The sequence below is a fragment of the Corynebacterium sp. KPL1814 genome (assembly GCF_000478175.1).
Lineage (GTDB): Bacteria > Actinomycetota > Actinomycetes > Mycobacteriales > Mycobacteriaceae > Corynebacterium.
This window is the reverse complement of sequence record NZ_KI515778.1, coordinates 128,179-242,030: the sequence shown is the minus strand read 5'-3', so window position 1 is coordinate 242,030 and position 113,852 is coordinate 128,179. Positions and strand designations below refer to the sequence as shown.

Sequence of the window (113,852 nt, the reverse complement as noted above, 5' to 3'; positions counted from 1 at the left end):
TTCCACCAAGCACTGGTAGCAGGGCTAGGTTCCGCTACCTTGGATGAGCAGATGAGCAACCTGCTCGCGCGCATGCGGCTTACCTTTTTATTGGTCATCCCGCGCTACCCGCAGCTGCACGCCGAGCACATTCAAGGCAACGTTGATGTGGCCACGCTCATCGCGGATGGAAAACGGGAAGAGGCCACCACGCACTTGCGCGATAGCCTCTTAGAAACTTGCGATACCATCTTGTCCTTCACGGACTAATTAAGCGGCGGGGTATATGCCTATGGGATGAGGTACTCCGCATCGCGGGCATTGGTCACCAGCATCTTGCCCGGCGCATGGGAAATGGCCAGCTCTGGCTTTGATTCCATCACGATGGCCTGCGGAGTAACCCCACACGCCCAAAAGACGGGCAGGCAACCTTCTGGAATGTCCACCGCATCACCAAAGTCTGGGTGCGCTAAATCCGCGATACCGATGGCCGCCGGATCCCCCACGTGCACCGGCGCGCCATGCACGGACGGATAGCGGGAGGTAATGCGCACCGCATCGGAGACCTGCGATGCCGGAATCGGGCGCATCGATACCACCATCGGTCCGGAAAATACGCCCGCAGGAGTAGTAGGAATATTCGTCCGGTACATCGGCACATTGCGTTGCTGTTTAATATGCGCGATCTCGATGCCCGCATCCACCAACGCCGTTTCAAAGGTAAACGAACAGCCGATAAGGAAGCTGACCATGTCGGGGGTGTAATGGGAGGTGGCATCGGCAAGCGTGGCCGTGTGCTCACCATGCTCAAAGATGCGATAGGCCGGGATATCGGTGCGGATATCGCCGCCAGGTAGCAGATCCGAGGTGTACTGGCCCGCCTCAAGCACGCCGACGATGGGGCACGGCTTGGGGTTGCGCTGGGCAAAAAGGAGGAAGTCGAAGGCGTATTCGCTGGGCAGCGAGAGCAGGTTGGCCTGCATGTAGCCCTGCGCGTGCCCGGCGGTGGTGGTCATCTCGTGGGTGCGCGCAAACTCGCGTACCTCTTCTGGCGTCTGCATTATGCCCATATCGCTGTAATTCCTGAAACTGCTCGAAGCCCGATGAAAATGGTCAGCAACCAGGCCAGGCTGCCAAGGATAAGCAGCCACTTTGGGTACTCATAGCCCTGCAGCAGGTCCTTGCGGCGCCAGGCCACCCACATCACCAGCGCGAAGCCGATGGGAAGGATGAGCCCGTTAATCGCACCGGCGAAGATCAAGAGCTTTTGCGGTGCGGAGTTGATTAGTACAAAAATGATCGTACAAACCGTAATGAAGATAACGGTGAAGATATTGCGGGTCCGGGCCGGGGTTTCCTGGGTGGTCACGAAGGACACCGAGGTATAAGCGGCACCGATGACGGAAGATAGGCCTGCGGCAAACAGCACCATACCGAATGCGCGGAGGCCGAATTCACCAGCTGCATGATAGAAGGCATCGGCGGCAGTATTATTTTCCTTTAGCGTGACGCCCGTGGCCACCACGCCCAACACCGCCAAGAAGAGCAGCATGCGCATAATGCCGGTAACGATGATGCCGCTGACGGAAGTCCGCGTAATGTTCTTGACGTTTTCAACGCCAGATAAGCCCGCATCGATCAACCGGTGCGCGCCGGCAAAAGTGATATAGCCACCGACGGTGCCGCCGATGATGGTGGTAATGACGAAGAAATCGATTTCCCCCGGCGCGACGGTATTCTTAAGCGCCTCCCCTACCGGCGGCTGGCTGACGATGGCCACGTACAACATGAGCAGGATCATCACCGCGCCCAGGGCGGCCACGAGGCGGTCCAGCGCCATTCCAGCGCGGCGGGAGAGGAAGATAAACACCGCAATCGCCGCCGCAATGACGCCGCCGATGCGCGCATCGATGCCCAGCATCGCGTTCAAGCCCAAGCCTGCGCCGGCGATATTACCGATATTAAAAATCGCCCCGCCGAAAAAGACGAAGCCGGCGAGCACCCAACCTAGACCGGGCAGGACGGTATTGCCCAAGGTATTGGCGCGCATTCCCGTCACGCAGAGCACGCGCCACACATTGAGCTGGATGGCAATGTCCACCAAGATGGACAGCGCGATAGCGAAGGCAAAAGAAGCGCCCATCTGGACGGTAAAGACCGAAGTCTGGGTCAAAAAGCCCGGGCCAATGGCCGAGGTAGCCATGAGGAACATGGCTCCCGCCATGGCGCCAATGCCCTTGGGCGGGGTTTTCGCATCCGCCTCCGCCCCCGCCGGTGACGGGGCGGAAGCCTGTTTTTCAGCACTCACTAGTCTCACCTTTCGTGACGCCGGTCTCTCTTAATTGTGATTCGCATCATCATAATTGCTATTACGGAGGTTGTTCAACAACATCTATAGCTAGGGGTACCACGGGGGTGATCTACGCTACTTTTCCCGTCTTTCGCCCCAGGTATTCAACTATTGTCTCTACGACCCTATTCGGGTCATTAACCAGCTCTTTTGGCCCAAACCTCAATACCGTAAATCGCTGGTTTTCGATTTCTCGTTGCCGGCGCATCTGTTCCTTGACCACTGTTTCCGGCGCTTTCCCATAAGTACCGTCGTACTTGGTATCCCCGTCGACCTCAATAATGAGCCACCCATCGATGCATAAGTCAGCCCGGTACTTTCCCAATACGCGAAATTGTGGGTACACAGTGGCCGAGGGAATCTTTTCAATAATTAACGCCCGCAACAGCGACTCGTACGGTGATTCAGAACCGGCATACGCATGCTCCACCACCATTTTCATGGGGAGAGGCCCCTTCATCCGAGCCATTACTGCCCGGGTTTCCTTTAGTTCTTCTACCGAAACTAGGCCCGCACGCAATGCGGAATCGACCGCAACAAGCCCCTCCGCAAACCCATGTAGCCTGGCGATATCCAAGCACGTCCGCGCCGGATTCGTCATCCGAACCCCAGACCTTTCCACCGATGTCTCCCCTATACGTGACATTCGGTAGTACTTTCGCGGCCAGTGCGTTTTCGGTGGGATACTTCCTGAAGGTGAAGCGAGTTCGACGACCTCATTTCTCCGCGGAATTACCCAAATTCCCCAAATACGCGCAGCCGACTTAGCCACCAATGACGCTCGGTGCGCACTTAGGCCGGCCGCTAAAGTAAGGGCAAGCTGTTGCTTATGCCATGGCCAGCTTTCCCACGTCGTTGTTTTCACTGCAATCCATGGAGCGACTCGCTTTAATTCGCCCGTGTACAGCGCGGGATAGTAAGGACTAGTTGAACCTGCGTAACGAAGATTAATTAACTCATGATTTAACATGCTCTTTATCTTCGCGGCTTCCTAGAGAAACTGCCGGGCGTGATGCTCCAAATGGTCACATTCTGAGCTCTCCGCCGGCAATCTGCACCGAACGGGTGACGGTCCACGGAGCGGACGGCCAGCATCTGTTGCGGAAGGCTAGGTAGTCGGCCGCTTTCAGTCAGGGGTTGGAGGGTCAGCCTCCTATGGTCAGCCTCCTATGGTCATCCTCCACTGCAATAACTGAGCAAACTAGCGCCTCAAATATCGCAAATCTTCTTCAAATGTTGCATGGGACCCTGCACTTTTGCGGAGCAACCTAAAGAGGCCTTTGAGCAACCGGTTGCGGAGCAACCTGAAGGGGCCTTTGCACAGCCCATTTCGGAGCTTCCTGAAGGGGCCTTTGCGCAGCTTCCTGAACAATCCGTTGCACAGCTCTTTTGTGGCACTGTTGCGAGACTGGCCGCAACGAGTCCTAGAACTATCGCGAACAGTCACGAATCGAGTCCACTACAGGCGCGTGCAGTTCACCGCTGGAATGGGGCGTGATTTACTAGAACCAATGGAACCCCTCGAACTCTCTGCACTCACCGGTACGCAATCGCGCACCTACGGCACCCGCAAAATCACCAAGAACATGGTGTCTGCTCCGGTCCATGTGGCAATCGCCCTGTGGGACGAACGCTGGGATTCAGCGCAGGACGGAACCATCGAGGGCTGGGTCATCGCGGTCAACACCCCGCAGGCACGCTTCGTGCGCAAAGGCCAGATTAAAAAGGGCGATATCGTCAAAGTTGCAGTAAGCGAGCTACAGCGCGCCCTGCGCGGGATCGATGGGAGCACTTGGATTGTCACTGGTCGCAGGCAAAATGCGCTGCGAGCGGCACTCGAGAAGCGCGGCTATACGGTGACGGGGAGCTTTGCGGGGGAGAATCGGGCATCGGCAAGCGCGAGCTCCGCACGCCGCAAACAAGCTGGCCTGACCGCACGAAAGGCGCGCAAGCTGGGCGAGGCCCCAAAACAGAAGGAAGCCAACAAGGTCGAAACGCCAGAGGCTAAATGGTGGCCGAACTTCTCGCACACAACGTCGTGGCCGGCGGGCGCGGTGGTGCGCATCGCTACCGATGCCTCCTCCGATACCGTATTCAAGGGCTCGATGTGTTTCGTGGCGGGAAACGGTGACTACCGCCTGCGCACCCGCGAGACGAAAGCTAGCACAGACGAACTGGAGCTAGAAGCGCTTACGCTAGCCTTAAAGTACCTGCTCAAGGTAGGTGCGACGAAGGCCGTCATCGAATCCGACTCCGTTGCGGCATTGGATGCGGTCGACCACATTGTGCACAAGAAAGGCTCGAAGGCGGCACGGCCGGGACGCAGGTGGCGTGGCGTATCGTCTGGTGCGCGGTCCCGATTCCAACAGGCCTGGGGCGACCTAGAAGGCACCTGCGAGGTGGATATCCGCCGTGTGCTCGGCCATGCCGGGGATCCACTCAATCGCGCCGCCGATCAGATTGCGTATATGGGGCTGCGCGCTATTGCCCACCCCATGAAGCAATCGCGGCCTACCTTGCAAAGCGGGATCAGTAAGGCACTCAAGGCGCTATAGCCTCGGTTACCTCCGCAGTCGCCGCCACAGAATTCGCACTGCGGAATGCGGGGTCGCCGCGACCTCGCGCAGGTAATTGCGCGGCATCGACAGCCACGGCGTGCGCGCGGGGTGAACGTTAATTGCAATGCCCAAATGCCAGGCCCACAAAGTGGTGCGCAGGGCATGGAAATCGTTGGTAACCACCTGCAATACGGCATCTGGTGCAAGGCTGTGCGCGTTTTCTAGGTTTTCATTTGTACTGGTAGCAGCCGGTTCCACAAGCACATGCCTAGGATCAACGCCTCGTTTGATGAGGTATTCGGCCATCGCGCCCGCTTCCCCGCGGCCAGAGACGATGACTGTCTGCCCAGAATAGAGTTCAAGCGTCTTATCCAAACGAGACCGCAGCATGGCGCCCGGATGACCGTGGGTAACACGGGAGCCTAAAACAAGGAGCGGATCGCGCGGGGAATTTTCCATGCTCATTAGCTTAGACCGGCGCGAATCCTTGACAGGCACAGGTACTGAACCGTAAATTGGAACACAAGTGTGCAATCGATTGCACAACCCGTCGAAGCTGCTCTACCCCCTAGGAGCCGAAATGGCCGCAACCACCCTCAAGAACGTAGCCGCCGCTGCTGGGGTGTCCATTTCCACCGCCTCGCGCGCACTGGCAGGTAATCCAGCTATTTCCGCAGCCACCCGCACGCGCGTAGAACAGGCAGCCGTACAGCTCAATTATCGTCCAAATGCCCAGGCACGCGCGCTGCGCAACGCACGGTCCAATGCCATCGGCCTCGTCATACCAAGCCTGGATAACTCGTATTTCGCAGCCATGGCCGCCGCAATTGAGCAAGAAGCTAATGCTCACGGTGTCGCCACCATGATTACCAGCTGCGGCGAGGATCCTGCGCGTTTGGAACGGGCCCTCGATGCCCTCACGCAGCGGCAGGTCGATGGAATAATTACTGTTCCCCTCGATGGCGCAGAAGATGCCATCCGCCAGGCCTATTCCCATCGACCGTTGCTATTGATTGACCGAACTCTGGGGGAATTTCCCGCCGTGATTTCTGATCCTGGACCGGGAATGCATAAGGCAATTGCGCAGCTCAAGGACAAAGGCCATACCTCGATTGGCTATCTTTCCGGCCCCCAAGAAACCTCTACCGGCAGGCAGCGCCTCGCTGTCTTTACACAAGCAACTCGCGACCTTGATATCCACATTCACCACGGCAGCTTCCGGCACCGAGAGGGATACAAGGGTGCGATCGAACTACTTAATGCAGGGGTTACGGCCATCATTGCCGCTGATTCGATGATGACTGCGGGCGCCTTAGAAGCCTGTCATAATTCAGGCAAGGCCATTGGAGAAGAAGTCGCACTCGTCGGTTTCGATGACTTCATTTACCTGCGCTTCCAACCGGCACCTATATCCGTAGTGGACCAAAACGTCGATCATATGGGCAAGATAGCCACCGCAGAGCTCATTGCGGCCATCAAAAATAAGCGCCCGCCTCAAGGATCGATAACCGATACGCGATATATCCCCCGCATGTCCACCGCATTCACCGTAGAATCCGATTCATAGGAGGATTTCCAATGAGCAAACTCACCGTCGTCGGATCGATTAATGCTGACCTTATTGTCCACGCCGAACGCCACCCGCACCCCGGCGAAACCTTGCTGGGCTCTGGCGGCGAGATCCTCGCTGGCGGCAAGGGCGCAAACCAAGCGGTCGCCGCCGCGCAATTGGGCGCCAATGTAGCTTTCGTCGGCGCGGTCGGCTCCGATCCCTACGCCGAGCCCGCCATGCACTACATGCACAGCTCCGGCATCGATCTCAGAGCGGTGGAACAGTCCGATACCACTACCGGCTTGGCGGTCATCACGGTCTCCGCCGATGGGGAAAACACCATCGTCATCTCCCCCGGTGCAAACGCTCTTGTCGATGCCCCCTTCGTCACCGCCCGCCAATCCACCATCGCCGATGCGGACGTCGTCTTGCTCCAGGGCGAAATCCCCGCTTCCGGTTTCAAAGCCGCCGTCGATGCCGCCCAAGGACGCGTGGTCGTCAACCTCGCCCCAGTCATCGAGGTGGACCGCGACGCCCTCCTGCAGGCCGATCCCCTCATGGCCAACGAGCACGAGGCTGGCCTCATCCTTGAACAACTGGGCCTTTCTTCCACCGGCACCCCGCGCGAGCTCGCCCACCGCCTCGTCTCCGCCGGCTTTAAATCGGTGGTGCTGACCCTCGGGGCCGAAGGCGCCTACGTCGCAACGCCCGAATCCAACACGGACATCCCCACCCCACAGATCACCGCAGTCGATACCACCGGCGCAGGCGACGCCTTTGCCGGAGCCTTTTGCACCAAGCTCCTTGAAGGCGCCACGCTTGTCGATGCCGCCACCTTCGCCGCCCGCGTCGGTGCCTTCGCCGCCACCAGCGCCGGCGCCCAGCCGTCTTATCCCACGACCTCTTCACAATTGCCAGAAGTCACGCAAGAATAGAACTGTGTTCGGCGGCATCTAGCCGTAAATTGGTTCGGACTCAAATCCGGCAAGAATCCAATGCCACTGCCACACGGGCTTGTGAACGTGCGACGTGAAGTTGGTGCGGTCCTCGTCTGCTTCGATTATTTGCTGCACTACATCAACTAAGTGGTGCTTCACGCAGCTCCCCGAGTACCGCAACACCGTATAGCCTTTCAGTGCAGCGTTATTTCCCTTCCATCGGTCCTTAATGAAGGTACCTAGGTCTTCAGCCTTGTGGTAGTCGTAACCATCAATCTCTACCGCCACCTTCCCCACCACAATGTCCCACAGGTACGGACCGATTTGATGGTTAACCTGCACCTTTTTACCGCGCTTCTGCAATGCGCGGGTCACCTTCCTCTCCGCTTCACTATCGGCACCGATGGCGGCCTTTTTGACCAGTTCTTTGACCCTTGCCGGTACCCGAGAGATAGCGCCCCATTCCTTCTCTAGGGCTTGTTTCCCACGTCGCGTCTGATAGCGCGCTTCTAGCATCGCCAGCGCTTCTGCTTCGTCTACTTCTCCCGCAGCCAAAAGGGGATTCTGAACAGGAAGGCCATCATGGCTAAAGGTCGTTGTCTGTCGCGTACGCTGCACCTTTAACCAAGTAGAGTTCGCCAGCGGGTGCTCGTAGGCACAATGCAGCGGAAAGGTCAGTTCCTTCTTGGAATAGAGCTCAACCGCAGATTTCCCCGCGAGCATTATTCCAGGCCATTTTTCATGCACGATGTAAGCGAGCTCGAATGGCGTAGGTTTCCGCCACGTATACAGCCCACGGCGAATTTTAATTATCTTGCCGCTGGCCAGACCGGCCCTCAGTTGCCTTTGATTCAACCCCGATACTAAAAGTTCCTTCATCTACTCCCCCTCGGAACACTTACGCCCCGAGTGGAATTGTAAGTGAGGCGGCACGGACTCGCAGGGCCACGTGCCACCGACCTCAGCCCTGAGGCGTCCATAATGACCGCGTTCCTCTAAATATCAGGCCGAAAAATGAAGAAACGCGGTTGTTTTGAACGCAGCGCCGCCCGATGAACGCCCTAGGAGCCAGGAAACCTACGCAATCATACAAAATGTCCAAAACAACCGCGTTCTTATAAAAATCGGGTCCAAAATTGGAGAAACGCGGTTGTTTTGGACACAGGGTACTAGGGACTACTCCCCTAGCAGCTTCGAGCGGAGGTTCTTATCCTTCTGCTCGACTTCCTCTGCCATCTTTTCTTGGTAGGCGACCATCTTGTTTTGCAGCGCGGGGTCTCCGGCACCCAGGATGCGGGCGGCCAGCAGGCCGGCGTTCTTTGCGCCGCCGATGGAGACGGTAGCCACGGGAACACCGCTAGGCATCTGCACGATAGAAAGCAGGGAGTCTAGGCCATCGAGGTCCTTGAGCGCGCGCGGGATGCCGATAACGGGCAGCGGCGTGGCCGCTGCAACCATGCCTGGCAGGTGGGCGGCGCCACCGGCGCAGGCGATGATGGCCTTAAGGCCGGAGGAGTGCGCTGCCTTGGCGTAGGCCAGCATCTTTTCCGGGGTGCGGTGGGCGCTGACCACGCCAACCTCAATGGGGATGCCGAAGTCCGCGAGGACTTCCGCTGCGGGTTTGACGGTGGGCCAATCCGAATCTGAGCCCATGATGATTCCTACCTGCGGTTCCATAATGTCCTTTCTAGGTTTTAAGAGTTATGCCCACGTTGCGTGCATCAGAAAGTGCGCGGCCTGCCGGGCGGCATCGCGGGTCTCATCGAGTGATGTACCAGCGACATTGACGTGGCCGATCTTGCGGCCAGCGCGGTGTTCCTTGCCGTACAGGTGAATCTTGGCGTGCGGGTAGCGTTCCATGACCTCGCGCACACGCTGCGGCATCGGCATCTTGGGATCTTCGTCCGCGCCGAGCACATTTGCCATAACGGTCACCGGGGCTAGGGCGTCCACCGCACCCAAGGACAGGTCGAGTACGGCGCGCAGGTGCTGTTCGAACTGCGAGGTCACGCAGCCATCCTGGGTCCAGTGGCCGGTATTGTGCGGGCGCATGGCCAATTCATTAACGGAGATATCCTCGCCACGCTCACCATTGAAGGCGAAAAGCTCCACGGCCAGCACGCCGGTCACGCCGAGGGATTCGGCAATGCTAAGACCCAGCGCAGAGGCACGTTCGGCCAGCTCAGGCGAGAGATCGGGCGCGGGCGCGATGGCCTCGGCACAGATGCCGTTGGCCTGGCGGGACTGGGTAATGGGCCAGACCTTGGCTTCACCGGATGGGCGGCGCGCTACCAAGATGGATAGCTCGCGGGTCAGATCCACTTTCTCTTCGGCCATGAGCGGCGTGCCGGCATCTAATAGCTCAGCGACGAGCTCATCAAGATCGGCATCCGAAGGAAACCACACGCCCTTGCCGTCATAGCCACCGCGGCGGGCCTTGAGACAAACGCGCCCGTCTACGGCATCGAAAAAAGCGCGGGCATCAGCAACGGATTCGATTGCGCTAAACCGCGGAACGGGCGCCCCCAGTGCGGAGAGCTTTTCCCGCATGTCCAGCTTGTCCTGGGCATAGCGCAGGGCGCTGGGCTGGGGCTGGATGTTAAAGGAGGCATCGATAAGCGCGGCGGAATGCTCATTGGGCACATGCTCATGCTCGAAGGTAACCGCATCCGAGCCGCGGGCTGCCGCGAGCAGATCCTCGTACTTGTGGTAATCGCCCACCACGATGTCCGGGGTGACCTGCGCGGTCGAAGAATCCGGACTACCAGCAAGAATCCGCAGATGAATATCGAGTTCCGCGGCGGCAGGTTGCATCATGCGCGCCAGCTGACCATCGCCACAGACAGTTACAATAGGTTTTGAGACACTCACGCCCACAATATTAGCTTGGATACCATGTTTACCCGTCATTCGATCTTCCAGAACTCCCTCATGAGCGCCCTCCTTGATGGCATTTATGACGGCGAGATGACCATCTCTGAGCTGCTAGGAAAGGGCAATTTTGGCATCGGGACTTTTAACGGCCTCGATGGTGAAATGATCATCTTGGACGGGACCTGCTACCAGCTGCGCGGCGATGGCTCCGCGCGGGTTGCGGACCTGGACCAGCAAACTCCTTATGCCGTGGCCACCAACTTTGTGCCGCGCATTCTTGTCGATGCCCCACGGGGCCTGCGCCGCGACGAACTTTCCGCCTTCATCGATGAGGTGGAACCTTCCGCGAACTACATGTACGCCGTCCGCATCACGGGCAGGTTTTCTGAGGTCACTACGCGCACCGTGGTCAAACAAACCAAACCCTATCCCCCAATGACGAAGGCGGTCGGCGGCGATAAAGAGCTGCACTTTAGCGATGTCGAGGGCGTCATCGGCGGCTTCCGCACTCCCGTGTACGAGCGCGGGATTTCGGTGCCTGGCTGCCACGTGCACTTTATCGACGCCGCGCGGCAATCCGGCGGACATGTGCTGGATTACACCGTGGATGAGGCGAAAATCGAGCTCTGCCCCGGTTCCGATCTAGAACTGCGCCTGCCGCTGACCCAAGAATTCAGCAGCGCTAATCTCGCACCGGAGGATCTTGATAAGCAATTGCACTCCACCGAGGTTAAAACCAAGGGCGATCATTAATAATCTCTGCCACCTGCTTTGACTTGGCTACGGTGGGAAAATACATGGCCCTGTCCCAGCCATTGAGCGCAATGGAGATACCGCCGCGGCGCTTGCGGGCGCCGCGAATATCTTCCAGCGGAATTGAATCGATGTGGCGGCCTTCCCGCACGATGACGCGGCGATTGGTCACGATGAACCGCTTGCGGCGAGCCTTATAAAACGGAATGAGAAAGCGCCACGTGCTCAGCCCGGCCCACAAGACTACGAGGCCATTGCGCAGTATTGGTTCTACCCCCTCGGCATCGCACCAGCCGATGGCAATCCACAGCACGCCCGTAATGAGGATGAGCTCCAAGAATGGGAAAACGAGCGCGCGAAACGGCGCGGACACGTCCGCGCGCTTAACCTCGCCTTGGCCCATCTTCATCAATCCCATAGCCATGGATAGTACCAGTGCGAGGCCGTGCTGCTCAGTCCACGCGGACTCCGCAGCACCTGCCGCGCGATGCCTATCGTGCGGCGCCTATCGTGCCGGGCGCAGATGCGTCACGTCGCCGGCGGAGTAGTACTCGCCCGCGACGTTAATGCGTCCGTCATCGCCGATGCCTTCGACGCGGCCGATGACATCGCCAGTCGGGGTCTCCAACCGCACCTCCTGGTCAATGGATGAGCACACCGCCCGGTAATCCTGCATCAGCTGCGGATCCTGGTTCTCCCACTGCGTAATGCGGCGGCGCAGGTTTTTCAGCACGGTAATGGCCAGCTCGGTGCGATCGGTATCGCGTCCTTCAAGCGCCAACGAGGTCGCCTTTTCAATGGGCAATTCCTCGCGGGTGAGCGTGACATTAATGCCCATACCCACGACCACGCGCGCGGAGGGCGCCTGCCCGCCGACGGCCTTATTTACCTCGGCCTTATTGACTTCAGTCTTGTTGACCTCGGCTTTGTTCAGCTCTGTTTTGTTGAGCTCAGTCTTATTGACCTCGGTCTTCGGTGCGGACTTGAAGGCTTGGCCCACAGGACCGGCCTCGGCAAGGATGCCGCAGAGTTTATTGCCATCTATATGCACGTCATTCGGCCACTTCAGCACGGAGCCCTCGATGGAATCGGTCACGGCCAGGCCCGCTGCCAGCGGAAGCGTACCCAAGTAATCGAGGGAATCGGGCAAGAGCAGCACGGAAAAGATCACCTGGGATCCGGCAGGCGCCGTCCACGCCCGGCCGAGGCGGCCTTTGCCGGACAACTGCTCATCGGCAAGCAGCACGGTGCCATCGGCGATATTGGTGGCCTGCATCAAATCGGTATTAGTGGAACCAGTCTGATCCACAAAATCGATGGTGGTGAAGTCCTCTGCCAGGGCGGTGCGGATGCGGTGCTTATCAAGTGCAGTCATAGATTCCAAGATACCGTCCGCTGGTGGTGCTAGTGTGTTGCGCATGGCAAAGGTCACTTTTGAAAAGGTAAATATCACTTACCCCGGCGCGGCGGCGCCCACCGTGAAGGAATTGGACCTAGAAATCGCGGACGGCGAGTTCCTCGTTTTGGTGGGCCCTTCTGGCTGCGGCAAGTCCACGACGCTGCGCGCGTTGGCCGGCCTTGAACCAACGTCTAGTGGCCGGATTTTAATCGATGATGCAGACGTCACGGGCCTTGAACCGGGTGATCGCGATATTGCGATGGTTTTTCAAAATTATGCGCTCTACCCACACCTTTCTGTGGAAGAAAACATGGGCTTTTCGCTCAAGCTGGCCAAGCTCCCCAAGGCTGAAATCAAGCAAAAGGTCCAGGATGCAGCGGAGATGCTGGGATTGAACGAGTTCCTCAAGCGCAAGCCCAAGGACCTATCGGGTGGTCAGCGCCAGCGCGTTGCCATGGGCCGTGCCATTGTGCGCAACCCTAAGGCCTTCCTCATGGATGAGCCGCTCTCTAACCTGGATGCGAAGCTGCGCGTGCAAACCCGTACGGAGCTTGCGAGCCTGCAGCAGCGGCTTGGGACCACCACGGTCTACGTCACCCACGATCAGGTAGAGGCCATGACGCTGGGGCACCGGGTAGCGGTGCTGAAAGATGGCGAATTGCAGCAGGTTGCCCCACCGCGCGAGCTTTATGCGGAGCCAGCAAACGAATTCGTCGCCGGTTTTATTGGTTCGCCTGCGATGAATATCTTTGACCACAACGGCGAGCGCCTGGGCGTTCGGCCCGAAAACATGCACCTCAATGAGGGCGCAGAGGGCCTGCGCGGCACGGTAGACCTAGTTGAAGAATTGGGTTCCGAATCCTTTGTCTACGCCACGGTGGGTAGCGCACGGTTCGTGGCCCGCTGTGAAGGCACCCCGCCGCAGCGCGGTGACGAGGTTATATTGACCTTTGATGAAAGCGCTGCACACCGCTTCGATCCAGAAACTGGGCAACGCATCTCCACTTCCTAAATTACCCCCCCCATTTAGAGGTGAATAATCAAAATCTATTCTGCGCGCGGTGTTTGTAAATTATTTTTAAGGTACACCCAAGCTTTCTGAAAGGTGAATTCCCCATGAAGAAGTACTTCATTCGCACCACAGTCGCCACCACGGCAGTACTGGCGTTGGCCGGCTGCTCCACGTCTGACGATGGTGCAGATAACGCGGATGGCTCCGCATCCGGTTCCGGTTCCGGCGCTGACTCACACGGCCCCATCACCTTTGCCATGGGCAAGAACGACACGGATAAGATCACTCCCATCATCGATAAATGGAATGAAGAAAATCCGGATGAAAAGGTCACGCTCAAGGAGCTCGCGGGCGAGGCCGATGCCCAGCGCGAAACCCTGGTGCAATCCCTCCAGGCCGGCAACAATGACTACGATGTCATGGCTCTCGACGTAGTCTGGACCGCGGAATTCGCCGCCAACCAGTGGCTCCAGCCGCTCAACGGTGACTTCGAGACCGATACCTCGGAGCTCTTGCCGGCCACCGTGGAATCGGCCACCTACAACGACGTGCTGTATGCGCTGCCGCAAAACACCAATGGCCAGCTCCTCTTCCGCAATACTGAACTCGCGGACGCTACCCCGGAGAAATTCGCCGACCTCGAATCCGCCTGCAAGGAACTGAAAGACGGCAAGAATTGCCTGACCACCCAGCTCAAGCAGTACGAGGGCTTGGCTCTAAATACCGCCGGCTTCATGGAGGGCTGGGGCGGCTCGGTGCTTGACGATGACGGCAATGCCACCGTCGATTCCAAGGCAGCCCAGGAAGGCCTGCAGGCCATGGTGGATGCGTATGAAGACGAAATCATCTCCAAGGACTCCACCGCCGCCACCGAGGAAGAGACCAACATGGCCTTCACCGAAGGCAAGACCGCCTTCGCAGTGAACTGGCCCTACATGTACACCAACGCCGTAGATGCCGGCATCGACGTTGAGGTCCAGGCACCGCTGGGCAAGGACGGCGTTGGCGTGTCCACCTTGGGCGGCTACAACAACGGCATCAACATCAATTCCAAGAACAAGGGCACCGCCCTGGACTTCATGAACTTCATCATCAACGAGGAGAACCAGAAGTCCTTTGCTGAGCAGTCCTTCCCGCCGGTTCTTTCCTCCATCTACGATGACCCACAGCTGCAGGAGGAATTCCCCTACCTGCCAGCGCTGAAGGAATCCCTGGAAAACGCCGCACCGCGCCCGGTATCGCCGTTCTACTCCGCCATCTCTAAGGCCATTCAGGACAACGCGTATGCCGCGCTTACCGATGGCAAGTCTGTCGAGGATGCCACTTCCGATATGAAGGCGGCCATCGATTCTGCTTCGCAGGGTTAAAGAAACGCTCCCTGCACCTCGTATCCCACGAGCAGGGAGCATGCTGAAAACGGAGAAATACATAGCGAACCGCTAGTACACAATTGGGTGAGGAAGGCGCATACGCCACTGCCTCACCCTTTGTGGTTTTCCCACCCTAGTTGGGGATAGAATCTAGCGCACGAGAAATCATCTTAACTCAGAAAGGCGAACTCCCGTGGTCACCACTTCGCCGACGCAACAGACGCACTCATCATCGAAAAAGCCCAAGCGCGCCACTAGCACCTCCAGGTTTGCTAATTTCGGGCGCCCGGCCGCGCTGATCGCCCCGGCGCTCATCGTGCTGGGCATCATCATCGGTTATCCCATCGTGCGCGCCGTCATCCTGTCTTTCCAAGGAAACCGGCAGCTGAACCCCAAAACGGGCATCTTTGAAGAAGGCGGTTTTGCCGGCCTAGACAATTACCTGTACTGGATCAATAACCGCTGTGTTTCCGGTGCGGGGGAAATCACGACGTGCCCGCCCGGTGTTATCGCCACCGACTTTTGGCCCGCCGTTAAAATCACGCTGTTTTTCACCGTGGTCACCGTCGCCCTGGAGACCATCCTCGGCATGTTCATGGCCATCATCATGAACGGCGAGTACCGCGGCCGCGGCTTGGTGCGCGCCGCCGTGCTTATCCCTTGGGCCATTCCTACCGCCGTGACCGCCAAGCTGTGGCAGTTCATGTTCGCCCCAGAGGGCATCGTCAATTCCTTGCTTGGTACGAATATCGCCTGGACCACGGACCCGTTTTATGCGCGCTTTGCCGTTATCATCGCAGACGTGTGGAAGACCGCGCCGTTTATGGCGCTGCTCATCCTGGCTGGCCTGCAGATGATCCCCAAGGACGTCTACGATGCTGCCCGCGTCGATGGTGCCAACCGCATCCAAACCTTCTTCCGCATCACCCTGCCGCTGGTGCGCCCAGCCCTGATGGTGGCCGTGCTCTTCCGCACCCTGGATGCGCTGCGCATGTACGACCTTCCCGTCATCATGATTTCGAGCTCGTCTAACTCCCCTACCGCCACCATTTCCCAGCTGGTGGTGGAAGATATGCGCCAAGGTAACTTCAATTCCGCCTCGGCGCTATCCACCCTTATCTTCTTGCTCATCTTCTTCGTCGCCTTCATCCTCATCCGCTTCCTCGGCGCGGATGTCTCCGGCAGAAAGGGTGCAAAGTAATGCGTAAATTCGGACACTACGCGGGCATTATCTTCATCATGTTCTGGGGCCTTGCTCCCTTTTATTGGATGGTGGTCACCGCCCTGCGCAGCCAGGAATTCACCTTCGATACCACGCCCTGGCCAACGCATATCACGCTCGATAATTTCCGCGATGCCCTCGCAACGGATAAGGGCAATGACTTCCTCGGCGCGCTGGGCAACTCGCTGTTCATCTCGCTCGCGACCACCGCGGTAGCCGTCTTAGTCGGCGTATTTACCGCCTATGCGCTCTCCCGCTATGACTTTCCCGGCAAGGGCATCGTCACCGGCATCATCTTGGCGGCCTCCATGTTCCCCGCTATCGCGCTAGTTACCCCGCTCTTCCAACTCTTTGGCCGCTTGGAATGGATCGGCACCTACCGCGCGATGATCATCCCGAATATCTCTTTCGCCCTGCCACTGACGGTCTATACCCTGCTCAGCTTCTTCCGGCAGCTGCCGTGGGAGCTTGAGGAGGCCGCCCGCGTGGATGGCGCTTCACGTGCCCAGGCATTCCGCCTCATCCTCCTGCCGTTGGCCGCACCGGCGCTCTTTACCACCGCGATCATTGCCTTTATCACCACGTGGAATGAATTCATGTTGGCCAAGCAGCTATCCACGACGGGCACCGAGCCGGTCACGGTGGCCATCGCCCGTTTCTCTGGCCCCTCGGCCTTCGAGTACCCTTATGCCGCAACCATGGCGGCTGGTGCATTGGTGACCATTCCGCTTATCATCATGGTGCTCATTTTCCAGCACCGCATCGTCGCCGGGCTTACCGCAGGAGGTGTAAAGGCCTAATGCGCCGGTCCCTGCTGTGGGATTCGCTTCTCGGATTCCTCGGCTTCTTCGCGTGCCTTGCGGTCATCCAAGCCGTAGTGAACTTATTTGAAGACTCCCCCGCCATATGGCCCGGCCTAGTAGCCGGTGTGCTGTGCGCACTGACGTACCTTGCGTGGCGGGCAAAAAGAAAGGATCTGCAATGAGCTGGTACCACAACGCCGTCTTTTATCAAGCCCTAGTGGGCTCGTTTAAGGACTCTGGCAATAACGAGGCCGAAAATAAGGGCATCGGTACGCTGCGCGGGGTCATCGACAAGCTGGATTACCTCCAGTGGCTGGGTGTGGACTGCCTCTGGCTCTCGCCGTTTTATGCCTCACCGCTGCGCGATGACGGCTACGATATCGCCGATTATTACTCCATCCACCCCGATTACGGCACGATGGCGGATTTCGAGGAACTGGTTGAGGAATTGCACCGCCGCGATATGCGCATCATGACGGACCTAGCGCTCAACCACACCAGCTCCGATCACCCGTGGTTCCAGGCCTCGCGCTCCGATCCAGATGGCCCGTTCGGGGATTTCTACGTCTGGGGCGATGATCCCGAGCGCTACCCCGAAATTCGCGTCATCTTCACTGACGTCGAGACCTCCAACTGGACCTGGGACGAGGAGCGCCAGCAGTATTATTTCCACCGCTTCTACTCCCACCAGCCGGATCTCAATTACGATAACCCGGACGTGCAGGACGAGGTCTTTAATATTTTGTCCTTCTGGATGGACAAGGGCCTCGATGGCCTGCGCCTCGATGCCATCGCGTACCTCTTCGAGCGCGATGAGCTCGGCGGCGAATCCCTGCCGGAGACGGTGGAGTTCGTGGAAAAGATTCGCTCCTTTATGGATATCCACTATCCCGAGGCCGTCCTCATTGCGGAGGCCAACCAGCCGCCCAAGGAGACCATGGAGTACTACGGCTCCGGAAACCGCTTCCACATGGTCTTCAACTTCCCGGTCATGCCGCGGCTCTACCAGGCGCTCGCGCTTGGCGATGCCACCCCCGTCTACGACATCCTCGACCAACTACCGCCACTGCCCGAGGGGTGCCAGTGGGGTACCTTCCTGCGCAACCACGACGAATTGACCTTGGAGATGGTCGACGATGACGTCCGCGAGCTGATGTATCAGACCTACCTGCCAGAGGAAGGCATGCGGGCGCACGTGGGCATCGCCAGGCGGCTCATGCCGTTGATGGGCGGGGACCGCCGCAAGGTGGAGCTGATGTTTTCGCTGCTGATGACCCTGCCGGGTGCGCCCTTTATTTATTATGGCGATGAAATTGGCATGCTCGATGACACCTCTTTGCCGGATCGCTATGCCGTTCGCACCCCTATGCAGTGGGACGATAGCGAAACCGCGGGCTTTAGCGCGCGCACCCCGGCGCGGCTGCCCATCGTCGGCGGCACGTCCGTGGAATCCCAGCTCAACGATGCCACTTCCCTACTGCACAGCGTGCGCACCATGATTGCAGAGCGCCACGCGCACCCCGACCTGGGAACGGCACCCTGCGAGCCAGTGGAAACCGGTAAGGAAGGCGTGCTCGGTTACCAGCGCGGCGACCTGTTATGCCTGCACAACTTCAGTAATCGCTCCGTTGACCTAGGCCCCGTCGAGCTCGGGCCTTACGGATACGCCTGGTTGCCGGCTTAAAGCGGCCGCCTTCGGCCCTGCATAGCCGCTGCACAGCCAGCCATGCCGGTGGATGGGCCCGGCTTTGCCATTTGTGCATCCTCCACTGCAATTTGTGCATCCTCCACTGCGATAACTGAGCAAACCCGGCCCTCAGATATCGCAAATCTTCCTCAAATGTTGCAGAGGACCCTGCACTTTGGAGGATGCACTTCAGAGGATGCACTTCTAATAAGGCACCGTAGCTGCCAAAAAGAGCCCAGCTCCACACCCCATTCACAGGGCGCGGCTGGGCTCATTTTCTAATGAATTAGCTCCAGTCCGGAGCGTCTTCTAGGCGCAGCTCGGAATAGCGAGCCTCAGGGACAGTGGCAGAATATGGTTTTCCTACCGTTTCCCATACTTGATCTCGGTTACAGTGCACATCCTGGCCATCGGTATCCAGCATGGTAAAGCCCCACACCAACTTGCCTTGGGAATTTGCAGGCAAGGTGTATGGCCCAACTACCTGGTTAATCTTCCAGTGTTGTTCGCTTACATAGTTGAATCCGTAGGTCTTAGTCAGGATCTTGGCCAAATCTCCCTCTCCTTGCACGGAGCCGGAAACCTCAACGGTTTCCGTCCGCGCTTTGGATACGGTGTGTTTGACCGGCACCGGCTCAGCATTGTGGTTTGCCACGCTGGCGGCATCGGTTTGCTTGAACCAGCGGCGCTTCGCGGTGACGTAGGCGGAATTCTCCCCCGGCGTTGCGCAATGCGTGCCGGGCTTATAGTCATCGTTCCAGCGCTGGGGCAGTTCAAAGTCTCCGCCGAAGTCAGAGGCATGGGCCACTGGAACGGCCACCAAGCTCAGCGCTGCGATCGCACTAGCGATGGACTTCACCTTCAAGGTTTAACCCCAATCGTTGTTATCGCGGGTGGAGACCGCGACGTGGCGTTCCTTGGGCAGAGTTGCGGTAAATTTACCGCCATTGGCCTGCCAGGTGTGGTCGGAACCGCACACGGTCTTTTGTCCTTCGAAGTCAGAGACAACCCAGCCAGCCTTCAGCACGGCAGTCTTACCCGGAGCGATATCGTATGGGCCGACCTGCTCGCCTACCTCGTAGGTCTGGCTGGAGGTGTAGCTGGAGGAGAAGGTGAAGTGAATCAGATCCAACAGCTTGAAGTCCACACCAGCAGAAACGTCCCAAGACTTGGTCTTGGTTTCCTTGATGGAACGGGTCACTGGAAGCGGCTCATCGTTGTAGTTGGAAACGGTCCAGGTGCCGGCGGAACCGTCGAAATAGGTGCGCTTAATATCAACGGTCTGGCCGGTATCGCCAGGATTGGCGCAGCGCTCACCAATCGTGGTGGGGTTTGCAGGACCCAGGTCGCGCTGCGGCAATGCGTTGGCGGCTGGGGCAGCGAATACGCCGGTGGCAACGGCCAAAGCCGCGGTGGTGGACGCAATCTTGGAAATGCGCATGAGATGTACTCCTAGCAGGTAGTTAGTAGATGGTTTGGGTGGGTACGGGCAGATCGCGGTATTCGTCAGGGGTGACGTCTACGGTGCGGGTACTGCCGTCTTTGGAAGTGATTTTGGCTTCGGCCCAGAAACCGCTCGGGGCGGTGGTCTGTTTATAGTCCGAGGTGAGGTCGTACTTGCCGGATTTTCCGCAGTGCACCTCGCGATAGTTGATACGGGTCATGGTGGTGCCGTACTCCACGCGAACGCGCTCTCCGGGTGCAAGGTTGACGTGTTTGAGTTCAGTACCGACCGGCATGTAGGCACGTTTGATGGCGCCGACGGACTCGAGCCAGCCCTGCGGGATATCGCCCCTATTGCCTCGCCAATTGGTATAGGGATCGTGCTGGGCACCGACTACGAAGTCCGTTACCGGTGCGAATTCATAGTCACCCTGAGACCAGTTGAGGAAGTCGGTAGAATAACCGGGCTTGCGGAAGGTTGGTTTTACCGCCGTGATATCCAGCGGGTACCAGGAGTTATCGTTGGCCTCGCACTTTTCGCCTTCCTTGGGCCACGCAGGATCGCGTTGGGGTTCGGCGGCTGGTTGCATGATCTCGTCTTTGTCAGGATCAGCAATCTTTTCCAAGCTGGGTCCGGAAACCGCGGTGTAGTTACCTTCGATTGGCTTAGAGTTAGTGCTGCCGGAACGAGACGGAATTTCCATTGCCAAGTCCGATACGGATCCATCGGCTTTGATGATATAGGCAAAGGCATAGCGCTCTGCTGGGGCTTTACCGCGGATGACGTTGGCGCCGGGAATGTTTTCGAGGCGGTCATCATTGCAGCCGACGAACATGGAAATAAAGTCCTTTTCCACCACGCCGTATTCCACGCGGAAGGATTCACCCGGCTTGAGTTTGACGGGCCCGAAGGTTTCTTTATCTCGCCAGCCATTGGCCATTTTTAGGCCAATATCGGATTTGGCGGTGGTGTCCCAACCAGAGGGCAACTTGGCCTTGGAGTTGGCATCAATTTCGTGGTTGGTGCCGGTTTCTACCTCGGCGGTGTACGGCACTTCTTGGTCGGTGGTGTTTTTGAATTGCAAGGTTCCGTCGCTCATGTAGCGACGGCCTGTTTCAGCAAACCGCCATTCGCGTTCGGTGTTATCTCCGGCGGCGCTGCAGCTTTTGTAGAGGTTGGTAATGGGATATGCCTGTGGCATCGGGGGAATATCGCGCGCATGTGCCGCGGGCGCGAGAAATGTCGCGATGGCAAGCGGCGCGACAAGTCGCAGTCCCTTTGAAATCACCAGAAGACCGTCCTTGTGGTTGTTTAAGGATACGAGAAATAATTCATGAAGACACAGCTGATATTAAGTTCTTTGTTATGGCTCCTCAACAGTTACGGCTATCTTTTCTTTTGACATTTATCGTCGACACGGTGGGAAAATGCCCCTTACCGGTAACGAACGCTGCACATCACATTTCACCCTTACCCCTATAAAGGGGAGCTAATATTTCCTAATGCCTGGCAGATACTCCGGTTGCGGTAATGCCGCACCGATAGCGCTCCGCCACCGACCCCCTGTGACGATGCCCAAACTGCACAATTTCCGCATCTTTGGCCTTCCACTAGTAAACTCAGCGCCTATGACTGACCTGAAGACCACCGCTGGCAAGATTGAGGACCTGGACAACAAGCTCACCGAGTCCCGCGCGCCGCTGGGGGAAGGCGAGCCAGCCGCCCGCACCCGCGTGAATCAGCTGCTCGATGAGGGGTCCTTTGTAGAAACCGATGCACTGGCCCGCCACCGCTCCACCGACTTTGGCCGCGAGCACGATCGCCCGTACACCGATGGCATCGTCACCGGTTACGGCACCATCGACGGGCGCCGCGTGTGCATTTTCAGCCAGGATGCCACCGTCTTTGACGGCACAATGGGTGAGGTTTATGCGGAAAAGCTCACCAAGGTCTATGACCTTGCGCTGAAAACTGGCGTGCCCATCGTCGGCATCTATGATTCCACCGGCCCGCGCGTGCAAGAGGGCATCGTCACGCTGGCCGGCTACGCCCGCATCCTCGCCCGCGCGACCGAGGCCTCCGGCCTTATCCCGCAGATCTCCGTGGTGGCCGGGGATACCAGCGGCATTGCGGCTTTTGCGCCCACGCTTGCCGATGTCCTCATTGTCACCCACGGCACCAGCCTGCACCAGGCAGCCGTCGAGGTGGCGCAAGCGGAACCGGAAACCTTCGGTGGTGCCGCAGTCCACGCGAAGTCGGGCACCGCGCAGCTCAGCGCCCCGAGCGAGCAGGCAGCCCTCGCGCTAGTTCGCGACGTCTTGGCTTACCTGCCGGCTAATAACCGCGCCGAGGCAACGCGCATCGATACGCGCGAGGTCGCCGAGTTCGATCTGGATTCCGTCATCCCGGATTCAGCAGAGGATGCCTATGACATGCGCGAGGTGGTCAACGCGGTCGTCGATAAGGGCTCCTTCTTTGAGCTTTCGGCCGAGTCTGCGCCCAATATCATTACCGGCTTTGCCTTCGTGGATGGCCGCGCTGTGGGCATCGTTGCCAACCAGCCGCTATCGCTTGGCGGCGCGTTGGATTCTGCCGCGGCGGAAAAGGCGGCGCGCTTTGTGCGCTTGTGCGATGCCTTTAATACCCCGATCATTGAGTTCGTGGACTCGCCCGGTTTCGTTGCCACGCCGGAGGAAGAAAAGGCCGGTCTCCTGCGCCGGGCGGCGGGGTTTGCGTATGCGCAGGCGGAGTCGAGCGTCGGCAAGCTTACGGTGATAACCCGCAAGGCCATTGGCCCGGCCTACGCTTTTATGGGGTCCAAGGACCTGGGCGCGGATCTCGTCTATGCCTGGCCGACCGCGGAAATCGCCGTCGCCGAGGCAGCCCAGACCTCGCTGGCCATCTACGGCGATAAGGATAAGCAGGAAGAGATGGACGAGCTCTTCTTGCACCCCTACGCCGCCGCCGAGCGCGGCCTGGCCGATAATGTCATCGAGCCTTCCGCCACCCGCCACTACCTGGTTGAAGGCCTGCGCCTGCTAGAGCGCAAGGTCGTGGCACAGGTACCAAAGAAGCACGGAACTGTTTAGGAAAAGATGTCTGAACCCGAAATCAAAGTCCTGAAGGGAAACCCCACGAATGAAGAGCGCGCCGCGCTATCGACGGTGCTCAAGCAGATGAAAAAGGACCACTCCGGTGCTTTTGGGGATCGCAACCACTGGGGCAGGCCCGGTGAGCGCTTCGACCACTACGGCGCGCAGCGCGTCTTTAATCCTTCTGCCTTCCACACCGTGCGGTATTACTAATGCGCCTCATTTTGGCCTCGCAGTCCCCCTCGCGCGCCTCCATCCTGCGCGGGGCCGGCGTGGAACCGGTGCTCGAGCCCGCCGATATTGACGAGCGCGCCTTGGAAGCCCAATTGGCGGGGAACCCACCTGCCGATACCGTGGCAGCGCTGGCCACCGCCAAGGCCGAGAAGGTAGCCTCCCAGTACCCCAACGAGCCGGTTATCGGCGGCGATTCCATGCTGCTATTGGATGGCCAACTGCAGGGCAAGCCGCACACCATTGACGCCACCATCGAGCGTTGGCACCAACAAGCAGGCCGCACCGCGCAGCTGCTTACCGGCCATTGCCTGATTTTTGGCACGCAGCGCCACGTGGAAACCTCCACCACGACCATCCGCTTCGCAGAAGCTTCTGCCACCGATATCGGGGCCTATGCCCGCAGCGGTGAGCCCTTGGAGTGCGCGGGTGCATTTACCTTGGAGGCCATGGGCGGCTGGTTTATCGATAGCATCGACGGCGATCCCTCTTCTGTCATCGGGCTGTCTCTACCGGTGGTACGCCGCGCGCTCTACTCTTTTGGGCTCAGCGTTGCTGACTTCTGGTAGGCACGCACGAGCATCGCTAGAGTGTGTCTTATGGAAATGAAAGACATGCTTGCCCCAGAACCCATTAAGTTGCCCGCCGATCCCGGCGCTAAGGACGCGGCCGCACCTGCGGCCGGCATCGTAGACCACCCGGATTCCCCGTTGCTGTGGGCCATGCTCGCGGAGCAGGAGCTCGACAAGCTAGAGGGCGCGGATCCCAACGAGTACATCACCGCTTATGCCTACGCCCGCACCGGTTACCACCGCAGCTTGGACCGCCTGCGCGGCAATGGCTGGAAGGGCTGGGGCCCGGTCCCCTTCTCCCACGAGCCGAACCAGGGTGTCCTGCGCGCAATTGCGGCCCTAGGACGTGCCGCCCAGGCTATCGGCGAGGACGATGAATACGACCGCATTCGTCAGATGCTTTCCGATGCCGACCCCGACAGCGTCTCTAAGCTCCTCGACTAAGTATGTTTGCTAGAAATATATCTCGCTACTTCGGTTCTAAGGCCGCGATAACGCTCCTCGCTGCGGCGCTGCCGCTTAGCTTGGCGGCGTGTAGCTCGGATGACCAGGAATCTAATTCAGCTTCTTCCCAATCCGAGTTTTCTACCCACAGCCCAGAATCCTCGGGGCAGACCCACACGGTAACCGAAACGCCCACTAAAGAAGCCCCAGCACAGCCAAGCGATAATGAGGACAAGGATTCTTCCACCGATTCCGAATGCGCACACCTGCCAAATGATCCACGCGAAGCCTATGCATCTGGCACCGCGCCCGGACGAATGCCATCTGATAGTGGTGACGACTTCAACTTTTGGATCGCGGATATCGACAACTCATACGATCCCTGTGCGCCCATCAGTTGGATTACCTTCAACGGTGAGGTGGGAGACAAGAATGGCCCCAACAGTAACGCAGCATCGGTCGGCCATGCACTGGCCCTGTACGTCCATGGAGAGCCCGTGAATGAAGTCACCATGTTTGACTCGGTAGATGAGGTCAGCCGAGTCTCAGACGATGCGGTCGACTTCACGTGGGGAGAGCGCTCAATTACTACGTCCGCGGGGATCACCGCGCATCACACAGTGCGCCTCCAGGTTGATGGTGACTCGGTGGAACCAGTCTCTGGCGATATTGACCTTTTCAATAAGGCGTTGAATGAGCACATGACGTTCATGCTCGGTTCCTATGGCTAGGCCATAGGATTTGCCGTATTCCATCCGTATTCGCACACCACGCACTAATGACCCCGCGGATTGCCGCGGGGTCATTATTTATAGGAGTTTCAGGCACAATCCTTAGCGCCTAGTTTTTATCCAAAGACTGCCTATCCAATAAGTCTCCGGTGTTTTGCGCGGTGCGCACGTTTGCCACCATCGCTTCCAATGCGAGCCTTGTAATCACCATCCCAGCATAAAAAACCACAGTAGCTAGCAGGACGAGGACGATGAATCCGATAAAGCTGAGGAAGACATAACCATACTCGCCCTCCGAAATTCCATTTATACCGACGATGGTCCCAAGAATAAAAGCCACTAGAACGTGGAGAGCCCACCAAATTCCGCCCAATACCATAGCGTCGACGTAGATCGCCTTTACATGGGTCAGGGTCATGAAATCTTTAAATTCAAATTCCCAAATCCCGCCTAAGAGGCCTTTCTTATTCCCCAGGCCCCTCATAGCTGTACCGAACCCGCGCTTATTCTGACCAGCTGCTCGCCCATAGCTTTGAGGGACCTCAGTGCCCTGAGGGGGTTGACCATGATTTGGTTGAGAACCTGACTGCGGGTTGTACCCGCCTCCAGCCGATGCCTCATGTGATTGTTGTCCCGTGCTCTGTCCGGCGCCTGACCCTGCATCGTTTGCAGACCTTTGGTTATTTTCTGCCGAGTTTGCGGATGAGGGCTCCGAATCAGCAGCAGATTTGTGTCCCTGCGACGCGGACTCTGCACCTGCTGCGGACGATTGGGAAGCCTGCGGGCTGGGCTTATCCGAACCAGCATCTGCAGGCTGGTCGCTGCCTGTCGTTGAAGCCGCATTCTCAGCAGAAGAACCGGGTTTTTTGGTCTCCTGTGCACGAGGCTCCTGTCCACCATTTTTCTGCGCCTGCTCGTTCTGTGGTTTAGGAACGGAAGACTCAGGAGTTTCGGTGTTTTGACGGGGTTGTTCAGAAAAATCACGGGGCGTAGAGCTCTGAGGGGCGTCAGAATTGCGGTCATTTTCAGCCATTATCTGATCCTTTTAGTTGTAGTCAGGGTAGGTAGGAAAGTGTCCCACGACACTAATTCGTGGGGCCACTAAGCAGGTTACAGCGTCAACCTAAAATTTATCCATCTCCGACGCGGCTCGCCGCATCGCAACGTCGCGGCCGTTACCGGTCAATTCATTCCATGCGGGTTATGTAGGGAAAACCACTTTCACTATTCCAATGTGATAAATCGAGAAAATTCGAGTTAAAGTGGTGGGAGCAAAATTAAAGTTTTATGAGAAAGGTAGGCGGGCAGTGGCAGAAGTAGACCCCTATCCCCCATTTCAGCAATATGCGCACCCAGAGCGGCTTGTCTCCGCTCCGTGGCTGTCCGCGCGCCTGGGCATTAAAGGGTTACGCGTCATCGAGGTCGATGAAGACTCCCTTTTGTACGATATCGGACACATTCCCACGGCGACGCGGATTAATTTCCGTACTGAGCTGTTGAGCTCGCTCACGCGCGACTTCATCAACGGTGAGGAATTTACCCGCTTGATGCGGGAAAAAGGAATCCACGAGGACGATACCGTTGTCCTGTACGGCGATAAGTCCAATTGGTGGGCGGCCTACGCACTGTGGGTGTTTACCCTCTTCGGCCACAAGGACGTTCGCCTCCTCGATGGCGGGCGCGATGCATGGATGTCAGAAGAGCGCGATACCTCCTTCATGGTCCCAGAATTCCCCGAGTCCAACTATCCCGAGGTAGCCCGAGACGATTCCCTCCTGCGCGCCTTTGTCGCCGACGTGCGCGAGGCAACCGGCTCCCTGGTTGATACCCGGCCGCCAGAGGAATTCGCAGGTGAGGCGACGGAGTTCGACCCGAATGGAAACTCGCCTTATGGCACCACCATGTGCCACGGGCACATTCCGGGTGCGATCAACTTGGAATGGGATCGCGCAACCTACCCCAACTCCTGTTTCCGCAACGTTGATGACCTGAAGGTCAACTACGGCATGCTGGAGCCTGATACCCACACCATTTTGTATTCCCACCTAGGAGCGCAGGCCGCGTTCACTTGGTTCGTGCTCACTTACCTTTTGGGCTTTAAAAAGGCACAGGTCTACGATGGGTCATGGTCTGAGTGGGGCAACATGGTCAATATGCCGATTGAAAAGTAGATTTTCGTTCGGCCAATAATTACCCACATCGCAGCGCTGTGGGTTTATTTTTGTTTAAACGTAACAATCATTGCCAAACGGACGACTTTATACTTTGGTGTGCAACAATAGATCCCGTAGTAAACGAAGTGTATTCAGGAGGTTACTGCCGTGGCAGTAGAAACCAAGAAGATCTCCAAGGTTCTCGTAGCGAACCGAGGTGAGATCGCCGTACGCGTTATTCGTGCTGCTCGCGATGCCGGGATCTCCTCCGTCGCCGTTTATGCCGAGCCGGACGCGCAGGCACCCTTCGTCACGCTGGCCGATGAAGCTTTTGCCCTTGGTGGTTCTACCTCTGCTGATTCTTATCTTGTCTTTGACAAGATTCTGGACGCTGCCGCAAAGTCCGGCGCGGATGCCATCCACCCCGGCTACGGTTTCTTGTCCGAAAATGCAGATTTTGCTCAGGCCGTTATCGATGCCGGCCTGACCTGGATTGGCCCGCCTCCCCAATCCATCCGCGCTTTGGGCGATAAGGTCACCGCCCGCCACATCGCCGAGCGTGCCGAAGCCCCCATGGCCCCTGGTACCAAGGATCCGGTGGCCAACGCGGATGAGGTCAAGGCCTTCGCGGATGAGCACGGCTTGCCTGTGGCCATCAAGGCGGCGTTTGGTGGCGGCGGCCGCGGCATGAAGGTGGCGCACACCGCCGAAGAGATTCCGGAGCTTTTTGAATCCGCGACCCGCGAGGCCACCACCGCCTTTGGCCGCGGCGAATGCTTTGTCGAGCGCTACCTCGATAAGGCCCGCCACGTTGAGGCCCAGGTCTTGGCGGATAAGCACGGCAATGTGGTGGTCGTCGGCACGCGCGATTGCTCCCTGCAGCGCCGCTTCCAAAAGCTCGTAGAGGAAGCTCCGGCGCCTTTCCTGAGCGACGAACAGCGCACCTCCATCCACGAGTCCGCCAAACGCATTTGCCGCGAAGCTGACTACTGCGGTGCCGGCACCGTCGAGTATTTGGTCGGCGCCGATGGCCTGATTTCCTTCCTCGAGGTCAATACCCGCCTGCAGGTGGAGCACCCCGTTTCGGAGGAAACCACCGGGCTGGACCTCGTGCGCGAGCAGTTCCGGATTGCCCAGGGCGAAAAGCTTTCGCTCGGCGAGGACCCGGCACCGCGCGGGCATGCCTTTGAGTTCCGCATCAACGGCGAAGATGCTGCGGCCGGCTTCATGCCCGCCCCGGGGACCATCGTCAAGTACTCCGAGCCCGCTGGGCCGGGCGTGCGCGTGGACTCGGGCGTCGTCGAGGGCTCCGTCATCGGCGGGCAATTCGACTCCATGCTGGCCAAGCTCATTGTCTGGGGCCCGGACCGCGAAACCGCCCTGCGTCGCTCCGCCCGAGCCCTGGCTGAATACCAGGTCGAAGGCCTGCCCACCGTGCTGCCCTTTGACAGGGCCATCGTTGCCGATCCCGCCTTTACCGCGGAAAACGGTTCCTTCGATGTCTACACCAAGTGGATCGAGGAGGCCTGGGATAACCAGCTGCCGCCGCATGAAGATTCCACCGATGCGGAAGCCGGCTCGCCGGAGGCCTCCCAGGTCCACACCGTGGAAATCGACGGCCGCCGCATCGAGGTGGCATTGCCCGCCACCTTTGGCATTACCGGCGCGCGCAAGCGGAAAAAGCGCAAGGGTGCAGGCTCCAAGGCCGCGGTGTCCGGCGATGCCGTCACCGCACCGATGCAGGGCACGGTCATCAAGGTCAATGTGGAAGAGGGCCAAGAGGTAGAAGAAGGCGATATCATCATGGTCCTTGAGGCCATGAAGATGGAAAATCCGGTCAAGGCCCACAAATCCGGCACCGTGACCGGCCTGGCGGTCGAGGCTGGCACGTCCACCACCAAGGGCGCGCAGCTGCTGGAAATTAAGTAACCGTGCCAGCTAACCTGGAAGAATGACTGATTCTTCTCTTGGTGTTCGCTTGGCCAAGGAAGAGGACCGCGACTACCTTGCGGGCCTCTTCCCCTCCCATATCGCGGACTGGTCCCCCATCGTCGATGGCGGCGTCATCGCCTTGCCCCTTGCCGCCAACGAGAACCCAACCATAGAGCCCGTGGGGGCCGCGCTCCTGCGCTACTACCCCGCCGCCACCAAGGGCCCAGCCTTCCTTGGGGATCCAGGCGCTGACCCGCTTGACGATGCCACCTGGCTCACCCCCTTCGATCCCGAGGACATCCCAGAACTCATCGTCGCCACGAACGGCACCGACGCCACCAGCGACGAGGCTTCCCGCGCCCACGACCTGCTGGTTGCCAACGCTACAGACCTTGCGGCCGAGCAAACCGCCCCCGGCATCGCGTCCGCCACGCCACTACCGGGCTTCGAGGAGCTCACCCAGGGTAAATTCTTCCGCCGCTTCTAATCTGGCACCTATCTCCTGCAGCCCTCGAAGGCCTTGTGTTCTGCACCACCGCTGCTAGAGTTAAGGGCTATGAAGATTTCCGCCTAGTACGACGCCCCTTGCACACTCGTTCTTTAAAGGTGGATTCTTCATGCCGATTTCTTTTTCTCAACTCAGCCTGTCTTGGCCAGACGGCACACCCTGCTTTTCTCAGCTTTCCGGAACAATCCCTGACTCGGTTACTGGGATGATTGGCGATAATGGATCCGGAAAATCAACCCTTGCTAAGGTCCTGTCCCGCCAGATCGCACCATCCTCGGGCACGTTCTCGGCACCAGAAGTCACCTACCTGGACCAAGGTCTTGGCTTGCATGACTCTTTAACGATCGCCGACGTTTTTGGCGCGGCGGAAAAAATTGCTGCGCTCCACGCACTAGAAGCGGGAAATTACTCCGAGGAACTACTTAAGGTTATTGGCACCGACTGGGATATCGAAGACAGGATTCATGCATGCCTTCATAACGCAGGCGTCCCCTACCCGCTAGATCGCACCATCGGCACAATTTCTGGGGGCGAAGCGGTCACGATCGCGCTAAACGCCGCGTTTTTGATCAACCAGACTTTGTCATCCTCGATGAGCCGACTAATAACCTGGACGCGGAAGGACAATCAAAGGTCACCGAGCTTATTTCCAGCTCTTCTACACCGATTCTTGTTATCTCCCATGACCTAGACCTGCTCTCCCATGTCGAGCACGTTGCAGAGCTCTACGCGGGAAGCTTGAGAATATTTTCCGGAAATTACCACGCTTACCGGGAGGCCATAGAAACCGAACAGCGCGCTGCTGAGGCAGAAACTCGCGAGACCAAAGCCGAACACCGCAAGCAAGTGCGCGAGCGCGAGGCGATGCAGGTGCGCATTTCCAGGGACAATCGCCGCGGCAAAGCCTTCTCTCACAACCATCGAAAACCCGGGCTGGCAATGGGAAATGACAAAAATCGCTCCCAAAATACCGCGGCTAAGCGCTCAGCACAGGCAGCGGATTCGGTGAAGGAAGCATTTGATGCCTATCAAGCTACGCAAAATAAGATTCGCCCCGACGAACACGTCCACCTCGATCTCCCAGGCACGCAATTGCCCAATGGCACCCGTGTGCTCACCAGCAGCATCGTGGATTTAACCGGCCCTGAACATGTACGCCTTGTAGGACCAAATGGCAGCGGGAAAACCACATTCCTTAATAAGGTTGCGCGCGGTGACGTTGAGTACAGCGTGGACTGTGGATATTTGCGGCAGAAAATCACCCTGCCGGAAAATCGCACAATCTTAGAAATGGTCACGGAGGCCAACCCCACTGCTCACCCACAATTCATCCGCGATCAATTGGCGCAGCTATTATTTCGCGATGACCAAGTGCACCGCCGCACCGACCAGCTATCGGGCGGCGAACGCTTCCGCGCGGAATTTGCCCGGGTGTTGCTAGCCGAGCCTAGCCCGCAATTCCTCCTGCTTGATGAGCCCACCAATAATTTGGATATCACCACCATAAAGTGGCTCGTGCAGATTCTTGAGTCCTACGAGGGTGCGTACCTGCTGGTCAGCCACGATGAGGGCTTCTGCAAAGAGCTCAGCCTCACTTCGCAGGTGCATATCTAGGCCCCAGTCTCCGCTTTGTATTACCTCCACTAATACAGACTGTGCTACTATTAGTTGCACAAAACTTATTGGAAGGAGGTAGCTCATGCTCATCACGCTCAACCCTGACGCGGATGCGCCGGTCTTCCAGCAGATTCACGACGAAATCGTGCTGGCCATCGCCCGCGGGCAGCTTTTCGACGGCGACAAGCTCGTTCCCGTGCGCCACGTCGCCGCGGATATTGGCATTAACCCGGCCACCGTAAAACACGCCTATGACTTGCTCGTTGCTGATGGCCTCGTCGAAACTGCGGGTCGCTCCGGATCGATCGTCCGGCCCGGCGCGCACAGCGCGGCGCAAGAACAGCAGGTTCGGCAACGCCTGCGCCGCGTGGCAGCGCTCGCCCGCGCCCAGGGCTTTTCCGCTGAGGAGCTCCACGGCTATCTCGATTCCGCACTGAAGGAGCTCGCATGATTCTTACCGTCCTCATGGCCGCGACCACGCTGGTCATAACGTGGATAATGACCACGATCCCGGCGCTTGCGGCGCCAGGCGCGCCGCTCGGCGTTCGCGTTCCCCAAAGCCACCTTTCTGATCCCGTCGTGGTCGGTGCTATTTCTCGTTTTAAAACCCGGACGTGGGTTGTGGGCATCGCAGCGACGGTTATCTCGCTGTTCTACGTCAACCACTCGTGGGTGGCGGCCATGTCTTCCCTGCTGGTCATTATCGGCAGCACGTGGGCTTACCTCTCCCAGCGCCGCTATATCATCGCGGCCAAGAAGGACGGTGGCTGGTTCGACGGGGTAGAAACCGCGGTCACTGCCCGAGTAACGGGGCGAGGCGCCGAGGCTGTGCAGGATATTGATGTACCAACGCCGTCTTTTCCCTGGCTGACCATGTTAGGTTCCTTGTTGGTCATCATCGCCGGCGCGCTCATCGTCGCCGCCCATTGGTCCGATATCCCCGATCCCGTTCCAGTGCACTGGGATGGTTCTATGGAGCCGGATAGCTGGAGCGACAAATCCATCGGCAGCGTCTTTTTCATCACGTTTATCGCGCTGGGAATGTGGTTGCTTTTCGCCGGGATCTGCTGGCTTATCCAACGCACCGCGGTTCGGCCACGCTCGGAGCGCTCCATCAAGGCGCGATTGCGGAATCAGGCAAACCTTGCGGCCTCCAATGAAGCGATGGGCATCCTGCTTCTTCTCATGTCCCTCGGGCTGTCATTTATACAGATCACCGGCCCCATACCGAGCTATCAGGACCTGGTTGGGCTCTCCTTTATCACCATGGTGGTGATGACCATTGGCGGCACCATAGCCATCGTGGCGATGATCCTGCACGCCCAATCACAGCTCGAGGATCAGCTGCGTGGGGTGAAATTTCCGGATGCAGACAAAGAATCCCCCGATAATGACGAGCATTATAAGTGGGGGATCCTGTACTACAATCCTGATGACCCAGCGGTCCTAGTGGACAAGCGCCTCGGCGTCGGAGTGTCCTTCAACTACGCCACGTGGCAGGCGAAGGTCTTCCTCGCCGTCATAGCGGTCATCATCATCGGGTCGATTGCTTTTCCATTACTCCTGATTTAGCCAATGCGGTCCAGGATGATCTGGCGCTCCTTATCCAGCGGGGCGTCGGTAATCTTAAAGCCCTGCTGCAAGGTCTCAAGGGAGCGCTCGAAGCGCTCTGGAGTCTCCGTGTGCAGGGTGAAAAGCTTCTGCCCCTTGGATACCTTCTCCCCCTTCACCGCGTGCAATTCGATGCCCGCGGTTGCCTGTACCGGGTCTTCCTTCCGGGCGCGGCCAGCGCCCAGGCGCCAGGAGCTCACGCCGACGGACAAGGCATCAAGCTCGGTGAGGTAACCATCGGATTCAGCAATGACATCGTGGGTATGCGTAGCCACGGGAAGCTTGGCGTCTGGGTCTCCGCCCTGCGCCTTAATCATTTGCTTCCATTTGTCCATGGCGCGGCCATCCTTGAGAGCCTTTTCCACGTCGGCATCGTGCACGCCCGCTGCTTCCAGCATCTCGCGCGCAAGTGCCAGGGTCAGCTCGACGACATCGCTTGGCCCACCGCCGGCTAGAACCTCGACGGATTCTTCAACCTCGAGCGCGTTGCCCACCTTGCGGCCCAACGGGGTGGACATATCCGTTAGCAGTGCCGTGGTGGCGGTGCCGGCATCATTGCCCAAGTCCACCATGGTCTGCGCCAGCTCGCGGGCCAAGGTCTCATCCTTCATAAAGGCGCCAGAGCCCACCTTGACGTCGAGGACCAAAGACGAGGTACCTTCCGCGATTTTCTTCGACATGATGGAGGAAGCAATAAGCGGAATCGCTTCAACGGTGGAGGTGATATCGCGCAGGGCATAGATCTTCTTATCCGCGGGCGCGAGGCCAGAGCCTGCCGCGCAAATGATGCAGCCCGGATCCTCCAGGATTTCCATCAATCGCTCATTGGAAATATCCGCCTGCCAGCCCGGGATGGCCTCCAGCTTGTCCAGGGTGCCACCGGTGTGGCCCAAGCCGCGGCCAGAAAGCTGCGGGACCGCGACGCCAAAGGCGGCCACGAGGGGTGCGAGCGGCAGCGTAATCTTATCGCCAACGCCACCGGTGGAGTGCTTGTCCGCGGTCTTCTTGGACAAGGACTCAAAGCTCATCGTCTCACCGGAGGCAATCATTGCCTTGGTCCACAGCGAGATTTCCTCGCGATTCATGCCGTTGAGGAAGATCGCCATATTGAGTGCGGCCATCTGCTCATCGCCCACGACCCCGCGAGTATAGGCATCGATGACCCAGTCGATTTCCTCCGGGCTAAACACCCCTTTATCGCGCTTGGTGCGAATAACATCTACCGCATCGAATTTCTCGGCCATGACGACTCCTCCTGTAATGATTTGGAAACCGAAACATACAAGCACATAATGTGATTTACTGCACTATATATAGTGGTTGTACACTCCACCACGTCCAATTATTATTCCCTATAGAACAGATGTCAATGAGTATTTTTCTTTTTGTTCTAATGGGGAATTAACGCAGTCTCTCTTCATCCCGTAGAAAGAAAGCCCATATCGCAATGAACGCCACCCCGGATTCGCCTCCCACCGATGCCGAATTGCTCAGCCTCGCAGAAGACGCAGCCCACCACGCCTGGGCGCCCTATTCCTCTTTCCCAGTCGGTGCGGCTTTGCTGCTTGCCGATGGCCGCATTGTCACCGGCTCCAACGTCGAAAACGCCTCCAGCCTGTTAGGCATTTGCGCCGAGCGCAATGCCGCCGCGCACATGGTCACCACCGCAGACGTAACGGCCACCGATGGCCACTTGCCCAGCATCCCGCAGATTAAAGCGGTTGCTATCGTCGGCTTAAAGTCCGCGCCTTGCTACCCTTGCGGTGCCTGCCGCCAGGTCCTGCGGGAGTTCAACTGCGAGCGCGTCATCGTCTCCGTCGACGGAAAGCCCCGGAGCCACGACTTTGCCGAGATCCTCCCCCATTCCTTTGGCCCAGAGTCACTCTAACTAAAAAGTCCCTTCACAGAACGGTCAGAAAATATGGAACGCTTACAAGGATTGCTCGGCATCATTGCCATTCTTGCAGTGATCTACGTCTTGTCGAGCTCGCGTAAAAATATCAAGTGGCGCACCATTGGCGTGGGCCTTGTCCTGCAGGTGGTCTTCTGCTTCTTGGTCCTCGCGTGGGAGCCTGGATTCAAAGCCCTCAAGGGCATCGCCAATGGGCTCACTAAGCTCACGGAATTTACCAACGAGGGCACCCAATTCGTCTTCGGCGGGCTTTTCGGTGATGACTTCGTCTTCGCCCTCAACGTGCTGCCCGTGATCATCTTCTTGGGCGCCATCATCGCCGCCCTGTACTACCTCCGAGTAATCCAGTACTTCGTGGAATACGTCGGATCCGCCATCAAGTGGCTCATGGGTACCTCCAAGGTGGAATCGGTCTGGGCCACCACCGTCATCTTCCTCGGTCAATCCGAGGCCCCGCTGGTGATTAAGCCCTACCTGCCCAAGCTCACCCGATCCGAGCTTTATACCTGTATGGTCGGCGGCTTTGCCTCCGTGGCCGGATCCACGCTGATCGGCTACTCGCTCTTGGGCGCGCCCTTGGAGTACTTGCTCGCCGCTTCGCTCATGAATGCGCCGGGCTCCCTGCTCGTCGCCAAGGGCCTCATGCCAGAGACGGAAGAGACGAACCTCGACGCCACCGTTAAAGACGTCCGCGATACCGAATCCAAAAACATCATCGACGCCATCAGTAGCGGTGCCATGGCCGGCGGTAAGATCGCCATCTCGGTTGCCTGCTTGCTCATCGCCTTCATCGCCTCGATCGTGATGCTCTCTGCCATCCTCGGCGGCATTGGTTCCCTCTTCGGCCAAGATAACTGGTCGCTCGAAGGCCTCTTCGGCATCATCTTCGCCCCAGTGGCCTGGCTTATCGGTACGCCGTGGAACGAGGCGCTCGAGGTGGGTAACTTCATCGGCCAAAAGACCATCCTCAACGAGTTCGTTGGCTACACCGCATTCGGTGAAAGCGTCGATGAGCTCAGCGATAAGGCCGTCTTGATCTCCTCCTTCGCCCTCGCTGGCTTCGCCAACCTGTCGTCCATCGGTATCCAGATTGGTTCCATCGGTGGCCTCATCCCTGAGCGCCGCGGTGAAGTCGCAAAACTTGGCCCGCGCGCACTCTTCGGTGGCTTCCTTACCAATATGCTCAATGCCGCCATCGTCGGCGTCATCGTTGCACCAATGGTTCTCTAATCCGCCCGGCCAGATTCGATAACTAATCACTCCAAAATTTCCCAAAAGCAACCGCGTTTCCACAAAAATCAGGGCCGAAAATGGCCAAACGCGGTTGCTTTTAGACGTTTCCGCGAACTAGGTATGCAGCGACACAATTAATTGGTTGCGTCCTCTAGCTTTATACACCTTGAACCGTGCGGAGTTTGTGTCAGCTCACGGCGCAGACGAGCATTCTCAGCGCGAAGATCGGGCTAACTTAGCCCATCCGGAGGATCCTCGGCGTTCGCGCTCATTTTGCCCCACCGGCCTAAAAGAACCTCGGCAGTGGGAGTGTCTAATGGTTTGTGTGTGGCAATCTATCCCGAATCAAATACTGGGCTCGACGAGAAAGAGAAACCTGTGATCCGATTCGCCATGAGAGATTACGGCACCCTAAAACCTCTAGACAGGCTCTTGTGACTTACATGCCAGGCACAAGGAGCCAAGCCCATCAATAGAACAGGAACGCACAATCATACCCAAGGTTTTAATCCAAGATTACTTCCTGAAACAATTGAATCGCATCAAAGCTACCGCCCCCTAGGGCCAGCCACCTGTCTGCTAACCTGGCAACGATGTTGACAATAGATGCAGACTACGGGCATTCCGCCGCCTTGGGGCACCTCAATCGCAGCTTTAATGCCGGTCGCGTATACGGCCTAAAAGGCCCGAATGGTGCGGGTAAATCTACGCTGCTGCAGACGTTGAGCGGCGAGATTGCCCCACTAAATGGCACCGTTTTCATCGACGGTGCCGCGCCCGGTAGCGCTGCGGCGGCCGGTTCCGTCATCTCCGTCGGGGACCCAGTCTTCCTCCCCGATCTCACCGTGGGTGAGCACTTTAGCTTGCTATCCCGCCGCTCCGGCGTAAACTTTGCCGAGGTCCATGAGCTCTGGGCCATCGACGACGCCATCCGGAACTCCGCTGTCAGCAGCCTTTCTTCTGGCCAGCGCCAGCGGGTCTACCTCGCAGCCCAGCTTTATCAGCCGGCCAAAGCCTTGCTTATCGACGAACCCGAGCGCCACCTCGACCACACCTGGACCGCCTTCTTGGCCGAGGAGCTACGCCACCTGGCAGCCAATGGCCGCTGTGTGGTGCTCGCTTCCCATTCTCCGGCCATCTTCGCTGCCTGCGACGAAGTAGTGAAGATTTCATGAAACTTCTCTCCACAGCTTCCTCAGCCATCTATTACGCCTTCATCGCGGCACTTATCGCGAGCGTCAGCGTCTACGCCTGGCACAATGCTGCAGCGCTTCTGCCCTCGCTAGCACAGCGCACGACCGCTGCTCTGCCCGCAACCGCGACCATTGGTGCCGGGCTCGGCTCGCTCGCCCTCATCGTCCTCCTCGAGGCGCTCTATCCGCTGCGCAGCCTTTCGCTCGGGCGTTGGGTCTATGCGGATAGGCCGCGGGGGCGCATGGGAGGCGTCGATAAGCTGTCTATTGCCCAGCTCGCCGGCGTGAGCCTCCTAGGTCTTGCCCTGTGTGCATCGCTGCATCTTCCACTCTATGCGGCGATAACCCTCCCCCTGCTGCGGTTTGCCATCGGCTGGCGATCCTTCGAACTCGCCTCGCTCCTCCGCGCGGGCCGTACCCGTGCCATCGGCTCGTCCCCCTTTGGGCTACTGGATTCTGAGGTTTCTGCCGATGCTATCGCCTCCCAATCCGCTCGCCTGCGCCCGCGCTCACATGCCACGGCTTCGCTCAGTCTCCTCTTTGCTCGGCGCCTGTTTCGCCGGTGGTACATCCCCCTCGGTGCGGTCGCCGTCATGGGACTGACCCTAGCGCTAGCACCTCAGCTCGGCGGCCTTGCTCTTATTGGATTTGCTGCCGCTTGGACCATTGTCGGCGCCGCTACTGGCCGCGCCGCCTCCTTCGGCCGCATCGTCGATGGTGCGTGGCCCGACTGGGGACTGCCACTGGCTGCCACCGCAGGTGCTGCCGTTGTCGGCACCGCCTTCATCGCCACCGTGTGGAAGCTGTCCCTGTTCACGCTCGCAGCATGTTGTTTGGGGCTTAGTTACACCGCTTTTAAGCGCTCCCGTCCCGCACGCGTTACCACCATGAATATCATCGATACCGGCGGCTTCGGCGCCTCCTTCTCTCCCGAGGTCTTCGGTTACTTCATGCGTGGGAGCTACGGTATTGCTGCCATCGCTGGGGCCCTTTTTCTCTAGTCTCCCTGCCCCGCAACCCAGGTACGTCACTGCATTAAGTCGCAGGTACCTGGGATTCTTTTTGCCCTCTTTTCTGTACCACATAAAATAATACAGCTTGTGTTACAGCGAGTAATACAGAAAAAGATTGGAGGTGACAGATGTTCATTACCCTTCACCCCGAATCTGACGTCCCCGTTTTTCAACAGATTCACGATGAAATCGTTTTGGCTATCGCTCGCGGACAGCTTTCCGATGGCGACAAGCTAGATCCCGTCCGCCGCGTTGCCAAGGATATAGGCATTAACCCTGCCACCGTGAAGAAGGCATACGACCTCTTGGTTTCCGAGGACCTTGTAAAAACCGCCGGACGCTCCGGCTCCATCGTCAGGCCTGGTGCTCGCACCACCGCGCAAGAAAAACAACTGGAAGAGCAATTAAGCCGCATAGTCGCACTCGCCCGCGCCCAAGGCTTTAGCCCAGATGAGCTCCACGCTCGACTCAGCTCCACCCTTAATGACCTGGAAGTATCACCATGATTTTCACACTCATAATGGCCGCCACCACCCTGGTTATCACCTGGATCATGGCCACAGCCCCCTCCCTGGCCTCACCTGGCACACCGCTCGGAGTGCGCGTGCCCAAGGCTTATCTTTCTGATCCTGCGGTTACCTCCGCCCTCGCCGGATTCAAGATACGCACGTGGAGCTGCGGCATCGTGGCAACGGCCATGTCCCTCTTTGCCTGGAAACTGCCGTTATTAGCCGCACTACCTTCCCTCGTGGTGGCGCTCGGTGGCATGTGGGCTTATGCGTCCCAACGCCGCCGTATCATCGCGGCTAAAAAGGCGGGCGGCTGGTTCGACGAGGTTGAAACCAGCATCGCTGCCCGTGTTTCCACCACAGCCATTGATGCGCCCGAATTTCGCGGCATCCCTACCCCGACCTTTCCGTGGGTAACCATGCTCTCTTCCCTGCTGTGCATCGCGGCCGGTGCCATCATCGTCGCTTCCCACTGGTCCGCCATTCCGGACCCCGTTCCCGTGCACTGGAATGAATCCATGGAGGCCGACAATTGGAGCGACAAATCAATTGGGAGCGTATTTTTCTCCTCATTCGTCGCTTTAGCATTGCTGGGCCTATTTGCCATTATCTGCTCTTTTATCGCGCATAGTGAGGTGTCCCCACGCTCTGAGCGCAGCATTAAAGCGCGGCTGCGTAACGAAGCAAACCTCGCCCTGACGAACACCGGCATGGGAGTCCTCACCCTGCTCATCAGCGCCGGGATGGCGCTGATGCAGGTAACCGGCCCTATCCCGCATTATCAACGCTTCAACGGCGCCGCGATCACCACAATGCTGATTCTCACCATTGGTGGCAGCATCGGTCTAGTTGTATTTCTTCTCTACAAGCAATCCCGGTTATCCGAACAATTGCGCGGTATTCACTTCGCTGATGAAGACAAAGAATCACCGGACAATGACCACCTCTATAAATGGGGAGTAATATATTACAACCCGGATGATCCGGCGGTACTGGTAGATAAGCGCTTCGGTACGGGAATGTCATTTAATTATGCCCGGTGGCAGGCCAAAGTCTTTTTCGGCCTCGTGGTACTCATCTTGGTCGGCTCGTTAGCATTGCCCGTCATCCTTGGTTAAGGCGAGCCTCCGCCATCCTCGCGAATCAACGATTTCGTCCATCTAGAGCAAGGATTTCGTCGACGGTTGCGGTCATTTGGATGGACGAAATCGTTGATTTTTAGCACAGCTAGACACCAAAGCGCCCCGCTGCCTCGAGATAAATCGAGGGAAGCGGGGCGCTTGAGTGTGCAGACTAGTTGATTACGGCAATGAGGTCGCCGCCTTCCACCTTGGTGGCCTGGCCAATGGCCACGCGTTCGACCACGCCATCCTTGGTGGCGGAAATGGAAGCTTCCATCTTCATGGCCTCGATGACCGCGATTTGGTCGCCGGCCTTGACCTCGTCGCCTGGCTCTGCCGTGGGGTTGACCACACCGGCGAACGGGGCCGCTACGTGGCCGTCATTGGACGGATCCGCCTTCTCCACCGTAGCCACGGTGGATTCGGCATTTTCATCGCGCACCTTCATCGGGCGGATTTGGCCGTTGACGTTGAGCACGACATTGCGCATGCCCTTCTCATCCGGCTCACCCACAGCATCGAGGCGCACCACGATCTGCTTAAGGTCGGAGCGATCGGTGGAGTCTTCTGGGAAGAAGTGCACCACCTTTTCTTCACCTTCGGTCAGGCCGTAGAAGAAGGTCGTATCCGTCAGTGCCTCGGTATTGCCGTACTTGCGGCGGAACTCATTGAATTCCTCGAACTGCTTGGGGAAAAGCAGGCGGTTCAGGCTCGCGCGGCGCTCATCCGAGTTGTCCGATTCTAGGTGCGGCTGCTCTTCTGCCGGGACATCGGTAATCTGCGCACCGGTTTCGGTGCGGCCATCGAGGACCTTATCGCGCAGCTCCGGCCAGCCACCCGGAGGGGTGCCCAGCTGGCCGCGGAGGAATTGATCCACGGAAGCCGGGATATCGTACTTCGTCGGGTTGGCTGCGAAGTCTTCCGGAGAAACACCGGTACCAACGAGGTGGAGCGCCAGGTCACCCACCACCTTGGAGGACGGGGTGACCTTTGTGGGGCGACCCAGCATCTCGTTGACGGCGGCGTAGTTATCCTCGATGACCTCGAAGCGATCCGCGAGGCCCAAAGCCACTGCCTGCGCGCGCAGGTTCGACAGCTGACCACCCGGAATCTCGTGCTTGTACACGCGGCCGGTCGGGCCAGGAATGCCGTTTTCAAACGGGGCGTACAGCTGGCGCACGGCCTCCCAGTACGGCTCCAAGTCCGAGACCGCTTGCAGGTCGATTCCAGTATCGCGCTTGGAGTTGGAGAACGCGGCGATGAGCGCGGAGAGCGAAGGCTGAGACGTGGTGCCGGCCAGCGGCGCCGAGGCGCCATCGACAATATCGGCACCGGCGCGCGCCGCCGCGAAGTAGGTAGCGATCTGGCCACCGGCAGTATCGTGCGTGTGGACGTGGACCGGCAGGTCGAATTCCTTGCGCAGCGCGGTCACCAGGGTGTGCGCGGCCTCTGGACGCAATAGGCCCGCCATGTCCTTAACGGCCAAGATGTGCGCGCCGGATTCTACGATCTGCTCGGCGAGCTTCAAGTAGTAATCCAAGGTGTAGAGGTCTTCCTTCGGCGAAGAAAGGTCACCGGAATACGCCATGGCCACCTCGGCCACGGTGGTATTCGTCTCGAGCACGGCATCGATGGCCGGGCGCATCTGGGAGACATCGTTAAGCGCATCGAAAATGCGGAAGACATCCACACCGGACTTGGCCGCTTCCTGCACGAAGGCGCGGCAGACCGAATCCGGGTACGGGGTATAGCCCACGGTATTGCGCCCGCGCAGGAGCATCTGGATGTTCTGATTCGGCATGGCCTCGCGCAGCAGGTCCAGGCGCACCCAGGGGTCCTCGTGGAGGAAGCGCATGGCCACATCGTAGGTAGCACCGCCCCACGCCTCCACGGAGAAGAGGTCTGGGGTCAGGCGCGCCACGGCCTCCGCCGCTGAGACCAAGGCGGTGCTGCGCACACGGGTAGCAAGCAGGGACTGGTGGGCATCGCGGAACGTCGTGTCCGTAACCATCAATGGTTCTTGGGCACGAATCTTTTCCGCGTACTTCTGTGGCCCTAGCTCCAGGAGATCATCGCGGGAACCGCGCGGGAGCGGCTCTTCCGTGTTGAACTCCGGCAGCTTATCAAACGGGCGCAGCGCGGTGGGCCTATCACCATTGGGCTTATTCACGGTGACATCCGCGATGTAGTCCAGGATACGACCGGACTCATCTACCGCCGGTGGCGCCTTGAGCAGATCCGGGTGCTCGGTAATGAATCCAGTATCGACGCGGGTATTGACGAAGTCAGATTCATTGAGCAACGCGCGCAGGAAGCCGATATTGGTGGCCACGCCGGAGACGTGGAACTCGTTCAGCGCGCGGCGAGCACGGTGCACAGCCTGCTCGAAGGTGGTGCCGCGGCAGGTCATCTTCACCAACAGGGAGTCGAAGTTGGGCGATACCTCAGCACCCACGGAGGTAGCGCCGTCCAAGCGTACACCAGCGCCGCCCGGCGAGCGATATGCGGTCAACGTACCCGTATCTGGGCGGAAGCCGTTATTCGGGTCTTCGGTAGTAATGCGGCACTGCAGGGCGGAGCCGGTAATGGTGATATTTTCTTGCGACAGGTTGATGTCTTCCAAGGAAGCACCGGCGGCGATATTCATCTGCGCCTTGACGATGTCCACACCGGTAACCTCCTCGGTCACGGTGTGCTCCACCTGCACGCGTGGGTTCATCTCAATAAAGACGTGGTTGCCGCGCTCGTCCACGAGGAATTCCACCGTGCCGGCGCCCTCATAGTTAATGTGCTCGCAGAAGTTCACGGCATCCTGGCAGATGCGATCGCGCAGCTCCGGATCCAGCGACGGCGCGGGAGCGATCTCTACGACCTTCTGGTGGCGGCGCTGCACGGAGCAATCGCGTTCAAAGAGGTGAATGACATTGCCCTGGGCATCCGCGAGCACCTGCACCTCAATGTGTTGCGGATTAATCACCGCGGTCTCGAGGTACACGCTGCCATCACCAAAGGCCGCCTCGGCCTCGCGCGAGGCTTCTGCTGCCCGTTCACGCAGCTCAGATTCCGATTCCACGTAGCGCATACCGCGCCCTCCACCGCCAGAGACGGCCTTGACAAAGACTGGGAAGCTGAAGTCACCGGCGTCTGCCACCAGCTTATCGATGTCCGTAGTCGGCTCCGAGTCCTGCAGCGTCGGCAGCCCTGCTTCCTTCGCGGCGTTAACCGCAGCGGATTTATCACCGGTGAGATCCAGCGTGCTCGGGGTGGGGCCAATGAACTTAATGCCATTATCCTCGCAGGCACGGGCCAAATCGGCGCGCTCGGACAAGAAGCCGTAACCCGGATAGATTGCGTCCGCCTCAGACTTCTTGGCAGCGCGGATGATTTCCTCGATATCGAGGTATGCCTTGACGGGCTGTCCCTCGTCACCAATGCGCACTGCCTCATCCGCAAAGGCGCGGTGGAAGGAGTTGCGATCTTCACGAGGATAGACGGCGACGGTCTTCGCCCCCGTTTCAAAGGCAGCGCGGAAGGCACGCACGGCGATTTCACCGCGGTTGGCTACCAAAATCTTGTCGAACGATGGAAGGGCGGAATTGGCCACTTGGGTGTTCCTTTCAACTTGGAAGACGCTGCGTTGCAACGTCCCCACTGGGGTGATCCGTCTCTCAGTTTAGAGATAAGGTTAGTTTTTATCATCCCTTTTTTAAAACGGAATTTTCTACACTCACCTGCAACTTAAACGCCACACGGGCAATTTCTGCCAGTCAACCAGTAATAACAGGCCTAACAATTCTGCAAAGTCTGCAAATTTCCATCCGGCAAATTTTTCGCAGCCGCAGTTGCAACAACAGCCGCCGCAGTCGCAGTCGTGGCCACAGCCACCGCCGAATCCACAACCGCCGCAGCAGTCGGTACCGCAGCCGCTACATGTGCATCCTCCTCTGCAATACCTGAGGCGAAAATGCAACATCTGAGGGCGCGGTTTGCTCAGTTATATCGTAGGAGGATGCACATTTAACGCCGATGGATACACATTTAACGCAGCAGGATGCACAAATGCTCCCCACGCGAACGTGGGGAGCAAATGCGGTCCACTTAACGGCCTACTCAACGGCCCACCGCGGGCCGCAAGCGCGCGGGGCCGAGCGATTAGAAGGACTTCGGCGGAACGGAGCGCTGGTCTTCGCCGGCGTAGGCGGACAGCGGGCGAATCAGCGAGTTGTTCTCGTTTTGTTCCACGATGTGCGCGGTCCAGCCGGTGATGCGGGCCATGACGAAGATCGGGGTGAAGAACTGAATATCGAACCCGAGGATGTGGTAGGCAGGGCCGGCCGGGAAGTCTAGGTTCGGCTTGATCTTGATCGAGGTGTTTTCCTCCATGGTCTTGGCCATGATGTCGTACATCTCGATCCACTTGGTCTGGTCGTGCTGCTCGGCCAGCTCCTTGAAGGCGGCCTCCATAGTGGGAACGCGGGAGTCACCGTTCTTGTACACGCGGTGACCAAAGCCCATGACCAGGTCCTTATTGGCCAGCTTGTTCTTGGTCCACTCCTCTGCCTTGGCAGGATCGTCTACCTCGAGGAAGTTCTTCATGACTGCTTCGTTAGCACCACCGTGCAGTGGTCCCTTGAGCGCACCAATGGCGGCGACGATGGCGGAGTAGGTATCAGACATCGTAGAGGTAACCACGCGTGCCGAGAAGGTGGAGGCATTGAAGGAGTGCTCGGCGTAAAGGATGAGGGACTTATCAAAGGCCTCGATATCGGCGCGGTTTAGCGCAGGGGAGCCTTCTTCGTCGCCGAAGACCATCCACAGGAAGTTTTCAGCAAAGCCCTTCTTGCGGGAAGGCTCAATGTAGCCTTCACCGCGGCGGCGACGGATGTCGAGCGCGATGATGGTGGGGATCTTCGCCATGAGTTCGAGCGCGGTACGGCGGACGTGCTCGGAGTCCCTGGTGTATTCCTCCGCATCCTGAGCGCCAATGAAGGAAATCGCCGTGCGCAGCACGTCCATGGGGTGGCAGCTTTGCGGCATGGACATGATGAGGTCAATGAGATGGCGGTCCAGGTGACGCAATGCCTTTTCACGCGCGGAGAAACGGATGAGGGATTCTTGGCCCGGCAGCTTGCCATTCCACAAGAGGTACGCAACCTCTTCGAAGGAACAGTAGCGGGCGAGTTCTTGCACCGGGTAGCCGCGGTAGGTCAAGGAGTTGGTCTCAGGAACAACCTTGGAAACGGCAGTTTCATCAACGACGACGCCGTAAAGGCCCTTGCGGATTTCTGGGGTTTCGTTTTTCTTATCGGACATGGTCACTGGCTCCTTAGCTTTCAAAAGTGGGTTGATAATTGTCTTTGGAATAGGTGAATACGGACTGGTCGAACTCGTTGTATTCTTGGTAGCGGACCAGCTCGTACAGGCGGGAGCGGTGCTGCATGCGCTCTAACCATTCGGTCTGGATGCCGGTATCTTGCAAGTCGCGCAGGAATTCTTCGGTAGCGCCCATGGCCACGCGGAAGCTGGAAACCGGCCAGATCACGGCGTTGTATCCCAAGCCGTCGAGGGTCTTCGCTGATTGCAGCTCGGTCTTGCCAAACTCCGTCATATTCGCCAAAAGCGGCGTATCCACGGCGGCGCGGAACTTTTCAAAGTCCGCGGGGGAATACAGCGCCTCAGTAAAAATGAGGTCCGCGCCGGCTTCGGCATAGGCCTTGGCACGGTCGATGGCGTCATCGATGCCATTGACGCCGGCAGCATCGGTACGGGCGCAGATGATGAAATTAGGATCGCGGCGCTCGTTGACGGCCGCGCTGATGCGGCGGACCATGACCTCCTTGTCCACCACCTCCTTGCCGTCGAGGTGCCCGCAGCGCTTCGGGTTGACCTGATCCTCCAGGTGGCAGCCGGCCAGCCCGGCATCTTCGAGGGCGGCGACGGTGCGGGCGGCGGACATAGGTTCGCCGAAGCCGGTATCGGCATCGACAAGCACGGGCAAGTCCGTAGCGCGCGCAATCTGCCCGGCGCGCTGGGCTACCTCGGTCAAGGTGGTCAGGCCGATATCGGGCAGGCCCAAATCATTGGCCAGCACCGCGCCGGATACGTAGACGCCGTCGAAGCCGCCGATGTCCTGGATAAGGCGGGCGGTCAGCGGGTTAAACGCGCCCGGCAGCGTGGTGATCGATCCGGATTCGATGGATTTGCGGAAATTCGCGCGCTTTTCTGCGTTGCTGATTGTAGAACCAAATAGTCCAGCCATTAGAAGATTCCCTCCGGTTTCTCGGGCGCGGTGGCAAGGTGCTCATCGCTGACCCGCACGTTGAGTTCGGTTAGATCGGTGAGGTTTTCTAGGTCTTGCACGGCGGTGAGGAAGCGCTCTTGCTCGGCCTCGTCGACGACGCCATCGGCAAGCTTTTTGAACTTGGCAATGTACTGCTCGCGGGCGAAGGGGCGGGCGCCCAGCGGGTGGGCGTCAGCTACGGCGCGCTCGTCTTCGATGACGGTGCCGTCCTTGAAGGTGATAACGGCCTTGCCGCCGAAGGCTTTTTCCTCAAGGTCGTTGGAGTGATAGCGGCGCGTCCACTCGGGATCCTCAACGGTGGAGATCTTCTGCCACAGCTCGATGGTCTCCGGGCGGTTGGAGCGCTCAGGGGAATAGGAGGTTTCGTGGTCCCAGACGCCATCTTCTAGCGCGACCGCGAAGATGTACATCACAGAGTGGTCCAGGGTTTCGCGGGAGGCGGAAGGATCCATCTTCTGCGGATCGTTCGCGCCGGTGCCGATGACGTAATGGGTGTGATGGGAGGTGTGCAGCACGATGGACTCGATATCCGCCGTCTTCAGGCCCTTATCCTCCAGCGTCTTTTTCAGCGCAAAGGCCATGTCGATGGGAGCCTGCGCCTGGTATTCCGCGGAGTGTTCCTTGGTGTAGGTATCCAGGATGGCGGTCTTGGCCTCCCCGTTTTCTGGCAGGGGCACGGTGTAGGTGCGCTCTGGTGAATGCAGCATCCAGGCGATGAACCCGTCCTCGCCCTCCCAGATCGGTGCCGGGGCGCCCTCGCCGCGCATGGTGCGGTCGACGGCCTCGATGGCCATCTTGCCGGCGAAGGCTGGCGCGTAAGCCTTCCACGAAGAAATCAGGCCCTTGCGGGACTGGCGGGTTGCCGTGGTGGTGTGCAGCGCCTGGCCGACGGCCTGGTAAATCGTGTCCCTATCCAGGCCCAACATGGTGCCAAGCCCTGCGGCTACCGATGGCCCCAAGTGCGCCACGTGGTCGATCTTGTGCTCGTGCAGGCACATGCCTTTGACCAGGTTGACCTGGATTTCATAGCCGGTTGCAATGCCGCGGATAAGGTCGCGGCCGCTCAGCCCCTTGTGCTGCGCTGCGGCAAGAAGCGGCGGAATATTATCGCCGGGGTGGGAATATTCGGCGGCGAGGAAGGTGTCGTGATAGTCCAACTCGCGGACCGCGGTGCCATTGGCCAGTGCGGCCCACTCCGCGGAATAGGTGCCATCGATGCCAAAGATGGTGGAACCACCCTTGTCCACCGGATGGGCTTCTGCCATAACTCGCGCGGATGTGACGGGGCCACGGGCGACGGAGGCCATAGCTACGGCGGCGTTATCGATGATGCGGTTGATGATCATCTCGGTGGTTTCTTCCGGAACCTCTACGGGGTCCGCAGCCACCTCGGCCACCTTGTACGCCAAGTGCTCCTCGTAGGGGAAGTCCTCGGCGGATTTATGAGTGCGTACCTCATGGTTTTTCACTAGTTACGTCCTCCTTCATCAAGAATGCGTTGCACATCACAGTAAATGCTTGCATGTGGTGCACGCTATAGGTAATGTTTGTGGAAATTAGCGGACTTCTTTTGTGAAATCTGCAAAACTTGTGATTTTCACAGCGCAGGGGACTTAAAGGAAGGACGGGGACGCATGACCAAGCACTATGCGGGGGCACGGATTCACGCTTTGCGCAAGCAGCGCGGGCTCACCCAGGTGGCGATGGCGAAGAAGTTGGGGTTATCCACGAGCTACCTCAACCAGCTAGAAAACGACCAGCGCCCGCTGACCGTCACCGTGTTAATGCAGCTAGCCCAGCGCTTTACCGTGGATCCCAGCTACTTCGCCGAAGACCGCGATATCCATACGATTACCGAGCTCCGCCACATCTTCCCCGATGCCTCTGAAGAAACGCTCTCGGATCTCGCCTCTCGCTTTCCCGAGTTGATGCCGCGGTTTGTTGATGTTGCTTCCCGCGCGCCCGCTGCGGACCCCTCCCCCTTTGAAGTGGTGCGGGATTTCTTTTATGACGCGCATAATTACATCCACGAGCTCGATGTGCTCGCAGAAGAACTCGCTGGCCAGTTGGGCGATCGCGTCCTGCGCCGCGGCCGGCTCGCCTCCCGCATGCATGAGGATCTGGGGGTTACGGTGCGCTTTTCCCGTCCCGGCCCTCGGCGCAGCTTCGACCCAGATACGCGCGAGCTCTCGCTGCGCGATGGGTTATCTGAGGCGCAATTGGTCTTTGAAATGGCCCTGCAATACTGCCTGCTGGCCTACGGCGATATCTGTGACAACCTCGTATCTGAACTGCCCGAAGGCGAATCCCAAGACTTAGCCACCCTGGGCCTTGCGCAGTACTTCGCGGCGGCTGTCACCATGCCCTACCAGCGCTTTCTCACGATGGCAGAAGATACCCGCTACGATATCGACCTGCTGTGCAACTACTTTGGGACTGGGTTTGAAACAACCGCGCAGCGCCTTGCCACGCTCCAGCGCCCAGGGCTTAAGGGCGTGCCCTTTTCCTTCATCCGCACCGACCGCGCGGGCAATATTTCCAAGCGGCAGTCCTCTACCGCCTTTCACTTCGCGCGCTCTGGCGGATCCTGCCCCCTGTGGGTAGTCCACCGCGCCTTTGAAACCCCGAACCGGATTACCCGGCAGGTCGCCGCCATGCCGGATGGCCACGCCTACCTGTGGATCGGGCGTTTCGTGCAGGGAACGGCCAAGTCTTGGGGCACGCCGCGCAAGGAATTCGCGGTAGGCCTAGGCTGCGATATCGCCCAGGCGGATCGCATCGTCTATGCCGATGCCCTAAACCTAGACATTTCCGCCGCCACCCCGATTGGCCCAGGCTGTACCGCCTGCCCCCGCGAGTTCTGTCCGCAGCGCGCCCTGCCGGAGGCAGATAGGCCGATCAAAATCGAGCTTAACCGCACTGCGGAGCAGGCCTACTCCACGTTCTAGGAACGAGTTTTACTCCAGATCATCGTGGGCCACCAGCCGGCGGGCGGCCTCAGTGATGGTGCCGGACAGCGATGGGTACACCGCGAAGGAATCCGCCAGCTGATTCACCGTGAGCTGGTTGGTCACTGCCATAGCGATGGGCAGGATGAGCTCGGAGGCGGTCGGCGCGACGATGACGCCACCGATCACGCGGCCGGAGGTAGCACGGCAGAATAGCTTGACAAAACCGTGCTGCAGCGAGCGCATCTTCGCACGCGGGTTGGTATTCAGCGGCATGGTAATGGCGCGGGCGGCGACCTCACCGGCCTCGATCTCGGCCTGGGTAAAGCCCACCGCCGCGATCTCCGGGCGGGTAAAGACCGCATTTGCCACGGTCTTCAGGCGCAGCGGCGAGACGCCTTCACCGAGCGCGTGGTACATCGCCACGCGGCCCTGCATCGCGGCTACGGAGGCAAGCGGGAAGAGATCGGAGCAGTCACCGGCTGCGTAAATGCCGGCAATATTGGTGCGCGAGACGCGGTCTACCTGGATGTGACCAGACTTCGCGGTTTCCACGCCCACGTTTTCCAGCTTCAGATCCTTGGTATTCGGGACGGAACCAATGGACATGATGACGTGCGAGCCGTGAATCTCGCGCCCGTCTTGCGTGGTGACCAGCACGTTGCCGTCCTCGGTGCGGTTAACGGTTTCCACGCGGCAGTTCTTTTCCAGCTCCACGCCGCGCTCGCTCAGCACGGTTTCGAGGACGTCGGCGGCATCGGCATCATCATGCGGCAAGATGCGATCGCGCGAGGCCACCATCGTAACTTTGACGCCCAGCTCAGCGAAGGCGGAGACAAACTCGGCACCGGTGACACCGGAACCCACCACAATGAGGTGCTCTGGCAGCTCAGTGAGGTTATATACCTGCTGCCAGGTCAGGATGCGCTCGCCATCCGGCTGGGCGCCGGGCAAAATGCGCGGGGTGGCGCCGGTAGCCACCAAGACGAGGTCCGCATCCAGCGTCTCCTCGTGTCCATCCTCGTTGAAGACCGCGGTGACCTTGTGCCCACCAAAGGCATCGGCTTGCTGATCTTCCGGGAAGTGCGCGCGGCCATCGATAACGCGGGCACCCAGGGAATCCATGGTATTGCGGATATCACCGGATTGCTTAGCCGCCAAGTCCTGCACGCGCTGGTTCAGCGCACTGATGGAAAGCTGCGCCTTGCCGATGCCCTCGTTCAGCTCCATGTCATCCGCGCGGCGCAAGTCCGTTTTAATATTGGCGCCGGCGATGAAGGACTTGGAGGGAACACAGTCCAAGACCACGCTATTGCCGCCCATGCCTTGGTCTTCGATGATGGTGATTTCCGCGCCGTACTTGGCGCCAGCCAGCGCTGCCTCGTAGCCCGCCGGGCCACCGCCGATGATGACAATTCGCTTGGTCTGGTTCAACACGCAATTGCTCCTTTATAGGCTCCACTTTTAAAGTCGCCTACGAGTCTAACCCGTAGGTAACCCCAGCGCGTTAGTCCGCCTGCGCATTCTCCCCCATAAATTGCTCGACAACGGCCCCAAAAAGCTTAATGCCCACACCAATTGCCCGCTCATCCACGATGAGGTCGCCCATGTGCAGATCGTGCTGCTCCCCCTCCCCGGACCAGCAACCAAGGCGCGCCATGGAACCGGGCACCTTTTCCAAATACCAGGAAAAGTCCTCGCCGCCGGAAGACTGCGGGGCCTGGACCACGGCTTGCGGGTCGATGGACTGTGCGGCAGAAGCAAGCATGGCGGTAGCGACGTCATCGTTAAGCACCGGCGGCACGCCGCGGTTATAGGACAATTCGTGTTCTACCCCCACCGGCGCAAGGATCTGATCCACCAGCTCCGCGAAGAGTTCCTGCATCTGGCGCCAGATGGTGATATCCGCGGTGCGCATCGTGCCGGTCAGCATGCCGGTTTCCGGGATTGCGTTAGGGGCATAGCCGGAATTGACCTGGCCAAAGACCAAAACCGTGCCGGTGCGCGGATCAACGCGGCGAGACAGCAGCGCCGGCAGCTCCGTAATAACCTTGCCCAGCGCATAGACCACATCCGCGGATAGGTGCGGGCGCGAGGTATGCCCGCCCGGGCCCTTGATCTTGAGCTCCACCACGTCCGTTGCCGAGGTAATAGCCCCGGCGCGGATGCCAATGCGCCCCACGCGCAGCTTCGGCTCGGCGTGGATGGCGAAGATGGAATGCACGCCTTCTAACGCGCCCCAAGAAATAACGTCGGTGGCCCCGCCGACCCACACTTCCTCCGCCGGCTGGAAGATGATGCGAATGCCCAGCTCCAGCTCATTAACCCGCTGAAAATCCGCCAGCGCGCAAGCCAGGCCGAGCGCCACGGTAGTGTGCACGTCGTGACCGCACGCGTGCATGGTTCCGGGCTTCTCAGAGGTAAACTCCAGCCCAGTTACCTCGGTAATGGGCAAGGCATCGATATCGGCGCGGAAGGCCAAGCGGCCAAGCTCCGTGTCCGGGCCGATGTCCACCATGAGGCCGGTGTGCGGGAAGCGCTGCGGCTCAAGCCCGTAATCCGCAAGGATATTCGCGATGTAATTGGTGGTTTCCACCTCTTGGTTCGCCGTTTCCGGATTGCGGTGGATATGGCGCCGCCACGCGATGACCTCCGCACGGTGAGCATCGAACCACTCGTTAATAAACTCCGAGATCACGCGCACGCCTCCCTGTTGCTGGACTATCTCTTGGAGGCAGTCTACAACTAGACCATGCGGTTCAGTAAGTCAGGGTGGTTAGCCCCGCGCATCACTAAAGCGCCGCTGGTTGATGTAGTCCTGTGGAAAGGGCGCCACATCTTCTACCCCGAGCACGGCGGAGTCTGCCAAGTGGCCCTCCATCACGTCCCCACCGGCCGGCAAGAGGACCGCCGGCGGGATTTCTAAAGCCAGCGCCAGTTTGTACACCGTGGATAATTGCGGGTCCGCCATGGTGTGTAGGCCATTTTCATTGCGTTCCAGGTTGGAAATCTGGCTGCGCGATACCCCCGAAATATCCGCGAGCACTTGCTGGGATACCCCGCGCCGCTCGCGCACGCGGCGCAGTTGTTGCGAAAATCCGTAGCCGTAGCTCGACCACATTAGTTGAATAAAACTCACGATCATTTCCCCCTTTGAAAGCCGCCTTCGGGCTTTCAGGGAGAAATACTAGCTTAAAGATCGATATTGCGCGGGCCGTAGAGGCGATCGCCGGCATCGCCAAGCCCCGGCACGATATAGGCATCCGCATTGAGTTCAGGGTCAATGGCGGCGGTGACGAGGCGGACGGGAAGGCCCGATTCCTCCAGCGCATCCACGCCATTTTGGGCCGAGACCATGCAGATGGCGGTGATATCGGTAGCGCCGCGGGCGGCCAAGAGGCGCAGGGCATGCAGCAGGGATCCGCCGGTGGCCAGCATGGGGTCAACGACGAAGACGGTGCGCCCGGTCAGGTCTTGCGGCAGCGCCTCCAAATACGGCACGGGCTCGTGGGTTTCTTCATCGCGCGCCATGCCGATGAAGCCGACCTGGGCATCCGGAATCATCGACAAGGCGGGATCCACCATGCCTAGGCCTGCACGAATGATGGGCACGATGATGGGCGGATCCTGCAGGCGGGTGCCTTGTGCTGTGGCAACCGGTGTTTCGCAAGCGAAGTTTTCTACCGCCAAATCGCGGGAGGCTTCATATACGAGCATGGTTCCCAGGTCCTTGAGCGCGGCGCGAAAAGCGGAGTTATCACTGCGGGCATCGCGCATCAGGGTCAGGCGGGAAGCGGCAAGCGGGTGGTCTACGACGTGGATATCCATGCCCACTACTTTAAACTTTTTGGGAACCACTTGGGCCATTGGCCAGTCCAATAGGGCATGAGACCATTTCAGATAGATACCGCCCACGCCCGCCATTTAGCCCGTGACCTGCACGCGAACGCGCAGGGAGACAATCCACCCCACCCGGCATTGCCCGAAGATTCGGCCTTTACCGGGTTCAATGAGACCGTTCATGCCGCCTTAGACAATATTGGGGCGCGGATGACCATGCTGCGCCACGATATGGGGCACATCGCGCAGTCTTCCTTCCAGATGTCGCGCGAGGCGGAAGACTCCGATGCGGCGCTGCGCGACTTACTCGGGGCGGCGATCTAAGTGCTTGCTACCGCCATTAAAAATATTGCCGCGCTGCAGCCTTCGCCGCTTCCCGATGTCCAACTTCCCCGCGTCCCAGATCTCTCCGCCGCCCAGCCGCTGGCGGATATCGCGCACGGTGATGCCTCGCAGCTTATCGCCGCCGCGGATCTCCTCACCGGCGATAACGAGACCATCTCCGCAGTACTTAACCAGGCCCGCGGCCTCGTTACGGCGGCTGCCGGCGATATCTTTGGCATCGGCACGCGGCTCATCCAGGCCGCTGCGCCCATCGCGATGGGATTAATCTCCCTCGATCCCGCCTCCCGCGCCGCGGCCCTTGCCTCGCTTCGCACCGTGATAGACGAGCACATTGGCTTGGCGATGGCCCGGGTCAACCGCCTGAAAGACGAGCTCACCACCACCGCCGCGGCCCTGTTGCCCATCTCCCAGCGGCCGGTGGAATCAGCCGTTGGCCAGCCCCAGCAGGCCACGGCCGCCGCGGCGACGCATACCGCGGTGGCTCCTCCGGCGGAGCTCGGTGCTGCACCCGCGCCGCACGCATCAGCGGGCGCAGAAGCTGGCTCAGAGGCAGGCCGCGCGGCCGTGGCCGCGGCCAAGAGCCAGGTGGGCCAGCCCTATACCTGGGGCGGAACCGGCAACGGTGGCTTTGACTGCTCAGGGCTTACCCAGTGGGCCTATTCCCAAGCGGGGGTGGATATACCACGCACGGCGGACCAGCAGGCCATCGGCAAGCAGGTCAGCGCCGATCAGCTCCAGCCCGGCGATCTGGTGGTCTGGGATGGCCATGTGGCGATGTATTCCGGCAATGGCGAGATTGTGGAGGCCGGCGACCCTGTGCAGACCAACCCGCTGCGCACGAATAATATGGGCATGCAATTTAAGGGTTTTTGGCGGCCGACTGCCTGACAAGGCCCCGGCAATTCCGCGCGGCAGCTGGGGCGTTGGGTAGACTAAAAGCTCATGAGTACCCGTGCGATTGTGCCTATTAAGCTCTCCTTGACTGAGGGCGATTTTTATACCCTCTGGGCGCCCAAGTGGCGCGAAAATGGCTCCGAGTGGCAAGCCTTTTTGGGCGACGATGACTCCGTCTTGGTCTTCGACTCCCCCGCTGAGATGCTGTGCTACCTGGAGTCCGATGCCAAGCATGACCTGCTAGATCACCCGCAGTGGGAACAATTTGCCGCCCGCCCAGCCCACCGCGTTACCCCAGCCAAGCGCGATGAATACGATCTGATTGGCATGCCGGAAGCCCTCGCCGGCCGCCCCAGCCACGCCAATGTCGCAACCGTAGCGCGCAACCTCGAGGTGGCATCTGCGCTTGCCGATGTCGCCGCTGCCGAACAAACCACCATCTTCTTCGCCACCCACTCCATCCTGCGCAACGTCTCCCGCGGCGCCGATCACTACTCCGGCGAGCAGGGCCTGAATGAGTGGACAGGCGTCGGACGGGTCATCTTGACCAACTGGAAAAAGGTCATCGCGGATTTGGATAAAAGCGTCCGCGTCGTTCCTAGCGATGAATTCGACGCCTCCGCTATCTCCGATGCCGAAACCCGCATCTCCGAGGCCGCGGGCGCCGCCGACGCTGCCGCCAAGGAAGCCGAAGAAAAGCGTAAGGCCGCGGCGGAAGCCGCCGACCCTTATGACGAGTCCCCTTGGGCCGCCGCCGGAATCGACCCGATTAAAATCACCGCACAGTCCAAGTCCGTCTACACGCTGCGCACCTACTTGGACGGCAAGCCCATCTTCTTAGGCAAATGGGGCGAAATCTTTACCTTCGATTCCTCCAAGACGCTGGTGCGGTGGCTCATCGATAATGATGACCACGACTTGGCGCGCGTGTCCACCTGGGAGGACGTTGTCACCGCCGCCAATGCCGGTGAACTCGAGGTCCAGGTCCACCCGGATAACCAGTACTCCTTTAATGGCATCGTGCGCGATATTGAAAAGGGACCGGAAGCGGTCGACTCCGACCAACTAGCCCGCTGCTACGAGGTCTGCGCCGATGCCGCGGACTGGGCCGGGGACGATTCCATTAACTCCTATATGCTGGCGAACCCACGCTTGCAGGACTACCTCGGCTACATGCTCGGTTCCACCGAGCACGCAGGCTACGTGCCGTCGAAGCCGTATAACGAGCATGCGGAGTCCTGGAAGGGTCTTGAGAACATGCTAATTAAGCGTTTTTCCCGCTTTTAAGTTTTTACTCTGCCCTGCGGACTACCGGCTCTAGCTACCTCAGCTGCCGGGAGCCGTTACTAACAGAAGACCGCCCCAGTCCAACCACTCCTCACAGTGGAGCGTGGACTGGGGCGGTTGCTGCATTTTCACCTACACCTCATTCCGCATCAAGTGCGGCTAGAGGTGGGAGCCGAGGTGCTCGATAAGATCTCCCAGCATTCTGCGCGATTGGGGCGCGCGCGGGCGTACCTGATCGAAGCCGTGATAGGCACCTGCATATACATCAAGTGTGGTCTCGACTCCGGCATCCTGCAGTGCGGTAGCAAAGGCCACAGATTCATCATGAAAAAGGTCGATGTCTCCCACGCCGATCCACGTGGGCGGCATCCCCGAGTGATCCGAACGCGTCGCCGGCGATGCATACGGCGGCAACGGGGTTCCTAAATGGTCCTTTCCTAAGTACATATCCCAGGCACCGCGATTTAAGTTCGGCGGACAAATAAACTGCCCCACCGCACCCTCTTTAACAATGGTGCGGTGATCAAGCATTGGATAGACCAATCCAAGCGCTCGAATGGGATGATCTTCATCCACCGTGCGCTGGGCAAGGCCTGCGGCCAAGCCGCCACCGGCGCTATCGCCAGCGACCGCAATGCGCGAAGTATCCGCGCCTAGCAGCTCACCGTTTTCCTGCATCCAGCGCAATGCGGCATAACACTCTTCTAAATCCGCAGGAAAAGGTTTCTGCGTGGATTTGTGATAGCGCGGTGCGATGACAATGGCCCCCAGCTCCGATGCGATGAGCGAAGTTTGGGGATCATGCATCGCCGGACCACCGAGCAGGTGTCCTCCACCGTGAATCCACATCACCACGGGACGTGGCTCGGCCGGCGCTCCATCTCCGCGTGGAGTAATAACGCGGGCACGGAATGCTTGGTCTTCAAAAGAACAAGATAGCTCTTCGATGTCCACCGGGCGCCACTTCGGACGAGCCACGTCCATATTGGCAAATAGCCTGCTCGTTCGAGCGAATCGATCACCCGAGAGCAGGTGCAGCGGCAGGTACAGTAATGGGCTGCGAAGCTCAGGTGCAACGCTGCGCAGATAAGGACGACGGCTCTTTATATATGCCGCCGCCCCAACTACCGCGCTACCTGCAGCGAGAGCTTTCAGCGCCCGCATTAAAAGTCGCGCAGGATGCGCTGTGCCAAAGGCTCAGACGATGCCGGGTTCTGACCGGTGTACAGGTTGCGGTCAACCTCAACATAAGGCTGCATCGGATCGGTCTGCTTAAAGTCAGCGCCAAGCTCGCGCAGGCGGGTCTCAACAACCCACTTGGCAGCGGCGATGGTCTCCTCGCCCTCTTCGGCGTTGGTAAAGCCGGTCATGGTGTAGCCCTTGAGTGGCCAGTTGTCATTGTCCAGCGCGAGCAATGCGGCCGGTGCGTGGCAAACCAGGGACAGGGCGCGACCGGACTCGATGCGCTCCTGCAGCAGCTTGGCGGAGTCCTGGTCATAAGCCAAGTCCTCCATCGGGCCGTGGCCGCCGGGGTAAAAGACGAGGTCGTAGTCAGCTTCCTTAACATCGGCCAGGTTCAGTGGGTCTTCCAGGTCTGGACCGATTTCTGCGAGGTAGTTCTCCTGCTCGGCGCGGTCGCCCTCAGACAATACCTCGAGGCTGTACTCGTCTACCACGGGTGCCTTTGCGTTCGGCGTAGCAAAGTCGATATCCCAACCCGCGTTCTTAAACACGCGGTGCGGAGCGATGAGCTCCTCGGCCCAGTAACCGGTAGGACGGGCGCTGCCATCAGCCAGCGTCCACTTATCAGCGGCGGTAACAACGAATAGTGCGGAAGGCATGTCTTCCTCCTTTATGTAGATTAACTATCTATTACTCTTCGGAAGGGTTGTCATTCAGGTTTATTGAGAACCCGGAATCTTGGAGCGACTCCTCAGTATCGGGACCGGCAAGTTCCGGATCGGAGAGGTCCTCGTAGGCCGGAAGGACAACGGTCTCAAGGATACGCTGCCTTGTCTCCTCCGTGCCGAAAATATTTTCAATCGCCTTCACAGTGAGATCGAAAAACTCCTCCAAGCCGTATCCAAAGGTCTCGCTCAATGCGAGAAATTGCCTGCTCAGAGTGGAATCGCCGGAAGAAACGGAACAGGTAAAGCCAAGCTGCTGCAACAGCGGCAGCGGATGATCCGTCAGTTCCTCAACGTCGTCCACGGGCGAAAATACCAATGGAATGTGTCGGTCGCGGATCCATTCGGAGGCCTTGCCTGGGCGGATTCCATCGACATCGGCGGTGAAATCATCAATCATATTCACCGGTTGCAGCAAGCGGTTGACGCCGGCCTGCGCCGCGCTTTCGGTGGCGGCGAAATCCTCACCCACCGCGATTTGGGTAGGCAGGTACTTCGTGCGGAACTCCGCCGCGGCGGCAGCACTCCCCTCCGGCAGGGTGTAACCCGCAACGCCCGCAGCATCCCCTGCGTTAGCCGCCGGCTCTGCCGCCTCGAGGACAAACCGTACCTCAAGATCGCCGAAGCGTTCCGCGGCCACCTCTCGTACGACTGCGGACGTATCGAAAGAATAAGCCGCGGGGTTGAGCTGCAGCTCGGCGTAGACCACGTGGTCATCGGCAAGCTGGGCACACTGCTCGCGAATATCCGCGTTCAATTCCTCCGCGGTGCTGGCCTGCGAGCGGACCGGTTCCCACAGGGATACCTTAGGAAGTTGTTCCACCACGCTCTCGGCGGAATCCTTATTTTCGGGGCTAATTAAAGGTGCATCATGCATGCGCACCATCGTAGGCATCCGCCCCAAGATGCGCCATGCCAGCGTTCTACTTGCGCGGCTTCCTCTTGACCACTTCTGCGTTTGCGAACTCGTCGTGGGAACCGCGCCGGTTATTTTCCTCATTAATGGTGACTGTGTGCACCACCGCGCCCATCAGGCCCACCAATTGCCCGATTCCCGGGACCACGTTGATAAGGCGCCACCACTGGCGCTTTGCGGACTGGCTGAGGCTGAGCTTTTCCTTCGTATCGACATCCCGCACGGTATAGCCGGCAAGAATCTTTGCCGGGCTAGCGCCCAACCACACTTCGCTGCCCAGAACGTAGACCACCATGACGATGCAGAAAACGACAAAGGACAGGGCTTCTACATCCGCGAGCTCGTCGACGACCGCGCCAAACGCACTGCTGATGCCACCAGCCAAGAAGAAGTCCAAGATGCCCATGCCAATGCGCGTGCTTTGCGATGGCCGTTCCTGTGCCTGGTGCTGGAACGGCACCGGCGGGGCAGCGAACGACGGCGACACCTGTTGCTGCGGTGATGCGTGCCGAGCGAATGGGTCTTGCGCGTACGGGGAACTATACGGGCTGGGCTGGGCAAAATCCGGCGCCCGCTTCGGACCACCCTGCGATTGATCGTGGAAGTTTGACTGCGTGCGCGGTGCTGGAGACCACTGCCCCACCGAACTCAGCGTGCCGAGCTCGCCCCACGTCGGGCGAAGGCCGGTGCGCAATGCTTCATCGTATTCGGCCCTCTTTTTCGCCGAACCCAGGATGCTGGCCGCTATGCGCAGCTGTACACGCCGCGGCTCATCGGGGTTATATCCTTGCTGCCCGAGCTTGATATCTTTTGCTTCCAATAAAACGGAAAGCTCATCCTCGCCACCACTGCGGTCGAGGTCCCACTTTTCGTAGAAGTCTGGGGCAATATCATCGGCGTTCATAGTGTCCTATCTTAAAGGTAAAGAGCGCAGCGATCCTCACCCGTAGGGAGGATTTTTATTTCCGTCGGAAAAGCTTCGCCACACCCACGGCCGCAGCGCCCAGCGCCGCGCCCACGCCGAAGACCGCACCTGCTGGTGCGCCCTCACGTACCTCGTTGCGCACGCGAATAACGGCAGGTTCTGGAACCGGCGGGTGCGCGTACTTCAGGGATTCTGCGGTCGTCGCAGTCCATGCGGAAATATAAAGCACCACGCGCCACACCAAGTACATGACAATCATCAAAACGATGACCGGACCAAAGACCGCGCCGGCCGGACTGCCGGTGGCAGAGGACATGATCACTGTGGACAGCTGCTTGATAGCCTCGAACGCCACCGCACCGATGGCGGCGCCGGTAAAGCCGGACTTCTTAGGCACCTTCGTGCGTGGCAGGATCATAATCAGCCACCACATGACGATGAAATTGGCGATAAGGCCCAGCAACAAGCCACTGAAGAAGAAGACATAGCCCATGCCCGGGAAGGAATCGATGCCTAAGAGGTCAAAGATCTTCTGTGTAAGGCCGGAGGAACCAGCAGCGGTCACACCGAAGGCGACGACAAAGGAGATGATCAGGCCGATAAGCCCCAGAAGGTCCGAGAACTTCTTTTTCAGGAAGGAGCCGCCGTCATTGGCATCGATGCCCCACATGGCAGAAATGCCGATGCGCAGGTGATTCATCCATCCCAGTCCGGACCACAGGGTGGTCAAACCACCAATTCCGAACATGGCACCGCGCTGGTCGATGGCCGTATCCAAGATCTCATTGACCGATTCGCTGAGCTTCCCGTCAATGGAGTCCGTGATATAGGACTGGAGATCATTGAGCAGGTCCTCGCGGTTAGCAAGGACAGCGGCGATGGTGGCCACCAGCAGCATCGCCAACGGGAAGATAGACAGAACCGAGTAATAGGTAATGCCAGCGGAGAACTGGTTGCCCCCCTCTGCGGCATAGCGCTCCTGCATACGCATGAGGTGGTCAACAATTGGCGACTTGCGCCGTACCTTATCTATCGCTCCCGGGTCATCGGCGTTCGCGCGCTCGATGCCGTAGTGGTCCGTCTTCTTAGAGGAGGATTGCGTGGTGGTGGACACGTGCTTCCCTTCTTGTTCGCACAGCGCTTATCCCGTATAGCGTAGCTGGCAAACACCCACTTGTCCCTCCGTGGGGTGGGTTAAGGGGTACCTACTACCTGCGCGGGCGGGGAAGGAAGCCGACTTTTTCATAGACGGCATCGACAAGCGGCTGCGCTACTTCCTGTGCGGTCTGGGCGCCGCGCTCCAAAATGCGCTCCAGCTCGCCGCGATCCGCCATGAGCTCGTCATAGCGCTGCTTAAGCGGCGTGGTGAAGGCCTCAAGCGCCTCCGCAGTATCCACCTTCAGGTGACCGTAGCCCTGGCCGGCGTACTTCTCCACCAAGGAGTCGATGGACTCGCCAGTCAGCGCGGACTGGATGACCAGCAGGTTCGATACGCCCGGCTGGGTTTCCCGGTCGAAGGCGACGGCGCCCAGGTCATCGGTCACTGCGGACTTGATGCGCTTGGCAGAGGTCTTCGGGGCGTCGAGCAAGTTGACCAAGCCCTTCGGATTTGGACCGGACTTAGACATCTTGGACGTCGGATCCTGCAGGTCATAGATCTTCGCCGCGCCCTCCGGAATGAATGGTTCCGGTACATGGAAGGTCTCGCCGTATTTATTATTAAAGCGCTCGGCCAGATTTCGGGTGAGCTCCAAGTGCTGGCGCTGATCCTCGCCCACCGGCACGTAATCCGGGGAGTACAGAAGGATATCGGCCGCCATCAAGATGGGGTAGGTAAAAAGACCTACCGAGGTGCGGTCGGCGCCGCGCTTGGCGGATTTATCCTTGAACTGCGTCATGCGGGAGGCCTCACCGAAGCCGGTCAGGCACTGGAATACCCAGGTCAGCTCCGCATGGGCGGGCACGTGGGACTGAACGAAGAGGGTGGACTTCTCCGGGTCAATGCCCAGCGCGATGAGCTGAGCTGCACCGGCCATAGTGCGGTTGCGCAGCTCCTCCGGATTCTGCTCCACGGTAATCGCGTGCAAGTCCGGGATGAAGTAAAAGGCATCGTAGCCTTCCTGCAGGTCGATCCACTGCTTGAGCGCTCCCAGGTAATTTCCCAAATGATAGGAATCAGCGGTGGGCTGAATGCCGGAAAGTACGCGGTATACGGAATTAGATGCAGTGGAATCAGTCATGTCAGTTAATGTTACTCCGTCATTTTTGCTTGTTGATTGGCCGCCCCAAGATGCTGCGCGGCGTCATCAAAAATCGAGACCAGCCGGACACCGCGGGTAACGTGCGGCGTCCACGAGGTGTCGATCACGTCATCGAGGTTGTCATCCTCCAGCGAGGACACATACGCCTTGACCTGCTCCAATGCTTCCTGGGTATAGCTGCGGAGCTTGCCGATGTCCTGCGTGGTTACCGCACGCGCTTCCTCCGCCGATTGGCCATAGCCCATGGCATCCGGCAGGTCGAGGTCGTAGCGCTGCCACAGCTCTTCTTCCCCCGTCAGCTGCGCAAGCTGCAGGTCTGCCATGCGGCCGGTGTGCCATAGCAGCCACGTGATGGAGTTCGGGTGGTCACCAAAGTGCGCATTGGCGGTCTCGTTGCTCAGCTCCGGCAAAGCGGCTAGTGCATCGAGCGGGCGTTGTGCCATGTCCGTGAGCAGATCGATAGCTTTCATCGTCAATCCTTTCTCTTAGACCTTGCGGGAAGTGGGGCTGACGATGTCCATGAAAATGGCGAAACCGGTCACCATGAAGGCACCGCCGACACCCATGAGGACGATGGGGCCCAAGAAGGCGAAGGACGGTCCGACAGCAGTCCACCACCAGATGCTCAGGGCGAGGATTACGGCGCCAAGGACAAAAGGAATAATTGCGCGAGCCATGAACTTTCTCCGTTGCAGATTTCGAAATTTTTAACGTGTTTATATTAGCACTACTGCTTGTGCTTGGGGGTCCTTTGCCTGCCCACATCCTCCTTGTTGAAGGTCCATTGCTGCTGCACATCCACTCCCCTCGCCCCAGGTGAGTGCTTGCCGCTGGGGCGGGTAATCGATGAGTGGGCAGTCGGCCGCGCAATCCGGTTGCTATTTAACTCTTCCAGGCTTAGTGGGGAAGAAAAATTGCTTGCGGTGCGCTTGCCGCGGCCCAGCGGCCGAGTGATGGGGCTGGCGTAACGGGTGGCCGCGCCTGCCTTCCGCTTGGCCCGGCGGGCGCCATCGCGCACGATCCGCGCCGAAAGCCGAAGGCGCGGATCCATCTGTTGCTCGCCGTCGCGGTACTCGAAGACCGGCAGGCCCTTCTTGAAGTAGATAGCAGCAAGGCGCGCGGTAAAGCAGACCAAGGCGGTGATGATCGCTGTGGGTTCCTCCGATAGCCCGGCGCGCAGGAGGATCATGTACAGCCCGGCCGCGAGGATCGAGATGGCCGCATAAAACTCGCCGGAAAATACCAGCGGAATGCGGTCTGAGAGTAGATCGCGCAGCACGCCGCCGAAAACGCCGGAAATAACCGCTGATACCGAGGCGATGATGAAGCCATAACCCAAATGCGCGGCAATCTGGGTGCCCAGCACGGAAAAGACCGCCAGCCCCAAGGCATCGAGGATGAGGAAGAGGTGGCGGAAATAGTGCATGAGGAAGGACATGCCCACCGTGACGATGGCGGCGGCGATGACGATGACCAGATAGATGGGGTGTTCCACCCAGGTCAGCGGTGGATCCGCAAGCACGATATCGCGGACAGTACCGCCACCCAGTGCCGTGATGGCGGCGATCATCGTCACGCCGAAAAGGTCCAGCTTTTGCCGTCCGGCCGATAGCGCAGCCGTCATGGACTCGGCGGTAATACCAATGACGTATAGGACGCTAAATAGCGGCGACATTAGACGTATTCCACTAGCAGCGGCGAGTGATCGGACCAGCGCTGCTCCACGGTCGGAGCCTTATCCACCCATGTGCGCTGCGCGCGATCGAGCAGCGGCTGGGTTGCGGCTTGGTAGTCGATGCGCCAGCCTGCATCGTTATTGAAGGCCTGGCCACGATAGGTCCACCAGGTATAGGGGCCTTCGGCCTCGGGGTGGAGCCGGCGCGTAACGTCGAACCACTGCGGTGCGGTGGCCGGCTCCCACGGGGTGGTGCCCGCGTAGTCCACGACGCCAAGCCACTCGCCCAGGTTCTTTTTCTCCTGCGGCGCCTCATCCGGGAAGCTGCCGAAGACATGGTCCATAAAGGCGCGCTCTTCTGGCAGGTGGCCGGCCTTCTTCTCGTTGGCCTTATTATTCTTCAAGTCCTGGGCGCGGTGGCAGATATTCCAGTCGCCGCCGATGACCATGTCCTTATTGGCGTTTTCTGCCAGCACGGAATCGAATTCATCCAAGAAGTGGTACTTTTCATCCTGCTTCGGCGAATCGGTATCCCCGGAGGGCAAGTACAGCGAGGCCACGCGGATATCGCGGGTGGTAGCGGCAATCCAGCGGCCGGCGTCGGTGAAGGAGCCGAAGCCGACTTCGACATCGGCAAGCGGCGTGCGGGAGAGGATGCCTACTCCGGCGCGGCCCTTGGCGGCGGCATCGGCAAGCTCCAAGTGCCAGCCCGCCTCCAGGGCGGGTGCCAGGGCCTTTCTGGCTTGATCCGGGGTGGCGCGGACCTCTTGCATCAGCACGATATCGGCCGGAGTCTGTTCCAGCCAAGCGTTCATGCCGGGGTTGTTTTCGTTGCGCTGCTTGCACGCGGCGCGGATTCCATTGACGTTGACGCTAGCGATGGTAAGGCTCATGGTGCTCCAGAATATAGGCGTGTGCGGTGGTACTTCTAGCTGCGGCCTGCAAGGCGTTTTTTATCCCACATTGTTATCGCCCACACAACGCAACCCGCGGCCGCCAAGCCGGCGCCCGCCAGCGCCGGGGCGGAATAGCCTAGGCCCGCACCGACGACGATGCCGCCGATGGTCGCACCGGCCGCGTTCGCGATATTGAGCGCGGACTGGTTGAGCGCGGCGGATAAGGTCTGGGCATCGCCCGCCACGTGGACCAAGCGCAGCTGCAGCGACGGCACCAACGTGGAGCCCATAAACGCCACCATGCCAAAGCAAATGGTGGCCGGGATGGCGTGGCTGGACAGGAAATAGAAGGCCGTGAGGATGATGATCAAGCTGGCTAGGGCGAAAATGATCCCGAATTCGAGGTTGCGGTCCGCCAACCAGCCGCCGAAGGCATTGCCTATCGTCATGCCAATGCCGTAAGCCATGAGCACGACCCAAATCAGGCTATCGCTCAGGCCAGCGACCTCGGTCATGGTCCAGGAAATATACGTGTAGACGGAGAACATGCCGCCGAAACCCACCACGCCCATGATGACGGTGAGCCACACCTGGCTGTTTTTGAAGGCACCGAACTCTGTGCGGATATCGGTCTGTTTCATCTCCGTCATGTGCGGCATGAGGAAGAACAGAGCCACGGCGGTAATAAGCCCGATGACCACAACCACCAGGTAGGCCGCGTGCCACCCCAGCGCGGACCCCAGGGCCTGTGCCGCGGGCACGCCGATGACCGTGGCGATGGCAAGCCCCATGCCCACAAAAGCCATGGCCTTGCCGCGCCCACCGGGAGGGGCCATCGACGCCGCGGACAGGTTAGCCACGGAAAAGTACGCGCCGTGGGGCATGCCGGCGATGAAACGGGCCACCATGAGCACCCCATAATTCGGCGCGAGGACCGACAGCAGGTTGCCCACCACCAAAAAGCCGATGAGCAAGAGGATGAGGCGGCGGCGCGGGAGCTTGCCGGTAAACGCCGCAATCAGGGGCGCGCCGACCACCACGCCGAGCGCGTAGGTGGTAATTAGCGTGGAGGCGGTATCTTCAGAAACCCCAAAATCCTCCGCGATCAGCGGCAGCAGGCCCATCGAAACGAACTCGGTGGTGCCGATGGCAAACGCGCCAAGGGCCATCGCCACCATGACGATGGTGCGGCGCGTCGTAGAAATCTCCGTCTGGCGGGGCAAAGGCCGACGTTGAATGCGGTGTTCGTGGGCGCTGCGCGGGCTTAACTGATCGATAATTTTCACGAGGGGCGACAATACACCCCACCTGCGCATAAAGCATGTTCAGGGCGTGGACAGGTGAAGAGATTGCCCCAGCGCATGGCCCCGTGACCGATGCCACCCAGCCCCAGAATGTACCGAGCGCTCCACATGGAGCGGACAAAATCGGTAATCTGGTCACCTGAAGAAATTTTCCCACATTTAATAGGAGAATCATGGCTAAGATTACGTGGACCCGTACCGATGAGGCGCCGCTTCTGGCGACCTACTCCCTCAAGCCCATCGTGGAGGCCTTCGCTTCCACCGCGGGCATTGACGTAGAAACCCGCGATATTTCCCTGGCTGCCCGCATCGCCGCGCAGTTCCCGGAGCGCCTCACCGAGGACCAAAAGGTGGAAGACGCCCTGGCTGAGCTGGGCAAGATGGCCAAGACCCCAGAAGCTAATATCATCAAGCTGCCGAATATCTCGGCTTCCCTGGTGCAGCTGAAGAAGGCCATCGCTGAGCTGCAGGCCGCCGGCTACGACCTGCCTGATTACCCGGATAACCCGTCCACCGACGAGGAAAAGGACATCGCGGCCCGCTACGATTCCGTCAAGGGCTCCGCCGTTAACCCCGTCCTGCGTGAAGGTAACTCCGACCGCCGCGCGCCGGAGGCCGTGAAGAACTTCGTTAAGAAGCACCCGCACCGCATGGGCGAGTGGTCCAAGGATTCCAAGACCAACGTCGCCACCATGGACGATAACGACTTCCGCCACAACGAGAAGTCCGTCATCATCCCTGAGGAAGACACCCTGTCCATCGTGCTGAAGACCACCGACGGCGAGCAGACCCTACTGCCGGAGCTGCCGGTTCTGAAGGACGAGGTCATCGACGGCACCTTCATGTCCGCCAAGGCCCTGGATGAGTTCCTGCTCCAGCAGGTCAAGCGCGCCAAGGAAGAGGGCGTGCTTTTCTCCACCCACCTGAAGGCCACCATGATGAAGGTCTCTGACCCCATCCTCTTCGGCCACGTGGTGCGCACCTACTTCGCCGACGTCTTTGACAAGTACGGCGACGAGCTCATCTCCGCCGGCCTCAACGGCGAAAACGGCTTGGGTTCCATCTTGGAGGGCCTGGACAAGCTCGACAATGGCGAGGAAATCAAGGCTGCCTTCGAATCCGCGCTTGCCGATGGCCCCGATCTCGCCATGGTCAACTCCCACAAGGGCATCACCAACCTGCACGTGCCTTCCGATGTCATCATTGACGCCTCCATGCCGGCAATAATCCGCACCTCCGGCCACATGTGGAACAAGAACGATGAGGAGCAGGACACCCTCGCCGTCATCCCGGACTCCTCCTACGCCGGCGTGTACCAGGCCGTCATCGAGGACTGCAAGGAAAACGGCGCCTTCGACCCCACCACCATGGGTACCGTGCCAAACGTCGGCCTGATGGCCAAGAAGGCCGAGGAGTACGGCTCCCACAACAAGACCTTCAAGGTGCCGGCAGCCGGCACCGTTGAGGTCCGCAACTCCAAGGGCGAGGTGCTCATCGAGCACGACGTCGAGGCCGGCGATATCTGGCGCGCCTGCCAGACCAAGGACGAGCCGATCCAGGATTGGGTCAAGCTCGCCGTCAACCGCGCCCGCCTGTCCGGCATGAAGACCATCTTCTGGCTCGACCCAGAGCGCGGCCACGACCGCAATATCCAGTCCCTGGTGGAAAAGTACCTGAAGGACCACGACACCGAGGGCTTGGACATCGAGATCCAGGATCCGGTCACCGCTACCAAGACCTCTATCGAGCGCATCCGCCGCGGCGAGGACACCATCTCCGTGACCGGTAACGTGCTGCGTGACTACAACACGGACCTCTTCCCCATCCTCGAGCTGGGTACCTCCGCAAAGATGCTGTCCGTGGTTCCACTGATGGCAGGCGGCGGCCTCTTCGAGACCGGTGCCGGCGGCTCCGCCCCGAAGCACGTCCAGCAGGTGCAGGAAGAAAACCACCTGCGCTGGGATTCCCTCGGTGAGTTCCTGGCGCTGGCCGAGTCCTTCCGCCACGAGAACCAGACCAACGGCAACGAGAAGGCCGGCGTGCTGGCCACCACCCTGGACAAGGCTACCGAGCGCCTGCTCAATGAGGGCAAGTCCCCATCCCGCAAGGTGGGCGAGAACGACAACCGTGGTTCCCACTTCTTCCTGGCCACCTTCTGGGCCGAGGAGCTGGCTAACCAGACCGAGGATGCCGATCTCGCGGCCGCCTTCAAGGATGTCGCCTCCGAGCTTTCCGGCAAGGCCGATGAAATCTCCCAGGCTCTTATCGATGCCCAGGGTGAGCCCGCCGACCTCGGCGGCTACTACTGGCCCAACGACGAGAAGACCTCCGCCGTCATGCGCCCTGTCGCACAGTTCAACGAGATCATCGATGGACTGAAGAAGTAAGAGCTTCTTCACCAGCTAATTTTCACCGCGCGTTCCCTTTGCAGGGCGCGCGGTGTCGCCGTTTTCGCCCCTTCAATTTCACACAACTGAAAAAATTTTTCACCTTCCGGGAACCAGGGTTGCCTAAGTTCCGACTATTAGTGCAGTTGATATCAGCACCCATGCAACTGACCACTAAGCACGAAAGAGAACTATTTTATGAGTCGGACGGCTCTGCGTTCCTTCATCCAACGCATACACTTCTACGGCGGCATGTTCGTCGGCCCCTTCATCCTGATCGCAGCATTGACCGGCTGCCTCTACGCCCTAGCGCCGACCCTGGAAAAGTTTGCTTACCGCGACGTCATGACCGTTGAGGAAGTAAATAACCCGGTAAGCCTGGAGGACCAAATCAGCGCTGCCCAAAAGGAGCACCCGGATATGCCGGTCTCCCAGGTATGGCCGGCGGAATCGGCGACGGACTCCACGCGCGTGCTGGTGGCAGATCCGGGCATCGACGAGAGCCTGCAGCGCACCGTCTTTATAAACCCGGCCGATGGCGAGGTCATCGGTGACTACCCCACTTATTCCGGCCTGGGCGAAATGCCGCTGCGCCGCTGGATCTCCTCGCTGCATGAAAGCTTCCACCTAGGCCAGCCGGGCGAGCTCTATTCCGAGCTAGCCGCCTCCTGGCTGTGGGTCTTAGCCTGCGGCGGCCTTTACATGTGGTGGATTCGCCGCCGGCCCAAGAAGGCTGCCGCACCGCTAAAGAAGCAGCCACAGCGCTCCAAGCGTTGGAAGGCCACCCGCCTGCACTCCACTATGGGCGCTTGGATCTTCATCGGGCTCATTGGCCTGTCCGCCACCGGCATCACCTGGTCCCAGCTGGCCGGCGGAAACGTCAATTCCGTGGTGGAGAAGATGAACTGGAAGGCCACACCAGTAGACACCGCGCTGGCCACCGATTCCTCCGCCGATGCCGCACACGATGCCCACGCCGGGCACGAAGGCCACGGCGCCCACGGTGCCCACGGTGGGGATACGGAAGCTGCGGGCGAGACACCGGATCCGGAGGTCGTCGCCGAGCAGGCAGAGCGCGTCTACGCCACCGGCCGCGCGGAAGGCCTGACGGGCCCGCTGCGCTTGTACGCCCCGGAGGACACCGACTCGGGATGGAAGGTGAGCGAGCGCTGGGTCGAGTGGCGCTACACCTCCGATGAGATCTCCATCGACGGTTCCACCGGCGAGGTCATCGACCGCCTGCCTTTCTCCGAACTGCCGCTATTTAGCAAGCTCAGCAGCTGGGGTATCTACCTGCACATGGGCATCATGTTTGGCCTGCCGCTACAGATTGCACTCTTCGCCCTCGGCCTCGCCATTGCCGCCATGGTGGTTCTGGGCTACTACATGTGGTGGAAGCGTCGGCCGCAATTTGCACCTGGCTCCAAGCGGCACTTCTCCTGGGCAACCACCGGCCTGGGCGCTCTCTTTGCCGCAACCGTCGGTGTATTTATCCCACTTTTGGGCATAACCCTTGCCGCATTCCTCGTACTAGATATCATCTTGATGAATACCGGGAAACGAAAAGCCACGCCGCCGCAGAAGAAGGATGAAGACGCGGAGCTCGTTCCCGTGGGCTAGCAATCTTAGTGAATACCATCACACAGGGTGGAGTTAATGGGTACATTGGTCGCTTATGACTAACCCATTACTCCACCCTTCATCGTTGCCCTACCAACTCCCGCCCTTTGCAGAGATTAAAGTCGAGCACTACCGACCCGCCTTCGACGAAGCGCTCGCGCGCCACGACGCCGAGCTCACCGCCATTTCCGAAAACCCCGCCGCCCCCACGTGGGAAAACACCGTAGAAGCCCTCGAGCGATCCGGCCAAGACCTCGACCGCGTCATGGCGGTCTTTGGCAACCTTTCTGGCACGGACGTCACCGATGAGATGGAAGAGATCGCCGCCGATATCTATCCGCGCCTGTCCGCTCATTACGACGCGATGTACCAGGACGAAAAGCTCTACCAGCGCATCAAGGACGCCACCCCGCCCGCCGGCGATGAGGAGGGCGCGCGCCTGCACGAGTACCTGCTGCGCACCTTTGCGCGCCAGGGAGCGGATCTCGATGCCGCCGGCAAGGCCCGCCTCTCCGATATCAACCAGCGCCTCTCCGCCCTATCTGAGGAATTCGGCCGCAATCTCATGGCCTCCACGCGCGAGCGCGCCGTCGAGTTCACGGAGGAAGAGCTCGAGGGCCTGCCGCCGGAACGCATCGCCTCAGCCAAGGCGGATGCCAAGGCCCTAGGCCGCGAAGGCTACGTCATCCCGCTCGAGCTGCCTACCGTGCAATCGGAGCAGTCCCGCCTGGCTCGGGAGGGGGCGCGGAAGAAGCTCTATGCGGCATCGGCAAGCAGGGGCTCCGAGAACAACATTCCAGGGCTTATCGAGGCCGTCCAGCTGCGCGCCGAGCGCGCCGAGCTGCTGGGCTATGCCTCCCACGCCGATTACGTGATCGCGGAAGAAACCGCTGGCAGCGCCGACGCCGCGCGCGACATGCTCGCAGACCTCGCTCCCGCCGCCGCGGCCAATGCCGCCGGCGAGCACAAGCTGCTAGCCGAGGAAGCCACGCTCAACGAGCAAGACTTCCACGCCGCCGACTGGCCCTACTGGGAATCCAAGGTCCGCGCCCGCGACTTCTCGCTCGACGAGGAGGAACTGCGCCAGTACTTCCCCCTGGACAAGGTCCTTACCCAGGGCGTATTCGCCGCCGCCGAGCGCCTGTACGGCATTACCGTTGCCCCGCGCGAGGACCTGGAGGGCTATGCCGAGGGCGTGCGCGTCTGGGAGGTGCTCGACAAGGGTGTCGAACACAGAGATAACGTCGAGCACGAAGATAAGGGCGAGCACGGCGATAAGGGAATTGGCCTGCTGCTCACGGACTACTTCGGCCGCCCCACCAAGCGCGGTGGCGCGTGGATGAGCCAGTTCGTGGGCCAATCGGGCCTGCTGGAGCACAAGCCGGTCATCGTCAACGTGCTGGGCATTACCAAGCCCGCCGATGGTTCCCAACCCCTGCTGAGCCTGGACGAGGTGCACACCCTCTTCCACGAATTCGGCCACGCCTTGCACGGGCTGCTTTCCGATGTCCACTACCCCACCTTCGCCGGCACCAACGTCCCGCGCGACTGAGTGGAATTCCCCTCGCAGATCAATGAGAACTGGGCGCTGGATAAGCAACTGGTCAAGCAGTATGCGCGCCACGTCGACACCGGCGAGCCGATTCCCGATGAGCTGCTCGATGCCGTGACCGCCGCCTCCGAATTTGGCCAGGGCTTTGCCACCTCGGAGTACTTGGCGGCCTCCATTATCGATTTGGCGTGGCATTCGCTCAGCGCCAAGGATGCCGCGGCACTTGAGGCCACCCCGGAGGCCGTGGATGCTTTCGAGGAGGAGGCCCTGCGCGCGGTGAGGTTGGATAACCCGCACATCGCCCCGCGCTACCGCTCGACGTACTTCAACCACATCTTCGCCGGCGGCTACTCCGCGGGCTACTACTCCTACCTGTGGGCCGAGGCGCTCGATGCCGATGGCTTCGAGTGGTTCAAGGAACAAAGCGATCTGCGCGCCGCAGGACAAAAGTTCCGGGACCTCATCCTCTCTCGCGGCGCTTCCCGCGATTTCGGCGCGGCCTACCGCGACTTCCGCGGGCGCGATAAGGACGTCGCGCCGCTGCTCAAGCGCCGCGGCCTCTCCGGCGCCTAGCGGATACTAGCCAGCCAGGCGGCGTGCACGCGCGCCTCATCGTTTTCTTCCGGGTGAAAGCTCAAGGCGGTGACGGCGCCGTGGCGCACGCCGACGACCGCTTCCTCCGCGCCGTCGTGCGACACGGTCGCGATGACCTCCACGCCTTCACCGACGCGGGTGACCAGCGGGGCGCGGATGAAGCTCGCCTCGATGGGCAGCGTTTCTTCCCCGACCACGACCGGCACGGTGCGCTCGGCGGAAAAGCGCTGGTTGCCAAAGGCATTGCGCCGCACGGTGATATCGAGCAGCCCCAGGGTCTGTTGGCCCGGCGAGGGGTTATCCAGCTCGCGGGCGCAATAAATCAGCCCGGCGCAGGTGGCGAGCACGGGAAGGCCGTGGTCCACGGCCGCGCGCAGCGGACCTGCCACGCCGAAGGTGCGGGCGAGCTTGTCGATGACACTCGACTCCCCGCCCGGAATCACCAGCCCATCCAGGCTCTCAAGGTCGCGCGGCACGCGCACTCGGCGCGTGTCCGCCCCCAGGCCTTCGAGGATGCGCAGGTGCTCTTCCACGCCGCCCTGCAGCGCGAGCACCCCGATCGTGGCGTTTGCTTCTTCTGGGTGTGCCACGCGATTACCAGCCGCGCTCGGCCAGGCGGTGCGGTGCCGGCACATCGCCGACATTGATGCCGACCATGGCCTCGCCCAGGCCGCGGGAGAGCTTGGCGAGCTCGGCGGGGTCATCGTAAAGCGTGGCGGCCTTCACGATGGCCTCCGCGCGCGCCGCCGGGTTACCGGATTTGAAGATGCCGGAGCCCACGAAGACGCCTTCGGCGCCCATCTGGCGGACGAGGGCGGCATCGGCAGGCGTGGCCACGCCGCCGGCAACGAAGAGCACGACCGGCAGCTTACCGGTCTCCGCAACCTCTGCTACCAGGTCATACGGTGCCTGGAGTTCCTTGGCGGCGACGTAGAGCTCATCGCGGTCGAGGTGCTGCAGGCGGGCGATTTCCGCGCGAATCGTGCGCAGGTGCTTGACGGCCTCGGAGACATCGCCGGTGCCGGCCTCGCCCTTGGAGCGAATCATGGCCGCGCCCTCGGTGATGCGGCGCAGGGCCTCGCCCAGGTTGGTCGCGCCGCACACGAACGGCACGTCGAAGTCCCACTTATTGATGTGGTTGACGTAATCGGCAGGGCTGAGCACCTCGGACTCATCGATGAAATCCACGCCGAGCTCGCCCAGAATCTGCGCCTCGACGAAGTGGCCAATGCGCGCCTTCGCCATCACGGGGATGGATACGGCGTCGACGATGCCCTCGATAAGCTCCGGATCGGACATGCGGGCCACGCCGCCCTGGGCGCGGATATCGGCGGGCACGCGCTCAAGTGCCATGACGGCGCTGGCGCCCGCATCCTCGGCGATGCGCGCCTGTTCTGGGGTCACGACGTCCATGATGACGCCGCCCTTGAGCATGTCAGCTAGTCCACGTTTCACGCGCGTGGTCGCAATGTTTTCGGTCATGCGCTCTATACTGCCCTGCCCAAGTGGTACAAGTAAAGAACCATTTCCTGCGTGTTGGGTTGTACCACTTATACTGTGTTTATGCCCCTGCGCCTCGACCCCGCCGATACGCGCGCCCTGCCGGTGCAAATCGCCGCCGCCGTGCGCGCCGATGTCACCTCCGGCGCCCTGCTGCCCGGCGAACCCGTCCCCTCCACCCGCGCGCTGGCCACCCAGCTCGGCGTCTCCCGCGGCAGCGTCGTTACCGCATATGAGCAGCTCACCGCCGAGGGCTACCTCAGCGCGGAGGTCGGCTCCGGCACCGTCATCAATCCCCGCCTGCCCCACAGCCCACCGCCGCGCCCCGAGCCCGCGCCGCAGCCCGCTCCCGCACCCGACCTGCTGGAACTGACCCCCGGCCTGCCCGATACCGCCGGCATCATCACCCCCGAATGGCGCGCAGCCTGGCGCGATGCCGCCGCCCAGCCGCTTTCCGATGCCCCTCCACTCCCCCACCACATAGCCAACCACCTGCGGCACATGCGCGGGCTCCGGGTGGATCCGCGGCGCATCGTCGTTACCGCCGGTGCCCGCGATGGCCTCGCTTTAGTACTGCGCACGCTCGGTACCGCGCTGCGCGTCGGCGTCGAATCGCCCGGTTACCCCAGCCTGCGCCGCATTCCGCAGGCGCTTGGCCATGAGCTGGTGAATGTGCCCACCGATGCCGATGGCGTTACCGTGCCCGATACCGACCTCGACGCGCTGATTGTCACCCCGAGCCACCAGTACCCGTATGGCGCCTCGCTGCCGGCCGAACGCCGCGCCGAACTCGTCGCCTGGGCCCGCCAGCACGGCGCTTTACTCATCGAGGATGACTTCGACTCCGAGCTGCGCTATGTGGGCCAGCCGCTGCCCGCGCTCGCCGCGCTCGCCCCAGAGCGCACCGTGTTGCTCGGTACGTTTTCCACCGTGATTTCGCCGTCTATCGCCTGCGGCTATGTGGTGGTCCCGGATGGGCTGCGCGGGGGCATCGACAAGCAGCGCGATATCTTTGGCCAGCCGGTTGGCACCATCCCGCAGGCTGCGCTCGCCCATTACCTGGCTAGCGGGGCGCTGCGGCGCCACACCGGCCGCATGCGCCGGACCTATAAGCGCCGCCGCGACCTCGTGGCCGATGCCCTGGGCACTCTCCCCGGCGCGCGCCTGCTGCCCATCAATGGCGGCCTGCATGCGGTTTTGCTGTGCGACCCGGCCATCGTCCCGCGCGCCGCCGCCCGCGGCATTAAGCTGACCCCGCTGCGCGAATACTGGGGCGGCGTAGACGCCGAAGACGGCGTCGTTTTAGGGTTTGGCCACTTAAGCGATGACGACCTGCGCCGCAGCCTGAGCGCAGTCGCCGCAGCCCTGCGCGAATGTTAACCTGAATTTAAATGCCCTCGCACAGAAAGACGTAGGAATGGCGCTTGGCCCGCTCGAACTTCTGCTCATACTCATCCCGCTAGCTATCTACATCGGACTTATAGCCGGTGTCATTTATTTAATCGTGCAGGTTGCGCGCAATTCCAACGATATTAAGCAAAATTCGCAGGACATCGCGTACCTTCTGGAGGCACAGAAAAACGGCCCCTCCACTGGGCAGGGGCCGCATTCTTAAGAGCCTAGTCCGCAGGCTTTTCCGTATTCACCGCGTGCGAGAAGTTCTCGCTGAATTCCTTAAATCCCTTATTAAAGGTGCCCAGGTTTTCCATGAAGCCACCCATGATGTCTATGGGCAGCGGGAAGACGATGGTGGAGTTTTGGTCCGCGCCGAGCTCCAGCACCGTTTGTAGGTAGCGCAGCTGCAGCGCCGCCGGGGCCTTGCCCAGCTCCTCTGCGGCCTCGCGCAGCTCGCGGGAGGACTGCAGCTCACCGTGGGCCGAAATGACCTTGGCGCGGCGCTCGCGCTCCGCCTCCGCCTCGCGCGCCAGGGCGCGCTGCATCATCTCTGGGATTTCCACGTCCTTGATTTCCACGATGCGGGTGAGCACGCCCCACCGTTCGGTTTGGCCGTTGATGATCGCCGCCAGATCCTCGTTGAGCTCCTCGCGGTGGGCCAGCAAATCATCGAGGCTCGCCCGCCCCAAGAGCGAACGCAGGGTGGTCTGCGCAATCTGCGAGGTGGCCACGGCGTAATTTTCCACCTCGAGGACCGCCTTGCTCGAATCGGTGACCTCGAACATGACCACCGCATTCACGCGCACGGACACATTGTCCTTAGTGATGATTTCCTGCGGCGGAATCGTCAGCGTCACCACGCGCAAATCCACGCGCTCCAGCTTATCGATGCCCGGCAGCAAGAAATGCAGCCCCGGCTCCAGCATCGGCCGCAGGTGGCCAAAGCGGAAGGTCACGCCCCGCTCATACTGCTTAATCACCTTGAGCGAGTAGGACAAAAACACTCCGATGAGAGCGAGGATGATGCCGATGACGATCGGCCAGAATACGGGAGCGGACACTTAGATTTCCCCTTCCAGTTCTTGACGCACCGAGCGGTAGCGCGTGGATTTTCCGTACTTCGAACCATAGCGATCGACCTGTGCGGCCAATTCCGCCTCGCGGTTATCCATCTCCGGCACCACCAGCTGCGGCGCATTCGAAGGCGTATTCCACAGGTCGCGGGCCAGCGGGTACACGCCGAAACCGGTGATGATGAGCACCGTAGCCAGGGTCAACGCCACTTCAGAGGGCGAATGGTAGCTAATCAGCGAGGCCAGAGGCAGCAGGTAGCCCATTGCCGCCACCGCCAGCGCGATGCCACGGTGGAAGCGCCCCGAATCCGAGTGCGGCCACGGGTCCAATTGGCGTGTGACCTCCCGGCCGTGGTGCGAGACCGTGCACTGCTGCTTGACTGGGCAGGTATTGCACACGGTCGGGTTCGCGCGGTAGCGCATGACGCGGTTTTCCGGGTCGAAGCTGGAGGGCCAGAGCCAGTGATCTTCGGGGCATCGCCAAGCATCGTGGTCTTCCATGTACCGGAACGTGCCGGATTGGTTGGACATGGTGCGGTTGGCGGTTTGTTGCGCCAGCAGGTCGAATACCCAGGCCACTACGAGCAAGAAGAGCCCGTAGCACGCGGATAGTACGGTAAATGCACCCGGCATTAGTCGTCCTTCTTATCCGAGCGGTAGGTACCGCCCCACTTCGTGCGCGATTCAAATTCCTGGCGCGGCGCGGTCGCGGAATCGCCGCGCTCGGCATCGGGATCTTCCTCCTCCACGAAGGCACCGCGCTCGTCGATGTACCCGTAGCGCCGGCCCGTGGAGCTTCGCTTGTCGACGCGCCCCTTGCCGCCCGAGACCAGTCCCACCGAGGAACCCACGGGGACCTCGCCCGCATGATCGTCCTCATCTGGGGTGATGATGCTAAACAGCGGGTTGGTTGGGTGCTCCTCCACCGTTGGGATGTCCTTTTTGTAGAGCACTCCGCGCAGCGCCATCCAGAGGAAGGGCAGGACGCCGAGGAGGAACATGACATCGCCAGGCAGGCGCAGCCATTCCATGATGAAGTTGCCAGGCTGGGTGATATACCCCAGCGACCGCGCTTCCACGTAGCCCGATCCGACGGATTCGTAGAGCTGCATGATGCCCAGCGGCAGGAGCGAAATGACCACCATCCATAACAACCCCAGGTTTTGCAGCCAGAAAGCCCAGCCCATGGCCTTATCGGACCACTTGTCCTTAGGGATGAGGTAGCGCAGTGCAAAGACCGACAGGCCCACGGCCAAGAAGCCGTAGACGCCCATCATCGCGCCGTGGGCGTGGTTTGCGGTAAGCGCCGTGCCGATTTCATAGTAGGAAACGATAGGCAGGTTGACGAGGAAGCCGAAGATGCCCGCGCCTAAGAAGTTCCAGAAACCGACGGAAACCAGGAACATCACTGCCCAGCGGTGCGGGAAGGGGCGCTCGCCCGAAGCACGCTGGCGGGACCCCAGCTGCATGAAGGTCCATGCTTCAACGGTCAACAGGGTCAGCGGCACGACCTCGGCGGCCGAGAAGAATGCGCCCAAGGCCATGTGTTCGACCGGGGTGCCCGAGAAGTACAGGTGGTGCATCGTGCCCAGCACGCCACCGGTGGAATAGAGGATGACGTCCAAGAAGATGATGCCCAGGGCGATCTTTTCGCGGACCACGCCGAGCAGGACGAAGACGTAGGCCACCATGACGGTGGTAAATAGCTCGAGGAAGTCCTCGACCCACAGGTGGACCACCCAGAAGCGCCAGAACTCAGCGACGGAGATGTGGGTTTCCGATCCCGCCAGGTTGCCCACCGCGTAGAACGCTGGGATGGCAAGGCCGGCGTAGAAGAAGAGCCACGGCATATTGGACTTGTGCTCATTTTTCAGGCGGCCGCGCAGCTGGCGGTAGATGATGCCGATCCACACGAACATGCCGATGGTCAGCAACAACTGGAAGAAGCGCGGCAGGTCCAGGTATTCCCATTGCTGGGAAAATAGCGTGCCCTCTTCGATGTAGCCCATGGTAGACAGCCATTCAAAGGCCATGGAGCCAAAGACCACGACCGCGATGGCGCCAAGCAGGAACCATACGAGCCAATGCTGCTTCTTCGGTTCCTTCTTACCCACGAACGAAGCCAGGAAGATGCCGGCTGCCAAGAGCCCGCCGGCGGTCCACAGGAGGGAAAGCTGCACGTGCCAGGTGCGCGAGACGTTATAGGGGAGGATTTCTTGCAGCGGTATGCCAAAGAATCCGGTCAGCTCCGTGCGGTAGTGCTGGCTGGCCGCACCCAGCAGAGCCTGGATTAAGAACAGCAACGCAATGACCAGGACGAACCAGGCCACTACCTTCTGCGACTTGGTCAGCCCAACCTCGCCCGGCTGCTTAAAGTCCAGGTTCGGCGCTTCTTCCGCATGCCAACCAATGGACTTGGACCACCGGCCGTAAATCGCAAAGATCAGGCCGGTACCGCCGATGAGCGCGATGAGCGAGAGCACCGACCACACCACGAGGTCCGCGGTCGGACCGTTGTCCACGCGCGATTCTGCCGGCCAGTTATTGGTATAGGAATAGTCGTGGCCTGGGCGCTCTGCCGCCGAAGCCCACGCGGTCCAACCGAAGAAGCCAACAAGGTTATTGATGTCTTGCTCATCGGTAATAAAGTCCGACGGCAACCCACTGTTGTGGGAATCCGGGCCAAAGTACTGGGCGTAGTAATCCTTATTGGCCTCGAATGCCGAAATCTGGTTATCGGTCCACTCCAGCACGCCCGTTTCTTCGTCATAGCGGTTGGTGCGGAATTCTTCTACCACGGCCTCTTCGGGAGTGGCGGAAGAATCGACGAAATCGGGCATACCGTTCGCGTCGTTTTCCTCGCGGGCATGATCGAGGGCGTGGCGCAGGTACTCCGCCGTATAGTCCGGTCCTAGGTAGGCGCCGTGGCCCAGCACGGAGCCGTATTGCTGCAGGCCGCGGGCCTGGTACAACGCCTGGCCGTTAGTGATCTCTTCCTTGGTTAAGACCGTTTCGCCCGTGGATTCGGAGACAATCTTTTCCGGCAACGGCATGGATGCGTCATAGGTGCGGTACGCCAAAAATCCCATGACCAAAAAGCCAAAGATCATGACGAGGGCGATGCCCTGCACCCACACGTTGCTCACCTTGAGGACCGGTTTCTTCCGGTCCTCAACCCCAGTCGTGGTGGTGGCCATAAAGTGTCCTTTTCACAGTTGTAGAGAGTTCGACATACATCATTATGAACGGATAAAGCGGTGTTAAATAGTCGAACGAAACGCCCTTACCCCCATTCGCCCGCATCGGCCAGCCCGCACACGGGCAATATTGGGAAAGTCGGCGCACCATATAGCCGGGTTCCGCCCCCAAAATCCCCACCTGGCTTGTTTACCCCCGGTTTTTCCGTAACAATTAATGCATGACATTCGCAGAGCACACCAAGCGCAATTGGCTCATCACGTTATTCGCCGCGATTTTCCTCGCCGCCATCGTCTGCATGATTTTCTTAAACGATCCGCACCGCACGATGGTGGTCGCCATGGTCTTTATCGCCTCGGCAATCCTGCTCTTCGGCGCGATCCTCGGAATCTGGTACCTATTTCGCCGCAAGGACACAAAAGACCCGCAATAGATAGGCTGGGGAACATGGAATTTAGCTTGCTTGGCCACGCCTGCGTCGCCGTTGCGGCGCCGGGCGGGCGTATCCTCATCGATCCCGGCACCATGACGCCCACCATTCCCGACGCCGATGCGGTGCTCATTACACACGCGCATGCGGATCACCTAGACCCGGACCGGCTTCCCGATGCCCCACTCTGGGCACCTGCCGAAGCCTGCGAACAACTAGGGCGCGGTACCGCGGTCTCACCGGGCGAGACCATCACCGTCGTCGGCCTCGACATCGAGGTACTCGGCGGCCAGCACGCGCCGATTCACCCAAATATTCCGCGCCCAGTCAATGTGGGCTACTACTTGGGCGGCCTACTCCACCCGGGCGATCAGTACATCGAACACCCGGCAAACGTGCTGCTCCTGCCCATCGCCGGGCCGTGGGTAAAGGCCGCTGAGGCCGCCGATTACGCCCAGCGCGTCGGCGCCGCGGTCACGGTCCCCATCCATGACGCCGTGCTTTCCGATGCCGGCCGCACCGCCTTCGACACCATGCTCACCAAGGCCGGCGTACAGGGCTATAGGCGGCTAAACCCGGGCGAGAAATTTACCGCTTAGTCTATTTTTATTCTCTGACTACCCTGCGGTTTCGCGGCGGGGTGCTGTACGTTACATACCGCTTAGTCTAGTCTTGCGTAGCATGACGACGAAATACGATAACTCCAACGCAAACTGGTCCTTCGCAACCCGCTCCGTCCATGCAGGCCAAAACCTCGACGGCGCGCACAACTCCCGCAACGTGCCGATTTACCAAACCACCTCGTACGTCTTTGATGACGCCGAGCACGCGGCCAACCGCTTTAACCTCTCCGATGCAGGCCCCATCTACACCCGCCTGACCAACCCAACGCAGGATGCGCTGGAAGAGCGCCTCGCCTCCCTTGAAGGCGGCGTGGCCGCCGTGGCCTTTGCCTCCGGCCAGGCCGCAGAGACCGCGGCCATTTTCAACCTCGCCTCGGCAGGCGATCACATCGTTACCTCCCCGCGCCTCTACGGCGGCACCTCCACGCTTTTTACCGTCACACTCAAGCGGCTTGGCATCGACGTCACCCTCGTGGAAAACCCGGATGATCCCCAATCCTGGCAGGACGCCGTGCAGCCCAATACCAAGGCCTTTTACGGCGAGACCTTTGGCAACCCAGTAGCCGATGTCCTCGATATCCCAGCCATCGCCGAGGTCGCGCACACTAACCAGGTCCCACTCATCGTGGATAACACCATCGCCACCGCGGCGCTGGCCCGCCCGCTCGACTTGGGCGCGGACATCGTCGTGGTTTCGACCACGAAGTTCTACACCGGCAACGGTTCTGCCGTGGGCGGCGCGATTATCGACGGCGGCTCCTTCGACTGGACCGTCGAGCGCGACGGCAAGCCAGTATTCCCCTACTTCGTCACCCCGGACGAGGCCTACCACGGCCTAAAATACGCCGACCTCGGCGCCCCCGCCTTCGCGCTCAAGGCCCGCGCCGGCCTGCTGCGCGATACCGGCGCCGCCATTTCCCCGTTCAATGCATGGCTGACGCTTAATGGCATTGAGACGGTAGGGCTGCGCATCGACAAGCACAATGCCAACGCCCAGGCCGTGGCCGAGTACCTGGAAGGCCACGCCAAGGTAACAAAGGTCAACTACGCCGGCCTGGATTCCTCGCCGTATAAGAAGGTCAAGGAGAAGCTGGGTTACTCCTATACCGGCTCCGTACTGTCCTTCGATATTGACGGCGGGCGCGAGGAAGCCTGGGCGTTTATTGATGCCCTGAAGCTCCACTCCAACCTCGCCAATATCGGCGATACCCGCTCGCTGGCGGTTCACCCGGCGACCACCACGCACTCGCAGTCCGACGATGCCGCCCTGGCCGCGGCGGGCATTGCACAGTCCACCATCCGTTTGTCCGTGGGCATTGAAGATATCAACGACATCATTGCTGACCTCGAACTGGGATTTAACGCGCTGGCATGAGCTGTATAAGTATCGGCGATTTTCGCACCGAAGCAGGCGCCACGCTTTCCGATGCCCACATCGCCTACCACCGCTTCGGCCATTTCCTCGGCGATCCGCACGGCGGAAATAACGTCATCCTGGTGGAACACGCGCTGACCGGCAATGCCGATGTGGCCGAGTGGTGGTGCGATCTCATTGGCCCAGGCAAGGCGCTCGATACGACGAAGTGGTGCGTTATCGCCATGAACGCACTCGGTGGCTGCAATGGCTCCACCGGCCCCTCTTCCCCGCATGCGGATGGCCGCAGTTGGGGATCGCGCTTTCCGGCGCTGTCCATTCGCGATTTGGTGGCTGCGGAGAAAAAGGCGCTGGAAGAACTCGGGATAACGCGCGTGCATGCGATTATCGGCGGTTCTATGGGTGGCGCGCGCGCCTTGGAATGGACATTGATGTACCCGGAGGCGGTCGACGCTGCGTGCGTTATCGCCGTCTCCGCGCGCGCCTCCGCGTGGCAGATTGGTATCCAGTCGGCGCAGATTTCCGCGATTGAGCGCGATCCCTTCTGGCACGGCGGCGACTATTATTCCTCCTCCCAGCGCCCTCGCGAAGGACTCGCGGCGGCGCGGCGCATCGCGCACCTGACGTATCGCGGCGAGCAGGAAATCGATGAGCGCTTTGGCGTCCAAGCCCAAACCGGCGAAGAGCCGCTGGGGCCCTACCGCCGCCACGACCAGCGCTTCGCCGTGAACTCGTACCTGGATTACCAGGGCTCGAAGCTGGCGGATCACTTCGATGCCGGTTCCTATGTCACGCTTACCGAGGCCCTCAACCGCCACGACATCGGCCGCGGCCGCGGCGGCCTGAACCGCGCGCTCGGTTCTTCGCAGGTACCGACCATGGTCGTGGGTGTTGACACGGACATCCTTTATCCCTATCACCAGCAGGAACACCTCTCTCGGAACCTAGGCAACCTGCTGGCCATGGCGAAGGTAGTCTCACCTGTTGGCCACGATGCATTCCTCACGGAATCGCGCCAGATGGACCGCATCCTGCGCAACTTCCTCACCCTGTCCCAACCACACCCGCTGGATGTGGACAGCACCATCGACTACGCCATCTAGCCATCCCCACCTGCACGCCGGCGCGGGGCACAATACCGCACCGCCTACGCCAGCGGTTTACAGTCGCTAGTGACTCGACGCACGACCCCGGCGCACCAGTGCGGCTGGCGGGCTTCCCGTCATTTGGCGTGCAAGTGACCGTTGAGCTGGCGCGTAATACCGCGTGGCTTACACGGTCGCGGTTGCTCCGGCGCACGAACGGGAAACGCGGCGCGAGGCAAACAGGGAAAGGGCCGGCGCGGTGAGTGGCTAGCCGGGGCTACTTACAGAAGGCATACAGAAGGATCGCCGAAACGGCGCAGGTTTAACTGCGCTGGCTTCGGCGATGTTCTTTATCGGGCCCAGGGCGGGCGCCACACGATGCCTTCGTGCGGGCGGCGCTCTAGGCGCCCGCGACGCGGCGGGGCATTGGGGTCATCGTCGTTCACGGAGTTGTGGTACTTGCAGGCGATCGTCAAGTTCTCGGAGTTGGTCTCGCCGCCGAGCAGCCACGGTTGTAGGTGGTGAACCTGGCATTCATCGGCCGGGATATGGCAATCGGGCCACGGGCACACCGGATTCTCCGCCATCGCCATCTGCCGCTGCTTCCAGGTGGCCAGCCGGCGCGTGTGGTACAGGTTCACGGGGCCGGTGACGGGGTGGATGAGGGTGATGAGGCCGGCATCGGCAAGCGCGCGCTCCGCTAGCTGCGCACCGGTGATGCTGGCGCCGTTGGTCAGCTGCAGGGTGACATCATTCTCGCCGTGGATAACCTTCACCATGTTATCCAGTGTGAGGACCACGTTGGTGGTGATGGTGGAGGTGGCCGCGCCCTCTGCAAATACCCGGCGCGCATCGTCCACGGTGGAGACGTGGTTATTAATCTCAGCCACCAGGTCCGATTCCGCGGTGATGGTCAGCGTCCACAGGTCATCGGTGCGGCGGGTAAGCCGCACGCCCTCCGCGCGCTTCTGGGTGCGCTCCTCCTTGACGCGGCGGCGGGCGCGCTTTTCTATCTCGCTGGTAGAAACGTTGAGCCGGCACAGCTCCTCGCGCAGGGCCCACGCCGCGCGCTGGGTCTTTAGCTTCTGCGCGTGCACCTCAATGATTTTCAGCGCATCGAGCGGGAGCGCGGTCGTGCGGGCGGCGCGCTGCTTGGCGCTAAACGATGTCTTGCCAAAATACGTATCCGCCAAGCGCGCGAATTCCGCGGCCTCTTTATCGCTAAAGCCGCGGGCTACCAATTCGGCTTCGGATAGCCCAGCGCACTCCCCGATGAGCGCCATCGGGGAGTTAATCGCTGCGAGGTAATCCGAAATCATGACCCCGAGCCTAAACCGCGGGTAGCGGTGGGCGCGAGGCCAAGAGCGCCGCGGCTGTGGATAGCCACAGCGACACGCCGCAAATTGGTGATACTGAAACAATCACCTGTGGATAACTAGCTGCCCAGCGCGTCCACGGAGTAGGCAAGAAAGGCCATCAGCGCACCGATGACCCCGGTAAACGTGGCATCGAAGCGGCGCGAGCGCACCGCCAGCACGCCGACGCGGCGCGAATCGCACGTCAGGCGCACCACCGTCAGCCACAGCAGCGCGATCCCGAGCAAGAAGGTGGCCCTGCGCCAATACTCGAAAATGGCGTAGCCGCCGGACAAAGCCACCCCGGCGATGAAGAGCCCGATGGCCACCCACTGCACGGAGGCGGGCAGCGGGGACGGTTTCAGGTGCGCGTCGTGGGGATTGTCTAAATTCACGCCAGCTTTTCCGCGCGCTCAACGATGTTGCGTACCAAAAAGGCACGCGTGAGCGGTCCGACGCCGCCTGGGTTCGGCGAGACGTACCCAGCCTTATCCCAGCAATCGGGGGCGATATCGCCGGTGAGCTTGCCGTCGACGCGGGACACGCCGACATCGAGAAGCGCGGCGCCTTCCTTAATCATGTCCGCTGTGAGCATGTGCGGTTGGCCGGCGGCGGCGATGACGATATCGGCATTGCGGGTTTCGGCGGCGAGGTCCTTTGTACCGGTGTGGCACAGGGTAACGGTGGAGTTCTCGCTGCGGCGGGTCAGCATCAGGCCAATGGGGCGGCCGACGGTCACGCCGCGGCCGATGACGACGGTCTTGGCGCCGTCCAGCTCCACGCCAAAGCGGCGCAGCAGGTGCAGGCAGCCATTCGGGGTGCACGGCAGCGGGGCTTCCTCGTTGAGCACGAGCTTGCCCAGGTTGACCGGGTGGAGGCCATCGGCGTCCTTTTCAGGATCGATGCGCTCGAGGATGGCGTTCTCATCCAGGTGCTTGGGCAGCGGGAGCTGGACGATGTAGCCGGTGCAGGCGTCATCGGCATTGAGCTCATCGATGACCGCCTCGAGCTCCTCCTGCGAAATATCCGCCGGCAGGTCCTTGCGAATGGAATTAATACCCAACTTTTCGCAATCGCGGTGCTTCATCTTTACATAGGACTGGGAGCCTGGATCCTCACCCACCAGAACGGTGGCCAGGCCAGGGGTTATCCCCTTGTCTTTCAGGGCGGCCACGCGCTCGGCGAGGTCCGCAAAAATCTCGTCACGGTACAAGGTGCCATCTAGTTTGGTAGCGCTCATAGCCCCCATCCTAGACTGAAGGCATGAGCCAGCTGCACATCGTCTTTGATAATCCCGTCATTCCGACCAATACCGGCAATGCCATTCGCACCGCGGCGGTGACGGGCGCGAGCCTGCACCTGATTGAGCCGCTGGGGTTTAACTTTGACGATAAGCACCTAAAGCGCGCCGGGTTGGACTATCACGACCTGGCAGATGTGCAGATTCATAAGGATTTCGACGCGTGCATGGAGGCGCTGCCCGGCGCGCGCGTTTTCGCGTTTACCACGCATACGGATAAGTGGTTTACAGACGTGGAGTACCAAGACGGCGACGTTTTGCTCTTTGGCACGGAGCCAACCGGCCTGCCAGATGAACACGTCAACCATCCGCGCATCACCGATCAGGTGCGCATTCCGATGGTCCCGGCCAGGCGCTCGATGAACCTCTCCAACTCCGCATCGACCGCGGTCTTTGAGGCCTGGCGCCAGCTGGGGTTTAAGGGAGCGGTGTAAGTTCTGGCAGGTCGCGGGAGCGCAGGCGGTTAAGGAGGGCATGGGCATCGGCAAGCGCGAGGTTGCGCGCCGCCATGGACACGGGCCCCTGCACGAGGTCGAGCTCCACCGTGGCTAGGCCGAGCAGCTGGGATATCGGGCCGCGGCGCAGGGTGAGTTCCTGGATGTGGCGCAGCTCGATGGCCTGCACGCGGCGGTTGAAGCGGCCGGCGCGCACGATGACATAGTCGCCGGTCAGCGCGACGGTTTGCTGCCGGTAATCGATGGGCGAGACCCACTTGGCGCGCGCGGGCGAGGCGTAGGTCGGGGCGGCATCGGCGGGCAGGAATTGCCAGGCTTGGGCGCGCTTGCCGACGGGCACGATGCGCGTCGACCCCGATCCCTCGCCGCTGGCCATGCCGCCGTAGCCGGCGACCGACACGCGCGTTTCGTACCAGTAGAAGGGCCGCCACAGGAAAGGCTGGGTGACCTGGACGGCGTGGATGCGCTCGAGGCGGATGTTTTGGCGGCGGCGATCGGCAAGGCCGTAAGTGATATTGAGCACGCCATCCTCAAGGCTGGCGGTATAGCGCCACGAGGAGTCAATCACGTTCCAGGCGCGCGGGACGGTGGCCAAAAGGATGGGCAGCGTGATGGTCAGGGACATCGGAGTGACCACGAGGAATACGAGGGCTGCAATAAGAACGATCGTGGACACGTGCAAAGCGGCCGCGACCAGGGAACGTGCGATGGGGATTTCGGGGATGAGGATATTGTCCTCTTCCTCGGCCGACTGTTTTTCAGCCGGCCGTTCTTCAGCCGGCCGCTCTTCTGCCGGCCCCTCGGCCCGTGGCTCGCCGTGGACGCGGGAGAGGATTTCGGCGCGCAGGGCCTCGGCATCGCGCTTTTTCAGATAGGCGATTTCGATGGCGGACGACTGCCCGCCGGCCGTTTCCACGCGCACGGCCGCGAGCCGGAAAAGGCGGGCGATAACGGGCTCGACGACATCGACCGCCTGCGTGCGGTCATAGCGCGCGGTGCGCTGCTGCTTCGAAATAACCCCGCGGCGCAAGGTGAGTTCTTCCTCGCCCAGCCGGTAGCCCATCTGGCGCCACCACACGCCGGACACGAGCCAGACCACCGCGCACACTACGATAAACCCGGCCAGCGCGAGGCCAATATCGCGCAGGTCCGCGGCGCTGTGTTCGCCGGTAACGAAGGCAAAAAGTCCGCGCAGCGCCTCCATATTGACGTTTAAGGCAAAAGCCGCGATGACGGCCAGGATGACCGACCACAGCCGCAGTAGCGGGGTCAAGCGGTGGACGCGGTGGTACCTCATAGCCCGCTCATCCGTTCGCGGGCGTGGTGGGTGAGGCGGGTGCGGAGGGCATCGGCAAGCGGGGCGTCCAAACCCTTCACCGTGGCGTCCGTGGTTGCGGAGGCGGTGTGCAGCTGCAGTTCCTTGAGCCCGAAGGCGCGCTCGAGGGGGCCGGCGGTCACGTCCACAAACTGGATGCGGCCGTAGGGCACAACGGTGAAAGAATGCCACAGCTTACCGCGCGTAATGAGCAGCTCATCGTCTGTTTCGCACCAGCCCATGCGGCGCACCTGGGCCGGGATGAGCCAGAGCAGCCAGAAAAAGAGGACGGCGAAGAGTCCCGCCGCCCAGTAGAACCACGGGGTCCACCAGTACCCTGCCGCTGCGGCCGCCGCGGCAGAAATAACCGTCCAGCTCAGGTAGCGGATGTAGCGCACCTTAACCAAACGCGGCGAGACGAGGTTCATTTCTTCGCTCATAGCTACTGACAGTAGCAATCGGACTCGCGCCCTTGCGCAACTTATCGTTAGTCGATATTATCGAATTACGACAACATCGAAATTCGATAAGGAATCGACGGAAAGGATTGTCATGACCACCCCGCAACCCACCTCTCAAGCTGAGCACCGCGAAATTACTGCGGCGGCCACCCTCTGCCTGTTCACCATTATCATCCTCGGCCCCACCTACCTGCGCGACCTTGCCACCGGACGCTTTTCCACCGCACTGAGTGCGGCCATCCCGGAAGGCCTAAGCAAGCACAACCTCGACGGCGGGCCATTCTGGATACTCACTGCGGGGCTCGTCGTCAAGATTGCAGGAATCTTGATTATCGCGTTCTTTGCCTACCGTTTGGTCAAACCGATGCTTCGTGGGCAGGTTTTCAATACGAAAAACATCCGCTTCCTTAACGGAATGACCATCGGAATCCTTGTCTGGTTTATCGGACGCTTCCCACTCGAAGGTATGGGCAATAACTGGGCTTCCTCGCAGCTCGACATTGACTGGTGGGCCAACCAGAGCGGTTCCTCATTAGGCGAGCTTGCGCTGCCCTACCTTTTTGTCTGCACCCTCCAGCTCTTCTCAGTTGCCATCAAGCGCGGCAGCAAGCTCGAAGAGGAGGTTGAAGGCCTTGTCTGAGGAGCAAGAACCCCAGGTGATCTGCCATCTCGACCGGATAATGGAAGAGCGCGGTATTACCGGAGCGGCGCTCGCCAAAGAGGTAGGTATCACCCCAGTTAACCTGTCCGTTCTGAAGAATAATCGCGCCAAGGCCGTACGCTTTAACACCCTTGCGGCACTGTGTACGGCGTTGGACTGCCAGCCGGGCGATATCTTCGAAGTAGAGTAGAAAACTCTTGTCAGAGGGTTGGGTTTAGGCAGTACTTTGACCTATGTCCACGGAAATCTATAGGAAGAATTCCTAATGGCTAACTAACTCGCCGCCGGCACCTAGTACCGGCCGGCGATGTTTTTCTCGGCCTGGCCACCGCATTTGTGCTTCGATGCGGAGAAAACTAGCGGAAATCCCGGGAGCCGCGCGAGAGGAAATCACCAAAGTCCAGCGGCTCGAGCTTATCCGCGACCACGCTTACCGCGCCGGTGGCATTTTGCACGATGCCGCGGATGATAAGCGCGCGGGCGGTGCGGGCGAGCACCTTCTGCCGGGACCACAACCCGGGCGAGACCATGACATTCATCAGGCCGGTTTCATCCTCCACGCCCAAAAAGGTCAGGCCGGAGGCGGTGCGCGGGCGCTGGCGGTGCGTAATGATGCCGGCGATGCGCACGCGGGTGCCATCGGGGACGTGGGGAAGGTGGGAGGAAGGCAGGACATCACCAAGCGCGGCCCTGACTAACTCCATAGGCTGCTTATCGTGGGTGACGCCGGTGGCGGCGACATCGGTAGCCATTAGCTCGAAGGCCGACATGCCGGGCAGGTGCGGCGAAGCGAGCGCGGAGGTGCCAGGCAACATGCCCTCGCGCTCGGTGGCGGCGACGCCAGCCTGCCAAAGCGCTTGGCGACGCTCCAACCCCAAGCACTCCAGCGCCCCCGCCGTGGCCAGCGCCTCCACCTGCTCCACGCTGAGATCCGCCCGGCGCGACAGATCGGAGACGCTGCTAAAGGGCGCGGCGGCCTCCACGCGCTCGGCGGCCTTATCCCCCAGCCCCTTGATGAGGTTGAGGCCCAACCGGATCTCGCCGGTGGGCAGCGCCCTGGCCTGCGCGCCGGAATCGTTGATGCTCACTGGCAGCACGCGCACGCCGTGGCGCCGGGCGTCCTGAATGAGCGACTGCGGCGAATAAAAGCCCATGGGCTGCGCGCGCAGCAAGCCCACGCAGAACTCCGCCGGGTAGTGGTGCTTGAACCACGCGGAAAAATACACCAGCGAGGCGAAGGACTGCGAGTGCGATTCCGGGAAACCGTAGGCGGCAAAGGCGGTGATCTTGGCCCAGAGCTTTTCCGCGACCTCGCCGTCGATGCCGTTGGTGGCGCGCAGGCCCTCGAAAAAGCGGCTGCGCAGCGCGGCCATCTTGGCGGGTGAGCGCTTCGAGCCCATGGCGCGGCGCAGGTCATCGGCTTCGGCGCCGGTAAAACCGGCGGCATCCACCGCAATCTGCATCAGCTGCTCTTGGAAAAGCGGGATGCCCAGGGTCTTGCCCAGCGATTTCTCCAGCACCGGGTGGTCATAGGTCACGGGCTCGAGGCCATCGCGCCGGCGCAGGTAGGGGTGCACGGAACCGCCTTGGATGGGGCCGGGGCGGATGAGCGCGACCTCCACCACGAGGTCGAAGAAGCAGTGCGGTTTGAGCCGCGGCAGCGTGGCCAGCTGCGCGCGGGACTCCACCTGGAAGACGCCGACGGCATCGGCGCGGCAGAGCATGTCATAGACCGCGGGCTCGGCCAGGTCGAGCTCCCACAGGCGCACCTCGCGGCCGGTGGTGGCGCGCACGGCATCGATCATGTGGTGCAGCGCCTCCAGCATGCCGAGGCCCAGCAGGTCGAATTTCACCAGCCCGGCGGCGGCGCAATCGTCCTTATCCCACTGCAGCACGGAGCGGTTGTCCATGCGGGCCCATTCCATCGGCACCACGTCCGCGATTGGCCGGTCGCATAAAACCATGCCGCCGGAGTGGATGCCGAGGTGGCGCGGCTGGTCGAGGAATTGCTCGGCGAGTAAGGTGACATCGACAGGCGCCTCGGCTATGCCTTTCGACCACGCATCGGCCGAACCCTGCGGGTAACCCAGCGCGCGGGCGGCGTCGCGGGTAGCCCCCTTGCGGCGGTAGGTGATGACGTTGGCCACTTGTGCTGCGCGGTCGCGACCGTGGGTGCGATAGACGTACTGGATGACCTCCTCGCGCCGTCCAGATTCGATGTCGATGTCGATATCGGGCGGGCCATCGCGATCCGGCGACAGGAAGCGCTCGAAGAGCAGCTGCGCGGAAATGGGCTCGGCGTTGGTAATGCCCAGCGCGAAACAGACGGCGGAATTGGCCGCCGAGCCGCGCCCCTGGCACAGGATATTTTCCTGGCGGCAAAAATCCACCAGGTCGCAGACGATGAGGAAGTAGCCTGGAAAGCCCAGCTGCTTGATGATGCCCAGCTCGTGCCGCATCTGCTTTTTCGCCTTAGCCTGTATTTCGGGCGGGCGCGAGGCGTAGCGCTTTTTACCGCGCCGCCACACCTCGTGTTCGAGCCAGCTCATCTCGGTATGCCCCTCCGGGACGACAAAGTCCGGCAGGTTGGGAGCAAGGGCACCCCAGGTGAAGGAGCACTCGCGGGCAAGGCGGACGGTTTCGGCGATAAGCTCGGGCCGGCCGGGAAGCAACTGGGCCATCTGCTCGCCGGAGCGCATCCAGCCTGCGCCCATCGGGTGGGCATCCGGTGCGGCTTCTTCTAAAGATTGGCGGTGCGCCAAGGCGCGTTTAGCGGCGGCGAGCCGTACCTGGTCGCGCGTTGCTGCCGCAGGTCGAGCGGTTGCGATGGCGCGGAGATTATTGTACTTATCCAGGAAACCGTGGTGATCCGCATCTTCGGGAGACATTGTGCACGCATATTCGAGAACTATGCTGTCTATTTTTATTCTTTCGAGAACGTGATCGATTTTTTGTATAGCCTCCCACCCCAGCAGGAAAAAGCACTCTTCTTCCAACTCGCGCGCCACGACATCTAGGGGCGGGTACGCGACACTCCCCTTCTCCCCGGCGTCCATCCGCGCGCGGGCGATAAGGCGCGAGAGGCGGCGATAGCCTTCCGGCGTGCGCGCCAGCACGGTCACTGGGGACTCCGCGAGGGAAAGCTCCGCGCCATACATGGCCGGAAGACCCGCCTTAGCTGCGGCCTCCGCGAATTTCATCAGGCCATAGAAGCCATCCCTATCCACGACGGCTAGCCCCTCGAGGCCAAGCTCTAGGGCGCGGGCGACTAGCTCTTCCGGCTCGGCGGCGCCGTCGAGAAAACTATAAGAACTTACCGCATGTAGCTCCGCAAAGGGCACGGCGGAGCGCCCGCGCTGGACGGGGTCATCGCCGCTGCCAAGGTGATGCACGGCAACGGGCGCGGCAGTGTCCTTGCCGGATAGTATCCTTTCTAAACGCGACCACGGCAGCGCCTTTCCACCATTAATTTTCACCCTTCACAGGGTAGTGTCGAATTAGTGTTCTACACAACCCGGCGTGATGAGACGTGTTCAATAGACAAAGCGGTTCGCTTATTGCTAGATTGCTAAACGGTCAATTTATTTAAACTCCTACATGTAAGGGGACCTCATGCAGATTCGTCGCGCAGCGGCCGCTACCGCCGCCGTTACCGTCGCCGCCACCAGCCTCGTGGCCTGCTCCTCCGACGCAGATGATGACAAGACCATCGCCGTTGGCACCACCGATGATGCAAAGCAGGCCTGGGTTGCCTTTGAGCAAGAAGCCAAGGACGCCGGCTACGACATCGACATCAAGTCCTTCTCGGATTACAACACCCCGAACCAGGCCCTGAACCAGGGCGAGCTGGATACCAATAACTTCCAGCACCTGAAGTTCCTGGCCGAGTACAACCACGGCAACGGCACCAACCTGGTGCCCATCGTCGCCACCGAAATCGTGCCGCTGGCGCTGTTCTGGAAGGGCCACGACTCCCTCGACGGCATCGAGGGCGAAGAAGTTGCCATTCCGAATGACTCCACCAACCAGGGCCGCGCCATCAACGTGCTGGTCCAGGCAGGCCTTATCACCTTGAAGAAGGACGGGCTTATCACCCCGACCCCGCTGGACATCGATGAGAAGAAGTCCAAGGTCAAGGTCGTGCCGGTCGATGCAGCCCAAACCCCATCCGCGCACGGCGAGGGCACCCCGGCGATTATCAATAACTCCTTCCTGGAGCGCGCCGGCATCGACCCGGCCACCGCCGTCTTCCAGGATGACCCGAACTCCGAAGAGGCAGAGCCTTATATCAACGTCTTCGCCGTTCGCGAGGAAGACGCCGATAACGAGGACATCAAGAAGCTCGCCGAGCTCTGGCACTCCGATGCGGTACAAAAGGGCGTCGACGAGGACTCCGCAGGCACCTCCGTCGAGGTCGAGCGCACCCCAGAAGAACTCCAGGAAATCCTGGACAAGCTCGAAGCAGATTTGGACTAATCACCCTTGCCTTCTACCCCGCCGGTTTTCACCCCGGCGGGGTTTGGCACTTCCCCGCTAAGGACGCAACCCGTGGCAGATTCCACCCAGAACGGCACTCGCATCGAGTTCCGCAATATCACCAAGGTCTTCCAGCAGAAAAAGGCCGAGGTCAAAGCTCTTGACGATGTCTCCTTAACCGTCGATTCCGGCGAAATTATCGGCATCATCGGCTACTCCGGCGCCGGCAAATCCACCCTGGTCCGCATGATCAACGGCCTGGACACGCCCACCTCCGGCGAATTGCTGCTCGATGGCCAAAATATCGTCGGCATGTCCGAAAAGAAGCTGCGCGGCATCCGCCGCAATATCGGCATGATCTTCCAGCAGTTTAACCTCATGAACTCCCGCACTGCGGCGGGCAATATTGAATACCCGCTGCAGCTGCAGGGCATCGGCAAGCGCGAGCGCCAACAGCGCGTGCAGGAGCTGCTGGATTTTGTTGGCCTGGGAGATAAGGGAAAAAGCTACCCGGAGCAGCTTTCCGGCGGCCAAAAGCAGCGCGTGGGCATCGCGCGCGCCTTGGCCACGAATCCGTCGCTGCTGCTTGCCGACGAAGCCACGTCCGCCCTCGACCCCACCACCACGCAGGAAGTCCTTGACTTGCTGCGCCGGGTAAATAAGGAGCTCGGCATCACCATCGTGGTCATCACCCACGAAATGGAGGTCGTGCGCTCCATCGCGGATAAGGTTGCGGTGATGGAAAATGGCCACGTTGTGGAACAAGGCAGCGTCTACCAGGTCTTTTCCAATCCCCAGACCGCCGTGGCCGCCAAATTCGTCGCCACCTCGCTGCGCAATGAGCCCGACGTGGTGGAAACCGATGACCTGCTCGCCCACGAAGGCCGCCTGTTTACCATCAACCTGACCGAGGAATCGGGCTTTTTCGGCGCCGCGGCCAAGCTGAAGGATGCGGGCGTATCCATCGCCGTCGTCCACGGCGGCATTACTACCTTGCAGCAGCACTCCTTTGGCAAGCTCACCGTGCGCTTGAGCGGCGACGATGCCGCCATCGAAGAGTTCTACCGCGCCCTATCTGCCACCACTCAAATTGAGGAGATTGAACGATGAACGTCAACTATCTCGCCGCCGCCGACTGGGACCGCTTGGGCGGATCGCTTGTCGATGCCATCGTCGACACCCTCATCATGGTCTCGACCACCCTCGTCGTCGCCGGCATTCTGGGCCTGGGGCTCGGCATCTTGCTCTACACCGCCCGCCCGGGCGGCATCCTGCAGAATAAGGCCGTCTACCTGGTGGTCAACCTGCTGGTGAACTTCGTTCGCCCCATCCCGTTTATTATTTTGCTGGCGTTCGCGCAGCCGCTCACCGTCGCCGTGATGGGCGGGTCCATCGGCCGCGAGCCGGCCACCTTCGTGATGGTCATCGCCGCCACGTTCTCCGTGGCGCGCGTGGTGGAACAAAACCTCGTGGCCATCGATCCAGGCGTTATCGAGGCCGCCCGCGCCATGGGTGCATCGCCGTGGAAGATCATTACCTCCGTGATCATCCCGGAGGCCCTCGGCCCGCTGATTCTGGGCTATACCTTCCTGTTTATCGCCATCGTGGATATGTCCGCCATGGCCGGCTACGTCGGCGGCGGCGGACTGGGTGACTTCGCCATCGTCTACGGCTACCGCGCCTTCGAATGGGAAGTTACCGTCGTGGCCACGCTTATTATCATCGTGCTGGTGCAGGCCGCGCAGTTCTTTGGCAACTGGCTCTCCTCCAAGGTTATGCGCCGCTAATAAGCTCCACACCCGTGGCCACAAGCGCCTTGCCGGTCTTGGGCGCGTCGCCGCAGGAAGAGACCACTCCTTCCACGGCGCGCTGCTCGAGTGCCACGCTCCACCGCCGGCCATCGGCATGCGTGACCACCGTGCCCTGCTTCGCGTCTTCTGCGTGGAGCTGGCCGTAGTAGAGATCCTCGGAGGCATCGATAAGCTCGCGCGCTACTGCCAACTCCGCCACCTGGCCGCGCGGGCCGAAGATGCCGCGCCCGCGATTGACCGGGTAGAAATACTTTCCTTCCGCCGCCGCCGCAATCATCTGCGCGGCGGCTTCCTTATTCATCCGGCCAAAGGAATACCCCCAGGGCATGAGCATGACCGAGGGCGCGAAGCGGTGCCCCTTCGTGTGCGAGGTCTCCCACACCAAATCCGGGTAATCCTCCACCAGCTCCGCGGCGAGCGGCCGGCCCTTCACGGCGCAGCACTTATCGCGCTTAGCATGGGTGCACACCAAAACCAGCGGCGTATCGAGGATTCCTCCCCCATTGCGGCCCGGCGCGGTGAGATCCAAATCCAGGATCTTTTCCGGGCCGGTCAAAAGGACCAATTCCATCACGCCCTGCTCGGCCCACACCAGGTAGCACCGGTGCATGGTGCCGATTTGGCGGCCATCGCGGCCGGGGCGGCGAATCAATTGCAGCCCGGCCTGACCCTTGAGCTTTTCCTTCAGCTCGGCCGTGAGCTCCGGGCCAAAAGTATCGCCATCAAGCACATCGCGCGACCAGCCGCCGGGCCACTCAAAGAGGACAAACACGGACTCTTTTTTCGCCGTGCCGGGCAGCGGTTCCACCTGGTAATCTGAACAGAAATCGGTCATGTACCCTAGCCTAACCTGTCTGCAACTCAGCTCACATATTTGGCAACAATTCGGTCAAGATCTGCCCCCAACGCTAGGCAGTAATTACTAGAAATTATACTCTAGTGGTCATGTATAAAGCCCGCCTCTCACTCCTGCTTGCCGCCGCAGCCTTCCTCACCGGCTGCAGCACCGAATCAGCGGATGACACCACCATGGCGGCCTCTGTGGGAAACTCGCACATCAACCCTCTGGGTGAGGCGGATATGAGCATGAAAACGCTGCGCCCTGAGGCCCCCTCAGAACTCGTGGTGACCAAGGTGCGCGTGGGCCAGCACGATGGTTTCGAGCGCGCCGTTTTCGAGCTCGAGGGCGAGGGTTCCCCAGGATGGTTCGTGGATTACGCCGATAATCCCAAGCAGCAAGGCTCTGGCCAACCCATTAACTACGCCGGCGATACCGCGCTCAATGTCAATATCGACGGCGTGGTCTATCCGTTTGAGGCCGGCATCGACGAGCCGCGCATCGGCGTCGTCGACGCCCCCGCCGGTGGCGTTATTACCCAAGTGGTCAACGGCCGCACCTATGAGGGCCGCAGCCAGTTTGTCATCGGCATGAACCAGCGCAAGCCTTATTCCGTACAGGTGCTAGAAAATCCCACGCGCCTCGTGGTAGATATTCGCTCCTAATACGTCGCCTCCACGCGCCAGCGCCCCTCTGACCACACCAAGAGCCAGGCGCGCTGGCGTTGCCCCCGCTCAGCTTGACCCACAATTTGTAGCCGCGCCGCGTGCTGTGGCTTTTCGGTCCACCACTGCGTATCCACCGGCCACGGGCCAGCCCAGCCAATGACGCGGTAGCGGTGCGCGCCCCACCCGAGCGCCACGGGCACAGAGGATAGGAGGGCCTCAGCGGTGACGATGACGTCCCGCGCGGCGGCATCGATAAGCCGAATGCGCGCGGCCGGATGGTTCGGCCCGCCGCCTAGGCGCGCGGGAAGCGGCGCGGGGATCCTACCTGGCCAGCTGCCTTGTGGCGTGGCATCGCGCTGCTCCCCGTAGGGAACGTACTCGATGCGCTCGGCCACCCCACGGCCACCGGCGGCCCGCGGCTGCAAGACGCGATCTATGCCCAGCTGCGATTGCACGCGCGAAATTACCCGCTTGACCTGTTCCTGTGAGGCATCCCCGCCCCAGAGGCCATCGGCCTGCGGCCTAGCCACCTCCACCGGTTCGAGCACCAGCCGCACGATCGCGGCGCCGTCCTTGCCGCTCGACCGCGCCGCCGTAAGCCACCCATCCAGCTGCCAGCGCACCCGGTCCGCGGTCGCCTGCTCCGTGAGCGCCTCGTGCGTGCGCCATACCCGGGCCACAGTTTCACCAGTGGCCAGCTCCGCCACCACGCGCAGGCGCATGCACACCACTTCCGCCTCCGCCAACCGCACGTGCAGCTGCGCGGCCAATTGCCGGGCCACGAATGCCGCCGCATCCACGCGCTCGATGGATTGCTCGCTGCTCACGGACAGTTCGGGCCGCGCCATTTCCGGGGACACGCGCTGGTCCGCCCGCGCGTGCGCCACCTCGTGCGCGCGCTTGCCCTGCTGCCCAAACCGGGTAACCATCTGCTTAAACGGCAGCGCCGCCACATCACCCAGCCGGCGCACGCCCAATTTCTGCAGCTGGGCCACAAATTCCGCAGAAAACCCCAACGCAGCCTCCGCGGCTAAGACGCCCACGGGCTGGGCGGCCAAGAAATCCCGCGACTCGCCCTCCGGCACCACCGCGCCTACCCTGCGATGTCGGGCCGCGATGATGGCCGTGGCAATCTCGTCTGCCACGCCGAGGGTGGAATCAAAACCGACGTGCGCGGTGGCATCGGCAAGCATCTCCAGCGCCTCCGGCCCGTGGTAGCGCAGCGCCGCCCCCGCGTCCACGATGGCCAGGCCGGGCCGCAGCACCTCCACGGACGAGGCCACGGCGTCCAAGCCCGCCGCAATCTCCGCGAAGGCCGCGCCGTCCCTATCCGGGTTCGCCTCCACCACCTTTACCTCAGGGCAAATCGCCTGGGCCTGGCGCAGGCGCATCCCACGCCGAATGCCCGCCCGGCGCGCCGCGCTATCGCACACCAGCACCGCATGATTGCGCGCGATCAGCACCGGCCCCGCCTGCCCAACCGCCTGGATGGGCCAATCCGGAAACCACACCGCGGCCACCCTCATACGGCCTCCAACCTGCGGGCTTCGCCCATGGTGAGGCTCCCGCGCGCGGTGCCCTTTTTCGAGTCCACCGCAAGATCGATATCCACGCCGCGGATGCGCCCGCTGCCCTTGCCGATGCCCCGATACGTACTCACCTCCGCCCCAATGCGCACCGCGGTGCCCGGCAGCCGCGCGCCCACGGTCAGCACCGCGGCCTGCCCGCCGCGGATCTTCGCCCACACCGGCCGCGCCTTCGCCGGGCTCAGCTCGCCGGGCGGGCCATGGTGGATGATAAGGTCCATCCCCTCTGCCAGCACGCTGGTTACCGCCCATGACTCCAGGCCCGGATCGGGGACGGTGACCACGTTATTGAGACTCCCCATTTCGGCAACTTGTGCGAGAGAAAGATCCGGCCACCCTACTATCCCCACATGGCCCCCGCGGGCCGTAAGATGGCAGATAAGCTCCACCACGAGCGCGGGACACTCCGCGCACGAGACCACCTTCCGCCGGGCGAGCCCACCTGCGGGAAGTAGCCGCGCCAGGTGGGGAACGGTATCTACCAGCTCGTCTTCATCTTCCTGCTCCATCGCCTGCATGCGGGCGCGCAGCACCGCAACGCGGTCGGACCTCCCCAGCCCCGCTACCGCTTTTTCTAGGCGAACGTTCGTTTGACTCACCCACACAGTATGAACCCTCGACCGGACACATGCAACTGTATGTTCGAATGGTAGTCTTAAGCGCATGAACCTGAACGAGGCCTACGGTGCTATGCGCGAGAATCCAACCCCCATCCCCACCCCGCCGTGGGTGCGCCTCGGATCCTCCATCCTGCTCGGTGCCACCGTCGCGCTGCTGACCACCCGCACCCATTTCTTCGCCACCCTATCTGGGGCCGCGGTCTGCCTCGTGGCGGCATTCGTCTTGGTCTTTGCCCACCCCTACCGCCGCGAGATGCGCTCCTATGCCGACCGGCACGATGCCGACCTCATCCCCACCATCGCGCAGCTAGTACCGCTGATGATTCTATGGCTTCTCATCATGCTCGCGCCCATCCTGGGCCTGCCCGCGTGGGGCTCGGCGCTGGTGTGGGTTGCGGTCTCAGGTATAAGTTTTATCGCCTTCCCCCACGTGGATGGCACGCGCCGGCTGGCCTTTGTCTAATCCATGCGACACTGCGGGGACTTATCCACAGGAATTCCCCTGGTTTTCGCGCTGCGGATCCGGGTTATCCACAGCTTGCGCACTTGCGGTTGCCCTAGCGATTGAGCGCGGGCTAACACCGCCCTAGCGTAGGCGGCATGAACGCACTCGAGACCTACCTCACCGCCCTCGCGCCCGGCATGGATATCATCGCCGCGTGCCGCGGTCTCTCTGGGTCTGAGCTCATGGAGCGCGGCGCGCCCGATACAATCGCCGCCGACCTGCTCCTTTTGTGCGACAGCTACTACGGCCGCACCGCCTTTAGCCGGATGCAGCGCCGCGCCATTGCCGATGCCCGCACCAACGCCCACCCCATTGCCCTCCTCGCCGGCATCGAGCGCGTGGTCAACCGCGCGCCCAGCAAAAAGCAGGCGTGGGAGCTGCGCGCGGAATGCTGTGCGATGTCCGCGGAGATGAGCGCCATTATCAAACACGCCCGGCGCCGGGTGCGCGAGATGAAAAAGTCCACGGTCAGCCCCGGCGTGCGCACCTACCGGCGCCCCAATGACTACTGGACGCTCGCCATTACTGGTACCTCCCGCTTCATTGCGGATCTGCAGGGCGCGATTACCGCCGCCGATAAAAAGCCGCTGCAGGCGGTGGAAGATATCTTCTTCGGCGCCGGTAGCGCCGCGCGCTCCACAGTGGTCACCAACGCCATCGTGCCGCTGGAGAAATTCATTCGCATCCGCGACGGCCACGGCGACGACGTGCAGCTCGATCTCACCAATGGTGCGACCATGTCCGGTACCGAGTACCTGCGCCGCGTGCTTAACGATGCCGGCTATTCCGCCCCCGGCCCCAGCGGCAACGGTGGCGGCAGCGGCGAAACGGGCTATGTCACCCTCGTGCATCCGGTAGAAGGGCCGGTCAACCTCTACCGCACGGCGCGCGTGGCCACCGATAAGCAGAGGATGATGGCGGCCGCGGAAAATCCGCGCTGCGCCTGGCCCGGATGCAATCAGCCGGCCGATTTATCCCAGATCCACCGCCTGGAGCCGCGGTGGGGAGACCAATATGAACAACCTCGTCGTGTGCTGTGCTTACCACAACGGCATCAACGACGACGATCCCAATGCCCCGCCCCGGCGCGGGCGGCTAGAAAGGGTGGGCGGTCGCATCGTCTGGCGGCCACCGGTGACACCCCGCAACTAGCCGCAGGTATGCGTAGAAGGCGCTCAAGTACTGAGCGCCTTCTACGCATGCCGTTTTGTGGGTTTACTCCCACTCGATGGTTCCCGGTGGCTTGGAGGTGCAATCCAAGACCACGCGGTTGACGTCTTTAACCTCGTTGGTGATGCGGGTGGAGATCTTCTCTAGCACGTCATAGGGCAAGCGGGTCCAGTCCGCGGTCATGGCGTCCTCGGAAGATACCGGGCGCAGCACAATGGGGTGGCCGTAGGTGCGGCCATCGCCTTGGACACCGACGGAGCGGACATCGGCAAGCAGCACGACCGGGCACTGCCAAATCTGCTCGTCTAAGCCGGCGTTGGTCAGCTCGGTGCGGGCAATCAGATCCGCCTGGCGCAGGGTCTCGAGGCGATCCTCGGTGACCTCACCAATGATGCGGATGCCCAGGCCTGGTCCTGGGAAGGGCTGGCGGCCGACGATCTCTTCCGGCAGGCCCAACTCGCGGCCCACCGCGCGCACCTCGTCCTTAAAGAGCAGGCGCAGCGGCTCCACGAGCTCGAACTCGACGTCATCCGGCAGGCCGCCGACGTTGTGGTGCGACTTAATATTGGCGGTGCCGTCGCCGCCGCCGGATTCGACGACGTCCGGGTACAAGGTGCCTTGGACGAGGTAGTCGACGGTGGAGCCGGCGGGGGCATCGGCAAGCACGCCGGCCACGGCGCGCTCGAAGGAGCGGATGAACTCCGCGCCGATGGCCTTGCGCTTTTCCTCTGGGTCGCTAACGCCCGCCAGCTTCTTGAGGAAGGCCGAACGCTCGTCGGCGGTAACCAGCTTGGCGCCGGTCGAGGCCACGAAGTCAGTTTCAACCTGCTCGCGCTCGCCCGCGCGCAGCAGGCCGTGGTCGACGAAGACACAGGTCAGGCGATCACCGATGGCGCGCTGCACCAAGGCCGCAGCCACGGCAGAGTCCACGCCGCCAGACAGGCCACAAATAGCGCGGCCTTCCTCGCCTACTTGGGCGCGGATATCCGCGATGAGCTGCTCGGCGATATTATCGGCGGTCCAGTTCTGCTCCAGACCGGCGATCTCCGTGAGGAAGCGGGTGAGCACTTCTTGGCCGTGTGGCGAGTGCAACACCTCGGGGTGGTACTGCACGCCGGCCATCTGCTTGGCCGGGCACTCCATCGCGGCGACTGGGGCGCCGGCGGAGGTTGCGGTTACGTCGAAGCCCTCGGGGGCGGCGGAGACGGCGTCGCCGTGGGACATCCATACCTTGTGCGTGGGCTCGAGGCCCTCGTGCAGGATGCCGCCCTTGACGTCGATATCGGTGCGGCCATATTCACGCTCACCGGTAGACGATACGGTACCGCCGAGGATGTGGTTCATGGCCTGGAAGCCGTAGCAAATGCCGAAGACCGGAACGCCAAGCTCTAGCAGCTCAGGTTTGAGCGCTGGGGCGCCGTCGGCATAGACGGACGACGGGCCGCCGGACAAAATGAGCGCGGCGGGGTCCTTGGCTTTGATTTCCTCGATGGAGGCGGAGTTGGAAACAACCTCGGAGTAGATTTTGGCCTCGCGCACGCGGCGGGCAATGAGCTGCGCGTACTGAGCGCCAAAGTCCACGACGAGGACTGGGCGCGGGGTAGTATTTGGCTTAGTCACGCCCCATAGTCTAACCCATAGGCCCCGCGGCCCAGGAAGCGCTTGCCCATGTGGGGCATTGCGGCGGCTTTCGCACCGTGGGGCGCTGGCTGCACAAGTGACTCGGGCCATGCAAGGGGGCGCGGGAGTAAGCTGCGAGGGGCGCAGCAATTCGGGGGAGCGCCAGCGCGGCGCGGGCCCGCACGATGCGAGGCGCGCCGCACGCAGCGCGCTACTTAATAGCGAACCGCGAGCTCGACCTTCTGGAACGACTTCAGGTCGGTGTACCCACACTTTGCGAGGGCACGCCGCAGCGCACCCACGAGGTTGGTGCGGCCGAATGGTTCGCTGGATGGGCCGTGCAGCACGGTTTCCAGGCTCGGCGCAGCCGCGGGTGCGGCGTCGCCTGCGGCAAGAAAATCCACATCGAGGTCGGTATCGACGCCGGCGAACTGCGCGTATCCGCGCGGGAACCGCGGATGGCCTGCGGTAGCCGGCCAGTACCATCCCCTACCGCCTGCCTCTCGGGCCTGGGCAAGAAGGGGGCCGAGCGCGACGCTATCGGCACCGCAGGCAAAGGCCTTGGCGATGGTCCCGGAGTTGTCGAATTCCGCATCCGCAATGATGTGCACGTAGCGGCCTTCGGTCTCGTCGAGGTAGTCGCGGCGGGCGGCGGCGGCATCGGCAATGGCGGTGGCCATAGCGGTATCGATGCCGACGGTTTCCGCGTTGGTCGTCACGCCCGCGCCCACGATGACGCCGGCCGCCCCGGTGCGCATCAGGTGCAGCGCCGTGGTGTAGTCGGCCACGCCACCGGCGATGACGGGCACTTCGAGCGAGCCGATAAATTCCTTCAGGTTAAGAGGCTCGCCGCCGGTGGCGACGTGCTCCGCGGACACCAGCGTGCCCTGGATGAACAGTAACTCGGCCCCAGCGGCGATAGCCTTGGGCGCCATCTCGCGGGCGTTTTGGGGCGAAACGCGCACGGCGACGGTCACACCGGACTCGCGCACTTGGGCAATGCGGGAGGCAAGGAGGGCATCGTCAAGCGGGGCGGCGTGCAATTCCTGAATGGTGGAATTATCGCCCGGCTGGGAATAGATGCGCGCCAAGGCACCCTCAAGGTCCTCGTGGCGGCCCCACAACCCTTCGGCGTTGATGACGCCGAGCCCGCCCTGCTTGCCCATCTCGATGACGAACTCGGGCGTGGCGAGCGCATCGGTGGGGTGCGAAACGAAGGGGGTATCGAAGGTATAGGCATCGATATTCCAGGTGGTATCCACGTCCTTGGACGAGCGCGTGCGGCGCTGGGGAACGATGGAGACCTGGTCTAAATCAAAGGTGCGGCGGGCCTCGCGGCCGATGCCGATTTCGGCGTATTCACGCATGTTTGTCCTAGCGGTAGTTCGGGGCTTCGGCGATTTGCTGCAGGTGGTGCGGGTGGGATTCCTTCAGGCCCGCGGCGGTGATCTGGACAAATCGCTTGGTCTTGAGCTCATCTAGGGTGGCCGAGCCGGTGTAGCCCATGGCCGCGCGCAGGCCGCCGATGATTTGGTGCACGATGGCATCGATCTCGCCGCGGAAGGGCACGCGCCCCTCCACGCCTTCTGGCACCAGCTTGTCCTCGCTGCGTACGTCGGCCTGGAAGTAGCGGTCCTTGGAGTAGGAGCGCTTTTCGCCGGAAAGCCCGCGACCCTGCATGGCGCCCATGGAGCCCATGCCGCGGTAGCGCTTGTACTGCTTGCCCTGGTACACCACGATGTCACCGGGCGCCTCGGTGGTGCCGGCGAACATAGAGCCCAGCATGACGGTATCGGCACCGGCGGCCAGCGCCTTGGCGATGTCACCGGAGTACTGCATGCCGCCATCGCCGATGACCGGCACGCCCGCGGGAGCGGCGACGGCTGCGGCTTCCATCAGCGCGGTGATCTGCGGCGCACCAACGCCGGCGACGACGCGGGTGGTGCAGATGGAGCCCGGGCCGATGCCGACCTTGATGGCATCCGCGCCGGCGTCGATCATCGCCTGGGCTGCCTCACGGGTGGCGAGGTTACCGCCAATGACATCGACCTTGTCGCCGAAGTCCTTCTTTACGCGGGAAACCATCTCGAGCACGCGGTTATTGTGGGCGTGGGCGGAGTCGACGACGAGGGCGTCCACGCCGGCATCGACAAGCGCAGCGGCGCGCTGATAGGAATCCTCACCGGTACCAATGCCTGCGGCAACCAGCAGGCGGCCGGCAGCATCCTTGGAGGCGTTGGGGTACTGCTCGGATTTTACGAAGTCCTTGACGGTGATAAGGCCAATGAGCTTGTTATCGGCATCAACAATCGGCAGCTTTTCTACCTTATTGGCTGACAGCAGCTCCAAGGCCTCTTCCTTGGACACGCCCTCGCGCGCGACGACGAGCGGCATCGGGGTCATGACATCGCTGACCTTGCGGTCAAAGTCCGGCTCAAAACGCATATCGCGGTTGGTGCAAATGCCCAGCAAGGTGCCATCCCCATCCACGACCGGCAGGCCGGAAATGCGGAAGCGGGCGCACAGGGCGTCGACCTCGCCAATAGTCATCTCGGGGCGGGCGGTGACCGGGTCCGTGACCATGCCGGACTCGGAGCGCTTGACGATTTCTACCTGCTCGGCCTGCGCTTCCGCAGACAGGTTGCGGTGCAGCACGCCAATGCCGCCCTGGCGCGCCATGGCGATGGCCATGCGGGCCTCGGTCACGGTATCCATCGCCGCGGATGCCAGCGGCACGCCCAGGCGAATATTGCGGGTAAATTGCGCGCCGGTATCGACCTCGGAGGGCACGATATTGGACTCGGCGGGCAAAAGAAGCACGTCATCAAAGGTCAAGCCGCGCAGGGCTACCTTGTTCGGGTCATCTCCACCAGTGTGAATAGGGTAATCGCTCATCGAGGTATCTCCTTAAACAGGTTCAGCGGCTACCCCAACTGTAGTGCGTGCCCGGCCAATGACACCATTCAGGCTAGGGGTTAATTGCCTTAAGCGGGCAAGTTCAATAGGCTCGCAGGCGTGAACTTCTTCGCCAATATGCCCCGCGATCCTTTTGCAGACGATCCGAACGACCCTGCCTCCTTCCTGGAGGAGGACGAGCAGGTCATGCCGCTTTCCGATGAAGACCGCGTCGCCCTCATCCACGATCTCGCCCTGGTAGAGAAATTCGCAAGTGTGCTCGGCCCGCGCGGGATCGATGGCATCTTCTTCCTGTGTGAAGACTGCCAGGAAAACCACTTCTACGAGTGGGATATAATGGCCGCCAATATGCGCGCCACGCTGGCGGGCGAACTCGCCCCGGTACACGAGCCGGGGGCGGAGCCCGATCCGCGCCGCTACGTGCCGTGGGACTACGCGCTGGGCTACGTCGACGGCCTGGAGAACCGCTAGGGCGTAAGTCACCGCCCTCGTTATTCCTCGGCGCCCGCCCCCAACTGAATGGTTGTGGTGGGTGCTTCTTCGGGCTCGCGCGTCTCCGGCTGCGGATTCGCCGGCGCCTGCTCCGTTACCACCACGGTTGAGGTCTCGTACTGCGTTTCCGTTACGGTTTTTGGCGCTGGCTCGGGGTTATCCTGCGGCTTTTGGCCCGGCGCGGTCTCAGTGGCAGTTTCTGTCACGGTTTTCGCCTTCGGGCGGGCAGGGCGCTTCTTTTCGGCTTCCTCCTTGGCGGCGATGGCATTTTCTTCCTTGCCTTCAACCTCTTCGAGCTTGGAGCGGGCTTCCTTCATAAGCTCGCGCGCACCATCGAAATCTCCCTCTGCCGCGCGGGATTCCATCTCATCTAAGGTGCCGGCCAGCTCCACGTTACGGGTCTCATCCGGCCTATCAAACACGCCAGAATTAACCATGACCCCGCCCGCACCGGCGAGGATCACAGTGGCGGCGGCCGCGCCGATAAGTCCATGCATCATGGGGCGATTGCGCCGGCGAGACCGCACCTTATTGAGGCTTACGACTTCCGGTTCTTCCTCTGCCCCGTCCACGCGCGGGGCTGGCGGCATCTGCTTATCGATGTCCCCCTTCAGCCCTAGCAGCAACCCAGCGAGCTCATCGCTGCCGTTGGAAGGGTCTTTACCCTGCGACAGCTCGGTGAGGAATGCATCATCATCTACCAAGGGCTGAAGCTGCTCCGTCAGGTCACCGTTATTCTTTTTGGAGTGTTTGGAGGCCATGATGGTTTCTGTCCCTCCTTCCTTTCTTAAGGTTTACGCGTGTCTCTAGAGCGGGGATTGTTGCTTTAGCCCTCAGTGGCTAGTTGTTGCCCAAGGGCCTTTCGCAATTGTGCGAGGGCTCGGTGTTGTGCGACGCGAACCGCACCCGGGGTAGATCCCACGATATCGGCGGTTTCTTCTGCCGAAAGACCAACGAACACGCGCAAAATAACGATGTTTTTTGCCTTGTCACTTAAGGTATCGAGCAAGGCGCGCATTCTGTTACTACCATCATTTTCTAGCGCCCATTCCTCGGGCGTCGCCTCGTTTGCAGTGTTTTCTGGAAGCTCCTCGGCGGGCGTGGAGCGATCGCGGCCCATGGCGCGGTGGGCATCGGTAACCTTATTAAATGCGATGCCGTAGACATAGGCCATGAAGGGCCGGCCCTTATCTTCATAGGATTCGATAGATGTGGCGACGGCGAGGCAGATTTCTTGGGTCACATCCTCCGCGGTGGGCTGGCGCCCGCCACCGATGCGCGCACGACAATAGCGCAGCACCTGCGGATGAATAATTTGCAGGATAGATTGCAGTGCGCGGCGGCTTCCACCAGCGGCCAGCGGAACGAGATCCGCTAGCTCTTTATCCTTATCGCTCACGAGTGCACCCTCTGCAGACTTTTAAATCGATATTCAACCATATTTCCTCTGGGGTATTGAGCGCAAAGGGACAACTACGGTACACACCAGCAAACCTGCGACCCGACAACCACAGCAACGCTCTTGCTTGGCGATGCCCCAGTAGGAAAAGCACCGCACTAAAGCCTGCGTCGGCGGTTGTTGTGGCTCTCCAACAGGGTTTATGCCACTTGCACCATAGGAAGAAGAAAATTCATGTTTCGTTAACCTTAGCCATTATTGCAGGTAAAAGGGTGTTAACGAGTCACATAAATGGAAGCAATACCTGGAAGTAAAACACTAGTAACCCTTTGTTTACCAAGACGCGACACACTACGAATCGTTGCGGTTCGCGGATGACTCTCCACCAGCCGCCAGAGTAAGAATTCTCGTCCTGTTAAAGGAGCGTAAGTAACGTGTCTCAGTCCAAGTCTCTTCTCGGACCTACTGCAGATGTATGGGATTGGCAGTTGCAAGGTGCGTGCCGCGGTGAAAACTCGGACGTGTTTTACCATCCAGACGGAGAGCGTGGCCGCGCCCGCGCCCAGCGCGAAAATCGCGCCAAGGCCATTTGCAATTCCTGCCCAGTTATTGAGCTCTGCCGCGAGCACGCCCTGCGTTCGGCAGAACCGTATGGCGTATGGGGCGGCATGAGCGAGTCCGAGCGCGTCGTGGCGCTGCGCAAGCGCCGTCGCGCGACGGTCAACGCTTAATCCAGGCGCAAAGCCCTCACACCGCTTTCGCAGCAGGCGCGTGCGAGTGGGAGCACACGCGGAAGTACGGCGTTTCGAGTTAGCCTTCCGCGGCTAGCGCTTCCTGCAAATAGCGCCCCGTGAGGGACTCCGTCAAGCCCGCCAGTTCTTGGGGCGTGCCGCTAAAGACGAGGTGCCCGCCGGCAGAGCCGGCACCAGGGCCGAGCTCGATGACCTGATCGGCGTGCGCGAGCACGGCGAGGTTGTGGTCGATGCAGATGACGGTATTGCCGGCATCGGCAAGCTGATCCAGCAACTGCAGCGTGCGTTCGGTATCGGCGGGGTGCAGGCCCGTGGTTGGCTCGTCTAGCACGATGACGTCTGCGGTCGACTTTTTATCGGCAAGGTGCGCGGCCAATTTAAGGCGCTGGCGCTCGCCACCAGACAGCGTTGATAGTGGCTGGCCAAGGCTTAAATAACCCACGCCGGCAGAAACGAGCGTGTCACAAATCTTGGCGGCGGCGGGCACCTTGACGCTGCGCAAATAGTCGGCGGCGCGGGAGGCGGAAAGCTCGAGGACATCGGCGATATTGAGCTCGCCCAGGCGGTACTCCAGCACGTCGGCGGAAAAGCGCCGGCCCTGGCAGATTTCGCAGGGAACGTCCACGCCGTCCATGACCCCGAGTTCCACATACACCACGCCCGCGCCATTGCATTTTGGGCACGCGCCTTCGGAATTAGCGGAGAAGAGGCCGGGTTTTACACCATTGGCCTTGGCAAAGGCCTTGCGGATGGGGTCGAGGGCGCCGGTATAAGTTGCGGCATTGGACCGGCGCGATCCTTTAATGACACTTTGCCCGATGTGCAGGAGCCTGTCTCCTGCTACCTCTGGCAGGCACGCGGCCAGCGAAGACTTGCCGGAACCGGCCACCCCGGCGATGGCCGTGAGTACTCCCTCCGGAATATCGACATCGACTCCCTGGAGACTATTGCGCTGCGCGCCGCGAATGGAAAGGGCCTTGGTGGATTCGCGCACCGATTCTTTCAGCGTGGCGGGATCGGCAAGGTACTGCGCAGTTACGGTACCGCTGCGCCGCAGCTGCGCAGGAGTTCCCTCGAAGACGATAGTGCCGCCTTCGGTGCCGGCGCCGGGCCCGAGATCCACGACGCGATCCGCGATGGCAACGGTGGACGGGTTGTGCTCGACTACCAGGATGGTATTTCCCTTATCGCGCAGGCGAAGCAGCAAGTTATTGATGCGCTCGCAATCGTGCGGGTGCAGGCCGGCGGTGGGCTCGTCGAAGACATAGGTGACATCGCTAAGCGGCGAGCCCATGTGGCGCACCATGCGGGTGCGTTGGGATTCACCTCCGGACAGCGTCCCGGTGGCGCGCGATAAGGTGAGATAGCCAAGGCCCAGCTCGATGGCGGTATCAACGGCGGCAGAAATGGCATCTACCAGCGGCTGCGCACCGGGCAGATCGAGCTGGGTGAGCCAGCCGTGCAGATCCGTAAGCTCCATCTCACAGACATCCGCGATGGACGCGCCGGCGATATAGGACTCGCGGGCATGGCGCGCCAGCCGCGTGCCGGAACACTCAGGGCAATCAACGAAGTCTACGGCCTGCTCGACGAAGGCGCGCATGTGTTTTTGCAGGCTTTCGACCGGCTTGCTCAATACGTTGGTGCGCAAGCGCGTGGCAAGGCCCATGTAACTCATATTGACGCCGCCGACCTTGGTCTTGGTCTCGGCGAAATACAGGTTGTGCTTTTGCTCTTCGCTGAACTCGCGCACCGGAATATCATCGGGATACAGGCCAGATTCGGCGTAGCCGCGCCACATCCAGGAGCCGGGCTTCATGCCGGGGTAGATAATGGCGCCATCGGCAAGCGAAAGCTCCTCATCCACCAAGCAAGACAAGTCGATATCGGATACCTGCCCCGTGCCCTCGCACTTCGGGCACATGCCGCCGGTGCGCTCGAAGCGGCGGACCTCCTTGGTGCCGTTGACCTCGATGGCGCCCTGTCCAGAAGCGGAGGGAACGTTGAAAGAATAGGCCGCGGGGCCGCCGGCGCGCGGGGATGCGGCGCGCGAGAACAGCACGCGCAAAAGGCCGGTGATATCGGTAGCGGTACCAAAGGTAGAACGTGACGAGGCTGCCATGGGCTCCTGCCCCACCACGATGGCGGCGGTAAGGTGCGCCAAGCTATCCACGTCCGGGCGGGCCAGCGAGGGCATAAAGCCTTGGACGAAGCCGGGATAAGTCTCATTGACCAAGCGCTGCGATTCCGCGGCGACTGTATCAAAGACGAGCGAAGACTTACCGGAGCCGGAAACGCCGGTAAAAATGGTTAGCTTGCGCTTGGGAATCTTCACCGAAACATCGCGCAGGTTATTTTCCCGCGCACCGGTAATAATAATGCTTTCCACGAGCTTCAAGTCTAAACCAAAAGCCCGCTGCTCCCTCCCCTGGCTAGGCGGGGAAGGTGCGGCGGGCTCTGGGCTATATGCAGCGCAGGAATTAGTGGTGGTGATGGCCGTGGCCGGCCTCAGCGTCGTCTTCTTCCTGCGGCTTTTCCACAACGGATGCCTCGGTGGTAAGAACCATGCGGGCAACGGAGGTGGCATTGACCACTGCGGAGTGGGTGACCTTTACGGGATCGATGATGCCGTTATCGATGAGGTTGCCGTACTCCAGGGAGTTGGCGTTAAAGCCTTCACCGTTGGCCATCTCAGATACGCGGGAGACGATGACGGAGCCATCGAGGCCTGCGTTTTCCGCGATCCAGAATGCCGGGCGGGTCAGGGCTCGGGCGACGGCGAGAACGCCGACCTTAGCCTCGCCCTCAAAGTCCTGGGCGAAGGACTCGAGTTCCTTGGAGATCTGCACCAACACGGAACCGCCGCCGGCGATGACGCCTTCTTCCACCGCCGCGCGGGCGGCGTTGATGGCGTCCTCGACGCGCAGCTTGCGCTCGTTGACCTCGGTCTCGGTTGCGGCACCGACGCGGATAACGGCGACGCCGCCGGAGAGCTTGGCCAAGCGCTCCTCGAGCTTCTCCTTATCCCAGGTGGAATCGGTGCGGGCGATTTCGCCGCGGATCTGTTCACGGCGATCATCGAGGGCTGCGGCGCTGCCGCCGCCATCGACAAGCACGGTGTCTTCCTTGGTGATGGTCACGCGGCGTGCGGAACCCAGCACCTCAAGGCCGACCTCGTTCAAATTGACGCCCACCTCAGGGTCCACCACGGTGGCGCCGGTAACCACGGCCAGGTCATCCATGAAGCCCTTGCGGCGCTCGCCAAAGTACGGTGCCTTTACGGCGGCGACCTTCAGGACCTTGCGGATGGAGTTGACCACGAGCGCCTGCAGCGGCTCGCCCTCAACATCTTCCGCGATGATGAGGGTCGGGCGGTTGGTTTCCGCGATCTTTTCCAGCAGCGGCAAGAAATCCGGCAGGGAAGAAATCTTGTTGCGGACGAGCAAAATGGCGGCATCGTCAAGCACTGCGTGGTTGGTCTCTTCCTCCGTAGCGAAGTACGGGGAAAGGTAACCCTTGTCAAAGGAAATACCTTCGGTGACATCCACGGTGGAGTCCATGGTCTGGGACTCCTCGACGGTGACGACGCCGTCCTTGCCCACCTTTTCCATGGCGCCGGCAACCATCTCGCCGACCTCCGGATCGCGGGAGGACACCGTGGCTACCTGCGCGATTTCGGAAGCGGAGTTGACCGGGGTGGCGCGTGCCTTGAGCTCCTCGACGGCCTTTTCCGCCGCTGCGGAGATGCCGCGGTTGAGCTCAATCGGGTTAGCGCCGGCTGCAACGTTGCGCAGGCCCTCAAAGATGAGCGCCTGGGCCAGCAAGGTCGCGGTGGTGGTGCCATCGCCGGCGATGTCGTTGGTCTTGACCGCAACGGACTTCACCAGCTGCGCGCCGAGGTTCTCGAAGGGCTCCTCGACGTCGATATCGCGGGCGATGGTCACGCCGTCATTGGTGACGGTCGGGCCACCGAAGGCCTTGGACAAGACAACGTTGCGGCCGCGCGGGCCGAGGGTGACCTTGACGGCATCAGCCAGCGTATCGACGCCGCGCTGAATTCCCTCGCGGGCTTCTTGGTCGAATGCAATAAGCTTTGCCATAAGTAGTTCCTACTTCTCGATGATGGCGAGGATGTCGCGCTGGCTCAGCAGCAAGTACTCTTCACCGTCGTACTTCAGCTCGGTGCCGCCGTAGCGGGAGAAGACAACGGTGTCGCCTTCCTTAACGTCCATGGGGATGCGGTCATCGTCATCTTCCCAGCGGCCCGGGCCGACGGCGATAACGGTTGCTTCCTGCGGCTTTTCCTTTGCGGAGTCCGGGATAACCAGGCCAGATGCGGTGGTGGATTCTGCTTCTACGATCTGTACGAGGACGCGGTCCTCAAGCGGCTTAATAGTTGCCATGATGTTTCCTCCGTATTGTTCGTTTGCGCACCTTAATGGCGCGCGCGTGCCGGTTGTGGATGTCCAGCACAGCCGTCGTCGCGGGTGAACAACTGTGGGTCAAACAACCTGATTAGCACTCTACCCTCGTGACTGCTAACCCTCAACAACGACGCGACCCCCGCAGCCGGGCCGCGCTACGGTGCCAAGTGCGTCAGGGACACCACGTGTACTCCGCTCGGATGCCGAAAGCTCAGGTTTCCTCCCGTCACGATCATCAAGACGGGCGGAGCCTCCCATTCGAAGCGTTCTGCGAAGGCCTGCAAATTGCTTGCCGCCTTCTCAATGATCTCTTGGCTTTGCCCCAATTTAATTTCTACGAAGACGGTCCTGCCCGCCAGCTCAAATACCGCATCTACTTCCAGCCCAGATGCGTCACGGGCATGAAAAATACGCTTTCCACTTAACACCGCTAAATCATGGACTACTTGGGATTCAAAAAGCTGCCCGGCAAAGGCAAGGTTGCGCAGTAATTTATCCGGGGACGCGTCCACGGCAGCAGCCGCCAACGCCGGATCCGCCAGATGCCTCTTTGGTGCCGTTCGCAGGCTAGCCCGCGAGCGAAGATGGGAGGACCATGCCAATTGTTCTTCCGCGATGAAGATGCGCTGCAACGCAGCAAGGTACTCGCTGACCGTAGCCCTTTGCGCACCAATATCGGTAGCAATAGAAGAAATGGACTGTTCTGTGGCTACCCCACGGGCAAGCGAACGAATAAGTGTCGTTACTTTTACCGGGTCCCTTCGCACACCATCGGCGGCATTGATATCCACGTGGGCCACAGTATCGATATAACTGCGCAGATTCTCCTGCGCCGCCTCAACGGAATAATTCCGGTTTGCGGGCCAGCCTCCGTGCGCCATGCGCTCGATAATCCCTGCAACATTCACGACCGTTTCCCCATTCGACTGCGGGGGTTCCTGAGCTACCAATTCGGCTAATGATACTGCGCCATTAGAATGCCCCGACTCATAAAAACTGAAGGTCTTCATCCGCAGCCTGGCGATACGCCCCGCACCCGAGTGCCTGGATTGTTCCTCCATTGGCGCAGTCGACCCAGTAAGAATGAACTGCCCAGGCGCTTGCCGACGGTCAATCTCATGCCGCACCAAGTTCCACAACTGCGGTTTTTCTTGCCACTCATCAAAAACTCGCGGCGTATCCCCCTCCAACGCCAAATCCGGGACGGTGCTGAGCTGCATGTCGAGGTTTAAATCCGTATCCACCTGGACAAGACTGCCCGCAATTTGCCGAGCGGTCGCGGATTTCCCACAGCCCTTTGGGCCTTCTATCAACACTCCACCGGATCGCTGCAGGGCTCCATAAAGCCGCGAATCCTCTACTCGCGAAAGATAAACATAGCCTTCTTGACCACTCATTTTAAACCCATCCATCAGTTTGAGTGCGTTTCACCCATCAGAATATCAGAGTTTCACCCATCAGTTTGAGCGCGTTCTACCCATCAGAATATCGGCGATTCATCCATCAGTTTATGCGGATCTGGGCGGTTGAGCGCAGGAATCCCGCGAGAATGAGCTTGACCGCGCACAGCGCAAGAAACATGGCTCCAAAAATTAGGCCGAACGGCACCCACCACACCCCGGCAAGCCCTTCCCACAGCGTGCCCATCCCGGAATAAGAATCGGGATGCAGCAGGTGATTGAGCAGCACGACCACCGTCGCGCTCAAGGTGATGACTATGGCCGCGGCAGTAATAGTCAGGCAGAAGGCCTCGCCCACCTGCACCCGCGCCCACGCCACCGGTGAGGCGCCGGCCAATCGCAGGCCGCGCACATCGCTGGCGATGCGCGAGCGCATAATAAGTGAGGTCAGCACCGCACCAACGATGCTTGGGGCCACGACTGGGCCGAGAAACGCCGCGAAGACCTGCCCCGACGACAAGGTGTCTAAGTCGCCCATACTACTTTTGAACATCCTTATCCCCGAGCCGACCGCGACAATCAAGCCACCAAACAGCACCCACGGGACGATATGGGGCACGGAAAAGCGGCGGCGCACCCGCACATTGGCCCCGGCGATGCCGCATAGTCGCGTCCATTGGTCCACGGCGGGCATGAGCCATGGCGTCATGAATGCCACCAGGATGACCAGCCCCATGGCAGCGGCGATGCTATCGGCCGGGTCCTCTATCTGCAGGCAGCCGTACACGGCACCGCCCACCAAACCGGCAGCCACAAGGCAGCGCAGCATCACCCACACGCGGCGCGGTTCCACCCGCGGACGAAAGACTCGGCGCAGTGGCACTAGGGCACCGCAGACCGCCGATGCCACGCAAATGGATACAGCGATGCGGATGACTAGCGGGGTAATGGCCAACTCCGGCATGGGGATCCCGTCGCTGCGAAAGGCCGCGGCCATGGGGTCAACAAACAGGGGTGCAGCGAAGGTCCCTATCAGCGCAGCGATAGCGCTCACGGCAATCACCTGCCCCACGATGAAGCTATTGATCATCCACCCAGGCATACCAATCATGCGCCACGAGCGGTACACGGGTTCGCGTTCTTCAATAATCAGCCGCATCTGCGACAGTGTGATCAACACAACTGTGCAGACCGCCATGCCCAGCACAGTGCCGCCGAGAGGCCCCGTGGGATCATCGTCCGCGTCCGAGGTGGCCACCAGCATCGATACCGCCAGCGCGCAAGAAGCCGATGAGACCACCATGGTCAATGCAACGGCAAGCCACGAAAGCCAATTGCTTTGTAAATCCTTAAGCCACACCAGCATGATTGGCCTCCTGGAGCTCAATGATGCGATCGGCGTTTTCCGCGGCGAGGTGCGAGTGGGTCACCATGACCACCGCGGCCCCGCCCCGTGCGGCGGTACGCAGATGGGTGAGGACGAG

At 60.7% G+C, this 113,852-nt stretch carries 106 protein-coding genes and 3 pseudogenes (2 of these 109 only partly in view); 51 read left to right on the top strand and 58 right to left on the bottom strand.

Features of this window, described 5'->3' with window-relative positions; all coding sequences use genetic code 11:
• On the top strand, positions 1-249 hold the final stretch of the coding sequence (locus HMPREF1257_RS10895; protein WP_023025481.1) for a GntR family transcriptional regulator. Its footprint begins 369 nt before the window's first position; the window shows 249 of its 618 coding nt (coding positions 370-618); its start codon lies beyond the left edge, outside the window; it ends in the stop codon at positions 247-249.
• Positions 250-269: 20 nt separating this feature from the next.
• On the opposite strand, the gene HMPREF1257_RS10890 is transcribed toward HMPREF1257_RS10895, so the two are convergent.
• From HMPREF1257_RS10890 to HMPREF1257_RS10880, 3 genes are all read right to left on the bottom strand, one after another.
• Positions 270-1,049 (bottom strand): putative hydro-lyase, encoded by a 780-nt coding sequence (locus tag HMPREF1257_RS10890; RefSeq protein WP_023025479.1) that lies wholly within the window; start codon positions 1,047-1,049, stop codon positions 270-272.
• On the bottom strand, positions 1,040-2,203 hold the full coding sequence (locus HMPREF1257_RS10885) for an NRAMP family divalent metal transporter (protein ID WP_034659630.1): 1,164 nt from the start codon (positions 2,201-2,203) through the stop codon (positions 1,040-1,042). Before HMPREF1257_RS10885 ends, HMPREF1257_RS10890 begins: the two co-directional genes overlap by 10 nt.
• Before the next feature lie 196 nt (positions 2,204-2,399).
• On the bottom strand, positions 2,400-2,930 hold the full coding sequence (locus HMPREF1257_RS10880; RefSeq protein ID WP_232208566.1) for an endonuclease domain-containing protein: 531 nt from the start codon (positions 2,928-2,930) through the stop codon (positions 2,400-2,402).
• Between the two features lie 910 nt (positions 2,931-3,840).
• Between HMPREF1257_RS10880 and HMPREF1257_RS10875 the strand changes: the two genes are divergently transcribed.
• Positions 3,841-4,884, top strand: a complete 1,044-nt coding sequence (locus HMPREF1257_RS10875; RefSeq protein WP_034659611.1) for an RNase H family protein — start codon at positions 3,841-3,843, stop codon at positions 4,882-4,884.
• A gap of 6 nt (positions 4,885-4,890) precedes the next feature.
• On the opposite strand, the gene HMPREF1257_RS10870 is transcribed toward HMPREF1257_RS10875, so the two are convergent.
• Complete coding sequence (locus HMPREF1257_RS10870) at positions 4,891-5,352, bottom strand: YdcF family protein (protein ID WP_023025471.1); 462 nt, start codon at positions 5,350-5,352, stop codon at positions 4,891-4,893.
• 115 nt (positions 5,353-5,467) lie between these two features.
• Here HMPREF1257_RS10870 and HMPREF1257_RS10865 point away from each other — a divergent pair, with 115 nt between their 5' ends.
• Positions 5,468-6,454, top strand: coding sequence for a LacI family DNA-binding transcriptional regulator (locus tag HMPREF1257_RS10865; RefSeq protein WP_023025469.1), 987 nt, complete (start codon positions 5,468-5,470; stop codon positions 6,452-6,454).
• 11 nt (positions 6,455-6,465) lie between these two features.
• Positions 6,466-7,374, top strand: coding sequence for a ribokinase (locus HMPREF1257_RS10860; protein WP_023025467.1), 909 nt, complete (start codon positions 6,466-6,468; stop codon positions 7,372-7,374).
• A gap of 18 nt (positions 7,375-7,392) precedes the next feature.
• On the opposite strand, the gene HMPREF1257_RS10855 is transcribed toward HMPREF1257_RS10860, so the two are convergent.
• The 3 genes from HMPREF1257_RS10855 to HMPREF1257_RS10845 form a co-directional block, all read right to left on the bottom strand.
• Complete coding sequence (locus HMPREF1257_RS10855) at positions 7,393-8,256, bottom strand: endonuclease domain-containing protein (RefSeq protein ID WP_023025465.1); 864 nt, start codon at positions 8,254-8,256, stop codon at positions 7,393-7,395.
• 297 nt (positions 8,257-8,553) lie between these two features.
• Positions 8,554-9,054: a 5-(carboxyamino)imidazole ribonucleotide mutase gene (purE, locus tag HMPREF1257_RS10850; protein ID WP_034659614.1), complete on the bottom strand. Its 501-nt coding sequence runs from the start codon at positions 9,052-9,054 to the stop codon at positions 8,554-8,556.
• Positions 9,055-9,078: 24 nt separating this feature from the next.
• Complete coding sequence (locus HMPREF1257_RS10845; protein WP_051138417.1) at positions 9,079-10,287, bottom strand: 5-(carboxyamino)imidazole ribonucleotide synthase; 1,209 nt, start codon at positions 10,285-10,287, stop codon at positions 9,079-9,081.
• On the opposite strand from HMPREF1257_RS10845, the gene budA reads away from it, so the two are divergent.
• The gene (gene budA / locus HMPREF1257_RS10840) at positions 10,273-11,004 is read left to right on the top strand and encodes an acetolactate decarboxylase (RefSeq protein ID WP_023025459.1); all 732 of its coding nucleotides are present in this window, start codon (positions 10,273-10,275) and stop codon (positions 11,002-11,004) included. The two genes, HMPREF1257_RS10845 and budA, sit on opposite strands and share 15 nt — an antisense overlap.
• Here budA and HMPREF1257_RS10835 read toward each other — a convergent pair.
• On the bottom strand, positions 10,982-11,422 hold the full coding sequence (locus HMPREF1257_RS10835) for a membrane protein (protein WP_034659633.1): 441 nt from the start codon (positions 11,420-11,422) through the stop codon (positions 10,982-10,984). The two genes, budA and HMPREF1257_RS10835, sit on opposite strands and share 23 nt — an antisense overlap.
• Before the next feature lie 87 nt (positions 11,423-11,509).
• A complete protein-coding gene (locus HMPREF1257_RS10830) occupies positions 11,510-12,379 on the bottom strand; it encodes a biotin--[acetyl-CoA-carboxylase] ligase (protein ID WP_023025455.1) in 870 nt (289 codons plus the stop codon).
• 43 nt (positions 12,380-12,422) lie between these two features.
• On the opposite strand from HMPREF1257_RS10830, the gene HMPREF1257_RS10825 reads away from it, so the two are divergent.
• The 5 genes from HMPREF1257_RS10825 (at position 12,423) to HMPREF1257_RS10800 (ending at position 18,494) form a co-directional block, all read left to right on the top strand.
• A complete protein-coding gene (locus tag HMPREF1257_RS10825) occupies positions 12,423-13,415 on the top strand; it encodes an ABC transporter ATP-binding protein (RefSeq protein WP_023025453.1) in 993 nt (330 codons plus the stop codon).
• A 104-nt stretch (positions 13,416-13,519) separates the two neighbouring features.
• Positions 13,520-14,782, top strand: a complete 1,263-nt coding sequence (locus tag HMPREF1257_RS10820; RefSeq protein WP_023025451.1) for an ABC transporter substrate-binding protein — start codon at positions 13,520-13,522, stop codon at positions 14,780-14,782.
• Between the two features lie 298 nt (positions 14,783-15,080).
• Positions 15,081-15,986 carry a carbohydrate ABC transporter permease gene (locus HMPREF1257_RS10815; RefSeq protein WP_232207994.1) on the top strand — a complete coding sequence of 302 codons (906 nt, stop codon included), beginning with the start codon at positions 15,081-15,083 and terminating at the stop codon, positions 15,984-15,986.
• Positions 15,986-16,807 (top strand): carbohydrate ABC transporter permease, encoded by an 822-nt coding sequence (locus HMPREF1257_RS10810; RefSeq protein ID WP_023016855.1) that lies wholly within the window; start codon positions 15,986-15,988, stop codon positions 16,805-16,807. Before HMPREF1257_RS10815 ends, HMPREF1257_RS10810 begins: the two co-directional genes overlap by 1 nt.
• A gap of 181 nt (positions 16,808-16,988) precedes the next feature.
• A complete protein-coding gene (locus tag HMPREF1257_RS10800; RefSeq protein WP_023025444.1) occupies positions 16,989-18,494 on the top strand; it encodes an alpha-amylase family protein in 1,506 nt (501 codons plus the stop codon).
• 289 nt (positions 18,495-18,783) lie between these two features.
• On the opposite strand, the gene HMPREF1257_RS10795 is transcribed toward HMPREF1257_RS10800, so the two are convergent.
• Genes HMPREF1257_RS10795 through HMPREF1257_RS10785 form a run of 3 tightly spaced genes read right to left on the bottom strand, consistent with a single transcriptional unit; the run spans position 18,784 to position 21,229 of the window.
• Entirely contained in the window at positions 18,784-19,362 is a 579-nt protein-coding gene (locus HMPREF1257_RS10795) for a hypothetical protein (protein WP_034659616.1), read from the bottom strand.
• 3 nt (positions 19,363-19,365) lie between these two features.
• Positions 19,366-19,938: a hypothetical protein gene (locus HMPREF1257_RS10790; protein ID WP_023025440.1), complete on the bottom strand. Its 573-nt coding sequence runs from the start codon at positions 19,936-19,938 to the stop codon at positions 19,366-19,368.
• Positions 19,939-19,960: 22 nt separating this feature from the next.
• Entirely contained in the window at positions 19,961-21,229 is a 1,269-nt protein-coding gene (locus HMPREF1257_RS10785; protein WP_023025438.1) for a hypothetical protein, read from the bottom strand.
• A 340-nt stretch (positions 21,230-21,569) separates the two neighbouring features.
• Here HMPREF1257_RS10785 and HMPREF1257_RS10780 point away from each other — a divergent pair, with 340 nt between their 5' ends.
• Genes HMPREF1257_RS10780 through HMPREF1257_RS10760 form a run of 5 tightly spaced genes read left to right on the top strand, consistent with a single transcriptional unit; the run spans position 21,570 to position 25,011 of the window.
• Complete coding sequence (locus HMPREF1257_RS10780; RefSeq protein WP_034659634.1) at positions 21,570-23,030, top strand: acyl-CoA carboxylase subunit beta; 1,461 nt, start codon at positions 21,570-21,572, stop codon at positions 23,028-23,030.
• Positions 23,031-23,036: 6 nt separating this feature from the next.
• The gene (locus HMPREF1257_RS10775) at positions 23,037-23,246 is read left to right on the top strand and encodes an acyl-CoA carboxylase subunit epsilon (protein ID WP_023025434.1); all 210 of its coding nucleotides are present in this window, start codon (positions 23,037-23,039) and stop codon (positions 23,244-23,246) included.
• Positions 23,246-23,833, top strand: a complete 588-nt coding sequence (locus tag HMPREF1257_RS10770) for a nucleoside triphosphate pyrophosphatase (protein ID WP_023025432.1) — start codon at positions 23,246-23,248, stop codon at positions 23,831-23,833. The genes HMPREF1257_RS10775 and HMPREF1257_RS10770 overlap by 1 nt, the downstream gene beginning before the upstream one ends.
• A gap of 30 nt (positions 23,834-23,863) precedes the next feature.
• Positions 23,864-24,280 (top strand): DUF3151 domain-containing protein, encoded by a 417-nt coding sequence (locus HMPREF1257_RS10765; protein WP_023025430.1) that lies wholly within the window; start codon positions 23,864-23,866, stop codon positions 24,278-24,280.
• A gap of 2 nt (positions 24,281-24,282) precedes the next feature.
• On the top strand, positions 24,283-25,011 hold the full coding sequence (locus HMPREF1257_RS10760; protein ID WP_023025428.1) for an LppP/LprE family lipoprotein: 729 nt from the start codon (positions 24,283-24,285) through the stop codon (positions 25,009-25,011).
• A 109-nt stretch (positions 25,012-25,120) separates the two neighbouring features.
• Here the strand turns inward: HMPREF1257_RS10760 and HMPREF1257_RS12060 are convergent, their stop codons facing one another.
• On the bottom strand, positions 25,121-26,044 hold the full coding sequence (locus HMPREF1257_RS12060; RefSeq protein ID WP_034659617.1) for a DUF4282 domain-containing protein: 924 nt from the start codon (positions 26,042-26,044) through the stop codon (positions 25,121-25,123).
• Between the two features lie 274 nt (positions 26,045-26,318).
• Here HMPREF1257_RS12060 and HMPREF1257_RS10750 point away from each other — a divergent pair, with 274 nt between their 5' ends.
• The 7 genes from HMPREF1257_RS10750 (at position 26,319) to HMPREF1257_RS10725 (ending at position 32,793) form a co-directional block, all read left to right on the top strand.
• Positions 26,319-27,182 carry a sulfurtransferase gene (locus HMPREF1257_RS10750; RefSeq protein ID WP_023025422.1) on the top strand — a complete coding sequence of 288 codons (864 nt, stop codon included), beginning with the start codon at positions 26,319-26,321 and terminating at the stop codon, positions 27,180-27,182.
• A 150-nt stretch (positions 27,183-27,332) separates the two neighbouring features.
• Entirely contained in the window at positions 27,333-29,093 is a 1,761-nt protein-coding gene (locus HMPREF1257_RS10745; RefSeq protein WP_023025420.1) for an acetyl/propionyl/methylcrotonyl-CoA carboxylase subunit alpha, read from the top strand.
• Positions 29,094-29,115: 22 nt separating this feature from the next.
• Positions 29,116-29,583 (top strand): hypothetical protein, encoded by a 468-nt coding sequence (locus HMPREF1257_RS10740; RefSeq protein ID WP_023025418.1) that lies wholly within the window; start codon positions 29,116-29,118, stop codon positions 29,581-29,583.
• A gap of 130 nt (positions 29,584-29,713) precedes the next feature.
• Positions 29,714-30,295 (top strand): ATP-binding cassette domain-containing protein, encoded by a 582-nt coding sequence (locus tag HMPREF1257_RS12565; RefSeq protein WP_023025416.1) that lies wholly within the window; start codon positions 29,714-29,716, stop codon positions 30,293-30,295.
• Positions 30,296-30,342: 47 nt separating this feature from the next.
• Positions 30,343-31,218, top strand: a complete 876-nt coding sequence (locus HMPREF1257_RS12560; RefSeq protein ID WP_023025414.1) for an ATP-binding cassette domain-containing protein — start codon at positions 30,343-30,345, stop codon at positions 31,216-31,218.
• Positions 31,219-31,303: 85 nt separating this feature from the next.
• Positions 31,304-31,672, top strand: a complete 369-nt coding sequence (locus HMPREF1257_RS10730; RefSeq protein ID WP_023025412.1) for a GntR family transcriptional regulator — start codon at positions 31,304-31,306, stop codon at positions 31,670-31,672.
• Positions 31,669-32,793, top strand: a complete 1,125-nt coding sequence (locus HMPREF1257_RS10725) for a DUF1648 domain-containing protein (protein ID WP_023025410.1) — start codon at positions 31,669-31,671, stop codon at positions 32,791-32,793. Before HMPREF1257_RS10730 ends, HMPREF1257_RS10725 begins: the two co-directional genes overlap by 4 nt.
• Here HMPREF1257_RS10725 and HMPREF1257_RS10720 read toward each other — a convergent pair.
• The gene (locus HMPREF1257_RS10720; protein ID WP_023025408.1) at positions 32,790-34,076 is read right to left on the bottom strand and encodes a thymidine phosphorylase; all 1,287 of its coding nucleotides are present in this window, start codon (positions 34,074-34,076) and stop codon (positions 32,790-32,792) included. The genes HMPREF1257_RS10725 and HMPREF1257_RS10720 overlap by 4 nt on opposite strands.
• Before the next feature lie 203 nt (positions 34,077-34,279).
• On the opposite strand from HMPREF1257_RS10720, the gene HMPREF1257_RS10715 reads away from it, so the two are divergent.
• From HMPREF1257_RS10715 to HMPREF1257_RS10690, 6 genes and pseudogenes are all read left to right on the top strand, one after another.
• The gene (locus HMPREF1257_RS10715; RefSeq protein ID WP_023025406.1) at positions 34,280-34,720 is read left to right on the top strand and encodes a cytidine deaminase; all 441 of its coding nucleotides are present in this window, start codon (positions 34,280-34,282) and stop codon (positions 34,718-34,720) included.
• Between the two features lie 33 nt (positions 34,721-34,753).
• A complete protein-coding gene (locus tag HMPREF1257_RS10710) occupies positions 34,754-35,974 on the top strand; it encodes a NupC/NupG family nucleoside CNT transporter (RefSeq protein ID WP_023025404.1) in 1,221 nt (406 codons plus the stop codon).
• A 596-nt stretch (positions 35,975-36,570) separates the two neighbouring features.
• Positions 36,571-37,152 (top strand): ATP-binding cassette domain-containing protein, encoded by a 582-nt coding sequence (locus HMPREF1257_RS10705; protein WP_005281569.1) that lies wholly within the window; start codon positions 36,571-36,573, stop codon positions 37,150-37,152.
• Positions 37,149-38,171 (top strand): hypothetical protein, encoded by a 1,023-nt coding sequence (locus HMPREF1257_RS10700; protein WP_023025402.1) that lies wholly within the window; start codon positions 37,149-37,151, stop codon positions 38,169-38,171. Before HMPREF1257_RS10705 ends, HMPREF1257_RS10700 begins: the two co-directional genes overlap by 4 nt.
• Before the next feature lie 140 nt (positions 38,172-38,311).
• Entirely contained in the window at positions 38,312-38,689 is a 378-nt protein-coding gene (locus HMPREF1257_RS10695) for a GntR family transcriptional regulator (RefSeq protein ID WP_023025400.1), read from the top strand.
• Positions 38,686-39,732, top strand: a pseudogene (locus HMPREF1257_RS10690) (DUF1648 domain-containing protein); the annotation flags it as partial. The gene HMPREF1257_RS10695 and the pseudogene HMPREF1257_RS10690, both read left to right, overlap by 4 nt.
• 253 nt (positions 39,733-39,985) lie before the next feature.
• On the opposite strand, the gene HMPREF1257_RS10685 reads toward HMPREF1257_RS10690, so the two are convergent.
• From HMPREF1257_RS10685 to prpD, 4 genes are all read right to left on the bottom strand, one after another.
• Positions 39,986-43,417, bottom strand: coding sequence for a pyruvate carboxylase (locus HMPREF1257_RS10685; protein ID WP_023025394.1), 3,432 nt, complete (start codon positions 43,415-43,417; stop codon positions 39,986-39,988).
• A 548-nt stretch (positions 43,418-43,965) separates the two neighbouring features.
• A complete protein-coding gene (locus HMPREF1257_RS10680; RefSeq protein WP_023025392.1) occupies positions 43,966-45,126 on the bottom strand; it encodes a bifunctional 2-methylcitrate synthase/citrate synthase in 1,161 nt (386 codons plus the stop codon).
• A 13-nt stretch (positions 45,127-45,139) separates the two neighbouring features.
• Positions 45,140-46,072, bottom strand: a complete 933-nt coding sequence (gene prpB, locus HMPREF1257_RS10675; protein ID WP_023025390.1) for a methylisocitrate lyase — start codon at positions 46,070-46,072, stop codon at positions 45,140-45,142.
• On the bottom strand, positions 46,072-47,583 hold the full coding sequence (gene prpD, locus HMPREF1257_RS10670) for a 2-methylcitrate dehydratase PrpD (protein ID WP_005277360.1): 1,512 nt from the start codon (positions 47,581-47,583) through the stop codon (positions 46,072-46,074). Before prpD ends, prpB begins: the two co-directional genes overlap by 1 nt.
• A gap of 165 nt (positions 47,584-47,748) precedes the next feature.
• On the opposite strand from prpD, the gene HMPREF1257_RS10665 reads away from it, so the two are divergent.
• Positions 47,749-49,062 (top strand): short-chain fatty acyl-CoA regulator family protein, encoded by a 1,314-nt coding sequence (locus HMPREF1257_RS10665; RefSeq protein ID WP_023025387.1) that lies wholly within the window; start codon positions 47,749-47,751, stop codon positions 49,060-49,062.
• 9 nt (positions 49,063-49,071) lie between these two features.
• On the opposite strand, the gene HMPREF1257_RS10660 is transcribed toward HMPREF1257_RS10665, so the two are convergent.
• The 4 genes from HMPREF1257_RS10660 to upp form a co-directional block, all read right to left on the bottom strand.
• The gene (locus HMPREF1257_RS10660) at positions 49,072-50,499 is read right to left on the bottom strand and encodes an NAD(P)H-quinone dehydrogenase (RefSeq protein WP_005281545.1); all 1,428 of its coding nucleotides are present in this window, start codon (positions 50,497-50,499) and stop codon (positions 49,072-49,074) included.
• A gap of 70 nt (positions 50,500-50,569) precedes the next feature.
• Entirely contained in the window at positions 50,570-51,760 is a 1,191-nt protein-coding gene (locus HMPREF1257_RS10655) for a M20 family metallopeptidase (protein ID WP_023016834.1), read from the bottom strand.
• A 78-nt stretch (positions 51,761-51,838) separates the two neighbouring features.
• Positions 51,839-52,207: a helix-turn-helix domain-containing protein gene (locus HMPREF1257_RS10650; RefSeq protein ID WP_023025385.1), complete on the bottom strand. Its 369-nt coding sequence runs from the start codon at positions 52,205-52,207 to the stop codon at positions 51,839-51,841.
• 47 nt (positions 52,208-52,254) lie between these two features.
• Entirely contained in the window at positions 52,255-52,890 is a 636-nt protein-coding gene (gene upp, locus HMPREF1257_RS10645; protein WP_034659637.1) for a uracil phosphoribosyltransferase, read from the bottom strand.
• A gap of 57 nt (positions 52,891-52,947) precedes the next feature.
• Here upp and HMPREF1257_RS10640 point away from each other — a divergent pair, with 57 nt between their 5' ends.
• From HMPREF1257_RS10640 to HMPREF1257_RS10630, 3 genes are read left to right on the top strand one after another with little or no spacing between them, the layout of a single operon-like run.
• On the top strand, positions 52,948-53,226 hold the full coding sequence (locus HMPREF1257_RS10640; protein ID WP_023025380.1) for a hypothetical protein: 279 nt from the start codon (positions 52,948-52,950) through the stop codon (positions 53,224-53,226).
• Positions 53,227-54,135: a C40 family peptidase gene (locus HMPREF1257_RS10635; RefSeq protein WP_023016832.1), complete on the top strand. Its 909-nt coding sequence runs from the start codon at positions 53,227-53,229 to the stop codon at positions 54,133-54,135.
• 54 nt (positions 54,136-54,189) lie between these two features.
• Positions 54,190-55,428 carry a hypothetical protein gene (locus HMPREF1257_RS10630; RefSeq protein ID WP_023025378.1) on the top strand — a complete coding sequence of 413 codons (1,239 nt, stop codon included), beginning with the start codon at positions 54,190-54,192 and terminating at the stop codon, positions 55,426-55,428.
• Positions 55,429-55,587: 159 nt separating this feature from the next.
• On the opposite strand, the gene HMPREF1257_RS10625 is transcribed toward HMPREF1257_RS10630, so the two are convergent.
• The 11 genes from HMPREF1257_RS10625 to HMPREF1257_RS10575 form a co-directional block, all read right to left on the bottom strand.
• Positions 55,588-56,412, bottom strand: a complete 825-nt coding sequence (locus HMPREF1257_RS10625) for an alpha/beta hydrolase fold domain-containing protein (RefSeq protein ID WP_023025376.1) — start codon at positions 56,410-56,412, stop codon at positions 55,588-55,590.
• 179 nt (positions 56,413-56,591) lie between these two features.
• Positions 56,592-57,269: a type 1 glutamine amidotransferase domain-containing protein gene (locus HMPREF1257_RS10620; protein WP_023025374.1), complete on the bottom strand. Its 678-nt coding sequence runs from the start codon at positions 57,267-57,269 to the stop codon at positions 56,592-56,594.
• A 31-nt stretch (positions 57,270-57,300) separates the two neighbouring features.
• A complete protein-coding gene (locus tag HMPREF1257_RS10615) occupies positions 57,301-58,212 on the bottom strand; it encodes an adenosine deaminase (RefSeq protein WP_232208570.1) in 912 nt (303 codons plus the stop codon).
• A gap of 46 nt (positions 58,213-58,258) precedes the next feature.
• On the bottom strand, positions 58,259-59,155 hold the full coding sequence (locus tag HMPREF1257_RS10610) for an RDD family protein (RefSeq protein WP_023025370.1): 897 nt from the start codon (positions 59,153-59,155) through the stop codon (positions 58,259-58,261).
• A 55-nt stretch (positions 59,156-59,210) separates the two neighbouring features.
• Positions 59,211-60,290, bottom strand: a complete 1,080-nt coding sequence (locus HMPREF1257_RS10605; RefSeq protein WP_023025368.1) for a YhjD/YihY/BrkB family envelope integrity protein — start codon at positions 60,288-60,290, stop codon at positions 59,211-59,213.
• Between the two features lie 94 nt (positions 60,291-60,384).
• On the bottom strand, positions 60,385-61,416 hold the full coding sequence (gene trpS, locus HMPREF1257_RS10600; RefSeq protein ID WP_023025366.1) for a tryptophan--tRNA ligase: 1,032 nt from the start codon (positions 61,414-61,416) through the stop codon (positions 60,385-60,387).
• Positions 61,417-61,427: 11 nt separating this feature from the next.
• Entirely contained in the window at positions 61,428-61,907 is a 480-nt protein-coding gene (locus tag HMPREF1257_RS10595) for a DinB family protein (protein ID WP_023025364.1), read from the bottom strand.
• A 15-nt stretch (positions 61,908-61,922) separates the two neighbouring features.
• Positions 61,923-62,114, bottom strand: coding sequence for a hypothetical protein (locus HMPREF1257_RS10590; protein ID WP_023025362.1), 192 nt, complete (start codon positions 62,112-62,114; stop codon positions 61,923-61,925).
• 50 nt (positions 62,115-62,164) lie between these two features.
• Entirely contained in the window at positions 62,165-63,112 is a 948-nt protein-coding gene (locus tag HMPREF1257_RS10585) for a trimeric intracellular cation channel family protein (protein ID WP_023025360.1), read from the bottom strand.
• Complete coding sequence (locus tag HMPREF1257_RS10580) at positions 63,112-64,005, bottom strand: exodeoxyribonuclease III (protein WP_023025358.1); 894 nt, start codon at positions 64,003-64,005, stop codon at positions 63,112-63,114. The genes HMPREF1257_RS10585 and HMPREF1257_RS10580 overlap by 1 nt, the downstream gene beginning before the upstream one ends.
• A 35-nt stretch (positions 64,006-64,040) precedes the next feature.
• Complete coding sequence (locus tag HMPREF1257_RS10575; RefSeq protein WP_051138418.1) at positions 64,041-65,294, bottom strand: MFS transporter; 1,254 nt, start codon at positions 65,292-65,294, stop codon at positions 64,041-64,043.
• Between the two features lie 191 nt (positions 65,295-65,485).
• On the opposite strand from HMPREF1257_RS10575, the gene HMPREF1257_RS10570 reads away from it, so the two are divergent.
• The 3 genes and pseudogenes from HMPREF1257_RS10570 to HMPREF1257_RS10560 all read left to right on the top strand — a co-directional run bounded on the left by HMPREF1257_RS10570 (position 65,486) and on the right by HMPREF1257_RS10560 (position 71,444).
• Positions 65,486-67,699, top strand: coding sequence for an NADP-dependent isocitrate dehydrogenase (locus tag HMPREF1257_RS10570; protein ID WP_023025354.1), 2,214 nt, complete (start codon positions 65,486-65,488; stop codon positions 67,697-67,699).
• A 198-nt stretch (positions 67,700-67,897) separates the two neighbouring features.
• The gene (locus HMPREF1257_RS10565; protein ID WP_023025352.1) at positions 67,898-69,319 is read left to right on the top strand and encodes a PepSY domain-containing protein; all 1,422 of its coding nucleotides are present in this window, start codon (positions 67,898-67,900) and stop codon (positions 69,317-69,319) included.
• A 55-nt stretch (positions 69,320-69,374) separates the two neighbouring features.
• Positions 69,375-71,444: pseudogene (locus HMPREF1257_RS10560) on the top strand (M3 family metallopeptidase).
• Here HMPREF1257_RS10560 and pdxT read toward each other — a convergent pair.
• Together pdxT and pdxS are read right to left on the bottom strand one after the other, a co-directional pair.
• The gene (gene pdxT, locus HMPREF1257_RS10555) at positions 71,441-72,055 is read right to left on the bottom strand and encodes a pyridoxal 5'-phosphate synthase glutaminase subunit PdxT (protein ID WP_232208572.1); all 615 of its coding nucleotides are present in this window, start codon (positions 72,053-72,055) and stop codon (positions 71,441-71,443) included. The pseudogene HMPREF1257_RS10560 and the gene pdxT sit on opposite strands and share 4 nt — an antisense overlap.
• A gap of 4 nt (positions 72,056-72,059) precedes the next feature.
• Entirely contained in the window at positions 72,060-72,947 is an 888-nt protein-coding gene (gene pdxS / locus HMPREF1257_RS10550) for a pyridoxal 5'-phosphate synthase lyase subunit PdxS (RefSeq protein ID WP_023025344.1), read from the bottom strand.
• Positions 72,948-73,028: 81 nt separating this feature from the next.
• Between pdxS and HMPREF1257_RS10545 the strand changes: the two genes are divergently transcribed.
• The gene (locus HMPREF1257_RS10545) at positions 73,029-74,345 is read left to right on the top strand and encodes a PLP-dependent aminotransferase family protein (protein WP_023025342.1); all 1,317 of its coding nucleotides are present in this window, start codon (positions 73,029-73,031) and stop codon (positions 74,343-74,345) included.
• Between the two features lie 239 nt (positions 74,346-74,584).
• On the opposite strand, the gene HMPREF1257_RS10535 is transcribed toward HMPREF1257_RS10545, so the two are convergent.
• Genes HMPREF1257_RS10535 through HMPREF1257_RS10525 form a run of 3 tightly spaced genes read right to left on the bottom strand, consistent with a single transcriptional unit; the run spans position 74,585 to position 78,630 of the window.
• Positions 74,585-75,421, bottom strand: coding sequence for an SPFH domain-containing protein (locus tag HMPREF1257_RS10535; protein WP_023025338.1), 837 nt, complete (start codon positions 75,419-75,421; stop codon positions 74,585-74,587).
• Positions 75,422-76,066 carry a hypothetical protein gene (locus HMPREF1257_RS10530; protein WP_023025336.1) on the bottom strand — a complete coding sequence of 215 codons (645 nt, stop codon included), beginning with the start codon at positions 76,064-76,066 and terminating at the stop codon, positions 75,422-75,424. It abuts the gene before it with no gap.
• Positions 76,066-78,630 carry a nitric-oxide reductase large subunit gene (locus HMPREF1257_RS10525; RefSeq protein ID WP_023025334.1) on the bottom strand — a complete coding sequence of 855 codons (2,565 nt, stop codon included), beginning with the start codon at positions 78,628-78,630 and terminating at the stop codon, positions 76,066-76,068. Before HMPREF1257_RS10525 ends, HMPREF1257_RS10530 begins: the two co-directional genes overlap by 1 nt.
• Before the next feature lie 221 nt (positions 78,631-78,851).
• Here HMPREF1257_RS10525 and HMPREF1257_RS10520 point away from each other — a divergent pair, with 221 nt between their 5' ends.
• The 4 genes from HMPREF1257_RS10520 (at position 78,852) to HMPREF1257_RS10505 (ending at position 82,162) form a co-directional block, all read left to right on the top strand.
• Positions 78,852-79,064: a hypothetical protein gene (locus HMPREF1257_RS10520; RefSeq protein ID WP_023025332.1), complete on the top strand. Its 213-nt coding sequence runs from the start codon at positions 78,852-78,854 to the stop codon at positions 79,062-79,064.
• Positions 79,065-79,078: 14 nt separating this feature from the next.
• Positions 79,079-79,660 carry an MBL fold metallo-hydrolase gene (locus HMPREF1257_RS10515; protein ID WP_023025330.1) on the top strand — a complete coding sequence of 194 codons (582 nt, stop codon included), beginning with the start codon at positions 79,079-79,081 and terminating at the stop codon, positions 79,658-79,660.
• A gap of 82 nt (positions 79,661-79,742) precedes the next feature.
• On the top strand, positions 79,743-81,059 hold the full coding sequence (locus tag HMPREF1257_RS10510) for an O-acetylhomoserine/O-acetylserine sulfhydrylase (protein ID WP_023025327.1): 1,317 nt from the start codon (positions 79,743-79,745) through the stop codon (positions 81,057-81,059).
• Positions 81,056-82,162, top strand: a complete 1,107-nt coding sequence (locus HMPREF1257_RS10505; protein ID WP_023025325.1) for a homoserine O-acetyltransferase — start codon at positions 81,056-81,058, stop codon at positions 82,160-82,162. Before HMPREF1257_RS10510 ends, HMPREF1257_RS10505 begins: the two co-directional genes overlap by 4 nt.
• Positions 82,163-82,494: 332 nt before the next feature.
• Here HMPREF1257_RS10505 and HMPREF1257_RS10500 read toward each other — a convergent pair whose 3' ends face one another.
• The 3 genes from HMPREF1257_RS10500 to HMPREF1257_RS10490 form a co-directional block, all read right to left on the bottom strand.
• Positions 82,495-83,463 (bottom strand): HNH endonuclease signature motif containing protein, encoded by a 969-nt coding sequence (locus tag HMPREF1257_RS10500; RefSeq protein WP_023025323.1) that lies wholly within the window; start codon positions 83,461-83,463, stop codon positions 82,495-82,497.
• A 116-nt stretch (positions 83,464-83,579) separates the two neighbouring features.
• Complete coding sequence (locus HMPREF1257_RS10495) at positions 83,580-83,894, bottom strand: DUF3017 domain-containing protein (protein ID WP_023025321.1); 315 nt, start codon at positions 83,892-83,894, stop codon at positions 83,580-83,582.
• A complete protein-coding gene (locus tag HMPREF1257_RS10490; RefSeq protein WP_023025319.1) occupies positions 83,891-84,739 on the bottom strand; it encodes a bifunctional methylenetetrahydrofolate dehydrogenase/methenyltetrahydrofolate cyclohydrolase in 849 nt (282 codons plus the stop codon). The genes HMPREF1257_RS10495 and HMPREF1257_RS10490 overlap by 4 nt, the downstream gene beginning before the upstream one ends.
• A gap of 23 nt (positions 84,740-84,762) precedes the next feature.
• On the opposite strand from HMPREF1257_RS10490, the gene HMPREF1257_RS10485 reads away from it, so the two are divergent.
• The gene (locus HMPREF1257_RS10485; RefSeq protein ID WP_005277253.1) at positions 84,763-85,233 is read left to right on the top strand and encodes a tRNA (cytidine(34)-2'-O)-methyltransferase; all 471 of its coding nucleotides are present in this window, start codon (positions 84,763-84,765) and stop codon (positions 85,231-85,233) included.
• Here the strand turns inward: HMPREF1257_RS10485 and HMPREF1257_RS10480 are convergent.
• Both HMPREF1257_RS10480 and HMPREF1257_RS10475 read right to left on the bottom strand, forming a co-directional pair.
• Positions 85,217-86,551: a PH domain-containing protein gene (locus HMPREF1257_RS10480; protein WP_023025317.1), complete on the bottom strand. Its 1,335-nt coding sequence runs from the start codon at positions 86,549-86,551 to the stop codon at positions 85,217-85,219. The two genes, HMPREF1257_RS10485 and HMPREF1257_RS10480, sit on opposite strands and share 17 nt — an antisense overlap.
• Positions 86,548-87,009, bottom strand: a complete 462-nt coding sequence (locus HMPREF1257_RS10475) for a PH domain-containing protein (protein ID WP_084529699.1) — start codon at positions 87,007-87,009, stop codon at positions 86,548-86,550. Before HMPREF1257_RS10475 ends, HMPREF1257_RS10480 begins: the two co-directional genes overlap by 4 nt.
• Positions 87,010-87,121: 112 nt before the next feature.
• Here HMPREF1257_RS10475 and HMPREF1257_RS10470 point away from each other — a divergent pair, with 112 nt between their 5' ends.
• Both HMPREF1257_RS10470 and HMPREF1257_RS10465 read left to right on the top strand, forming a co-directional pair.
• Positions 87,122-87,670: a hypothetical protein gene (locus HMPREF1257_RS10470; protein WP_023025313.1), complete on the top strand. Its 549-nt coding sequence runs from the start codon at positions 87,122-87,124 to the stop codon at positions 87,668-87,670.
• On the top strand, positions 87,654-87,881 hold the full coding sequence (locus HMPREF1257_RS10465) for a helix-turn-helix transcriptional regulator (RefSeq protein ID WP_034659621.1): 228 nt from the start codon (positions 87,654-87,656) through the stop codon (positions 87,879-87,881). Before HMPREF1257_RS10470 ends, HMPREF1257_RS10465 begins: the two co-directional genes overlap by 17 nt.
• Positions 87,882-88,047: 166 nt before the next feature.
• Here the strand turns inward: HMPREF1257_RS10465 and HMPREF1257_RS10460 are convergent, their stop codons facing one another.
• Entirely contained in the window at positions 88,048-91,167 is a 3,120-nt protein-coding gene (locus tag HMPREF1257_RS10460; protein ID WP_023025309.1) for an error-prone DNA polymerase, read from the bottom strand.
• A 136-nt stretch (positions 91,168-91,303) separates the two neighbouring features.
• Here HMPREF1257_RS10460 and HMPREF1257_RS10455 point away from each other — a divergent pair, with 136 nt between their 5' ends.
• From HMPREF1257_RS10455 to HMPREF1257_RS10445, 3 genes are all read left to right on the top strand, one after another.
• A complete protein-coding gene (locus HMPREF1257_RS10455; protein WP_023025307.1) occupies positions 91,304-92,167 on the top strand; it encodes a MetQ/NlpA family ABC transporter substrate-binding protein in 864 nt (287 codons plus the stop codon).
• A gap of 72 nt (positions 92,168-92,239) precedes the next feature.
• Positions 92,240-93,277, top strand: a complete 1,038-nt coding sequence (locus tag HMPREF1257_RS10450) for a methionine ABC transporter ATP-binding protein (RefSeq protein ID WP_023025305.1) — start codon at positions 92,240-92,242, stop codon at positions 93,275-93,277.
• Positions 93,274-93,954, top strand: a complete 681-nt coding sequence (locus HMPREF1257_RS10445) for a methionine ABC transporter permease (protein ID WP_005277229.1) — start codon at positions 93,274-93,276, stop codon at positions 93,952-93,954. Before HMPREF1257_RS10450 ends, HMPREF1257_RS10445 begins: the two co-directional genes overlap by 4 nt.
• Here the strand turns inward: HMPREF1257_RS10445 and HMPREF1257_RS10440 are convergent.
• Positions 93,941-94,813 (bottom strand): sucrase ferredoxin, encoded by an 873-nt coding sequence (locus HMPREF1257_RS10440; RefSeq protein WP_023025303.1) that lies wholly within the window; start codon positions 94,811-94,813, stop codon positions 93,941-93,943. The genes HMPREF1257_RS10445 and HMPREF1257_RS10440 overlap by 14 nt on opposite strands.
• A 110-nt stretch (positions 94,814-94,923) precedes the next feature.
• Between HMPREF1257_RS10440 and HMPREF1257_RS10435 the strand changes: the two genes are divergently transcribed.
• On the top strand, positions 94,924-95,481 hold the full coding sequence (locus tag HMPREF1257_RS10435; RefSeq protein WP_023025301.1) for a hypothetical protein: 558 nt from the start codon (positions 94,924-94,926) through the stop codon (positions 95,479-95,481).
• Here the strand turns inward: HMPREF1257_RS10435 and HMPREF1257_RS10430 are convergent.
• Both HMPREF1257_RS10430 and HMPREF1257_RS10425 read right to left on the bottom strand, forming a co-directional pair.
• Complete coding sequence (locus tag HMPREF1257_RS10430) at positions 95,478-97,010, bottom strand: DNA polymerase Y family protein (protein WP_023025299.1); 1,533 nt, start codon at positions 97,008-97,010, stop codon at positions 95,478-95,480. The two genes, HMPREF1257_RS10435 and HMPREF1257_RS10430, sit on opposite strands and share 4 nt — an antisense overlap.
• Complete coding sequence (locus tag HMPREF1257_RS10425) at positions 97,007-97,675, bottom strand: hypothetical protein (RefSeq protein WP_023025296.1); 669 nt, start codon at positions 97,673-97,675, stop codon at positions 97,007-97,009. Before HMPREF1257_RS10425 ends, HMPREF1257_RS10430 begins: the two co-directional genes overlap by 4 nt.
• Positions 97,676-97,733: 58 nt before the next feature.
• On the opposite strand from HMPREF1257_RS10425, the gene HMPREF1257_RS10420 reads away from it, so the two are divergent.
• Together HMPREF1257_RS10420 and HMPREF1257_RS12055 are read left to right on the top strand one after the other, a co-directional pair.
• Positions 97,734-98,153 carry a hypothetical protein gene (locus tag HMPREF1257_RS10420; protein WP_023016789.1) on the top strand — a complete coding sequence of 140 codons (420 nt, stop codon included), beginning with the start codon at positions 97,734-97,736 and terminating at the stop codon, positions 98,151-98,153.
• A 137-nt stretch (positions 98,154-98,290) separates the two neighbouring features.
• Positions 98,291-99,347: pseudogene (locus tag HMPREF1257_RS12055) on the top strand (HNH endonuclease signature motif containing protein).
• A 63-nt stretch (positions 99,348-99,410) separates the two neighbouring features.
• Here the strand turns inward: HMPREF1257_RS12055 and guaA are convergent.
• From guaA to guaB, 3 genes are all read right to left on the bottom strand, one after another.
• Positions 99,411-100,985, bottom strand: coding sequence for a glutamine-hydrolyzing GMP synthase (gene guaA, locus HMPREF1257_RS10410; RefSeq protein ID WP_023025292.1), 1,575 nt, complete (start codon positions 100,983-100,985; stop codon positions 99,411-99,413).
• 215 nt (positions 100,986-101,200) lie between these two features.
• Entirely contained in the window at positions 101,201-102,352 is a 1,152-nt protein-coding gene (locus HMPREF1257_RS10405; RefSeq protein WP_023025290.1) for a GuaB3 family IMP dehydrogenase-related protein, read from the bottom strand.
• Between the two features lie 7 nt (positions 102,353-102,359).
• On the bottom strand, positions 102,360-103,880 hold the full coding sequence (gene guaB, locus HMPREF1257_RS10400; RefSeq protein ID WP_023025288.1) for an IMP dehydrogenase: 1,521 nt from the start codon (positions 103,878-103,880) through the stop codon (positions 102,360-102,362).
• A 120-nt stretch (positions 103,881-104,000) separates the two neighbouring features.
• Between guaB and HMPREF1257_RS10395 the strand changes: the two genes are divergently transcribed.
• Positions 104,001-104,372 (top strand): DUF5319 domain-containing protein, encoded by a 372-nt coding sequence (locus HMPREF1257_RS10395; protein ID WP_023025286.1) that lies wholly within the window; start codon positions 104,001-104,003, stop codon positions 104,370-104,372.
• A gap of 20 nt (positions 104,373-104,392) precedes the next feature.
• Here HMPREF1257_RS10395 and HMPREF1257_RS10390 read toward each other — a convergent pair whose 3' ends face one another.
• Positions 104,393-105,154 carry a hypothetical protein gene (locus tag HMPREF1257_RS10390; protein ID WP_023025284.1) on the bottom strand — a complete coding sequence of 254 codons (762 nt, stop codon included), beginning with the start codon at positions 105,152-105,154 and terminating at the stop codon, positions 104,393-104,395.
• A 65-nt stretch (positions 105,155-105,219) separates the two neighbouring features.
• Positions 105,220-105,792: a sigma-70 family RNA polymerase sigma factor gene (locus HMPREF1257_RS10385; protein ID WP_023025282.1), complete on the bottom strand. Its 573-nt coding sequence runs from the start codon at positions 105,790-105,792 to the stop codon at positions 105,220-105,222.
• A 434-nt stretch (positions 105,793-106,226) separates the two neighbouring features.
• On the opposite strand from HMPREF1257_RS10385, the gene HMPREF1257_RS10380 reads away from it, so the two are divergent.
• Positions 106,227-106,523 (top strand): WhiB family transcriptional regulator, encoded by a 297-nt coding sequence (locus tag HMPREF1257_RS10380; protein ID WP_023016784.1) that lies wholly within the window; start codon positions 106,227-106,229, stop codon positions 106,521-106,523.
• A gap of 79 nt (positions 106,524-106,602) precedes the next feature.
• Here the strand turns inward: HMPREF1257_RS10380 and HMPREF1257_RS10375 are convergent, their stop codons facing one another.
• From HMPREF1257_RS10375 to HMPREF1257_RS10350, 6 genes are all read right to left on the bottom strand, one after another.
• Positions 106,603-108,933: an excinuclease ABC subunit UvrA gene (locus HMPREF1257_RS10375; RefSeq protein ID WP_023025280.1), complete on the bottom strand. Its 2,331-nt coding sequence runs from the start codon at positions 108,931-108,933 to the stop codon at positions 106,603-106,605.
• 91 nt (positions 108,934-109,024) lie between these two features.
• The gene (gene groL, locus HMPREF1257_RS10370; protein ID WP_023025277.1) at positions 109,025-110,644 is read right to left on the bottom strand and encodes a chaperonin GroEL; all 1,620 of its coding nucleotides are present in this window, start codon (positions 110,642-110,644) and stop codon (positions 109,025-109,027) included.
• Positions 110,645-110,653: 9 nt separating this feature from the next.
• Positions 110,654-110,947, bottom strand: coding sequence for a co-chaperone GroES (groES, locus tag HMPREF1257_RS10365; RefSeq protein WP_005277188.1), 294 nt, complete (start codon positions 110,945-110,947; stop codon positions 110,654-110,656).
• Positions 110,948-111,123: 176 nt separating this feature from the next.
• A complete protein-coding gene (locus tag HMPREF1257_RS10360; RefSeq protein WP_051138421.1) occupies positions 111,124-112,380 on the bottom strand; it encodes an ATP-binding protein in 1,257 nt (418 codons plus the stop codon).
• Positions 112,381-112,471: 91 nt separating this feature from the next.
• Positions 112,472-113,734, bottom strand: a complete 1,263-nt coding sequence (locus HMPREF1257_RS10355; RefSeq protein ID WP_023025273.1) for an FtsX-like permease family protein — start codon at positions 113,732-113,734, stop codon at positions 112,472-112,474.
• Positions 113,718-113,852, bottom strand: the end of a protein-coding gene (locus HMPREF1257_RS10350; protein WP_023025271.1) for an ABC transporter ATP-binding protein. Its footprint extends 471 nt past the window's final position; 135 of the gene's 606 nt are visible here — the last part of the coding sequence; its start codon lies beyond the right edge, outside the window; its stop codon occupies positions 113,718-113,720. The genes HMPREF1257_RS10355 and HMPREF1257_RS10350 overlap by 17 nt, the downstream gene beginning before the upstream one ends.

Bases quoted from the DNA above. Each gene is read 5' to 3' on its own strand.
- HMPREF1257_RS10870 (WP_023025471.1), bottom strand. From the start codon at position 5,352: ATGAGCATGGAAAATTCCCCGCGCGATCCGCTCCTTGTTTTAGGCTCC.
- HMPREF1257_RS10700 (WP_023025402.1), top strand. From the start codon at position 37,149: ATGAAACTTCTCTCCACAGCTTCCTCAGCCATCTATTACGCCTTCATC.
- HMPREF1257_RS10780 (WP_034659634.1), top strand. From the start codon at position 21,570: ATGACTGACCTGAAGACCACCGCTGGCAAGATTGAGGACCTGGACAAC.
- prpB (WP_023025390.1), bottom strand. From the start codon at position 46,072: ATGGCTGGACTATTTGGTTCTACAATCAGCAACGCAGAAAAGCGCGCG.
- groES (WP_005277188.1), bottom strand. From the start codon at position 110,947: ATGGCAACTATTAAGCCGCTTGAGGACCGCGTCCTCGTACAGATCGTA.
- HMPREF1257_RS10875 (WP_034659611.1), top strand. From the start codon at position 3,841: ATGGAACCCCTCGAACTCTCTGCACTCACCGGTACGCAATCGCGCACC.
- upp (WP_034659637.1), bottom strand. From the start codon at position 52,890: ATGGATATCCACGTCGTAGACCACCCGCTTGCCGCTTCCCGCCTGACC.
- HMPREF1257_RS10800 (WP_023025444.1), top strand. From the start codon at position 16,989: ATGAGCTGGTACCACAACGCCGTCTTTTATCAAGCCCTAGTGGGCTCG.
- HMPREF1257_RS10440 (WP_023025303.1), bottom strand. From the start codon at position 94,813: ATGACCGATTTCTGTTCAGATTACCAGGTGGAACCGCTGCCCGGCACG.
- HMPREF1257_RS10720 (WP_023025408.1), bottom strand. From the start codon at position 34,076: ATGGCCGAGAAATTCGATGCGGTAGATGTTATTCGCACCAAGCGCGAT.
- HMPREF1257_RS10590 (WP_023025362.1), bottom strand. From the start codon at position 62,114: ATGGCTCGCGCAATTATTCCTTTTGTCCTTGGCGCCGTAATCCTCGCC.
- HMPREF1257_RS10630 (WP_023025378.1), top strand. From the start codon at position 54,190: ATGAGTACCCGTGCGATTGTGCCTATTAAGCTCTCCTTGACTGAGGGC.
- HMPREF1257_RS10585 (WP_023025360.1), bottom strand. From the start codon at position 63,112: ATGTCGCCGCTATTTAGCGTCCTATACGTCATTGGTATTACCGCCGAG.
- HMPREF1257_RS10360 (WP_051138421.1), bottom strand. From the start codon at position 112,380: ATGGATGGGTTTAAAATGAGTGGTCAAGAAGGCTATGTTTATCTTTCG.
- HMPREF1257_RS10825 (WP_023025453.1), top strand. From the start codon at position 12,423: ATGGCAAAGGTCACTTTTGAAAAGGTAAATATCACTTACCCCGGCGCG.
- HMPREF1257_RS10640 (WP_023025380.1), top strand. From the start codon at position 52,948: ATGAGACCATTTCAGATAGATACCGCCCACGCCCGCCATTTAGCCCGT.
- HMPREF1257_RS10430 (WP_023025299.1), bottom strand. From the start codon at position 97,010: ATGAGGGTGGCCGCGGTGTGGTTTCCGGATTGGCCCATCCAGGCGGTT.
- HMPREF1257_RS10730 (WP_023025412.1), top strand. From the start codon at position 31,304: ATGCTCATCACGCTCAACCCTGACGCGGATGCGCCGGTCTTCCAGCAG.
- HMPREF1257_RS10620 (WP_023025374.1), bottom strand. From the start codon at position 57,269: ATGCCTTCCGCACTATTCGTTGTTACCGCCGCTGATAAGTGGACGCTG.
- HMPREF1257_RS10820 (WP_023025451.1), top strand. From the start codon at position 13,520: ATGAAGAAGTACTTCATTCGCACCACAGTCGCCACCACGGCAGTACTG.
- HMPREF1257_RS10615 (WP_232208570.1), bottom strand. From the start codon at position 58,212: ATGCATGATGCACCTTTAATTAGCCCCGAAAATAAGGATTCCGCCGAG.
- HMPREF1257_RS10705 (WP_005281569.1), top strand. From the start codon at position 36,571: ATGTTGACAATAGATGCAGACTACGGGCATTCCGCCGCCTTGGGGCAC.
- HMPREF1257_RS10480 (WP_023025317.1), bottom strand. From the start codon at position 86,551: ATGAGGTACCACCGCGTCCACCGCTTGACCCCGCTACTGCGGCTGTGG.
- HMPREF1257_RS10490 (WP_023025319.1), bottom strand. From the start codon at position 84,739: ATGAGCGCTACCAAACTAGATGGCACCTTGTACCGTGACGAGATTTTT.
- HMPREF1257_RS10830 (WP_023025455.1), bottom strand. From the start codon at position 12,379: ATGACTGCACTTGATAAGCACCGCATCCGCACCGCCCTGGCAGAGGAC.
- trpS (WP_023025366.1), bottom strand. From the start codon at position 61,416: ATGACTGATTCCACTGCATCTAATTCCGTATACCGCGTACTTTCCGGC.
- HMPREF1257_RS10715 (WP_023025406.1), top strand. From the start codon at position 34,280: ATGAACGCCACCCCGGATTCGCCTCCCACCGATGCCGAATTGCTCAGC.
- HMPREF1257_RS10570 (WP_023025354.1), top strand. From the start codon at position 65,486: ATGGCTAAGATTACGTGGACCCGTACCGATGAGGCGCCGCTTCTGGCG.
- HMPREF1257_RS10595 (WP_023025364.1), bottom strand. From the start codon at position 61,907: ATGAAAGCTATCGATCTGCTCACGGACATGGCACAACGCCCGCTCGAT.
- HMPREF1257_RS10420 (WP_023016789.1), top strand. From the start codon at position 97,734: ATGAACCTGAACGAGGCCTACGGTGCTATGCGCGAGAATCCAACCCCC.
- HMPREF1257_RS10760 (WP_023025428.1), top strand. From the start codon at position 24,283: ATGTTTGCTAGAAATATATCTCGCTACTTCGGTTCTAAGGCCGCGATA.
- HMPREF1257_RS10435 (WP_023025301.1), top strand. From the start codon at position 94,924: ATGTATAAAGCCCGCCTCTCACTCCTGCTTGCCGCCGCAGCCTTCCTC.
- HMPREF1257_RS10610 (WP_023025370.1), bottom strand. From the start codon at position 59,155: ATGAACGCCGATGATATTGCCCCAGACTTCTACGAAAAGTGGGACCTC.
- HMPREF1257_RS10515 (WP_023025330.1), top strand. From the start codon at position 79,079: ATGGAATTTAGCTTGCTTGGCCACGCCTGCGTCGCCGTTGCGGCGCCG.
- HMPREF1257_RS10565 (WP_023025352.1), top strand. From the start codon at position 67,898: ATGAGTCGGACGGCTCTGCGTTCCTTCATCCAACGCATACACTTCTAC.
- HMPREF1257_RS10405 (WP_023025290.1), bottom strand. From the start codon at position 102,352: ATGCGTGAATACGCCGAAATCGGCATCGGCCGCGAGGCCCGCCGCACC.
- HMPREF1257_RS10445 (WP_005277229.1), top strand. From the start codon at position 93,274: ATGAACGTCAACTATCTCGCCGCCGCCGACTGGGACCGCTTGGGCGGA.
- HMPREF1257_RS10770 (WP_023025432.1), top strand. From the start codon at position 23,246: ATGCGCCTCATTTTGGCCTCGCAGTCCCCCTCGCGCGCCTCCATCCTG.
- HMPREF1257_RS12060 (WP_034659617.1), bottom strand. From the start codon at position 26,044: ATGGCTGAAAATGACCGCAATTCTGACGCCCCTCAGAGCTCTACGCCC.
- HMPREF1257_RS10510 (WP_023025327.1), top strand. From the start codon at position 79,743: ATGACGACGAAATACGATAACTCCAACGCAAACTGGTCCTTCGCAACC.
- HMPREF1257_RS10765 (WP_023025430.1), top strand. From the start codon at position 23,864: ATGGAAATGAAAGACATGCTTGCCCCAGAACCCATTAAGTTGCCCGCC.
- HMPREF1257_RS12565 (WP_023025416.1), top strand. From the start codon at position 29,714: ATGCCGATTTCTTTTTCTCAACTCAGCCTGTCTTGGCCAGACGGCACA.
- HMPREF1257_RS10530 (WP_023025336.1), bottom strand. From the start codon at position 76,066: ATGCCGGGTGCATTTACCGTACTATCCGCGTGCTACGGGCTCTTCTTG.
- HMPREF1257_RS10505 (WP_023025325.1), top strand. From the start codon at position 81,056: ATGAGCTGTATAAGTATCGGCGATTTTCGCACCGAAGCAGGCGCCACG.
- HMPREF1257_RS10710 (WP_023025404.1), top strand. From the start codon at position 34,754: ATGGAACGCTTACAAGGATTGCTCGGCATCATTGCCATTCTTGCAGTG.
- guaB (WP_023025288.1), bottom strand. From the start codon at position 103,880: ATGAGCGATTACCCTATTCACACTGGTGGAGATGACCCGAACAAGGTA.
- HMPREF1257_RS10695 (WP_023025400.1), top strand. From the start codon at position 38,312: ATGTTCATTACCCTTCACCCCGAATCTGACGTCCCCGTTTTTCAACAG.
- HMPREF1257_RS10545 (WP_023025342.1), top strand. From the start codon at position 73,029: ATGCCCCTGCGCCTCGACCCCGCCGATACGCGCGCCCTGCCGGTGCAA.
- HMPREF1257_RS10890 (WP_023025479.1), bottom strand. From the start codon at position 1,049: ATGGGCATAATGCAGACGCCAGAAGAGGTACGCGAGTTTGCGCGCACC.
- HMPREF1257_RS10880 (WP_232208566.1), bottom strand. From the start codon at position 2,930: ATGACGAATCCGGCGCGGACGTGCTTGGATATCGCCAGGCTACATGGG.
- HMPREF1257_RS10860 (WP_023025467.1), top strand. From the start codon at position 6,466: ATGAGCAAACTCACCGTCGTCGGATCGATTAATGCTGACCTTATTGTC.
- groL (WP_023025277.1), bottom strand. From the start codon at position 110,644: ATGGCAAAGCTTATTGCATTCGACCAAGAAGCCCGCGAGGGAATTCAG.
- HMPREF1257_RS10650 (WP_023025385.1), bottom strand. From the start codon at position 52,207: ATGATCGTGAGTTTTATTCAACTAATGTGGTCGAGCTACGGCTACGGA.
- HMPREF1257_RS10740 (WP_023025418.1), top strand. From the start codon at position 29,116: ATGACTGATTCTTCTCTTGGTGTTCGCTTGGCCAAGGAAGAGGACCGC.
- HMPREF1257_RS10455 (WP_023025307.1), top strand. From the start codon at position 91,304: ATGCAGATTCGTCGCGCAGCGGCCGCTACCGCCGCCGTTACCGTCGCC.
- HMPREF1257_RS10470 (WP_023025313.1), top strand. From the start codon at position 87,122: ATGACCACCCCGCAACCCACCTCTCAAGCTGAGCACCGCGAAATTACT.
- pdxS (WP_023025344.1), bottom strand. From the start codon at position 72,947: ATGACCGAAAACATTGCGACCACGCGCGTGAAACGTGGACTAGCTGAC.
- HMPREF1257_RS10680 (WP_023025392.1), bottom strand. From the start codon at position 45,126: ATGTCCGATAAGAAAAACGAAACCCCAGAAATCCGCAAGGGCCTTTAC.
- HMPREF1257_RS10790 (WP_023025440.1), bottom strand. From the start codon at position 19,938: ATGCGCATTTCCAAGATTGCGTCCACCACCGCGGCTTTGGCCGTTGCC.
- budA (WP_023025459.1), top strand. From the start codon at position 10,273: ATGTTTACCCGTCATTCGATCTTCCAGAACTCCCTCATGAGCGCCCTC.
- HMPREF1257_RS10835 (WP_034659633.1), bottom strand. From the start codon at position 11,422: ATGGGATTGATGAAGATGGGCCAAGGCGAGGTTAAGCGCGCGGACGTG.
- HMPREF1257_RS10355 (WP_023025273.1), bottom strand. From the start codon at position 113,734: ATGCTGGTGTGGCTTAAGGATTTACAAAGCAATTGGCTTTCGTGGCTT.
- HMPREF1257_RS10580 (WP_023025358.1), bottom strand. From the start codon at position 64,005: ATGAGCCTTACCATCGCTAGCGTCAACGTCAATGGAATCCGCGCCGCG.
- HMPREF1257_RS10390 (WP_023025284.1), bottom strand. From the start codon at position 105,154: ATGGCCTCCAAACACTCCAAAAAGAATAACGGTGACCTGACGGAGCAG.
- HMPREF1257_RS10500 (WP_023025323.1), bottom strand. From the start codon at position 83,463: ATGATTTCGGATTACCTCGCAGCGATTAACTCCCCGATGGCGCTCATC.
- HMPREF1257_RS10520 (WP_023025332.1), top strand. From the start codon at position 78,852: ATGACATTCGCAGAGCACACCAAGCGCAATTGGCTCATCACGTTATTC.
- HMPREF1257_RS10775 (WP_023025434.1), top strand. From the start codon at position 23,037: ATGTCTGAACCCGAAATCAAAGTCCTGAAGGGAAACCCCACGAATGAA.
- HMPREF1257_RS10810 (WP_023016855.1), top strand. From the start codon at position 15,986: ATGCGTAAATTCGGACACTACGCGGGCATTATCTTCATCATGTTCTGG.
- HMPREF1257_RS10665 (WP_023025387.1), top strand. From the start codon at position 47,749: ATGACCAAGCACTATGCGGGGGCACGGATTCACGCTTTGCGCAAGCAG.
- HMPREF1257_RS10625 (WP_023025376.1), bottom strand. From the start codon at position 56,412: ATGGACGTGGCTCGTCCGAAGTGGCGCCCGGTGGACATCGAAGAGCTA.
- HMPREF1257_RS10865 (WP_023025469.1), top strand. From the start codon at position 5,468: ATGGCCGCAACCACCCTCAAGAACGTAGCCGCCGCTGCTGGGGTGTCC.
- purE (WP_034659614.1), bottom strand. From the start codon at position 9,054: ATGGAACCGCAGGTAGGAATCATCATGGGCTCAGATTCGGATTGGCCC.
- HMPREF1257_RS10475 (WP_084529699.1), bottom strand. From the start codon at position 87,009: ATGAGCGAAGAAATGAACCTCGTCTCGCCGCGTTTGGTTAAGGTGCGC.
- HMPREF1257_RS10885 (WP_034659630.1), bottom strand. From the start codon at position 2,203: ATGGCGGGAGCCATGTTCCTCATGGCTACCTCGGCCATTGGCCCGGGC.
- HMPREF1257_RS10725 (WP_023025410.1), top strand. From the start codon at position 31,669: ATGATTCTTACCGTCCTCATGGCCGCGACCACGCTGGTCATAACGTGG.
- HMPREF1257_RS10485 (WP_005277253.1), top strand. From the start codon at position 84,763: ATGAGCCAGCTGCACATCGTCTTTGATAATCCCGTCATTCCGACCAAT.
- HMPREF1257_RS10525 (WP_023025334.1), bottom strand. From the start codon at position 78,630: ATGGCCACCACCACGACTGGGGTTGAGGACCGGAAGAAACCGGTCCTC.
- HMPREF1257_RS10845 (WP_051138417.1), bottom strand. From the start codon at position 10,287: ATGACGGGTAAACATGGTATCCAAGCTAATATTGTGGGCGTGAGTGTC.
- HMPREF1257_RS10855 (WP_023025465.1), bottom strand. From the start codon at position 8,256: ATGAAGGAACTTTTAGTATCGGGGTTGAATCAAAGGCAACTGAGGGCC.